This is a genomic window from Sphingomonas sp. Leaf357, assembly GCF_001423845.1.
GTDB lineage: Bacteria > Pseudomonadota > Alphaproteobacteria > Sphingomonadales > Sphingomonadaceae > Sphingomonas.
The window spans coordinates 1-111942 of record NZ_LMPM01000001.1 but is presented as its reverse complement, the minus strand read 5'-3'; the positions used below and the strand labels follow the sequence as shown (position 1 = coordinate 111942).

Here is a 111942-nt window from a genome sequence, read left to right as displayed (position 1 = left end):
TACCGCTCGATCACCGCCTTCTCGATCGAGAGCGCGGGCACGTTCGATCTCGATGCCGAACTCAGCATCTATCTGTCAGGCCATGACGCGATCGAGTTCAAGGTCGGCCGCAATACCGACATCCTCGGTTTGCAGAATTTCCTCGCGCAGAAGCTCGATCGATGATCGCGCGACTGTCCTACAAGGCCGGTTTCTGCGACATTGGCCTCGATCGGTCGTCGGGGCCTGAGCCAGCGTCACGCTGGGCCTCGTATCGTGTGACTTTGTGTGAACTTCGGCTCCGGAGAGACTGAATGGACTTTATCAGCATCCTGTCGATTTTCGTCATGGCCTGCTTCGTCGGCTATTATGTCGTCTGGTCGGTCACGCCGGCGCTGCACACGCCGCTGATGGCGGTGACCAACGCGATCTCGTCCGTCATCATCGTCGGCGCGCTGATCGCCAGCGCGGCGACCGGCATCGGCGGCACGGGCGCGACCTCGAAATGGCTCGGGCTGCTCGCGGTGGTGCTGGCCAGCGTGAACATCTTCGGCGGCTTCGCGGTGACGGCGCGAATGCTGGCAATGTACAAGAAGAAGCCGGCGGCGGCAGCGAAGTAACGATACGCCCGTCACCCCAGCGCAGGCTGGGGTTTCGCGCCGCAAGTGCGCGCGAGCGGGCGGGAGATGCCAGCCTTCGCTGGCATGACGAACGGGTTAAGGGGGCAGGATGGAACATGTTGCGGTAAATCCATGGGCGGCGCTGGCGTATCTCGTCGCTGGCGTGTGCTTCATCCTCGCCTTGCGCGGCCTGTCGTCTCCGGCGACGTCGCAGCGCGGCAACCGCTACGGCATGATCGGCATGACGATCGCGGTGGTGACGACCTTGGTCACGCATGTGCCGGTGATCGATCTGCTCGTCGTCGGCGCGACTCCGGCTTTCGATTATTCGGCGATCATTCCCCGGCTCGACGTCGTCACCATTCTCGAAATCCTGGGTGCGATCGCTTTGGGCGGCGTGATCGGCCTGATCACCGCGCGCCGGATCGCGATGACGGACATGCCGCAACTTGTCGCTGCGTTCCACTCGCTGGTCGGCTTGGCGGCGGTGCTGGTCGCTGCGGCTGCGTTTCTGAACCCGGTTGCGTTCGGCATCGCGAGTATCGTCAACGTCAGTTATGCCTTGGCTGACGGCAGCTTCTTGGCGGTCCCGGTGACGATGATCAACCCGGTCAGTCGCATCGAAATGGGCCTGGGCGTCGCGATCGGCGCGATCACCTTCTCCGGCTCGGTCATCGCGTTCCTGAAACTGAACGGCAATATGGGCGGCAAGCCGATCATGCTGCCGGGCCGTCACGTCATCAACCTGGCCGTGCTGGGCGCGATCATCGCGCTGGTGGCGTATTTCACGCAGGACCAGAGCCCCTGGGTGTTCTGGACGATCACCGCGCTCAGCTTCGCAATCGGCTTCCTGCTGATCATCCCGATCGGCGGGGCGGACATGCCGGTCGTGGTGTCGATGCTGAACTCCTATTCGGGCTGGGCGGCGGCGGCGATGGGCTTCACGCTGCACAACAGCGCGATGATCATCACCGGTGCCCTGGTCGGATCGTCGGGCGCGATCCTCAGCTACATCATGTGCAAGGCGATGAACCGCAGCTTCATCAGCGTGATCGCCGGCGGTTTCGGCGCGGATGCTTCCGCCGCCGGTGGCGAGGCGAAGGAGCAGCGGCCGTGGAAGCGCGGGTCGGCCGAGGACGCCGCCTTCCTGATGCAGCAGGCCGAACAGATCATCATCGTCCCCGGCTACGGCATGGCCGTCGCTCAGGCGCAGCATGCGCTGCGCGAGATGGGCGACAAGTTGAAGGCGCACGGCGTGCGCGTGAAATATGCGATCCACCCGGTCGCGGGCCGCATGCCCGGCCATATGAATGTCCTGCTCGCCGAGGCCAACGTGCCGTATGACGACGTGTTCGAACTGGAGGATATCAACGGCGAATTCGCGCAGACCGACGTCGCCTTCGTGATCGGCGCCAACGACGTGACCAACCCCGCGGCCAAAACCGACAAGACCTCGCCGATCTACGGCATGCCGGTGCTCGACGTGGAAAAGGCCAAGACGGTTTTGTTCATCAAGCGCAGCATGGGCGGGGTCGGCTATGCCGGCGTCGACAACGACGTCTTCTACATGGACAACACCATGATGCTGCTCGCCGACGCCAAGAAGATGGTCGAGGAAATCGTCAAGAACCTCGACTGACGGTCGGCAATCTGTCCAGAATGGCGGTATGGCGATGCCGGGAAGCGGCAAATCCCGTGGGCTGGCGGAGGGTTCTGGCCAAAACGGATGTAATCTGACACGCCTCGATCCGTAAAATGCGTACCTCGGCCCGGGGCGAGGAACGGCGGGGCGGATCGGCGATGAACGACACGAGTTACACGATGCAGCCCGGCGCCCTCGTGGTGGCGGGCGACCCGACGGCCGAGCGACTGGCGGTCGAGGCGCTGGACCTCGCCGGTGCGCGGGTGGTGGCACGGTTCGGCTGGCGCGACGTCGGCGGGGTGCACGATCACGCCGCGATCGACCTGCTCATGATCGACACGCGCGGTGCCTCGGACGGCGATCTCGATGCCGCGTTGCCGGTGCTGGATGCCTTTGCCCGGGATGTCGGGGCGCGAATCGTGGCGGCACTTGCGACGGAACAGATCGACCTCGTCGCGGCCTGCCTGTTCGGGCGGCATGTGCAATTGCTATGCGCGCCGGGCATGGCGGAGCGGGTGGCGGCACTCAGCATTGCCGGAGCGGCGCGGCTCGACGGACAGGTCAACGAGGCCCGCGATGCCGAGGCCGAGCGGCTCCGGCGGCTGAACGAGGAGGTCGCCCGCATCGCCGAGACGCTCGCTCGCCTGACGCGCGGCGAGACCGTGCCGCCGGAGCGCCCCGCCCCAGGCGTCGCCGATCGCACTTTGGGCTATGGCGCACCGCCGGGCGACGACATTCCGGTAACGGCGCACGATCTGCGCCAGGCGATCCGCTCGCGCCGGCTGCGCGCGCAATTCTTCGCCGACGGGCTGTTCGAGGATCCGGCCTGGGACATGCTGCTCGATCTCTACGCCGCCGAGATGGAGCGCGCGCAGGTCTCGGTCTCGTCCTTGTGCATTGCCGCCGCCGTCGCGCCGACGACGGCCCTGCGCTGGATCGCCAAGATGACCGAGGCCGGCCTGTTCGAACGCCACCCCGACCCGTTCGACCGTCGCCGCGCCTTCATGGCGCTCTCCGACAAGGCACGCGTCGGCATGCGCAACTATTGCGCCGCGGCCAGGCGGGCCGGGCTGGCGATCGCCTGACCTACCGCGCGATCCCGCCCGCCGCGAGCACCGCCAGCGTCACCAATTCGCTCGCCGTGCTCGTCATCGGCGCGATCTGCACCGGCTTCTCCATGCCCACCAGCATCGGTCCGATCACCGCATCGCCGCCGAGTTCGCGCAGCAGCTTGGCCGAGATGTTGGCGCTCTGCAGCCCCGGCATGATCAGCACGTTGGCCGGCCCCGACAGGCGCGCGAACGGATAGTTCGCCAGCTGCTTGGGATTGAGCGCGACGTCCGGCGCCATCTCGCCTTCATATTCGAAGCCGACCTGGCGTGCGTCCAGTACCGCGACCGCGGCCCGGATATTCTCCAGCCAGTGCCCCTCGGGATTGCCGAAGGTCGAATAGCTCAGGAACGCGACACGCGGTTCGTGGCCCATGCGACGTGCCACGGCGGCGGTCTGTTCGGCGATATCCGCGAGTTCTTCCGCGCTCGGCCGCTCGTTGATCGTGGTGTCGGCCATGAACACGGTGTGGCTCTGCCCGACCATCAGGTGGATGCCGAAGGGCGTGCGCCCGGCCTCGGGATCGATCACGCGGCGCACCTCGCGCATCGTATGCGCATAGGTGCGGGTGATGCCGGTGATCATCGCGTCGGCATGGCCGAGCTGCAGCAGCACCGCGCCGAAGATGTTGCGATCCTGGTTGATCATCCGCTCGCAATCGCGACGCAAATACCCGCGGCGCTGCAACCGGCCATAGAGGAAGTCGACCATCTGCGGCACCAGCGGCGACTTGCGGCTATTGTGCAGTTCGTAGCTTTCGGGGTCCGACACGCCGAGCGCCTTCAGCCGCTCCGGCACGTCGTCGCGCCCGACCAGCACCGGCGTGCCGTAGCCGCCGTCCTTGAAGGCGATCGCGGCGCGCAGCACGACCTCCTCCTCGCCTTCCGCGAACAATACGCGCTTGGGATGCGCCTTCGCGCCTTCGTAGGCGAGGCTCAGCACCGACGTGGTCGGGTTGAGACGCGCGCGCAGCTTGGTGCGATACGCGTCCATGTCGACGATCGGCTTGGTCGCCACGCCCGAATCCATCGCCGCCTGCGCGACCGCGACGGACACCACTTCCATCAGGCGCGGATCGAACGGCGCGGGGATGATGTATTCCGGGCCGAAGCTGTGGCGAACGCCATAGGCGATGGCCACTTCCTCGGGCACCTGCTGGCGGGCGAGGGTGGCGATGGCGTTGGCGGCCGCGATCTTCATCTCGTCGTTGATCTCGGTCGCGCGTACGTCGAGCGCGCCGCGGAAGATGAACGGGAAGCCCAGCACGTTGTTGACCTGGTTCGGATAATCCGACCGTCCGGTGGCGACGATCGCGTCGGGCCGTGCCGCCTTGGCCAGTTCGGGGCGGATCTCCGGCTCCGGATTGGCCATCGCGAAGATGATCGGGGCAGGCGCCATGTCCTTGACCATCTCGGGCTTCAAGGCGCCCGCGGCGGACAGGCCCAGGAACACGTCGGCACCGTGCAGCGCTTCCTGCAGCGTGCGCCGGTCGGTCTTCGCGGCATGCGCCGACTGCCACTGGTTCACATTGTCGCGACCCTGATAGATCACGCCGGTCCGGTCGCACATGATGACGTTGTCGTGGCGTACGCCCATCGCCTTCATCAGTTCGGTGCAGGCGATCGCCGCCGCGCCCGCGCCGTTCACCGCGACCTTGATGTCCTTCAGATCGCGCCCGGTCAGCAGGCAGGCGTTGATCAGCCCGGCGGCGGTGATGATCGCTGTGCCATGCTGGTCGTCATGGAACACCGGGATGTTCATCCGTTCGCGCAACGTCTGCTCGATGATGAAGCATTCCGGTGCCTTGATGTCCTCCAGGTTGATCCCGCCGAAGGTCGGCTCCATCAGCTCGACCGCGTCGATGAAGCGATTCACGTCCTCCGTCTTCAGCTCGATATCGATCGCATCGACATCGGCGAAGCGTTTGAACAGCACCGCCTTGCCCTCCATCACCGGCTTGGAGGCGAGCGCACCGAGATTGCCCATGCCGAGGATCGCGGTGCCGTTGGAGATCACCGCGACCAGATTGCCCTTGGCGGTGTAATCGTAGGCGGTTGCGGGATCGTCGGCGATCGCCTGCACCGGGACCGCGACGCCGGGCGAATAAGCGAGCGCCAGGTCGCGCTGCGTCGCCATCGGCTTCGAGGCGATGATCTCGATCTTGCCGGGGCGACCCTCCGAATGGAACAGCAGCGCCTCGCGCTCGGAAAACTGCAGGTTGGTTTCGTCGGACATTCGCTTCCTCTCGGGATCGCTCCCTCCTTAGGTTTACAGGCACGAAAATGGAACCGCTTTGCCGGGGCGAGGCGACCTTCTTCTTCCCTGCCGGCCAAATGCCAGTGGGGGTTTGATGCCTGGGCCGGCCTCGGCTAACCCGCGCCTATGTCCGCCCCCGCCACCGCCCCTACCCCGATGATGGCGCAATATCTGTCGCTGAAGGCCGAGGCGCAGGATTGCCTGTTGTTCTACCGCATGGGCGATTTCTTCGAGATGTTCTTCGAGGATGCGAAGATCGCCGCCGCGTGCCTCGATATCGCGCTCACCGCGCGGGGCGAGCATGCGGGCGTGCCGATCCCGATGTGCGGCGTGCCGGTGCATTCCGCCGAAGGATATCTGGCGCGACTGATCAAGGCGGGGCACCGCGTCGCCATCGCCGAGCAGACCGAGAGCCCGGCCGAGGCGAAGAAGCGCGCCGGCAAGACGCTGGTTTCGCGCGATATCATCCGCGTGGTGACGGCGGGTACGCTTACCGAGGAGGCCCTGCTCGATGCGCGCGCGGCCAATTGGTGCGTCGCGATCGGTGAAGCGGCGGGGGGCGTGGCGATCGCGGCGGCCGATGTTTCGACCGGGCGGTTCGAACTGATCGAGTGCAGCGCGGGTGGTCTGGGCGCGGAACTCGCACGCCTCGCGCCGGCCGAGACGATCGCGTCGGACGCCAGCGCCTTCGCCGAAGCCGCCACGACGCTCCGGCCGCGCGGCGATTTCGACAGCGGCGATGCCGAGCGGCGGATCAGGACGCTGTATGGAGTCGCCACATTGGACGGCTTTGGCCAGTTCAGCCGCGCAGGGCTCGCGGCGGCGGGCGGGTTGATCGCGTATCTCGAACATACCGCCAAGGGCTCGCTGCCGTTCCTGCGCCCGCCGCGCATCGCGCATGCCGCGCAGGCGATGGCGATCGACGCGGCGACTCGAGAGAGCCTGGAACTGACGCAGACGACGACCGGCACGCGCAAGGGCAGCCTGCTCGACGCGATCGACCGCACGGTAACAGGCGGCGGCGCACGCCTGCTCGCCGCCGATATCGGCGCGCCGTTGATGGCGCGGGACGGGATCGAGGCGCGGCTCGATCTGGTGCAATTGCTCGCCGAGGATGCGCATCTGCGCGACGCGCTGCGCACCACATTGCGCGGCCTCGCAGATATCGGTCGGGCGTTGGGACGGCTGGCGGCGGGGCGGGGGTCTCCGCGCGATCTCGGCCAGTTGCGCGACGGGCTGGACGGCGCGTGGCGGCTGGGCGAGCGGCTCGAGCGCGTAGCCACGCCGCCTGTCCTGCTCACCACGCTCGCCCCGCAGCTGCGCGGCCACGGTGCGTTGATCGATCTGCTGACCCGCGCGCTGGTGCCCGCGCCGCCGATCGACGCGGCGCAGGGTGGCTATATCGCGCAGGGCTATGACGCCGCGCTCGACGATCTGCGCGATGCGGGGGCCGGGGGCAGGCGGGCGATCGCCGCGCTGGAGGCGGAGTACCGCACCCGCACCGGCATCGCCGCGCTCAAGATCAAGCATAATGGCGTGCTCGGCTATCATATCGAGGTCGCGGCGAAGAATGCCGATGCGCTGATGAAACCCGACAGCGGCTTCACGCACCGCCAGACGATGGCCGGCGCGGTGCGCTTCAACGCGCCCGAATTGCACGACGTCGCGCTGAAGGTGACGCAGGCCGGGGCGCACGCGCTGGCAGCCGAGGCGTCGCACCTCGAAGACCTCACCGCCGCCGCGCTCGATGGGCGCGAGCAGATCGCCGCCACCGCCGATGCGCTGGCGAGGCTGGACGTGTCGGCGGCGCTGGCGGAACGCGCGATCGAGGGCGGCTGGGCGCGTCCCGCTCTGGTTGATCACGCCTGTTTCGAGATCGTCGGCGGGCGGCATCCGGTGGTCGAGGATGCCCTGGCTAAGCGCGGCGAACGCTTCGTCGCCAACGATTGCAACCTGTCGGAGGATTCGCGGCTGTGGCTGGTGACGGGGCCGAACATGGGCGGCAAATCGACCTTCCTGCGCCAGAACGCGCTGATCGCGGTGCTGGCGCAGGCCGGCAGCTACGTACCCGCCACCTCGGCAACCCTCGGTCTGGTCGATCGCCTGTTCAGTCGCGTCGGCGCGTCGGACAATCTCGCGCGCGGGCGATCGACCTTCATGGTCGAGATGGTCGAGACGGCGGCGATCCTCGCCCAGGCGACACCGCGCAGCTTCGTGATCCTCGACGAGGTCGGGCGCGGCACGTCCACCTATGACGGTCTCGCCATCGCCTGGGCGGTGGTCGAGGCGATCCACGAGGACAATCGCTGTCGCTGCCTGTTCGCGACGCACTATCACGAACTGACGCGCCTCGCCGAACGCTGCGACGCGCTGACTCTCCACCATGTTCGCGCGCGCGAATGGAAGGGTGAACTTGTGCTGCTTCACGAGGTGTCGGAAGGCCCGGCGGATCGCAGCTACGGCCTCGCCGTCGCGCGCCTCGCCGGCCTGCCCCCTGTGACGATCGCGCGCGCCAAGTCGGTCCTCGCGAAGCTGGAGGCCGGCCGCGCCAAGACCGGTGGTCTGGCGGCAGGCCTAGACGATTTGCCGCTCTTCGCCGCGATGGCGGAGGCGGTGGAGGAGGAATGCGATCGGATTCGCGCGGAGGTGGAGCGCATCGACGTCGATTCGCTGACCCCGCGCGAGGCGCTTGAGGTGCTGTACCGACTAAAGGCGATCAGCCGGGAGGCCTGAGGCTAGCCAGGTGAACGGATCGCCCTGCATGTAGCGTGATATACGTCCCAAGGGGGCGATGCCGACCCGGCACCGCCCCTCTTATCTCGTCTCGGGATCAGCGGCAGCGGATCTGGTTACTCGTGCTGCCCTGGTCGATCGCCTTGCCGGCGAGCGCGCCCGCCGCGCCGCCGAGGAGCGTGCCGACGATCCGCGAGCGGCCACCGTCGATGACGTTGCCGAGCAGTGCACCGCCCGCCGCGCCGACGATCAGGCCGGTCGTACCGTCGTTGCGCTTGCAATAATATTTGCCGTCGGTGCCACGATAGACGCGCTCGTCGGCGCTCAGCACGCGCTCCTGATAATTGCCGCTGCGATAATCGGTCCGGGGATCGTAATAATCATCGTCGGCGCGGCGATATCCACCATTGTCGTATCCCGAATTGTCGTAGCGCGGATCGTCGTAGCGGGGGTCGTTATAAGGCTGTTGATATCCGCCCGGGCGGCGCGACACCGCGGCGCGGTAGCGGTCGGATTCCTGGCGGAACAGCTGAAGTTCGTTGTTGAGGCGATCCTGCGCGGCGGTGAAGCGCGCGGTTTCTTGTGCGGTCTGCGCGCTGGCGGGCGCGGCGGTGGCGAACAGGCTTGCGGCCGTTGCGATGGCGGCGATGGTCAGTCGGTTCATGGATGGTCTCCAGATTCGTTGCGGCGTGAGAACTATCACCTCGCGCTGTTCGTTCCTGCGCCAGCCGCGATGAATGGAAGCTGCAGGTGACGGCACCTTTCCACGGCCCTATCAGGAAGATCATGTCCGGCCGCTTCGATACGCTCCCCAACCGCCGCGCGATCATCGATCGCCGCTCCGTCGCCGATGCGCTCGCGGCGCTGGAGGGGGAGGACAAGGTCGCGCTGCGCCGGGCGACCGTGCCGGTGCTCAAGGCCGCGCTGGAGACCGGTCGGGTGGAAATCGAGCGCCGCCTGATCGAGCATCCCTCGCGCGGACTCGAATCCGCCGGGGCGCAGGCCTTCCTGACCGATCAGCTGCTGCGCCTGATCTACGACTTCATCGTCCAGCGCCTCTATCCGGTCGGCAATGCCACGGCGGGTGAGCGCCTGACGCTGATCGCGGTCGGCGGTTATGGGCGTGGCGAGATGGCGCCCTATTCCGATCTCGACATCGGCTTCCTCACCCCCTGGAAACAGACCGGCTGGGCCGAGCAGGTGATCGAGACGATGCTCTACACGCTCTGGGATCTCGGGCTGAAGGTCGGGCATAGCAGCCGCTCGATCGACGAAATGGTGCGTCAGGCGAAATCGGACATCACGATCCGCACCGCCCTGCTCGAGGCGCGCTACGTCTGGGGCGACGATGCCCTGTACGAAGAGGCGTCGCGCCGCTTCAAGGCCGAGGTGCAGACCGATACGCGCGGTTTCGTCGCCGACAAGCTGGCCGAGCGCGACGTGCGCCACCGCAAGATGGGCGACACGCGCTACGTCGTCGAACCGAACGTGAAGGAGGGCAAAGGCGGACTACGCGATCTGCACACGCTCTTCTGGATCGGCAAATACGCCCACAACGTGCAGCGCGCCGCCGAACTGGTCGAAGCGGGATTGCTCAGCGCGGACGAATATCGCCAGTTCCACCGCGCCGACAATTTCCTCTGGGCGGTGCGTTGCCATCTGCACAGTCTTGCCGGCCGGGCCGAGGACCGACTGACCTTCGACCTGCAACAGGACATCGCCGAGCGGATGCGTTTCGCCGACCGGCCGGGGAAATCGAGCGTCGAGCGCTTCATGCAATATTACTTCCTGCAGGCGAAGACGGTCGGCAACCTGACCGGCGTGTTCCTCGCGCATCTCGACGAGAAGTTCGCCGCGCGGGGACGTCGCTTCGGGCTGCCGACGCTGACGCGCTACCCGCGCAAATTGAACGGCTTCAAGCTGGTGCGCGGACGGCTGGCGCTCCCGTCGGACGATTTCCTGCAGACGAAACCGGTGCGCCTGATCGAGATGTTCGCGCTCGCCGACAAGCATGGGCTGGAGATTCACCCGCTGGCGATGCGCGCCGCCGCGCGCGATGCTAAACTGGCCGACGAGCTGCGCCGGAATCCGGAGGCCAACGCGCTGTTTCTGGACGTGCTGACCTCCCCGCGCGATCCCGAGACGGTGCTGCGCTGGATGAACGAGGCGGGCGTGTTCGGCCGCTTCATTCCCGATTTCGGCCGCGTCGTCGCGCAGATGCAGTTCGACATGTATCATCATTACACGGTCGACGAACATACGATCCGTGCGATCGGCCTGCTCAGCAAGATCGAACACGGCACGTTGCCCGACGATCATCCGTTGGTCACGGCGATCTTCCCGCAGATCGTCTCGCGCCGCGCTCTGTATGTCGCGGTGCTGCTGCACGATATCGCCAAGGGGCGCGGCGGGGATCATTCGATCCTGGGCGCGGAAGTGGCCGAGCGGCTGTGCCCGCGCTTCGGCTGCACGCCGGCCGAAACCGAGACGGTGGCGTGGCTCGTGCGGCATCACCTGCTGATGTCGGCCACCGCGTTCAAGCGCGATTTGTCGGATTTCAAGACGATCCTCGATTTCTGCGACGTGGTGCAAAGCCCCGAGCGCCTGCGCCTGCTGCTCGCGCTGACGGTGGTCGACATCCGCGCGGTCGGCCCCGGCGTGTGGAACGGGTGGAAGCGGCAATTGCTCTCCGATCTGTACGAGGCGGCGGAGGAGGTGCTGCGCCTGGGCCACAAGCAGAAAGGCCGCAGCGAGCGTGTCGCGGCCAAGCAGGAGGCTCTGAAGACAGCATTGGGCTGGGACGACGTGGCCTTCGCACGCTTGGTCAAGCGCTTGCCCGAACCCTATTGGGTCGCCGAGCCGGAGGACGTGCTGGCGCGCAACGCCCGCCAGATCGCCGATGCCGGCGACGCGCAACTCTCGATCGCGGCGCAGGTCTATCCCGAACGCGGCGCGACCCTGGTCACGGTCTATGCCGCCGATCATCCGGGGCTGTTCTACCGCATCGCCGGCGCGATCCACGCGGCCGGCGGCAACATCATCGACGCCCGCATCCACACCACGCGCGACGGCATGGCGCTGGACAATTTCCTCGTCCAGGATCCGTTCGGGCGGCCGTTCGACGATTCCGGCCAGCTCGCGCGGTTGAAGACGGGGATCGAGGATGCGCTGGCCAATCGCGGGCGCCTGAGCGACCGGCTCAAGGCCAAGCCCCTGCCTCGTGCCCGCGCCGAGGCGTTCCGGATCGCGCCCAACGTGCTGATCGACAACAAGGCGTCGAACCGTTTCACCGTGGTCGAGGTCAATGCGCGCGACCGGCCGGCCTTGCTCCACCAATTGGCGCACACCCTGTTCCAGTCGAAGGTGACGATCCATTCGTCGCACGTCGCGACTTATGGCGAGCGCGCGGTCGACACCTTCTATCTGACCGATCTGACCGGCGACAAGATTTCGGGCAGCAGCCGGCTCAAGGCGCTGGAACGTCGCTTGCTGGACGCGGCGGCGGGCGTCGATATGATGGAGCCTGCCTAACAAGGGAGCGCGACGATGCCGGTACTCGGAATTGGTGGCCTGTTCTTTCGCGCAAAGGATCCGGACGCGCTCTCGGCCTGGTATCGCGAGCATCTCGGCGTCGGCGCCGGCTGCGTCTCGGCCGAGGGTGGCACGCCGGACGAATGGTCCTGGGCGGCGGAAGGCGGGCCGGTGGTGTTCGCGCCGTTCAAGGCGGACACGGATTATTTTCCGGCCGACAAGCAGTTCATGCTCAACCTGCGCGTCCGCGATCTCGATTCGCTGCTCGAACAGCTGAATGCGGCGGGGATCGAGGTCATCACCAAGCCGGAATGGAACGACCCGCAGACCGGGCAATTCGCGCGCATCCACGATCCGGAGGGCCATGCGATCGAATTGTGGGAGCCGCCGGTCGGTTGATCTCACCAACGCTCGTCATCCCAGCGAAGGCTGGGATCTTGTGCGAATTGCTCCGTGCCGGCCGCTTGAGATCCCAGCCTTCGCTGGGATGACGCTGGTGGTGGCAGGTGGAAACGACGACGGCCCGTCCCTCACGTCGAGGAACGGGTCGCCGCTTTACACAAAATCTCTGATCAGAAGCGCGAGCGCAGCGTGATGCCGTAGGTGCGCGGTTCGCCCAGGAACGCCATGAACAGCTGGTTGCCGGTGCCGCCGAACGCGCGGACGGTGTCGATCGAGCCCGACCCCTGGAACGGCGCGTTGAACGCGACCTGCTCGTACTTCGTGTTGAGCAGGTTCTGCGACCAAAGCTCGATGCTCCAGGCCTGGTTGTCCTTATGCAGGCCGACGCGTGCGTTCATCAGGAAGAAGCCGTCCTGCGCCTTCTCGACGTACAGGTCGGAGCCGGTATTGTAGTCGCTGGTCATGCGGCCATCGACATAGAACAGAGCGGACAGGCCCGACGATCCGATCGACGGCGTCCAGCTGGTCGACATCGTCACCACGTTGCGCGGTGCGTTCGACAGCTGCTGGCCGGGCAACAGGAACAAAGCGGAGTCGAGCGCCTCGCCGGACTGGCTGCCGACCAGGTTGTTCTTGTAGTGCGTGTCGGCCAGCGTGTAGCCCATGTTCACCGAGAAGTTGCGCGCCGGATAGATGCCCGCCTCGATCTCGACGCCCTGCGACAGCACGCCGTACTTGACCTTGCCGGTGCATGCGCCGGTGGTCGAGCTGGCGTCGCGATCCGCACCGTTCAGGCTGTCCGCGCACGATCCGATATTCTGCACGACATAGTTGGTGCCGTTGAACGTGTTCAGCTGGAAGTTGCTGAATTCCTGGCGGAACCCGGCGACGTTCAGCGAGAAGGCCCGCGTCTTGTACTTGAAGCCGATTTCATAGGCGTTGACCGTTTCGGGGTCGAAGCGCAGCCGCGATGCGCTCGCCGCGGTCGGCGTCGTGAACACGTTGGCGCTCAGATCCGAACGATCGAGATTGTAGCCGCCGGCCTTGTAGCCGCGCGAATAGCTCGCATAGGTCAGCAGGTCGTCGATCGGCTTCCACGACAGTACCGCCGTACCGGTGAACTGGCCTTCCTTCAGCTTGTCGCGCAACGGCACGCCGCTCAGCAACGATGTCGAGTTGCCGGTGCAGGTCAGCGTGATGAGCGAACCGGCGACCTGTTGCAGCGTGGCCGAGGGGCTCGCGAGCAGCGAGCCGAGCGCGGCCTGCTGCGCCGGGCAGATCGTGTTGTTGTTGGCGATGTCGGCGTGGAAGTCCTTCGTTTCCCGCGTGTAGCGCAAGCCACCGGTCAGGCTCAGCCGGTCGGTCAGCTTGAAGATATTGTGCGTGAAGAACGCGAAGTTCCGGCTGTTCTGATAATAAGCCGAGCGTGTGTCGCCGAGATTGTTGAGCGTGGACAGGCGATCGAGCCCGGCCAGGATCGTGTTCGTCGCAGTGCCGAAAGCAGGCGTCGTGCCCGGGAGCAGGCCGGCCAACGTGGCGCGTCCGCCGGCACTGAGGCAGCCTGCCGCCGCCGGGTTGCGCAACGCTGCCGTCGGGTTGATCGTCGCGACCACGCGGCAGGCGGCGAACGCGCCATACTGGCTGCCGAACTTGAGGTTGTCGACGACGACCAGGTCCTCACGCGAGTAATAGCCGCCGATCAGCCAGTCGAGCTTTCCGCCGAACGCCTCGCCGTTCAGGCGCACTTCCTGGCTGAACGTGTGGAACTGTCGGTAATTGTTGCCGTCCGCCGGGCGCGAACCGATGTCGAGGCTGCCATAATCGATGTCCGACGCGCCGGCGGACTTGTATTCGCGGTAGGCGGTGATCGAGGTGAGCGCGGCGCCGCCCAGGTTCCAGTCGATCTGCGCCGACCCGCCATAATCCTTCGTGACGTTGCCATACGCCTGGCCGCGCGTGTTGGCGATGCGGCGGTTGTACGGATCGCCCGCGCTCGGGAACACCGCGCCCAGGCTGGTCATCACGTCGACGATACGGTTGCTGTTGGCGATCGTGTAGCCGCCGCCGGCCGCGGCGGTCTTCTCGCGCGTATCGATATACACCGCGCCGCAGCACTTCTCGTCGCGATAGGTGTAATCGCCGATCAGTCGGACCTTGATGTCCGACGAAGGCTCGAACAGCAATTGGCCGCGCACGAAATAGCGCTTGCGGTCGTTGTAATCGGTGTTGTTGACCGTGTCGTAATAGAAGCCGTCCCGCTTGCCGAACACGCCGTCGATACGGAAGGCGAGCTTGTCGGCGATGATCGGGCCGGTCAGCGCCCCGGCGACGCGGATATTGTTGTAATTGCCGTAGGTCGCCTCGCCATAGCCGCCGAATTCGAATTCCGGCTGCTTGGTGATGACGCTGATCGTGCCGGCCGAGGCGTTGCGGCCCGACAGCGTGCCCTGCGGCCCGCGCAGCACTTCGATCCGATCGACTTCGCCGAGATCGTTGAGGCCGGCGCCGGTGCGGCTGCGATAGACGCCGTCGATGAAGGTCGCGACCGAACTTTCGAGGCCGGGATTGTCGCCGACCGTGCCGATGCCGCGGATACGGGCCGAGGCGTTGGCTTCGCTGCCGGTCGAGGAGACCTGCAGCGACGGGGCGAGCTGCGCCAGCTGGCGGATGTCGGTGGCGCCGGAATTCTGCAGCGCGGCCTGCGACACGGCGGACACGGCGATCGGCACGTTCGACAGGCGCTCGCTGCGGCGCGTGGCGGTCACGATGATCTCGCCGGCTTCGTTGGTTTCGGGTGCCGCCTCGGCGACGGGCGCGGCCGTTTCCGGAGCGGTCTGGGCTGCGGTGGCCGGGGCGGCGTCCTGCGCGAAGGCGGGGGCGGCGATCGCCATCGTGGCGGCGGACAAAAGCAACGCGGTCTTACGCATCGGTAAACCTCTCCTGGAATTTTTTATCGATAGGGTCGCGGCTCATAGGGCCATCGACGCGCAGGTCCACCCCCGGGAATGGCGGAAAACCGCCATTTCGGGCCGGATCGGTCTGGATATGGCAGACGCGATTGCGCTTTACGCAATCGTGAGACTGCGTGACGCTAGGGAATGCGGGAGAGTGCCGCCGCCGGCTGCAAATCGCGGATGTCGCATTTGCAGCCAGCCGGCGTGTAATATTTTGTGGCCGAGCTTATTTGGGTGCGAGCACCATCAGCATCTGCCGGCCTTCCATGCGCGGATAGGCTTCGATCTTGGCGACTTCGACCACATCGGCCTGCACGCGCTGGAGCAGCGCCATGCCGAGCTGGCCGTGCGAAAGCTCGCGGCCGCGGAAGCGCAGGGTGATCTTCACCTTGTCGCCCTCGCCGATGAACTCGTTCACCTTCTTCATCTTGGTGTCGTAATCGTGGTCGTCGATGTTCGGACGCATCTTGATCTCCTTGATCTCCTGCGTCTTCTGGCTCTTGCGGGCGAGGTTCGCCTTCTTCTGCGCCTCGTACTTGAACTTGCCGACATCGAGGAACTTGGCGACCGGCGGATCGGCGTTGGGCGACACTTCGACCAGGTCGAGACCGACCTCGCGCGCCTGCTCCATCGCTTCGCGGGTGTACATCACGCCGAGATTTTCGCCGTCCCCGTCGATTACGCGGACCTTGGGCGACTGGATGAATTCGTTGAAGCGAGGGCCGTTCATCGGCGGCGCCTGCCGGTTTATAGGGGGTCGGATAGGTGTAGCTCCTGTGGTTTCAACAGCTTTATATAGGGGTTTTTGGTGGTCGGCGAAAGATGCTCCCGCCGACCATCTTCGGGCTTACTTTTGATCCGGTGCCTTCGCACCCTCGACCAGCATGGCGATGGCCGCATCCAGCGTTAGGAACTGCTGCCGGTCGCTGCCCAATTGGCGCAGCGCGACGGTGCCTTCCTCGGCTTCGCGCTTGCCGACGACCAGCAGGTTAGGGACCTTGGCCAGCGAATGTTCGCGCACCTTGTAGTTGATCTTCTCGTTGCGCACGTCCGTCTCGACGCGAAGGCCCGCCGCGCGCAATTTCTCCGTCACCTCGTTCGCATAATCGTCGGCGTCGGAGACGATCGTCGCCACCACCGCCTGCACCGGCGACAGCCAGAGCGGGAAGCGCCCGGCATGGTGTTCGATCAGGATGCCGATGAAGCGTTCGAACGTGCCCAGGATCGCGCGATGCAGCATCACCGGGCGATGCCGCTCGCCGTCCGCGCCGACATAGCTCGCGTCGAGGCGGTCGGGCAGCACGCGGTCGGACTGGATCGTGCCGACCTGCCATGTCCGCCCGATCGCGTCGGTCAGGTGGAATTCCAGCTTCGGCGCATAGAAGGCACCTTCGCCGGGCAGTTCCTCGAACTTCGCTTTGATCGGCTCGCTCAGGTTGGAGAGCAGCACCGCCTGGCGCAGTTCGTCCTCGGCCTTGTCCCACATCGCGTCGTCGCCGAAGCGCTTGTCCGGGCGCAGCGCCAGCTTCACGGCATAATCCTCGAAGCCAAGATCCTTGTAGACCGAATCGAGCAATTCGCAGAACTTCTGCACCTCCTCGATCAACTGGTCCTCGCGCACGAAGATGTGCGCATCGTCCTGGGTGAACTGGCGCACGCGCATGATGCCGTGCAGCGCGCCGTGCGGCTCGTTGCGGTGGCAGCAGCCGAATTCGGCCATGCGCATCGGCAGGTCGCGGTACGATTTGATCCCCTGGCGGAAGATCAGCACGTGCGCCGGGCAGTTCATCGGCTTCAGCGCCATCAGATCGGCGGTGCCACTGAAGATCGCCGCCTCATCGTCCGTGTTCGGAATCTCGTCGGGCACGACGAACATGTTCTCGCGATATTTGCCCCAATGCCCGGATTGCTCCCATTGGCGCGCGTCCATCAGCTGCGGCGTCTTGACCTCGACATAGCCCGCCGCGTCCAGACGGCGGCGCATATACGCCTCCAGCTGGCGCCACAGCAGGAAACCCTTGGGGTGCCAGAATACCGACCCCTGCGCCTCGGACTGCAGGTGGAACAGGTCCATTTCCTGACCGATCTTGCGATGGTCGCGCTTGGCGGCCTCTTCCAGCCGGAAGAGATGCTGGTCGAGCTGTTTCTTGTTCAGCCACGCCGTGCCGTAGATGCGGCTGAGCATCGCGTTGTTCTGGTCGCCGCGCCAATAGGCGCCCGACACGCGAGTCAGCTTGAACGCCGTCGGGTCGAGCTTGCCGGTCGAAACCATATGCGGACCGCGGCACATGTCGAGCCACGCGCCCTGGCGATAGATCGTCAGTTCCTCGCCATCCGGCAGTTCGGCGGCCCATTCCGCCTTGAACGTCTCGCCCTGCTTCCGCCACGTCGCGATCAGCTGCTCGCGGCTCCACACTTCGCGCACGAACGGCTCGTTCTTGGCGATGATCTTGCGCATTTCCGCCTCGATCGCCGGCAGATCCTCGTCGGTGAACGGCCGCTCCTTCGGCGCGAAATCGTAATAGAAGCCGTCGTCCGTCGCCGGGCCGAAAGTGATCTGCGTTCCAGGAAACAGATGCTGCACCGCTTCGGCCATGACATGCGCGAAATCGTGACGTGCCAGCTCCAGCGCGTCCTTTTCGTCCTTCGCCGTCACCAAAGCGAGGTTCGCATTGCCCTCGAACGGGCGCATGATGTCGCGCAGTTCGCCGTCCACCCGCGCCGCGATCGCCGCCTTGGCGAGGCCCGGGCCGATCGCCGCCGCGATATCCGCCGGCGTCGTGCCGGGCGCGACTTCGCGCACGGAGCCGTCGGGAAGCGTGATCGAGTACATGTTCATCGGTAGAAATCCTGTCGAATGCGTGCGCCTATGCACCGGATGGCGGCCGGAGTGAAGCGGTCAGGAAACAGGAGGGAGCGGCCGTGTCTCTCACCCGTTTCGCGGGTGGAGTTTCGGCCGGACGTGTCAGTGAACGCGCGTACCGAACTCCCCCCGGAAGACCGGGGTGGTGGTAGTGGGGAAAGCGCGGCGTACGAACATGGGGCGGATATAGCGTATCGCGAGCCGCTCCGCCAGACGTCAGGCCGCGCGCCGCAGCGCGCCGCCCGGCGAGTCGAGCAGCAGCAAGACCCCGGCGATATGTCGCCGTACGCGGACATTGAACCACTCGACCCGCGCCTGGATCGCGTCCTGATCCATCGGTGTCTCGCGGGCGACGAGCGTTCTGACGCTGGTGCGCAGATCCTCGCTGAGCGCGATGCACTCCGCCTTCAGCGCGTAAACCTGCCGCCGCACGCGGTCGTCCGGGCTGGTCATCAGCGGTTCGAACACCTCGCGGTGCACGAACATCTGGTACGATCCGATCAACAGCGCCGCTTCGGTGCACTTGGCCTTCACCGTGCCGGTGAGCAGAGGGTCGCGTTGCGCGAGAACCGCCTCGCCCGCCGCTATCGAGCTTTCGATCCGATCGAGATAATCCTGGAGCTTGCGCAACGCGGTATTCCCTTCGCCGCACGGAATATCGCGAAAGCCTTACGAAAGGCTTCAGCTGTGGCCGAACGGCACGACCTTGTTGTCGCCGTCATGGCCGATATCGGCGCGGCCGAGATAGGGCACCTTCATATCCGCGCACCAGCGCACGATCATCGTCTCCTCCGCCTCGCCCCAGGGCGGATCGTTGGGCTGGACATCGCCGATCCGGCCCAGCCGCACGCCGGCGATTCCCTTGAGCTGCGTCGCCTGCGACAGCGTGAACAGCATGCGATCGACGCGGTACATCGGTTCGGAAATTTCCTCGATCATCAGCACGTGATCGGTCAGATCGGGCAGCCACTGCGTGCCGATCATCGCGGTCAGGATCGACAGGTTGAACGCGGCGACCGGATGTTTGTCGATGCCCGAACCCCTGATACTCGGTTCCAGCCCGCGCCGGTCCTTGTCGACCATCCAGCCGAGCGAGCGCGTAACGACGGCATCGCCGTTCGATCGCGTCACGTCGCCGACCATCGGCGCGTGCACCGGCCGGCCGATCCGCCGCGCATAGAGCGCGCCGAGCAGGAACCCCATGTCGGAATAGCCGAGCCAGCTCTTCGCTGCCGCCGCCGGGCCGAGCTTCGGGATCACCGCATCGAGAATCCGGTTCGAGCCGTAACCGCCGCGCGCGAACCACAAGGCGTCGAACGCCGGATCGTTGGCGAATTCCAGGAACGCGGCGGCGCGCACCGCGTCCGGCCCGGCGAAATGCCCCGCGTTCAGGAAGCATTGCGGGTGGAACACGAGATCGACCGTCGGATAGGCGATCGCGGTCACGGCGGTGGCGCGCGCCGCGATCGCCTGCGTGATGGAGCGGGCAGGGGCGACGATTCCGATCCGCATTGCAAAAATCCCCGTTCGTTTCGAGCGAAGTCGAGAAACCTGTGCCCGATCCCCGATTTCTCGACTTCGCTCGAAACGAACGGAAAGGGGGTGGTGCTTCGCTACCACCCGCGATAGCGCGCACCCATGGCGGACGGCAAATCCTACTTCTTCGTCGGCGTCGGCGGCAGCGGCATGATGCCGCTGGCGATGATCCTGGCCGGGCGCGGCGCTCGCGTCGCGGGTTCGGATCGCACGCTCGATGCCGCGCGCCTGCCGGCCAAGTTCGACGATCTGAAGGCCAAGGGCGTCGCGCTGTTCCCGCAGGACGGCAGCGGCATCACCTCATCCGACCAGATCGTCGTCGCCTCCGCCGCCGTCGAAGACACCGTCGCCGACATCGTCGCGGCGGAGCGGGTGGGGGCTCGGCGCATGTCGCGCGCGGAATTGCTCAGCAGCCTGTTCGATGCCAGCGCGCTGCCGATCGGCGTGGCGGGGACCAGCGGCAAATCGACCGTCACCGGCATGATCGGCTGGATCCTGCACGCGCTGGGCCGCGATCCGACCGTGATGAACGGCGCGGTGATGAAGAATTTCGCGCAGGCGGACGCGCCTTTCGCCAGCGCGCTGGTCGGGCAGGGCGATGCGTTCGTCAGCGAGGTGGACGAGAGCGACGGTTCGATCGCGCTCTATTCGCCGAAGATCGCCGTGCTCAACAATGTCAGCCTCGACCACAAGTCGCTGCAGGAGTTGCGCGCGCTGTTCGGCACCTTCGCGGCGAAGGCGGCGACGACGATCGTCAATGTCGGCGACCCCGAATCCGCCGCGCTCGCCATGACCTTGCCGCCCGCGCGCCGCGTTACCTTCGCGGTCGAGGCCCCGGCGGATCTGAGCGCGGAGAACCTCGCGCCCGAACCGTTCGCGATCGGCTTCGAGCTCGTCGCGGACGGGGTGCGCCAGGCCGTCCGCCTGTCGGTACCGGGCCGGCACAACGTCTCCAACGCGCTCGCGGCGCTCGGCGCGACCCGCGCCGCCGGCGTGCCGCTGCCCGACGCGATCCGCGCGATCGCGGGGTTCACCGGCCTGAAGCGTCGCTTCGAACTGGTCGGCACGGGTGCCGGCGTCGCGGTGATCGACGATTTCGGCCACAACCCGGACAAGATCGCCGCCACGCTCGAGACGCTGCACGCCTTTCCCGGACGCCTGCTGATCCTGTTCCAGCCGCACGGATACGGCCCGCTGAAGATGATGCGGCGCGAACTGATGGTGATGTTCGCCACCGAACTGGGCGTCGAGGACGTGCTGGTCATGCCGGATCCGGTCTATCAGGGCGGGACCGTGACGCGCGAAGTGACCAGCGCGGATATCGTCGCCGGCATCGCCGTCGCCGGTGCGCAGGCGCTGCACATTCCGGATCGCGCGGCGGCGGCGGCGCACCTCGCCGCGATCGCCCGGCCCGGCGACCGCATCGTCGTGATGGGCGCACGCGACGATACGCTGAGCCTGCTGGCGGCGGACATGCTGGCGCAGGTCGCCGCCAAAGGCTGACACCGGGCGGCGCGTGTGATATCGTCCTCCAGCCCCAGCCAGAGAGGTTTCGCCATGTTCCGCCGCCTGTTCCTCGATCACCCCGAATCGGTCGGCGAGAGCTTCGGCGAGCATTTCCAGGTCGCGTCCAGCTTCGGTCTGCGCATGATCTGGGGCGGCCTGCGCTGCGCGACGCATGCTTGGCTGCCCTTCGCTTGGAAGACCGCGGGAAGCGATACGGTGTTCGCGCTGCACAAGGAAATGCTGGCCAAGCGCGCCGCGAAACGCGCCGATGTCACGCAGATGATGACGGTCGAATACGTCATCTGACCGCGCCGATGTCGCCCATCGGGCGTTCCTCGGGGCGTTCATCGTGCGGCAAACTCACTTCGTCCTGAAAGGTTCCCTGTCGCTGCCCGGCGGGGTTTTAACCGTCCTAAAGACCTGCTTACAGACGCTCACGAGTTGAGCGGGACCTGAGGGGGTTTCAATGAATTTTCGGGCTTTGGCAGCGCGTTTTGCGCTGGTGTTATCGTGCGTCCTGATGACGGCCACGCCTGCCAGCGCGCAGTTCTGGCAGTGCGCACCCTATGCCCGCACGATCTCCGGCATCGATATCCACGGCAATGCCAACACCTGGTGGAGCCAGGCCGCCGGCCGCTACGAGCGCGGCAACACGCCGAAGGTCGGCGCGGTCCTCAGCTTCCAGTCGAGCGGCCGCATGCGCCTCGGCCATGTCGCGATGGTCTCGGGCGTGGTCAGCGACCGCGAAGTGCTGCTAACCCACGCCAATTGGTCGCGTCGCGGCGGCATCGAACACGACGTGCGCGCGGTCGATGTCTCCGCCAAGGGCGACTGGAGCATGGTCAAGGTCTGGTATGCCGGCACCGGCGATCTCGGCACCACCGCCTATGCCGCCAACGGCTTCATCTATTCGGGCACTGCGCCCAAGGCCGACACGCTGCCGCCGGTGACGATGGCGTCGAACGGCGACGGCAATGTCGGCATCCTGTCGCTGGTCGATCGGGTGGCGTTCTAACCCCAAGCTCCTCCCCTGAAGGGAGGGGGTTGATGTGGCGGCCTATGCCGTCCCCGGCCGGAACGTCATCGCCACGCCGTTCATGCAATAGCGCTTGCCGGTCGGCTTCGGCCCGTCGTCGAACACATGGCCGAGATGCCCGCCACAGCGGCGGCAATGCACCTCCGTCCGGCTCATCCCCAGCGATCCGTCCTCGCGCGAGCGCACGGCGTTGGGCAAGGGCTGCCAGAAGCTCGGCCAGCCGGTGCCGCTGTCGAACTTGGTCTTCGACGAAAAGGCCGGGAGCGCGCATCCGGCGCAGGAGAAGATGCCCGCGCGATGCTCGTCGTTCAGCGGGCTGCTGAACGGTCGCTCGGTGTCTTCATGCCGCAGCACCTGATAGGCGGCGGGGGACAGCTTCGCCTTCCACTGCGCGTCGCTCATCGTCACTTCGAACTTTTCCTGCGCGGCCGTGGCCCCGCGACAGCCGAACAGCGCGAAGGCGGCGGCACCGGAGCCGGCCAGGGTGAGGAAAGTGCGTCGATTATGGGGCATGTGACATCCGATCGTTGGCCGCTGCGACATAGGTACGCGGCGACGGGATTTCGAGATGCGGAAACCGGCGTCGCGCGTCGCGCGATTGACTCCGATCCGCCCGCGTCGCACCCTGCAAGTACAGGGCGGGGGCCTTGATGTCGTCTTCAAGTCGAAGTCGGTGGGAGGGGGCCGGTCATGCCGTTTCGTCACGCTCATCTTTATATACTCGCGCTGATCGCATTGACGGTCCTGGCCTTCTGGCCGACCTATTTCTCGATCCTGTCGACATCGCCCTGGGGCTTTCACTTCCACGGCATCACCGCGACGCTGTGGCTGTTCCTGCTCGCGCTGCAAAGCTGGACGATCCACGATCGACGCTTCGCGCTGCACCGGTCGCTTGGCATGGCGAGCCTCGCGGTCTTTCCGCTGTTCCTCGCCGGCGGTGCGGCGGTCGTTTCGAGCATGGCCTCGGCCACGCTGAACGGGGAGCTGTTCTATCAGACCTATGGCGCGCGGCTCGGCATCATGGACAGTTCGTCGGTCGTGCTGCTCGGCTATCTCTATCATCAGGCGTTGAAGCATCGCCGCAGCGTGCAACTGCATGCCCGCTATCTGCTCGCCACGCCGCTGCCGCTGATCATGCCGATCGTCGGCCGCGTGCTGAACCATCTGGTCCCGCCGCTCGCGATCCACGGCCCGCAGGATTTCCACCTCTTCGCCTGGGGCGTCCGCTGGGCGAGCGTGGTGGGTATCGCGATCACCGTGTGGCTCTATGCCACCGCACCGCGCCACGGCCGGCCGTTCCTGGTCGCCGGTGCCGTGATCGTGGCCCAACAGATCTTGTTCGACAGCGTCGGCTACACCTCCGCCTGGCAGAACGCATTCCTGGCGTTCGGCCGCGTACCGGTGATCGTCGTGGTGCTCGCCACGCTGGCGGTCGGCGCGGGGTTGAGCTGGGCCGGCTGGATCGCCGGCGCCCGTCCGAAGCGCGCCGCCGCCGCGCTCAATAGCGGCTGATCTCAACCGGCAATGTCTTGTAGCCATGGACGAAGCATTGCGCGACGCGCTCCGGCTCGGCCACCACGTTCACGCGCATCCGCCGCTTCGCCATCTCCTCCAGCAAAGTCGCGATCTGCAATTCCGCCAGCCGCGCGCCGACGCAGCGATGGATGCCGTGCCCGAACGCCAGATGCCGCCGCGCATTCGGACGATCGACCATGATCCGGTCGGCATCCTCGAACACGCTCTCGTCGCGATTGGCCGAGAGATACCACATGATCAACTTGTCGCCGGCCGCGATCTCGTGCCCCATCAGCTCGGCATCGCGCGTCGCCGTGCGGCGCATGTGCGCTAGCGGCGTCTGCCAGCGGATCAGCTCCTGCACGCTGTTGCCGATCAGCGACGGATCGCCCTCCAGTTGCGCGCGCGCATCGGGGAATTTGTCGAGTCCGTAGGCGAGGCCGCTCATCGTGTTGCGCGTCGTATCGTTGCCGCCGACGATCAGCAGGATGAGATTGCCGAGGAATTCGAGGTGATCCATTTCGCGCATCGCGTCCGAATGGAGCATCATGCTGATAAGGTCCGGCGTCGGCGGCTGGCCGACCTTCTGGTCCCACAGTTTCTGGAAATAGCCGCCGCATTCGTACATATAGCCGAGCCGTTCGGCGCGCTTCGTCTCGTCCTTGGCCAGTTCGATATCGCCCGCCCAATCCGACCAGAAGGTCAGCTTGCGCCGGTCCTCCCATGGAAAGTCGAACAGGATCGCCAGCATCTGCGTGGTCAGTTCGATCGCGACGGTATCGACCCAGTCGAACTCCTGCCCCCAAGGCAGCGAATCGAGGATCTCGGCGGTGCGCCGCCGGATGTCGTCGCTCATCCGCACCATTTCCGATGGCGTGAAGGCGGGGGCGACGGTGCGGCGCTGGCCGGTATGCTTGGGCCGGTCCATCGCGATGAACATCGGCATCTTCACCGCATCGTCGCGCTCGATGAAGTCGGCGATGGTGATGCCGCCGGCCTGCGAGGAATAGATGTCGGGCAGCGATTCGATTTCGACGATCGGCTTGTAGGACGAGATCGACCAATAGGGCCCGTAATCGCTATGCTCGACGCGGTGCACCGGCGCGGTTGCGCGCAGCGTGCGGAACGGCGCGTGCCAGGTGTCGTCGCGGTACAATTCCGCACGGCTGACATCCAGCGGATCGACCGCCGGCCCTTCGGCCGCGTCCTTGAGTAAAGTCGCCATCCTGCCTCTCCGATATTTTGAAGAGAGTGGAGCGCTAACTGACACTAAGGTCAATAGTGATTGTTCGCCCCTCTCCCGACGGGAGAGGGAATATCAGCGCCCGAACAGCGCCTTCAGGTTCAGCTTGCCCGATCCCGACTGCAGCACCCCGCGCCGGAATGCGCGCGCACCGATCGTGATGACGATGCCGACCCACAGCAACTGCCACGCCAGCGCCAGCACATGCGGCCACACCTCCGGCGCGTTCGCCGCGCGCGCCGCCATCGCGAAGGGGGAGGAGAGCGGGAACCATTCGGCGAACGTCGCCACCGCGCTGCCCGGCCGCGACGCCGCGACCGAGGCGAGCCCGAACATCGCCACCTGCACGATCGTGATCGGCAGCGACAGCATCTGGATCTCGCGCATCGTCGAGGCCTGCGCGCCGACGCTCAGGAACACCGCGCCGAGCAGCAGATACGCCATCGTGAAATAGGCGAAGAACAGGACGATATAGGCCGGCATGCCCACCGCCGGGCCGATATTGGCGAGGCCCGCGGCCATCGTCGGCGGCATCAGCGTGCTGATCTGGCTCACCAATGTTCCCCAGAAGGCGACGAACAGCACCGCCACGCCGAACATGCCGAGCAGCTTGCCGAGGAACACCGATTCGAGCGGCACCGCGGCGGCCAGCACCTCGATCACCTTGTTGCTGCGTTCCTCCGCCATCGTGCCGACCGCCTGGCCCGCCAGCAGCAGGGTCAGGAAGAAGATGCCGAACACGGTGAAGAACGCCGCCTGGTTCTTGCCGCCGATCGAGGCCTTGGCGCGGACGATCGAGTGCTTGGTCGCTTGGCTCAGCGGTGCGGCGTCACCGATGCGGCCGACCCGCAGCGTCTGCTCGGCCAGTTCGGCGAGGTAATCGGCGGTGCGCGATCCTTGCGCGCCGTACAGGATCGACGGTTTGTCGAGCGGCCCGTACAGGACCGAGGCGACGTCGTAATCCTTGGCCTGCAATTCGGCGCGCGCCTTGGCCGCCGGATCGGCGTCGGGCGTCTCGGTGGTCAGCGGCGGCGGGCTCTCGTCGCGCCCGCGGAACACGCGGCGCATGCGCTCGTCGACCGCCTTCATCACTGTCGCCTGTTCGGGTGGGACGATCGCGACGATCCGTTCCTTGCCCTCGGAACCCGAGGCGACGGTCGCCGCGCCCAGCCCGCCGATCGCGCCGAACGATCCCATGATCAGCGGCGCGAACAGGAAGATCAGGAAGGTCGGCGTGAACACCGTGGCGATGAAATCGCGCCGCGCGATGGTCAGCGTCTGGCGGATCAGGCGGCGGGTGTTGCTGGTGCTCATGCCGCGTCCTCCAGCGTGCGCGCCTCGTCGTCCAGCGCATCCGCGCCGACGATCCGCACGAACGCGTCGTGCAGCCCCGGTCGCTCGATCGACAGGCCGGAAATGCCGAACCCGGCGTCGATCAACGTCTTCAGGATCCCTTCCGCCCCGTCGTCCGGCACGGTGAAGGTCCAGCCGTTGCTGCCGCGCGCCGCATCGGCCGGCAGCAGCGCCGCGATACCTTCCCCGTCGCTGCGCGGCACGTAATGCGCGCGCAGCGGCAGCGTGCCGCGCGCGTCGGCCACCGTGCCCTCGAACCGGCGCTTGCCCCCGGCGATGATCGCGAGGCGATCGCACAGCCGTTCCGCATGCGCCATCACGTGCGTCGAGAACAGGATCGTCGCGCCCCGGTCGCGCTCGGCCAGGATCAGCGCCTCCAGCCGCTCCTGATTGACCGGGTCCAGCCCGGAAAACGGTTCGTCCAGCACCAGCAGGTCGGGCCGGTGCACCACCGATCCCAGCAACTGCACCAATTGCGCCATGCCCTTCGACAGCTTGCGGATCTTGGTGTCGACCGCATGGCCGAGCCCCGCCGCCTCGAGCAATTCCACCGCGCGCTTGCGCCCGGTCTTCAGGTCCAGCCCGCGCAGCGCGCCGAGGAATGCGATCGCATCCTTGGCCTTCATCGCCGGATACAGGCCGCGTTCCTCGGGCAGATAGCCGACCCGGTCGCTCGCCTCGCGCGGACGATCATGGCCGAGCAGCGTCCGGCTCCCCCCGTCCGGCTCGATGATCCCCAGCAGCATGCGCAACGTCGTCGTCTTGCCCGCGCCGTTCGGCCCGAGCACGCCGTAGATCGTCCCCTTCGGCACCGCGATATCGACCCCGTCGACCACGCGCCGCCCGCCGAAATTCTTGATCAGCCCGGTCGCGCTGATCGCCAGTTCGCTCGTCAACGAAAATTCCCCTGAAATCACGGTCCGTGGTAGCGGGGCGATGTGCCGCAAGACAAGCCACTCACTGACCGCCTGAAGGCGAAAGCCATGGAATTCGGCTTCGTCGCGTGCGGTGTGGCGCGCGCCGATGCCGCGCCGCAGACCGCCGCCCGCCTGCGCCAGTGGCTGTCCGAGGGGCGGCATGGCGACATGATCTGGATGGAGGAGCGCGCCCATCACCGCGAATCCCCCGCCGCTCTGTGGCCCGAGGTGCGCTCGGTCATCGCGCTCGGCATGAGCTACGCGCCCGCCACCGATCCACTCGCGCTGGCGGGCGAGGGGGAAATCGGGCGCATCTCGGTCTATGCGCAGGGCGGCGATTATCACGACGTTGTGAAGCGCAACCTGAAGGCGCTGGCCCGCTGGCTGGTCGCGGAGATTCCGTCCGACCTGAAGGTGTTCGTCGATACCGCGCCGGTGATGGAAAAGCCCTTGTCAGAGGCGGCGGGGCTGGGCTGGCAGGGCAAGCACACCAATCTCGTCAGTCGCGATCATGGCAGCTGGCTGTTTCTCGGCGCGATCTACACCACGCTCGATCTCGCGCCGGACGTGCCGGGCAGCGATACGTGCGGCAGTTGCGACGCGTGCCAGCGCGCCTGCCCGACCGATGCGTTCCCCGCGCCTTACCGCCTCGATGCGCGACGCTGCATTTCCTACCTGACGATCGAACATGCCGGGCCGATCCCGCACGAATTCCGCGCTGCGATCGGCAACCGCATCTATGGCTGCGACGATTGCCTCGCGGTGTGCCCGTGGAACAAGTTCGCCGCCTCGGCCAGCGCCAACCTCGCCTTCGCGCCGCGCGCCGAACTCGCCGCGCCGGATCTGGTGGACCTGCTGGCCTTGGACGATGCGGGCTTTCGCCAGGTCTTCGCCGGCTCCCCGATCAAGCGCATCGGTCGCGACCGCATGGTGCGCAACTGCCTGATCGCGGCCGGCAATAGCGGATCGGCGGCGTTGGTCGCGCCCGTGTCGCGATTGCTGGACGATCCGTCGCCGGTGATTCGCGAGGCGGCGCAGTGGGCCTTGGCGCGACTGTGCTAAGACTTAGCCACCCCCGTCATCCCGGACTCGATCCGGGATCCCGCTGCCTTGCCCCGCACCAAGTGGAAGAAGCGGGATCCTCGCCTCCGCGAGGATGACGGAGGTGATTTACCTCGTCCGCACCCTCACTTCCCGTTGCGCGCCCGCATCGCCAGCGCCGAAACACAACTCGCCCGGTCCACCGGGCTGCCATCGCCCTGCCGCGTGTCGAGATAGGTGACCACCGGTTCGGCCGATCCCTTGGGGTAGAGATACGCGTCCAGCACGCAGGTCGCGCTGCTGAACTGCAGCTTGCGCGCATTGCCCTCCATCAGGTCGGCGGTCGGCGTGCCGAAGCGCGCGACCAGCCCGCGGGCGTTCTGCCCGATCACGCCTTCCAGGCCGAACGTGCCGGTCGGGATCGGCACCGGCGCGGCGCGGGCCGGGCGCGGGGCGGATCCGCCGGACGCGCACCCGGCGAGCGCCAGCCCTGGCAGCAATACAAGCATCGCGCGCTTCACGTCCGTTCCCCCCGAAATCTCTGATGGAAGCCCATATGGAACCAGTGCGTGGCCATCGCCGCCACTATAACCGGTGCGGCGAGGTTGACGATGGGCAGCACGAACAGTCCGGTGCCGATCAGCCCGAGCACGAAACGGCTGATCGCGGTCGATCCGCGCCACGCCTTCAGGTCGGCCGCCGCGACGTGGCGCACCGCGACCATGTCGCCCAGATCGCGCCCCAGCAGCCAGCCGTTGACGACGAAGAACAGGATCGCCGGGCCGACCCCGGTGAACAGCAGCAGCAGATAGATCGGCGACAGCGCGATGTTGACGATCAGGAAGCGTCCCGCCGATCCCAGGCCCATCGCGATCGATCGCCCGATCGCCACGGGGCGCGCGGCGGCGAGCCTGTCAGGATAATGTTTCGCTTCCACGGCCAGCACGATCTCGTCGGCGAACAGCCCGATCACCAGCATCGCCACCGCGCGGAACAGCACGCCCGCCGCGATCAGCGCGAGGATCGCCGCCACCACGCCGGCGAAGTCGTACACCGTCTCCCCCGCGCCCGACCACGCGATCAGCCACAGCATCCCGAACCAGCCGCCCACCCCCAGCACCGCGAGCAGTATGACGGTCAGCAATAGCGATTTCAGGAACACCGCGACGAAGCGCCGGTCGCCGAGCTGCGCGATGGAAAGGTAGAGCGCCTGGATCATGGTGAGGGTTTAGAGGGTTTTGAGACGGGAAGCGATCACCTCCAACACCGTCCGCCCTGAGCCTGTCGAAGGGCTGTCCTGTCTTCGCCTGCGGGTAGAAGGCAGGCAGTGCTTCGACAGGCTCGGCACGGACGGGGCTGGGGGCGGGGTGCCGCATAGTTGCGTCGACGCGCGCCGCCCCCTAGTGCGCGGTCATCCCAATTCCGCTCAGGAGCGCGCACCTTGACCACCCCAACTTACGACGTCGTCGCCATCGGCAACGCCATCGTCGATGTCCTGTCGCAGTGCGACGATGCCTTCATCACCTCGGAAGGCATGGCCAAGGGCTCGATGCAGCTGATGTTCTCGCCCGAGGACGCGGATGCGCTCTACGCCAAGATGGGTCCGGGGATCGAGGCGTCGGGCGGTTCGGCGGCGAACACCGTCGCCGGCATCGCGGCCTTGGGCGGCAAATGCGGTTTCATCGGCCAGGTCGCGAAGGATCAGCTCGGCGATGTCTTCGCGCACGACATCCGCGCGATGGGCGTCGCCTTCGGCACCGCCGCGCGCGATGGCGAGCCGACCACCGCACGCTGCCTGATCTTCGTCACGCCCGACGGGCAGCGCACGATGAACACCTTCCTGGGCGCGTCGCAATACCTGCCCGAGGCGGCACTCGATCACGCGCTGATCGCCGATGCCGCGATCCTGTATCTCGAAGGCTATCTCTGGGATCCCGAGGAGCCGCGCGCCGCGATGCGTGCCGCGATCGAGGTGTCGCGCAAGGCCGGCCGCAAGGTCGCCTTCACGCTCAGCGACGTGTTCTGCATCTCGCGCCACGGCGGTGATTTCCGCAAGTTGATGGCCGATGGCCTGATCGACATCATGTTCGCCAACGAGGCCGAGATCCTCGCGCTGATGGAGATCGAGGATTTCGACGCCGCGGTCGCGGCGGCGGCGGCGGACGTGCCGATGCTGGTCGTCACGCGCAGCGAAAAGGGCGCGATCGCGGTCTCCGGCGGCAAGACGACCTCCGTCCCCGCCGCGCCGGTCGAGCGCGTCGTCGACACGACCGGGGCGGGCGACCTGTTCGCCGCCGGTTTTCTCTCCGGCCAAGCGAGCGGCAAGAGCATCGAACAATCGCTGAAGCTTGGTGCGTTGTGCGCCGCGGAGATCATCAGCCATGTCGGTGCCCGCCCGCAGGTGGACCTGAAGGCGCTGGCCGCAAAGATCGACTGAACCCTCGTCGCCCCGGCGAATGCCGGGGCCGCCGGATGCGGGGCAGGCGATTGCCGATTGCGCAGCGGCCCCGGCCTTCGCCGGGGTGACGACATAAAGAAGGGGCCGGGAATCACTTCCCGGCCCCTTCTTCATTCGCAACGCCCGCCTTGGATCAGTGCTTCACCGGCGCGACATATTCGCCCATCTCCGGGCCATCTTCCTCGTCCAGCCCCTTGGCCAGCCGGCTGTGGCGCATGCCGTAGGCGAAATACAACACGATCGCCCCCAGCGTGTACCAGCCGAAGAACACCAGCACGCGATACTCGACCGTGAAGATCAGCGCGATACAGGCGACGATGCCGAGGCCCGGCAGGACCGGGAACAGCGGCACCTTGAACCCGCGCGGGATCTCCGGATGCGTCTTGCGCAGCCAGATGACCGACAGGCAGACGATCGCGAACGCCGCCAGCGTGCCGACCGAGGTCATGTCGCCCAAAGTGTTGATGTCGAAGAACGCCGCCGCCACCGCGGTGATCAGGCCGACCAGGATCGTGTTGACCCACGGCGTCTTGAACTTCTGATGGACGGTGGCGAACACGCGCGGCAGCAGGCCGTCGCGCGCCATCGTGTAGAAGATGCGCGTCTGGCCGTACATCAGCACCAATACGACGGAGGTCAGGCCGACGATCGCGCCGGCCTTCACCAGCTTGGCGAACCACGCCCATTGCGGCCCCAGCGCATCGACCGCGACGGCGACGGGATCCGGCACGTTCAGCGTCTTGTAGTTGACGATCAGCGTCATCACGATCGACACGAGGATGTAGATCACCGTGCAGGCCGCTAGCGACCCGAGCAGACCGATCGGCATGTCCTTCTTCGGATCCTTGGCTTCCTGCCCGGCGGTCGAGACCGCCTCGAACCCGATATAGGCGAAGAACACGATCGACGCGGCGCGCAGGATGCCGCCCCAGCCGAACTTGCCGTCCTCACCGGTCGCCGCCGGGATGAACGGGTCCCAGTTGGACTTCAGCGTATCGAAATGCGCGATCACGAAACCGCCGCAGATCAGGATGAAGGCGATGATCACCGTCAGCTTCACAGCGACGATGAAGTTGTTGACCTTCGCGCTCTCCGACACGCCGACCACCAGCAGGGCGGTCATCGCCATGCAGATCAGGAAGGCGGGCAGGTTGAACAGGTATGTCACCGGCGCGCCGTTGACGAGTACGGGGACCAGATCGTTGCCCGCCGCCTGCATCACGCTGTGCCCGGTCGGACCGGTCAGCTCGACCGGGATGACGAGGCCGAAATCCCTGAGCAGGCTGACGACATAGCCTGCCCAGCCGACCGCGACGACCGATGCGGCCAGCCCGTATTCGAGCAGCAGCAGCGCGCCCATGATCCACGCGGCGAATTCGCCGATCGTGGTGTAGCTGTAGGTATAGGCCGATCCGGACACCGGCAGGGTCGAGGACAGTTCGGCGTAGCACAGGCCGGCCAAGCCGCAGACGATGCCGGCGATGACGAACGAGATCAGCACGGCCGGGCCGGCATGCAGCGACGCCGCGCTGCCGGTGCGGACGAAGATGCCCGCGCCGATGATGCAGCCGATGCCGAGGAACACCAGGTTCCACGCGCCCAAAGTACGCTTGAGTTCGCTCTTCTCCGTCTCGCGCTGCACCTGCTCCACCGTCTTGCGGAGCAACATGCGCGAGAGGATACCCGTCGTGGGCTGTGTCGCCATTATCGCTTGTCCCCTTCGCCGCCCCGACCCCGAGGCGGCATCCTAATTATGGCGCGGAGCCTAATGACAAATCGAAGACGTGCAATCCCTTATCGGCGGGCCGCTGTAGGCTGGGCCGGTGCGCCGGCACCTCCTTATCCACCCGTTCGTTTCGAGCGAAGTCGAGAAACCGCCATACGTGTCCGGTCGCGGTTTCTCGACTGCGCTCGAAACGAACGGAGTGAAAAACCCTGATCCGCTAGCGCTTGACCAGCATCGGGCCCAGCGGTTGCCCGGCCAGGATATGGACGTGGAGGTGCGCCACTTCCTGGCCCGATTGCCGCCCGGTGTTGGCGAGCAGGCGGTATCCCGGCACGACCAGCCCGGCATCGCGCGCCACCTTGCCGACCGCGCGGATGAAGCCGGCGATCTCCGCCTCGGATGCCCTGGCCGAGAAATCGTCCCACGAGACATAGGCGCCGCGCGGGATCACCAGGATGTGGATCGGCGCCTGCGCGTTGATGTCGTGGAACGCGACCGCCCATTCGTCCTCGTAAACGCGCTGCGACGGGATCTCTCCGCGCAGGATCTTCGCGAAGATGTTCTGGTCGTCATACGGCTTGGTGGCGTCGATCGGCATTAGTCCCCCTGCCGCTTGCGGGAGGGGTTAGGGGAGGGCCTGTCCCATTGTCCCGACGCGGCGATCATTTACATGCCCTCCCCCGACCCCTCCCGCAAGCGGGAGGGGAGATTAAGATTGCCGCCCCGCCTTTTCGTCGATCCCCGACACGCCTTCGCGCCGCGCGATCTCGGCGCGCACGTCGTCCAGGCCGAGATCCGCATCGGCGAGCAACACGAGCAGGTGAAAGACGAGGTCCGCCGCTTCCTTGGTCAGTTCGGCGCGATCGTCGCTGACGGCGGCGATCACGGTTTCCACCGCCTCCTCGCCCAATTTCTGCGCGATCTTGGCGCGCCCGCGCGCGAACAGCTTGGCGGTGTAGGACGTCGCCGGGTCGGCCCCGCGCCGGTCGCGGATCGTCGCTTCGAGCGTCGTCAGGATATCGTCGGCCATGCGCCTTCGCTGGCGCAAGGGGTCGGGAAGGTCAATGCCGGGGTCTGTCTGGGCGCGTTTTCGCGAAGCGCCGGCGCATCGCCCGCCGCACGATCCACACCCCGGCCGCCGCCATCACGAACAAGGCGATATCCGACAATTCCGGCATGCTGCGCGTGTGGATCACCCCGCTATGCGGCGTAGCGGCCAGCGCGGTGGGGAGGGTGAGCAGGGGGAGGAGCAGCGCGCGCATCGGAAGAGAATAGCGCGTTGCCGTTAATTTCCCGTCATCCTGAACTCGTTTCAGGATCCAGGCGCGGTCATCCGCCAAACCGACATGGTCGTTGGATCCGGTGACCGCGCCTGGATGCTGAACAAGTTCAGCATGACGATTATTGCGAAACCGGCCGGCGCACCGGCACCCCGGCCGCCGCCAGCGCGGCATGCGCATCGGCGATGCTCGCTTCGCCGAAATGGAAGATGCTCGCCGCCAGCACCGCGCTGGCGTGCCCGTCGATCACGCCGGCGACCAGATCGCCCAAGCCCCCGACCCCGCCCGACGCGACCACCGGCACCGCGACCCGGTCGGCGATCGTGCGGATCAGGTCGAGGTCGTATCCGCCGCGCGTCCCGTCCCGGTCCATCGACGTTACCAGCAATTCGCCCGCCCCCAGCCGTACGAGGTTCAGCGCGTGCTCGACCGCATCGATCCCCGTCGCGCGCCGCCCGCCATGCGTGAACACTTCCCAGCCGCCGGCGGTGCGTCGCGCATCGACCGAGGCGACGCAGCACTGGCTGCCGAAGCGATCGGCGATCTCAGCCACCAGTTCCGGCCGAGCGACCGCGGCGGAATTCACCGCCACCTTGTCCGCGCCGGCCAGCAGCAGCGCGCGCGCATCGTCCGCGCTGCGCACCCCGCCGCCGACCGTCACCGGCATGAAGCACACCTCCGCCGTCCGACGCACGACGTCCAGGATCGTGCCGCGCGCCTCGTGGCTGGCGGTGATGTCGAGGAAGCACAATTCGTCCGCCCCCGCCGCGTCATAGGCGCGCGCCTGCTCGACGGGATCGCCGGCGTCCTTCAGATCGACGAAGTTCACGCCCTTCACGACGCGCCCGTTCGCCACGTCGAGACAGGGGATGACGCGGGCCCGGACGGTCAAATCCCCCTCCCGCTTGCGGAAGGGGCTGGGGGAGGGGAATATGGCAGGCTGCTCATTGCGCGAGCCATGAGGGGGGTAGATCACGCCGCCGCCGCCACGCTCAATGCCGCCGCCAGATCCAGCCGACCGTCATACAATGCCCGCCCGGTGATCACGCCCTCGACGCCGTCATGGGCATGCAGCGCCAATACGTGGATCTCGCCGATCCCCTTCACGCCGCCGCTCGCGATCACCGGGATCCGCACGCTGCGCGCCAGATCCACCGTCGCCTCGACGTTGCACCCCTTGAGCATCCCGTCCCGGCCGACATCGGTGAACAACAGGCTGGCGACCCCCGCATCCTCGAAGCGCCGCGCCATGTCGATCACTTCGACGCTCGAGACATCGGCCCAGCCGCGCGTCGCGACCATGCCGTCCTTTGCGTCCACCGCGACGACGATCCCGCCGGGGAAATCCTTCGCCGCCGCGCGCACCAGCTCCGGATGCTCCAGCGCCGCCGTGCCGATCACCACGCGTGACACGCCGAGATCGAACCACCGCTCGATCCCCGCCCGGTCGCGGATCCCGCCGCCCAGCTGCACATGGCCCGGAAACTGCGCGACGATGCTCGCCACCGCCTCGCCGTTCACCGATTTGCCCGCGAACGCCCCGTCGAGATCGACGACGTGCAGATACTCCGCGCCTTGGCCCGCGAAGAGCATCGCCTGCGCCGCCGGATCGTCGCCATAGACGGTCGCGCGGTCCATATCGCCCTCGGCCAGCCGCACGACCTGCCCGCCCTTCAGGTCGATGGCGGGAAACACGATCAGGGACGCCATGCGAGAAACCTTTCCAGCAGCGCGAGGCCGTAGCGCTGGCTCTTTTCGGGGTGGAACTGCACGCCGATCATGGTGTCGCGCCCGATCGCGGCGGTGATTTCGCCGTCATGATCGGTCGTCGCTATGACATCCTCTCCGCGATACGCATAAGAGTGCAGGAAATACGCTTCTCCCTGCAGTATCAGAGGGTTATCGGATGTTGGAACAACGTCGTTCCACCCCATGTGCGGCACCTTCGCCAACTTCCGATCCAGCAGCGCCACCGTACCCTTCATCCAGCCGAGCCCGGCGTGAACGCCATGCTCCTCGCCCGTCTCGGCCATTAATTGCATGCCGACACAGATGCCGAGGAACGGCGCGCCGTCCCCCCGCACGCGCGACTCCAGCGCCTCGATCATCCCCGGCACCACGCGCAATGCGGCGGCGCAGGCACCGAACGCGCCCACGCCGGGCAGCACGATCCGGTCGGCCTTCGCCACCACATCCGCGTCGGCGGTGATGGCAATGCCGCTCGCCCCCGCCGCGCGCAGGGCGTTGTGGACCGAATGGAGATTGCCCGCGCCGTAATCGATCAGCGCGATATTCATGCCAGCAGCGCGGAAAATCCGTCCGCCGCCATGCTTGCGGTGAAGGCGATCACCTCAGCCGTCGCGGCCCCGCTCGCCACGAACGGATCGGTGGCGACGAGAGCCTCGGCCTCGGCCTTGGCACCGCGGCACAGGATCACCCCGCCGATGCGCGGGGTCCGCCGCCCGGAAGCGAGGAACAGCCCGGCATCATAGCCCTGTTCCAGCCACGCGACATGCGCCTTCATGCGGGCATCGATCTGATCGAGCGGCACGACATAGGTTAGCACGATCGCGCACAGGGGGGCGTCGGGCCGCTCCATTCTACAACACGCCTTTGGTGCTGGGGATCGCGTCGGCCTTGCGCGGATCGATCTCCACCGCCGTGCGCAGCGCCCGCGCGAGGCCCTTGAACGCGGCCTCGGCGATATGGTGGTTGTTCTGCCCGTACAGCGTCTCGATGTGCAGCGTCACGCCGGCGGTCTGTGCGAACGAATGGAAGAAATGCTCGAACATCTCGGTGTCCATCTCGCCCAGTTTCTTCTGCGAGAATTCGGTCTTCCACACCAGATACGGCCGCCCGGAAATGTCGATCGCGACGCGGGTCAGCGTCTCGTCCATCGGCGACAGCGCGTCGGCGTAGCGGCGGATGCCGCGCTTCTCGCCCAGCGCCCTGGCCACGCATTCGCCGATCGCCAGCCCGGTATCCTCGACCGTGTGGTGCTGGTCGATATGCAGGTCGCCCACCGTCTTCACGCTCAGGTCGATCAACCCGTGGCGGGAAAGCTGTTCGAGCATGTGATCGAAGAAGCCGATCCCGGTCGAAACCTCGTAGATCCCGGTCCCGTCCAGATTGACGGTCACGTCGATGCTGGTCTCGCTGGTGCGGCGGCTGATGGAGGCGATGCGCATGTCCGCGCCTCCATAGCGGCTCGTTCGGCCAGCGCAATTGAGATGGCAATCTTGACCCGCTCCCCAATCCCGCTACCCAAGGGGCCATGAGCGATGGAATGCCCGACAGCCTGATTCCCTATGACGAGATCGTCCAGGAAGCGTTGCGCGCCGTGGTCGGCCGCGTGCTCGGATCGGTCGCGGAAAACGGCGGCCTGCCCGGCGACCATCATTTCTACATCACCTTCAAGACCCAGGCACCCGGCGTCGACATCCCGCAGCGCCTGATCGAGCGGTTTCCGGACGAGATGACCATCGTGATGCAGAATCGCTATTGGGATCTGGTCGTCGACAACGAGCGCTTCTCGATCGGCCTCAGCTTCAACCAGGTGCCCTCGAAGCTGGTGATTCCCTATTCGTCCGTCACCGGCTTCCACGATCCGAGCGTGAATTTCGAACTCCGCTTCCAGGCGCAGGAAGGCCCGGACGGCCCCGATCCGCACGACGAAGCCGAGAATGACGGCCCGACCGCGGTACCGGTCGAGGACGGATCGAACGTCGTGGCGGTGGATTTCAAAAGAAAGAAGTAAAGGGGCTTTGCCCTCACCCCGTTCGTGCTGAGCTTGTCGAAGCACCGTTCTTCCTTACCTAGGTGAGACGGAACGGCCCGTCGACAGGCTCAGGGCGAACGGAGGTTTTGTGTCCCAGGAAACCCGCATCGAAACCGACTCGTTCGGCCCGATAGACGTCCCCGCCCAGGCCTATTGGGCCGCGCAGACCCAGCGCTCGATCGAGAACTTCCCATTCGGCGCGCACGAACGCATGCCGATCGCCATCGTCCACGCGCTCGCGCTCGTGAAACAGGCCGCCGCCCGCGTGAACCGCCGCCACGGCCTCGACGGAAATCTCGCCGATGCGATCGAGACCGCCGCCGCCGAAGTCGCGTCGGGCACGCTCGACGATCATTTCCCGCTGGTCATCTGGCAGACCGGCAGCGGTACGCAGAGCAACATGAACGTCAACGAGGTGATCGCCGGTCGCGCCAACGAGATCCTCACCGGCAAGCGCGGCGGAAAATCGCCCGTCCACCCCAACGATCACGTCAATATGAGCCAGTCGTCCAACGACAGCTTCCCGACCGCGCTCCATGTCGCCGCCGCGCTCGCCGCCTCCCGCCGCCTCGTCCCCGCGCTGGAAACGCTGGAGGCCAGCCTGCTCGCCAAGGTGCAGGCGTGGGGCGATATCGTGAAGATCGGCCGCACGCACCTGCAGGACGCGACGCCGCTGACGCTGGGGCAGGAATTTTCCGGCTATTACGCGCAGATCCGCCTCGCCCGCACGCGCCTGCTGCCACTGATCGAACATGGCCTGAGCAGGCTCGCACAGGGCGGCACGGCGGTAGGCACCGGCCTCAACGCGCCGGACGGGTTCGCCGAGGATTTCGCCGCCGCCGTCTCCGATCTCGCCGGTTTCCGGTTCTTGACCGCGCCCAACAAGTTCGAGGCGCTGGCCAGCCACGACACTCTCGTCGATTTCTCCGGCCGGCTGAACGGCCTCGCCGTCTCGCTCACGAAAATCGCCAACGACATCCGCCTGCTCGGCAGCGGCCCGCGCTCCGGCATCGGCGAACTGCATCTGCCGGAGAACGAGCCTGGCAGTTCGATCATGCCGGGCAAGGTCAACCCCACGCAGTGCGAGATGCTGACGATGGTCGCCGCGCAGGTGATCGGCAATCACACCGCCGTCACCGTCGGCGGGATGCAGGGGCATCTCGAACTCAACGTGTTCAAACCGCTGATCGGCGCGGCGGTGCTCCGCTCGATCGATCTGCTGTCCGTCGGCATGGAGAGTTTCGCGGAACGCTGCGTCGACGGCCTCGAACCGGATCGCGCGCGCATCGCCGATCTCGTCGCGCGCTCGCTGATGCTGGTGACTGCGCTCGCGCCCGAAATCGGCTACGACAACGCCGCCAAGATCGCCAAGCACGCGCATGCCGAAGGGCTGACGTTGAAGGAATCCGGGCTGGCACTCGGGCTGGTCGATGAAGCGACGTTCGATCGGTTGGTCCGCCCGGAAGACATGACCTGATCCTCCCCGGCACGGGGAGGTGGCAGTCGCAAGCCTCTTCAGGCTGGTGGTGGAGGGGGCTCTCCCCAAACGCTCCGTTGCCGGCCTACCCCTCCGTCACGCTGCGCGTGCCACCTCCCCGTGCCGGGGAGGAGCAAGCAACGGAACTCCACACCGCCTCGCGCGCTATGCTCCCGCAAGCGGAGGACGTCATATCATGGGTGCAACGACCATAGGCGCGCTGATTGGCGGCGCGATCGATTCGATGAGTGGCGACGACGGTGCGGCGGACGGCGCGATCAAGGGCGCGATCGTTGCCAATGTGCTGAAGGTGACGCTGCCTTTGGTCGTCACCTATGCGGTCGGCTGGGCCGTGCTGCGCGGCGCGACCGAACTCAAGGCCAAGGTGTTTGGCGGAATTCAGGGAGAGAAGGCATGATTCGTGGTATTCTTGGAGCACTTATCGGCGGCGAGATTGATCGTCGCGACGGCAATGGCGGGCTGAAGGGTGCCGCGATCGGTATGATCGCGAGCCGGCTGATCCCCCGTCTCGGGCCGTTCGGTCTGGCACTCGGCGGCGCTTATGTCGCGAAAAAGGCTTATGATCGTCACCGTGCGGCGAAGACGCCGATCTGACTCCAGGCAGTCCGCGACGTGGTTTTGTTGGCGGGCAGGGGCGTGCATGGGTTGACGCGCGCCCCATCACGCCGCCACTAGCGCCCATGCCGGATTCCGCAAAACCGATCGACCAGGAAGATCCCCACGGCTTCAAGCGCCGTGGCGTGCTCTTCGTGCTGTCTTCGCCCTCGGGCGCGGGCAAATCGACCATCGCACGCAAGCTGCTCGCGGCCGAACCCGAACTCAGCATGTCGGTGTCCTATACTACGCGCCCGCCGCGTCCGGGCGAGGTCGATGGCAAGGACTATCATTTCGTCGATCTCGAAACTTTTCGCGAGATGGTGGCGAACCACGAATTCCTCGAATGGGCGCACGTCTTCAACCATCGCTACGGCACGCCCAAGGCGCAGGTTTGGAACGTTCTGGAACAGGGCAAGGATATCCTGTTCGACATCGATTGGCAGGGCGCGCAGCAATTGCACCAGCTCGCTGGTGGCGACGTGGTCCGCGTGTTCATCCTGCCGCCCTCGATGCCGATCCTGCGCGACCGCCTGGAAAAGCGCGCGACCGATTCGATGGATGTGATCAACGCCCGGATGGATCGCGCCGCGAACGAGGTCAGCCATTGGGACGGCTATGATTACGTCATGGTCAACGACGACGTCGAGGAATGCTTCGGCAACGTGAAGACGATCCTCGCGGCGGAACGGATCAAGCGTTCGCGCCAGACCGGCATCATCGGTTTCATCCGCAAACTGCTGCGTTGAACCTGCAACCCCGTTCGGGCTGAACCGGTCGAAGCCCAAGCGCCGCGCATGCCCTTCGCCAAGCTCAGGGCGAACGGAGGCGGGGCATTATCCAGCGCCCTTCCGCCACTCCATGATCAGGAACCACGGCACGCGCCGATACCGCGCGACCTGCTTCTCGTCCCCGCCGATCGGCGCCGGTTCCGCGAAATGCGTCAATGTCAGGCCCCGCTCGAGCAGAAGCCCCATATAGGTCGATAACGGCCGGTGCCAGTTCTGGATGCGGATGCCGCGCCAGCTCGCCCAATCGACCCGTTCGTCGAGATAATGGTCGATCGAATAGCGCACCCGCCCGCTGAAATCGGTTTCCCATCCGCCCGGCATGCCTGCGGTGTTGAAGCTGTTGAGATTGGCGATCAGCAGCGTGCCTCCCGGCCGCAGCACGCGCGCCATTTCCGCGATCGCCGTTGCCACATCGGGAATGTCGATCAGCGACAGGTAGCTGACGACCAGATCGAACGACGCATCGGGGAAATCCAGCGCCTCCGCCCTGCCGACGCGATAGTCGCCGCCGGGATGCCGCCCGCGCGCATGCTCGATCAGCGCCGGGACCGGATCGATCCCCGTCGTCGCGATCCCTTCCTTTGCCAGCATCCGGCAGAACCGCCCCTCGCCGCAGCCGACGTCCAGCGCGGTGCCGAAACCCCGCCCGCGTACCCGTGCCAGCATCGGCGGATCGAGCACGAAGCGGCGCCCGAAATCCCCGGCATCGCCCATGTCGGCGATCCACGCCTGCGCCGATTCGGCCCAGCCGTTCGACCGGTACGGGCTGCGATGCGGACCGGCCACGATCTCAGGCCAGCAGGTCGAGGAAGCGCGCCCCGGCGAAGAAATCGCGCCGCCGCGATTCGAGCGCGGCGATCGACACTTCGTCGCGGCCCCATTGCTCGGTCTGCCAATCCTCGTCCGCCTCGACCGCGCGCCACACCTCGTCCGCGCTCGCCGCCCGCTCGACCAGGGCGAGCGCCGCGATCAGCGAGCCGCCGATCGTCACGATCGGGGACAGGCCCGCCAGTTCCCAGGCCGATCGCGCCGCCATCGCCTCACCCAGGCGCGCGGTCGTCGCCTGCGGCTGGCGCGTGTGCATGATGCCGTGGACGATCTCGAAATGCACGTCGTAGCGCATCCTGGCCCAGGCGAGCAGCGGATCCCATAATTGCGCCTGGCGCTCTACCAGAGCCTCCGGTTCTGGCGCGCGATAGCATAGCAGGTCGCTCTCCCCGAACGTCGCCAGGCTGGCGGCGAAGGCGGGGACGTCCGGCGCGATGCGGTCGATCGCGGCGTTGGACAGGCCGGTCATCGGCATCGCACGCGGATCGATCTCGCCCTCGACCGCGCGCCATTCGTCCGCCACCGCCTCGGCCAGGGCCGGGAAGGGCAGGGCCAGCGGCACGCGTCCGGGCGTGCGCACGGGTTTGCCGTCCAGCGCCACGACGCCCGCGGCATCGACCGACACGTCCGTCCAGAATCGCTTCATCGTCGCTTACCCTTGCGGCGGCGTGCGCCAGCGCCGCGCCAGCGCCGCCGGCACTACCGCCATCACGATCATCGCCGAGATGACGATCGCGGTGCCCAACACCTTCTGCTCCCACATCACCCCGCGCGAGAGCAGCACCAGCCCGAACACCGCCCCGGCGGCGGCCACGATGCGGCTGGCGACGATCGCATAATAACGGTTGCGGGCGAGGGCGTCGGGGTCGGTCATGGTGTTGCCTTACAATGGCGGTGGGCAAGAGCGAAGTGTGGAAACGCCTCGGATACACTCTCGTCGTCCTGAACACGTTTCAGGATCCATGCGCGGCCAGTTACCAAAAAGACAATGTCCGTAAGGCGGATGACCGCGCCTAGATCCTGAAACAAGTTCAGGATGACGGTATATTTGGTCCGCCTATCCCCGCATCAGCCCCGGCAGATCGGCGACACGCTCCGCCACGGCGTGCGCACCGCAGGCGATCAGTTCCGCGGCCGGATGATAGCCCCATGCCACGCCCAGCGCGCGCGTGCCGGCGTTGCGGCCCATCAGCATGTCGTAGCTCGTGTCGCCGATCATCACCGTGGTCTCGGGCGTGGCACCGGCCTCGGCCATCGCCAGTGCGATCATCGACGGATGCGGCTTGGACGGGTGGCGATCGGCGGTCTGCAGCGTGACGAAGCGCTGCCGGATGCCGTGCAGGTCGAGCACATGCGCGAGGCCGCGATCCGACTTGCCCGTCGCCACGCCCAGCACCCAGCCATCCGCTTCGATCGCATCCAGCGCGGCGATCATGCCCTCGAACAGCGGCTCGTCCGCCAGCGCCCCGGTCGCGCGCATGCGCTGGAAGGCCAGCTTGTAATCCTCGGCCATCGCGCGGTGCTGCGCGTCGCCGGCCGCCGGCAGCAACCCGCGCATCGCCTCGACCAGGCTGAGGCCGACGATGCGCCGGATCGCCGCGCGCTCCGGAATCGCCACGCCGTGCAGCGCGAACGCCTCCTCGACCGCGGCACAGATGTTCGCCTGGCTGTCGACCAACGTGCCGTCGCAATCGAACAGGGCCAGCTTGTTCACGGGAATGTCCGCATCAGATGCGCGATGGGGTGCATCGCTTACACCTCGGTGAAGGATGGAGAGGTCACGTCCTCGGCGCGTGCTTCTTGGGCCCGGGCTTCTTCGCGCCGAGCGGCTTCGGTCCGGGCTTTTTCGCCCCCGGTTTCTTGGCGCCAGCCCCCGGACGCGTCGTCGCCGCATCGCTGCCGCGGTTGCGGCGCTCGCCCTTGCGCTCCTTGCGCACGGTCTTGGCGTGCTGCTTGGCCTGCTGCTTCTTCACCGCCTTGCTCGGCGGCGGCGGGGTTTCGAGCGGCATCGTATTGCCTAGCATCTCGTCGAACCCGAGCTGTTTCAGACTCTCGGCGAAATGCGGCGGCAGTTCGGCCTGGACGTCGATCTCGCCGCCGTCGGGGTGATCGACGCGAATGCGGCGCGAATGCAGGTGCATCTTGCGGCTGATATTGCCGGTCAGGAACGCGGCCTGCCCGCCATATTTGCCGTCGCCGACGATCGGGTGGCCGATCGCGGCCAGGTGCACGCGCAACTGGTGCGTGCGCCCGGTATAGGGGATCAGTTCGAGCCAGGCGGTGGTCGTGCCAGCCATCTCGATCACGCGGTATCGCGTCCGCGCGGGCGATCCTTCCTTCTCGTCGACATGCATCTTCTCGCCGCCGCTGCCGGGCTGCTTGGCGATTGGCAGTTCGATCGTGCCGTCCTCGATCGACGGCACGCCGACGACGAGCGCCCAATAGGTCTTGCGCGCGGTGCGCGAGGAGAAGGTCTTGGCGAAGTACGCCGCCGCGCGCGTGGTGCGCGCGATCAGCAATGCGCCGCTCGTATCCTTATCCAGACGGTGGACCAGCTTCGGCCGGCTCTCGCCGTCGAATTCCAGCCCGTCGAGCAGCCCGTCGACATGCTCGGTCGTCTTGGTCCCGCCTTGCGTGGCGAGGCCGGGCGGCTTGTTGATCACGATCGCCTGCGCGTCGCGGTGGATCACCATCTCGCGGATGTACGCATTCTGCTCGTCGGAAAGTTCGACGCGCTCCTTCTTCTTCGGCGCATCCTCGCGCACCGCCTCGGCCGGGGGCACGCGGATCAACTGGCCGACGGTCACGCGGTCGCCCGGAGTGGCGCGCGCACCATCGACCCGCAGCTGCCCGGTGCGTGCCCACATCGCCACGCTGGTGAAGCTGGTGTCGGGCAGGTTGCGCTTGAACCAGCGATCGAGCCGGATGCCGTCGTCATCGGCCCCGACCTTGAAGGTGCGGACGTCCTGGTCGCTCATGCTGCAATTCTCGTAAGGGTAAGGCCGGCGAACAAGGCGGCGCACGATCCGATGACCGAGGCCAGTACATAGACGCCTGCGGTGCCGATGTCGCCGCGCTCGATCATCGATACCGTGTCGAGCGAGAAGGCGGAGAAGGTGGTGAAGCCGCCAAGCACCCCGACCGCGAGAAGCAGTCGCCATTGCTCGCCCGACCCGGCGGCGCGCGCCAGCGTGCCGACCAATGCGCCCATCAGGAACCCGCCGATCAGATTGACCGCCAGCGTGCCCCAGGGGTAATCGGGGCCAAGCAGCGCAAACATCGCGCGCCCGGTCAAATACCGCGCACCCGAACCGACCGCGCCGCCGGCCATGACAAGGAAGAGGGAATACATGCCGCCCGCGTTAGCGCGGATGGGGCCAGATTAGAACCGTTCGTTGATCCTGGTCTGCCTCAGCCCAAAACCCCGTTCGTCCTGAGCCTGTCGAAGGACTGCTTTCTTCTCAGCGGTCGAACAAAGTGCAGCGCTTCGACAAAGTCAGCACGGACGGGAATCGAGACCAACCTCCTGTTCTCAAATCCCCCGGTTCGCCACGATATCAACGTCCGTGCCGCCATCGCCCCGGCTGGTCAGGAACACCGCGAACGCGCCGTCGTCGCGCTTGCGCGTGCCGCCCAGCACATGTTCGCCGCCATCGGCCTGATGCTCGGCCGAATAGCCCGCGTTCGAGGCGCGGGTATAATAATAATCCAGCACCTTCTGCAGCGGTGCCGAACTGGCGAAGCTCACCGCGCGGATCGCGCAGCCGCCGGAATCGTTGCCCGCCGCTTCGGTGACACGCGCGTCGGGATACAGCGGCAGGTCGCGCGGCAGGCGCTGCGCCCAGTGCGTCGAATAGCGCAGGCTGGCCGCGCAGGGCCCGCCGCCTTTCTGGCGCGATGCCAGCGCGCCGAGCGTCAGCGATTCGCGCGCCGCGGCGCAGCTCGGGCAGTCGCCCTTGGCCGCCGGTGTGGATTTCAACGTCTCGCTGGTCGCCGCACCCGTCGTCGCGCTCGCGGTCTTGCCCGATGCGGCGATGCCGTCGGCCGGCAACGCGCCCGAATAGGGTCGGGCCGGCGGACGCACCGCATCGGTGTTCGCCTGCGCCGCCAGCGCGGGATCGACCATGATCTGGTCCTGCAGCGCCGCCATCATCGCCGGATCGCGCGTGTTGCCGCTGGCATTGCCGTCGGTCAGTTCCGCATCCAGCGTATCGAGGTTGCGCTCCGGCGTGGCACCGCCACACGCGGCCAGCGCCACGGGCAGGATCAGAGCGGCAAGGCTCCGGCGCGGCAGACGAACCATTACAAAACTCCCGTACATGACCGGAAGCCATGCCGCACACGGGTTAAGATAGCGTTGGCGGCGTAGTTCCCGTCCGCCCCAACTCGCCGTCATCCCGGACCTGTTCCGGGGTCCACCAGGCGGCTTTCGACACCAATAGTGAATTGAACGCTGAGTCCGAGGCACGGTCGACCCCGGAACAAGTCCAAGGTGACGGCATGTCGAGAGCAAAATGCACTCCAACTGCTGAATGTCGATCGGCCCTTGGAAGAAGCGCGATCCTCGCCTTGGCGAGGATGACGGGAATGCTATCGAAAGGCCCCCCGACCGCCGACACTTCGCCCCTTGCACACCGAAAGTGTAGCGCATATGTAATACACATGCTGAACATCCTCTCGATCCTCGTCGGTCTTGTCGCGCTGATTTTCGCGATCCCAGGCCTCATCCCGCTGCTCGGCTGGCTCAACTGGCTGGCCGTGTTCATCGGCGTCATCGGTCTCGCCATCGGTGCGCTGTCGAGCCACAATTCCGGCCGCAACCTCAACATCGCGGTGCTGATCGTCGCCGCGATCCGCCTGTCGCTCGGCGGCGGCTTCTTCTGATCCCAAATGAAAAGGCCCCGGCGATGTGCTCGCCGGGGCCTTCGTTTGCCTGTAGGGCTAGACCCTTAGCGGCAGGTCACGTTGCCACGATCGATCGACGTTCCCAACGCCGCGCCCGCGCCAGCACCGAGCAACGTGCCGAGCGTGCTCGAACGACCGTTCGACAGTAGGTTGCCGAGCAGTCCGCCGGCGACACCGCCTACGATCAGGCCGGTCGTACCGTCGCTGCGGCGGCAATAATATTGCCCGTTCCCGCCGCGATAGATGCGGTCGTTTCGGCCCAGACGACGCGGCTGGTAATATCGGCCGTCGCGATAATAGCGGTCGGCATAATAGGTGCGCTGCCCGCCTTCGAAGCGGTTGTAGTCGTAGTTGCGATACTGTCGCCAATCGCGATTGTCCTGGCGGGCATTGCGGATGTCGCCGCGACGGTCCTGCCGCGCATCGCGTACGTTGTCGCGATAATCCTCGCGTGCGTTGCGCACGTCGCGCGGCGAATCCGCCCGGCGCACGTCGCGGCGGTAATCGCGCTTCGCATCGCGGACTTCGTCGCGATACTCGCGATTGGCGCCCTGCACGGTCTGCGCGGCGGCGGGTGCGGCCAGCGGAATGGCGGGCAGGATCGTCGCCGCGATGGCCGCGGCAAACAGGGTGATGCGCATCGTCTCTCTCACTTCTTCCTGGGGATTGGGTGATGGCAGAACCATCGGGCGATGCCGGGGGTTGCGTGAACCGCAAACTACCGCCCGTTCACGCGCCCGACAGGTCAGCCGTTCAGCGTATGTGTCAGCGAGACTTCCGCGTTCAGCACCTTCGACACCGGGCAATTGGCCTTGGCATCGGCGGCGATGTCGGCGAATTGGTCGGCGTCGACCCCCGGCACGCTCGCCTTCAGGTCGAGTTCGGATTTGGTGATGACGAACCCGCCATCCTTCTGGTCGAGCGTGATCTTGGCGCTCGTCTCCAGCGTGCCGTCGCTATAGCCGGCCTTGGCCAGCGCGAAGCTCAGCGCCATCGTGAAGCAGCTGGCGTGCGCCGCCGCGATCAGTTCCTCCGGGTTGGTGCCCGGCTCGTTCTCGAAGCGGGTGCCGAAGCCGTAGGGGCTGTCGTTCAGCACACCCGACTGGGTCGAGACACGGCCCTTGCCGTCTTTGCCCAGGCCATCGTAGCGGGCGGAACCCGTGCGCGTCGTCATCATGTGTCTCCTTCGGTGTGGGCGGGTAACGCGAGGCCGGGGCGGTTGGTTCAAACCGCGCCGTCTCGGGGGCGAGGCCGGGCTTCAAGTTCTCCACGATATCCACGTTATCCACAGGCGCGCCGCACTGATTCACCGTTGGTGCGACTCGCATTCGGTGACACCATCCATGGGTAGCCGGCAGACGGGAATTGCAGGAAACTGCGAGGAACATCAGCAGGTTACGCCGAGATGAGGGCTGGTGGCCGCAAGGCAAACCGCCCGCGTGGAGGCAAGCGCTCCTCGTGTCCCCGCGGACAAGGATGAGCGTCGGTTTGCGGACGGGCCGGTCGGCGCGGTGGTTTCCTCGGAAAACGCCGAACCACGGGTACCGGAGCAGGCCAAGGCGATGGAAGGCGGTTTCGGTCGCATTCCCTTGCCGGCCGCCGGGGATCCGGGGTTGCCGACGCGTCGCAAGGCGCGTCGCCCCCGCCCCCGACGACCGAACCGCTCTGCCGGACGCCGCGTCGCGGTAAAGGGAGAGCGTGCCGCCCGGGCGACCGAACCGGCCATCCATCCCCCTGAAGGATGGACGGCGCGGACGGGAACCGGGGCGACAGAGGGGTCGGCAGCGATGCCGGCCCCTTTTTGCGTAGGCGGGCCGGACGATATCCCGCTAGACCCGGCGTCATGATCCCCGTCGCGCACGTCATCCCCGAATTCGCCCCCTGGCTCGACATGGCCGGCCTCGCCGTGTTCGCCGCATCGGGCGGGCTTGCCGCGGCCAAGCGCGGGCAGACGATGGTCACGCTCGCTTTCTTCGCGCTGATCACCGGGGTCGGTGGCGGCACGGTGCGCGATCTGTTGATCGGCGCGCCGGTGTTCTGGATCCACGACAGCCGCCCGGCGGCGGTCTGCCTGATCGTGGCGTTCGCGATCTGGGCAACGCCGGAACGCTGGTGGAAGGGTGCGGCGCTCGACTGGTTCGATGCGGTCGGCCTCGCCGCGTATGCCGTGTTCGGCGCGGCCAAGGCCTTGGGCTACGGCATCCCGCCCGTTCCGGCCTTCGTGATGGGCGTGGTCACGGCCTGCGTCGGCGGCATCATCCGCGACGTGCTCGCCGGCGAACCCTCGATCCTGATGCGCCCGGAACTGTACGTCACCGCCGGCGCGCTGGCCTCCGCGCTGTACGTCACGCTGTTCCTGCTCGGTGCACCGGGCGCGGTGGCGGCGGGGGTGGCGGCGACCGCCGGCTTCGCGCTCAGGGCGGCGGCGATCCACTACCGCCTCGCGCTTCCGGCCTATCGCGGGCGGCGGTCGGGCACCGATCGTTAACCGCGCCCCGTCAGCCCGCTTTAACCGCGCGCCGCTAGCGCTGTTCGGGTTCAGGGAGAATCGACCATGCGTCCGCTGCATTGCCTGCTGTTTTTCGCCGCCGTCCCATCGACCGCGGCGCTCGCCGCCGAGCCGCCATTCTATGGCCCGATGAACGCGTGGGACGGCGTCGGCTTCAAGGACAGCCTGCAGAAGGACGGCACGTATCGCATCGTCGCCGGCGTCCGCTCGGGCGAGGCGATCGACCTGGCGGTGTATCGCGCGGCCGAACTCGCGGACCAATTGGGCTTCGCTTATGTCGAACTGCTCGGCGGATCGGAAACGCGCAGCTCCGCCCTCAACTCCGCGACGCTCTACGCCCGGCCGAGCCGCAGCGCGACCGCGCCCGCCGCCTGCCTGTCGAAACGCCGCTATACCTGCTCGACCGCCGACGTGCGCCAACTGCTGCGCGCGGTCGGCGGAACGGGTGGCGGCCAGCCGGGGGTGGCCGTGGCGCATCATGTCGATCGCTATGGCCGGCAGGTCTTTTATTCCGGCCCAGGCATCGGCGCGGTGCTGCCGCCCCGGCCCGTGCCGCTGCCGGCACGTCCGGATCAGGCGAGCCTGGCCCAGTCGCGTGGCTCAACCGACGCTCCTTATGCCTCGATCGCGATCGTCGGGCGCACGGGGGTGGCGGAAGCATCCGACCCGCAAACCCGGTATAAGCAGGCGCTGGACGCCGCCCGGCCGGTCAAGGGCCGCGAACCGAGGCTCGGCTGGACCGTCAGCGACTGACCGCCGGCGGCTCAGTCGTCGGCCTGGCCCAGATTGATATTGTCGTACAGCACCAGCAGCGCGTTGACCTCGGCGATCACCGCCTCCTGCTCGGACCGCCAGCGGGCGGTCGCGTCGTGGGTCGGCACGCCGTGCTGGCCGTCATGCATGGTATACCCCTGGTCCATCAGCCAGATCGCGTCGGCGGCGCGCGAGCGCTGGCGGCGCAGATGGTACACCCACTGCTCGATTATGCCCGACGGTACCAATCGATCCAGATCACCCATGTGCCCGCCTAGCCGAGCCGGAGCGCCGGCGCCATCGCGTAAAGTGGTCGGGACGGTCGGCGGGTCGATCACTGCGCCGTCGGGGGGCGTCATGCCCGGATCACGCCGACGCCGCTGAACGGCTTGGGTTCGGTCGGCGGGTTGGTCGATCGGTTGAGTTCGCACTGCCAGAAGCCGACATCGATCCATCGTCCGTTCTTGTAGCCGATCTCGCGGTACACGCCCTGCCGCCGGAAACCGACCGCCTCGTGCAGCGAGATCGAGGATTCGTTGGGCAAGGAGATCACGCCGATCGCCTGGGTGAAGCCCTGCTGTCTCAGCGTATCGATCAGCGCCTCGTACAGCAGCCGCCCGGTGCCCTGTTGTTGCACCATGCCGCTGACATAGATCGATGTCTCCACGGCATATTTGTAGGCCGGGCGGTCGCGGAACCTGGTCGCATAGGCATAGGCCAGCACGCCGCCGTCCGCATCGCCGTTGGTCGCCACGATCCACGGATACAGCCCGTCCGATGCCGCCATGCGCGTGCGCATCTGGCGCGCGTCCGGCGCGTCGCTCTCGAACGAGACGGTGCCGGTCAGGACATAGGGCGCATAGATCGCGGCGATGGCGGCGGCATCCTCGGGCCGCGCCGCACGGATCACGATCATTTGGCGAACTTCGCGAGGAGCATGTCGAGCAGGGTGAGGTCGCCCTGCTCCGGCGCCGTCACCGGGCCCAGCCCGCCGCATTCCAGGCAGCGCGCCTGGATCGAGGATGCGCGGGTCAGCCGCCGCATGTCGCCCAGCGCGCGCGCAAGCACCGCCTTGTGATCCGCCGAGATGCGCGCGAAAACGTCGCCGCCGGCAGTGTCGTCGTCGTCGCCGCTGCCGGCGAATTGCGCCGCGAAACGGGCCAGCCAGCCGGGTTGCCGTTCGAGATACACCGCCTGGATCTTGGCCGGATCCAGCTTGGCGCGCCGGGCCGCCTCGGCGATCGCGTCGTTCAGGCCGCCGAAGCGATCGACCAGCCCGATCTGTCGCGCCGTCCCGCCGTCCCATACGCGGCCCTGCGCGATCTCGTCGACGCGCGCCGGCGTCATCTTGCGCGCCTTGGAAACGCGGTCGATGAACTGCGCATAGCCGTGGTCGATCGCCGATTGCAGCAGCCGGTCGGTCTCGGCATTGGTGCCCGCGATCACGTCGGGCTGGCCCGACAGCGGCGTGGATTTCACCCCGTCGCTGGTCACGCCGATCTTGGCCAAGGTATTCTCGAACGTCGGGATGATTCCGAAGATGCCGATCGATCCGGTGATCGTGGTCGGCTCGGCGAAGATCATGTCGCCCGCCGTCGACACCCAATAGCCGCCCGATGCGGCGACCGAGCCCATCGACACGACCACCGGCAGGCCCTGCTGCTTCGCCTCGAAGATCGCGCGGCGGATCTTCTCCGATGCCAGCGCCGAGCCGCCGGGCGAATCGACCCGCACCACCAGCGCCTTCAGCTTGTTCTTGGACAGGCCGTCGAGCATCGCCTTGGCGATCGTGTCGCCGCCCGCGGTGCCGGCCTTGGCCTTGCCGTCGACGATCTCGCCCGCCACCGTCAGCACGCCGATCGCGTCGCCACCCTTGGGCAGCGGATTGGCGGCGAGATAGGTGTCGTATTTGATCGTGTTGAAATTGCCCGCCGCCTTCTTCGCGTCGGTGCCCGCGATCTGCCCGACGCGCTTGTCGAACTCGATCCGCTCGGCCAGCTTGTCGACGATGCCGGATTGCAGATTGGCCCTGGCGATGTCGCCGCCCGCCGCCGTGATCACCGCGTCGGGCGTCGTCAGCATCGGCGCGATCTTGGCCTTCGGCCGCGCCTTGGCGATCTGGTCCTTCCACTGCTGGAAGATCACGCCTTGCAGCGCGGTCGCCGCTTCCTTCGCCTCGGGCGACTGGTCGGCGCGGGTATAGGGTTCGACGAACGACTTGTACTTGCCGACGCGGTAGATGTGCGCGTTGACGCCGAGCTTGTCGATCAGGCCCTTGTAATAGAGCTGCGATCCGCCGGGGCCGCTGAACAGCGTCCCGCCCATCGGATTCATCCAGATCTCGCTCGCAGCGGAGGCGAGGCGATAACCGGAATCGGTATAGGCGGTGGCATAGGCCAGGACCGGCTTGCCCCCCTTGCCTCCGACGCCGTCGCGCACCGCGCGGATCGCGTCCGCCACTTCGGTCAGCGCCGCGGGATAGCCGCCGGCAAAGGTATCGAGATCCAGCACCACCACTTTCACGCGGTCGTCGGTCCGGGCCTTGTCGAGCAGGCGCACGAGGTCGCGGAGGCGGAATTCGCGTACCGGCGCGTTGCCGCCCAGCGCCGCGAACGGATCGTTCTCGCTCGGCTGTTCGACGATCTGGCCGTTCAGGTCGAGCACCAGCGCGCCATCCCGGATCGACGCCGGGCGCGGCCCGGCGTTCAGGCCGGCGAACAGCAGGCCAAAGAACAGCAGCATCGCGGCCAGCACCAGCGCGTCCTTGATCCCGACCAGAATCTTCCACGCGCCCCGAACGAGTTTCACAGGTCAGTCTCCTCGCGTGCCGCATCGGCCGCCGTCCGGGGCAGCCTTAGCGCGGCGTGTGTCGTTTCAGCAATACGGATGCCATGCTCGGGGACGATGCTCCATCCCATAATGCGCCGTCATCCTGAACTCGTTTCAGGATCCGGCCCTTCAGAGGAACGACGGAATCCCCCTCTCCGTCATCCCCGCGCAGGCGGGGATCCATAAACTCCGACGCCGTTCACGACGTGATAGGCCAGCCAATATGGACTCCCGCCTGCGCGGGAATGACGGATATTGTGTGCCACCGCGATGAGCACCAAAAGCGTTCGGGGTCACGACGGATACGGGGCAAGGGCCGGAAACTTCACCCGCCGCGTGACGAACCGCCGCCATCCGGCTAAGCCCCGCCACCCATGGACGCGCCCATCGCCATTCCGGCCCTGACCGGGCCGCCCCCGACCACGGCCGGCGACGAGTTGCGCGCGCTGCTGCGGCTCGCCATTCCGCTGGCCGCCGCGAACCTGTTGCAGATGGCGGTCTATGCGATCGACGTGATCTTCGTCGCGCGGCTGGGGCCGGTCGAACTCGCCGCCGCGACGCTCGGCGTCTACCTCTATTCGGTCGCGATGTGGGCATTGTCGGGCCTGGTCGGGGCGTGCGCGCCGGTCATCGCCGCGGAACTCGGCGCGCGGCGCCACGCCGTGCGCCAGGTACGGCGGTCGTTCCGCATGGCGATGTGGCTGGCGGTGCTTGCGACCTTGCCGTTCGTCGCGCTCCTGTCGCAGGGCGAGCGGCTGATGCTGCTCGCCGGTCAGGATCCGGTTGTTGCCGCACGGGCCGGCACGTTCCTGCACATCCTGCTCTTCGCGATGATCCCGGCCGTGGCCAGCGCGGCGATGCGCGTCACGGCGTCGGCGCTCGGCCGACCCGGCTGGGCGACGGCAATCACCGCGATGGCGCTGGCCGTCAACCTGCTGGGCAATTGGCTGCTGGTGTTCGGCCATGGCGGCTTTCCCGCGCTCGGCCTCGAAGGCTCGGCGATCTCCAGCGTCGTCACCAGCGTGGCGATGATGCTCGCTTACGCCCTCATCCTGGTCCTCGATCCCAAGATCCGCCGCTACCGTCTGTTCGGCAATTGGTGGCGCAGCGAATGGAGCCGCCTGCGCGAGATCGTGAAGCTCGGCATCCCGATCGCCTTGATCTTCACGCTGGAGGGAGCCTTGTTCAGCACGGCGGGCTTCCTGATGGGGCTGATCGGCGTCGAACAGGTCGGCGCGCATGCGCTCGCGCTCCAGATCGCCGCGATCGCTTTCCAGGTGCCGTTCGGAGTCGCTCAGGCCGCCACGATCCGCGTCGGCATGGCGTACGGCGCGGCCGATCACCGCTGGATCGCACGGGCCGGGTGGGTGGCATTGGGCGTCGGCATCGGCTTCATGGGCGTCACGGCCAGCCTGCTCTGGGCGTTCCCGCGCCTCGCGCTTGGCCTGTATATCGATGTCAATGCGCCGGCCAACGCACCGCTCGTCGCGCTGGCGCTGCAATATCTCGTCATCGCCGCGCTGTTCCAGCTGTTCGACGGCGGGCAGACCGTCGCCGCGGGCGTGCTGCGCGGGCTTCAGGATACGCGCATGCCGATGGTCATCGCCGCGTTCGGCTATTGGGTGGTCGGCTTCGGCGCGTGCATCGGCCTGGGCTTCGGGCTGCACTGGCAGGGGGTCGGCATCTGGATCGGCCTCGCGATCGGGCTGGCGGTCGTCTCGGCGTTGCTGGTGTGGCGCTGGTCGATGCGGGCGCGGCTCGGCCTGCTTCCGGCACCCGCCGTCCGATCTCTAGGCGAACCTGTCATTTTTGATCGCTAGGGGCGTTGACGTACCGTCGCTGCCACCACATATGCGCCGTGCTGGCACTCGACTCGCTTGAGTGCTAACAACGATTTCACGACCACGATCAAGAAGGATTGGCACGCATGAGCTTTCGTCCGTTGCATGACCGCGTCCTCGTCCGCCGGGTAGAGGCGGAAGAGAAGACGGCAGGCGGGATCATCATCCCGGAAACCGCCAAGGAAAAGCCGCAGGAAGGCGAAGTCGTCTCCGTCGGCACCGGTGCCCGTAACGAAGCCGGTGAGATCCACCCGCTCGAAGTGAAGACCGGCGACAAGATCCTGTTCGGCAAATGGTCCGGCACCGAAGTGAAGATCGACGGCGAAGACCTTCTGATCATGAAGGAATCTGACATCCTTGGGATCGTCGGTTAAGCCATTTTAAATGCCGTTTCGCGGCAACTTCGCAAACATCCAGATTTGAAAGGGTAGCCTCAACATGGCAGCCAAGGACGTAAAATTTTCGCGTGACGCGCGTGAGCGCATTCTGCGCGGCGTGGATATCCTCGCCGACGCGGTGAAGGTGACTTTGGGCCCGAAGGGCCGCAACGTCGTGATCGACAAGAGCTATGGCGCCCCGCGCATCACTAAGGACGGCGTCACCGTCGCCAAGGAAATCGAGCTCAAGGACAAGTTCGAGAACATGGGCGCGCAGATGGTGCGCGAAGTCGCCTCGAAGACCAACGACGTGGCCGGCGACGGCACGACCACCGCGACCGTTCTGGCGCAGGCGATCGTCCGCGAAGGCATGAAGTCGGTTGCCGCCGGCATGAACCCGATGGACCTGAAGCGCGGCATCGACCTCGCCGTGATCAAGGTGATCGAGGACGTGAAGTCGCGCTCGAAGCCCGTCTCCGGCACCGCCGAAGTCGCGCAGGTCGGCATCATCTCGGCCAACGGCGACACCGTCGTCGGTGAGAAGATCGCCGAAGCGATGGAGCGTGTCGGCAAGGAAGGCGTGATCACCGTCGAGGAAGCCAAGGGTCTCGATTTCGAGCTGGACGTCGTCGAAGGCATGCAGTTCGACCGTGGTTATCTGTCGCCCTACTTCATCACCAACCCGGAAAAGATGACGGTCGAGCTGAACGATCCGTACATCCTGATCCACGAGAAGAAGCTGTCGAACCTGCAGGCGATGCTCCCGATCCTGGAAGCCGTCGTCCAGTCGGGTCGTCCGCTCCTGATCATCGCCGAGGACATCGAGGGCGAGGCTCTGGCCACGCTCGTCGTCAACAAGCTGCGCGGCGGCCTGAAGGTCGCGGCGGTCAAGGCTCCGGGCTTCGGCGATCGTCGCAAGGCGATGCTGGAAGACATCGCGATCCTGACCAAGGGCGAGATGATCTCGGAAGACCTGGGCATCAAGCTCGAGTCGGTGACCGTCGGCATGCTCGGCACCGCCAAGCGCGTCACGATCGACAAGGACAACACCACCATCATCGACGGTGCGGGTGAAGCCGATGCGATCAAGGGCCGTACTGATGCGATCCGCCAGCAGATCGAGAACACCACCAGCGATTACGACAAGGAGAAGCTCCAGGAGCGTCTCGCGAAGCTCGCTGGCGGCGTTGCCGTGATCAAGGTCGGCGGTGCTTCGGAAGTCGAAGTGAAGGAGCGGAAGGACCGCGTCGACGACGCGCTGCACGCAACCCGCGCAGCCGTCGAAGAGGGCATCGTCCCCGGTGGCGGCACGGCGCTTCTGTACGCGACCAAGGCGCTCGACGGCATGACCGGTGCCAACGAAGACCAGACGCGCGGCATCGACATCGTCCGCAAGTCGTTGACGTCGCTGGTGCGCCAGATCGCACAGAATGCCGGCCATGACGGCGCGGTCGTCTCGGGCAAGCTGCTCGACCAGGGCAACACGTCGTACGGCTTCAACGCCTCGACCGACGTGTACGAGGATCTGGTGGCGGCCGGCGTGATCGACCCGACCAAGGTCGTCCGCACCGCGCTCCAGAACGCGGCCTCGGTCGCCGGCCTGCTCATCACGACGGAAGCCGCCGTGTCCGAGCTGCCGGAAGACAAGCCGGCGATGCCGATGGGCGGCGGCGGCGGCATGGGCGGCATGGGCGGCATGGATTTCTGATCGAGAACGGCCTGAAACAGCGAAAGCTGTTTCAGGACTCGTTCCGATCCGGCCGGCGGACTGGCGGCAATGCCGTCGGTCCCGTCCGACGAAAGCCACGGCTTCACCGGGGCTCGGCCAAAGGATCCGAACCGACCCAGCCCCCAAGGCTGGACCAAAAGAAAAGGGCCGGGGAGCGATCCCCGGCCCTTCTCTTTGTCTCACCCGCCCGCTCCGTTCGCCCTGAGCCTGTCGAAGGGCCGTTCTTCGTCCTCCAAAAGCACCGTTCACGGCACGAAGAACGGTGCTTCGACAAGCTCAGCACGAACGGAAGGGGTATGCGTCCGGTATGCGCCTTCAGACTATCTCGAAAAGTCCAGCCGCGCCCATCCCGCCAGCCGTGCACATCGACACCACGACATAGCGCACACCGCGCTTGCGTCCCTCGATCAGCGCATGGCCCACCAGCCGCGACCCCGTCATCCCGAACGGATGCCCTATCGCGATCGCGCCGCCATTGACGTTGTACCTCTCCGGATCGATGCCGAGATGATCGCGGCAATACAGGCATTGCGACGCGAACGCTTCGTTCAGCTCCCACAGGCCGATATCCTCCACCGACAGCCCGGCGCGATCGAGCAGCTTGGGGATCGCGAACACCGGCCCGATGCCCATTTCCTCCGGGCCGCATCCGGCCGCCTGGAAGCCGCGATAGATGCCAAGGATCTGCTTGCCCTCGGCTTCCGCCGTCTTGCGATCCATCAGGATCTGCGCCGATGCGCCGTCCGACAGCTGGCTGGCATTGCCCGCGGTGATGTTGGTGCCGGGGCCGGTGAATTCGCCGCCCGGCCACACCGTCTTCAGCCCGGCCAGTCCCTCGGCGGTCGTGCCGTCGCGAATGCCCTCGTCCTGGCTGAGCGTGACCATCTCGGTGCCGGTTTGCGTGCCGGCCTTGTCGAAGATCGCCTTCTCCACCGTGATCGGCGCGATCTCCTCGGCGAACGCGCCGGCCTTCAGCCCGGCAACCGCGCGCTGCTGGCTCTGCGCGCCGTACGCGTCCTGCGCCTCGCGGGTGATGCCGTAGCGCAGCGCGACGATCTCGGCGGTCTCGATCATCGGGATATAGGCCGCCGGTTCGTTGGCGATCACCGACTGGTTGACGTAGCGGGGCATTTCCTTGGTGACGGTCAGGCTGATCGATTCCATGCCCCCGGCGAGCGCTACGTCCATCTCGTCGCAGATGATCGAGCGCGCGGCGAGCGCGACGGCCGTCAGTCCGGAACCGCATTTCCGGTCGAGCGTGAAGGCCGGCACGCTCTGCGGCAGGTTCGCGGCGAACACCGCCATGCGTCCGGCATTTCCGCCCTGCGTGCCGAACTGCCCGCCGACGCCCCAGAAGATCTCGTCGATGCGACTGGGATCGATCCCGGCGCGCTCGACCGCAGCGTTCATCACATGGCCGGCCAGCACCGGCGCCTCGGTGATGTTGAACGCGCCGCGATACGCCTTGCCGATCGGCGTGCGGGCGGTGGCGACGATGGCGGCTTCACGCATGCAAACTCTCCTGATGTTTCGCAGCGGCTTAGGGCCGGCCACGCATCAATGCAAAGCTCAGCGGTGCCAGCGGGCCCAGATCGCGGTCGGCATGATCAGCCCGCGCGCTTCCTCGCGCACCGCCAGTTCGCCCGCCTCCACCGTGCCGCCGAGATCGGCGAAGGTCTGGCGCAGCAGCTCGCCGATCGCCAGCGCGGACATGCGCACCGCATAGACGGTGAGGAACAGGAAGCGCGATTCGTCGTCGAGCAGCTTGCGGCAATCCTGGATCAGGCCCGGTAGGCCCTCCTCCAGCTTCCACACCTCTCCATCCGGGCCGCGGCCGTATTTCGGCGGATCGAGCAGGATGCCGTCGTAGCGCCGCCCGCGCCGCACTTCGCGCGCGACGAACTTGGTCGCATCGTCGGTCATCCAGCGGATCGGCTTGTCGGACAGGCCCGACAATGCGGCATTGGCCCGCGCGGCCTCGACCGACTTCTTGGAGGCGTCGACATGCACCATCTTCACGCCCCGCGCCGCCATCGCGCAGGTGCCGACGCCGGTATAGCCGAACAGGTTCATGCATTCGGGTTCGGCTTTGTCGGACACCTGTTCGCGCATCCAGCTCCACACCGGTGCCATGTCCGGGAAGAAGCCGAGATGGCGGAAGGGCGTGTTGTTGGCGGTGAAGGACACGTCGTCCCACTTCAGCGGCCAGCCTTCGCGGGGCACGGGTTCGTTGAATTCCCAGCGCCCTCCGCCATCCTCGTCCGATCCGGGCACGAACTCGCCATGTGCCTTCCAGTCGGACTTGGCGGGTGCCCACAAGGCCTGCGCTTCGGGCCGGATGAAGCGGAAGCGGCCATAGCGTTCCAGCTTCCGGCCATGGCCCGAATCGATCAGGCCGTAATCCGCCCACGGTTCGCCGATCAGGGTTTCGAGCTTCATGAGCCGCTCATGCCGACGGGGTGGCGCGCTCGCCGATATAGGCCGTTACCGCGTCGAACGTGCCGGGCAGGCTGTCATAGCGTTCCTCGCGATCGAACAGGTCGCCGATCCGCGCGGGCAGGGAGGGGCGCGCGCCGGTCGAGCGTTCCACGGCATCGCGGAACTTGGCCGGATGCGCGGTCGCCAACGTGACGATCGGTACGTTTCCTAAGTCGATCCGCCGCGCGGCGGCCAAAGCGATCGCGGTATGCGGGTCGATCACCTCGCCGGTGCCGTCGCAGGCCCAGCGCATCGCGAGCGCCATGTCGTCGAGATCGATCCGGTCGCTGACGAACAACGGCTCCGCTCCGGCCCGCTGCGCATTGGTCAGCCGCATCGCCTTCGACGCCTCGAACCCCTGCATCTGCGCCGCCAGCGCCGCGCCATCGCGACCACCGAGATCGAACAGCAGCCGCTCGAAATTGCTCGACACCTGGATGTCCATCGACGGGGAGGGGGTCGGCACGACCGTGCCTTGCGAGTAATCGCCCTCCGACAGCGCGCGGTGCAGGATGTCGTTGACGTTGGTCGCGACGATCAGTTTGGCGACCGGCAGACCCATCTTGGCCGCGACATAGCCGGCGAACACGTCGCCGAAATTGCCCGTCGGCACCGAGAACGCCACCGGCCGCTCCGGCGCGCCGAGGCGCACGGCGGCATAGAAATAATAGACGACCTGCGCCATCAGCCGCGCCCAGTTGATCGAGTTGACCGCCGACAGGGTGAACCTGCCGCTGAAGTCGGGCGAGTTGAACATCGCCTTCACCAGCGCCTGCGCGTCGTCGAAGCTGCCGTCGATCGCGATATTGTAGATGTTGGGCGCGAGCACGGTGGTCATCTGCCGACGCTGCACGTCCGACACGCGGCCCTTGGGGTGGAGCATGAACACGTCCACGCCGGCCCGCCCCGCCAGCGCATCGATCGCCGCCGATCCGGTGTCGCCCGACGTCGCGCCGACGACTGTGAGGTGCTTGTCGCTGCCGCTCAGGAAGCGTTCGAACAGCAGGCCGAGGAATTGCAGCGCCACGTCCTTGAACGCCAGCGTCGGGCCATGGAACAGTTCGAGCAGCCAATGCTGTCCGTCGAGCTGCACCAAAGGCGTGACCGCGGCGTGGCTGAACCGGCCGTAAGCCTGCGTGCAAAGCGCCTTCAGGTGTTCGCGAGTGAGCGTGCCCTCGACGAACGGCGCCATCACCTCGACGGCGGTATCGACATAGGACAGTCCCTGCAGCGCGGCGATCTGCTCGTGGCTGAGCGTCGGCCACGCCTCGGGCAGGTACAAGCCGCCATCGCTGGCGAGGCCGGCCAGCGTGACTTGCTGGAAATCGAGAACGGGCGCGGAGCCCCGAGTGCTTACGTAGCGCATAGGCTGTGGCGACTAGCGGGCGGTGGCCGACTCGGCAACTGCAAGCCCGTCATGGTGAGCGTGTTTCCTGAACGCCTTCAGGATGACGGCTTGGCTGGAGATGTACCCCGCCATCTGAGCGCGAGCACATAGATGATCCCCGCCAGCGCCGCGAAGATGAACCATTGCACCGCATAAGCGAGATGGTTGTTCGGCACGGCCGACAGGTCCGGCCCAGGATTGGCGTCCAGCCCGGCGGCCGGCGTGTCGCTGACCAGCATCAGCGTCTTGGGCCGCGATTTGCCGATCAGCGACAGGATCAGCGGCTGATCGTCCGGCGCGTGCGTGATGTAGCCATGGACCTCGCCGCCCTTCCAGGCCGGCTTGCCGCCGGCCGCGCGCGCCACGCCCACCTGCACCGTCATCCCCGGCCCTTCGACACCGGTGCGGCATCGCGCGATCTGGCGCCAGCCCGAGCCGCCCTTCGAATTGCGGCCCGAGCGCTCGCTCCACGCGACCGGCTCCAGGCACATGCCGCTCGCCTTGCGAAACAGCAGAGTGTCATCGACCGGTATGGCGGGGAAGGCGATCGGCGGGCGCGTGATATTGGCGGCATATTGGACGAGCAGCGCCTCCTTTTCGGTCTTGCGCTGCAATTGCCAGAGCCCAAGGCCGATCATCGCCGCGATGGCCAGAGCGACGACGATCGTCGCGATCACGGGCACGCGCTTCATGCGTTCAACCCTCATCCAGTGTATCGCTGATCCGGCCCTCGCGCGCGGCGTTGCGATATTCGGCGGCGATCAGTGCGCCTTTCGCGGCGCGCAGCGACACGATCACGCCAACTGCCGTCACCGGGATCCAGATCAGCATGTGCACCCAGAGCGGCGGATGCAGCGTGAGTTCGAGCGTGATCGCGAGTGCGGTGACGATCGCGCCGAGGATCAGCGTGAGAAATGCCGCAGGGCCGTCGCCGACGTTGAAGCTGCTGAGATCCAGCCCACACTTCGCACATTTCGGGGCGAAAGTGGCGAACCCGTCGAACAGGGTCTTCGCGCCGCAGCGCGGGCATACGCCCCCCAGGGCTACCTGCATCGGTGTGGGCGGGGGGGTAGGGGATGCGGGCCGCGGCGGCGTCTCCGCCTCGGCCCGCACGGGATCGGTCAACCGCCGTGGACCGGCGCCCCCCAGCCGCCCCAGACGTAGATCGTGACGAACAGGAACAGCCACACCACATCGACGAAGTGCCAGTACCAGGCCGCCGCCTCGAAGCCGAAATGCTGCTTCGGGGTGAAATCGCCCTTATAGGCGCGCACCAGGCAGACGATCAGGAAGATCGTGCCGATCAGCACGTGGAAGCCATGGAAGCCCGTCGCCATGAAGAAGGACGCGCCGTAGTTGATGCCCTTGAACGGGAACGGCGCCTCCGAATATTCGTAGGCCTGGATCGAGCTGAACAGGATGCCGAGCACGATCGTCAGCCACAGGCCCTTCAGCACGCCGTCCTTGTTGCCGACGCCGATCAGGCCCCACAGGCCAGTCTTCTCGCCACCGCGCTGGCCGTGGATCAGGGCATGGTGTGCCCAGGTGACGGTCGTACCGCTGGTCAACAGGATCAGCGTGTTGAGCAGCGGGAACTTGAAGGCGTCGATCACCTCCAGGCCCTTGGGTGGCCAGGTCGCCGCGCCCTTGGCGGCATCGGCGATCAGGCCGGGCACGCCGGCGGCCAGCTCGACCGGTGCCGGAAACAGCGAGAAATCGAAGAACGCCCAGAACCAGCCGACGAAGAACATGACTTCGGAGGCGATGAACAGGATCATGCCGTAGCGCAGGTGAAGCTGCACGACGGGTGTGTGATCGCCGGCATGCGCTTCCTTGATCACGTTGCCCCACCAGCAGAACATGGTGGTCAGCACGCCGAGCAGGCCGAGGAAGAAGACCACGCCGCCGCCATTGGGATGGCCGACATGCCCGCCATGCATCCACAGGATGCCGCCCGCCGCCATGGCGAGTGCCGAAAACGAGCCGATGATCGGCCACGGATCGGGCGCGAGAATATGGTAATCGTGGTTCTTGGCGCCGGCCATGGTCGGTCCCCTGTTAGCCTGTTTCAATCCGCTCTAGCTTGCTGCTTTGCCGGAATCCACCGGGTAAAACGTGTAACTGAGCGTGATCGTGCGGATATCTTTCGCATCCGGGTCCGCCATGATCTTCGGATCGACGAAGAAGATTACCGGCATGCGTGCCGTCTCGCCCGCTTTCAGCGTCTGCTGGGTGAAGCAGAAGCACTGGATCTTGGTGAAATACTTGCCTGCCTGCGCCGGCGTCACGTTGAACGTCGCGGTGCCGGTGATCGGTTTGCCGCTCGTATTGGTGGCGTTGAAGAACACCATGTCGCGCGCGCCGATATCGACGGTCTCGGACGGATTTTCCGGCTCGAACTTCCACGGCAGCTTTGGGCTGACATTGGTGTCGAAATCGATGCGGATCTTGCCGTCCACAGCGCCGGGGGCGGCGAGCCCGCGTTGCGTGGTGCCATTCAGGCCGGTCGCCTGACAGAACAGGCGATAAAGCGGCACGCTGGCCCAGGCGAGCCCGGTCATGAAGCAGATGCCCAGCACCGCGAACAAGGCGGTGCGGCCCGTTCCACTCATTCTGGCTTGGCCGGTCGACCGAGCGGTGCTCAATGCGGCATCCCCGCCTTGATCTTGGCGATGCTGATCGCGAACACCAGGATCACGAACGCGCCGAGGATCGCCGCCATCACGATCGCGCGGCTGCGCTGGCGGGCGCGGATCAGGTCGGCTTCGCTTTGGATGGGGTCGTGCGGCATGAGCGTCAGATCCAATGGTCGGCGACGAGCGCGCCGAACAGAATGAACAGATACAGGATCGAATAGGCGAACAGGCGCTTTTCCGGGCGCATCGTGTCGTCCGGGCGCGTGCGCCGGGTCGCGACCTGCGCCGCCATCGCGGCGAACAATGCGGTCGTCGCCACCGCCACCCAGCCATAGATCGCGCCGGTCAGCCCAAGCGCCCAGGGCGCGATCGCGGCGGCGGCCATCGGGATCGTGTAGAGGCCGATCTGGGTTCGCGTCGCGCGCTCGCCCGCCACGACGGGCAACATCGGCACGCCGGCGGCGGCATAATCGGTCTTCATGAAGAGCGCGAGCGCCCAGAAATGCGGCGGCGTCCACAGGAAGACGAGCACGAACAGCAAGACCGGCAAAGTCGCGATGTCGCCGGTCGCGGCGGCCCAGCCGATCAACGGCGGAAACGCGCCCGCCGCCCCGCCGATGACGATGTTCTGCGGCGTGCGGCGCTTCAGCCATACGGTGTAGACCAAGACGTAGAACAGGATCGAGACGGTGAGGATGGCAGCGGCCAGCACGTTGGTGGCCAGCCCGAGCAGGATCACCGAGAACGCTGCCAGCCCGACCCCGAAATGCAGCGCCGATCCGCGTTCCATCCGCCCGGCGGGCAGCGGGCGGCCCTGCGTGCGCTTCATCTTGGAATCGATATCCGCCTCGTACCACTGGTTCAGCGCGCCCGCCGCGCCCGCACCGAGCGCGATGCACAGGATCGCGGTGAAGCCCAGCACGGGATCGATCGTGACGGGGGCCGCGAGCATCCCGCACAGCCCGGTGAACACGACGAGCGTCATCACGCGCGGCTTGGTGAGCGCCAGAAAATCGCGCCAGTCGGCGGGCAAAGGGAGAGTCGTCGCGGTCATGGTTGCGGGCGCTATAGGCCTTTGAGCGGGTTGGGGAAAGGCTTGGCGATCCGTCTTCGTGGCCAGCGGATCGTCACGGAATGACGAACAGCACCGCGAGCGCCAGGGCCACGACCATCGCCTCTATGAAAGCGCGAAGGGCGTTGAGACATCCGCGCACCCAGCCCTGCTGCAGATGACGGGAGAACCACATCGTCTCCGCCGTGAGATAGGCACACACCGCACCGAGCGAGAGGACCGCGCCGAAGATGCGGGCGGCGGGAAGCGGCGTGTGCCCCAGCGATACTCCGATTCCCAGGAACAGTGCGAACGGTGCGCAGGCATAGCATTGCGCGTAGAACGGCCCCTTCAGCCGCTGACGGGTCAGCTTGACGCGCTTGGCCCTGAGCGCGCGAGCGGCCATCATCAGCGGAAAGAGCGAGAACAGGATCAACCTGAGCGCGAGCAGGCTGGTGTCGTCGCTGATGAAGCCGGCGAGCCCGGCCTTCTGCGCCACGATCGGGTTCGTGCCGCCGCCCACCGCCACGTCGATCGCCTGGGTTAGCAGCAGCGACAGGACGAGAAACAGCGGCGGGTTCAGCGTATCGGTGAATTGCTGGTCTTCGCTGTCGTGCAGTTCCCGGTCGGAATAGCCCATCGCGTCGAGCGGGTTGGTGACGGTGCGCCACAACGTGATCGGATAGAAGATCAGCCAGCTCATGACTTCGTAGAGCAGGTCGCCGAGCGAGTTGAGCCACTTCATGAAGTCCATCGCGGCATGATGGTGCAACTCGATCGGCGTCGCAATCTCCGGGGAGAGAACTGCGTTGGCGCAGATGGGCCGACAACGAAAAACGCCCCGGTGATGAGCCGGGGCGTTTTTCTGTTTGGCGGGATGCGGGGGCGGCCCCGCATCGTCAGTCCCGGCTTTGCCGGGCCGGCCGGGCATTCGCGCGGGGCTTTGCCCCGCCGGCGGATAGCTGCGCCACCCGCCTCGCCCGTTAGTCGATCCGCGGCAGCGTCTCGAACTGGTGGAACGGCGGCGGGGAGGACAGGGTCCATTCCAGCGTCGTCGCACCTTCGCCCCAGGGATTGTCGGGGGCCTTCTTGCCCGCGAACAGCGACCAGAACAGGTTGACGAAGAACACCACCATGCCTGCGGCCATGATCATGTAGCCGACCGTGGCGACGTAGTTCCAGTGCGCCAGCCCGTCGGTGTAATCGGGCATGCGGCGCGGCTGACCCTGCAGGCCCAGGAAGTGCATCGGGAAGAACATCACGTTCACGCCGATGAAGAACACCCAGAAGTGCAGCTGGCCGAGGAACTCGTTGTACATCTTGCCCGACATCTTCGGGAACCAGTAGTAGAACCCGGCGAACAGCGAGAAGACCGCACCCAGCGACAGCACGTAGTGGAAATGCGCCACCACGTAATAGGTGTCCTGCATATAGTCGTCGACGCCGCCGTTCGCGAGCACCACGCCGGTCACGCCGCCGACGGTGAACATGAAGATGAAGCCGATCGCCCAGACCATCGGGGTCTTGAAGCTCATCGATCCGCCCCACATCGTCGCGATCCACGAGAAGATCTTGATGCCGGTGGGGACCGCGATCACCATCGTCGCGGCGGTGAAGTACATCTTGGTGTTCACGCTCAGACCCGTCGTGAACATGTGGTGCGCCCACACGACGAACCCGACCACGCCGATCGCGACCATGGCATAGGCCATGCCGAGATAGCCGAACACCGGCTTCTTCGAGAAGGTCGAGATGATGTGGCTGACGATGCCGAAGCCCGGCAGGATCATGATGTACACTTCGGGATGGCCGAAGAACCAGAACAGATGCTGGTACAGGATCGGATCGCCACCGCCCGACGGATCGAAGAAGGTGGTGCCGAAGTTGCGATCGGTCAGCAGCATCGTGATCGCCGCGGCCAGCACCGGCAGCGCCAGCAGCAGCAGGAACGCGGTGACCAGCACCGACCACACAAACAGCGGCATCTTGTGCAGCGTCATGCCCGGTGCGCGCATGTTGAAGATCGTGGTGATGAAATTGATCGCACCCAGGATCGACGATGCGCCAGCCAGATGCAGCGACAGGATCGCCATGTCGGTCGACGGCCCCGGTTCGCCGTAGGTGGAGAGCGGTGCGTAGAGCGTCCAGCCGTTACCCGCGCCACCGAAGAACGGCGAGGCGAGCAGCAGCGAGAAGGCGGGGACCAGCAGCCAGAACGAGATGTTGTTCATGCGCGGGAAGGCCATGTCTGGCGCGCCGATCATGATCGGCACGAACCAGTTGCCGAAGCCGCCGATCATCGCCGGCATGACCATGAAGAACACCATGATCAGGCCGTGCGCGGTGACGAGGACGTTCCAGAGATGGAGCGATTCGTCGAGGCTGGCCGGACCGCCATGCAGCATCGAGGCCCAGCCCTGCAGATACTGGATGCCCGGATGTGCCAGTTCGGCGCGCATCAGGCCGGAGACCGAACCGCCGATGATCCCCGCGATGATCGCGAAGATCAGGTACAGCGTCCCGATGTCCTTGTGGTTGGTCGACATGAACCAGCGTGCGAAGAATGCCGGCTTGTGTTCGGTGTCGTGCGCATGATCGTCATGGCCATGGGCCGTGAACGCGGACGAATGGATGGCGGTATCGGTCATGTCTTACTGTCCCGTGCCGGCGCCGGCGGGGTTGCCCGTCGCGCCCTGGGTGGTGGCAGGAGCGACGGCGGTCGCATTCTCGACTGCGCCGTCGGTGATGTTGCTGGCCGGGGCCGCGGCGGCACCGGCGGCCTGCGGGGTCAGCGCGGCGGGCGCGGTCGAGGGCTTGGCACCCTTGACCGAGCCGCCCTTGGCCAGCACCCAGGCGTTGAACTGCGCGAGTGGAACGGCCTCGACCGCGATCGGCATGTAGCCGTGGCGCGCGCCGCAGAGTTCGCTGCACTGGCCGAAATAGACGCCCGGCTTCTCGATCGTGAAGCTCGTCTCGTTCAGGCGACCGGGCACCGCGTCCAGCTTGATCCAGAAGGCGGGAACCGCCCAGCTGTGGATCACGTCGTTGGCGGTGGTGATCAGACGGATCGGCACGCCGACCGGCAGCACGATCCGGTTGTCGGTCGCGAGCAGGCGCGGGCCGTCGGCATCGGTGCGGAAGCGCGCGCCGGCGGCAAGCGACGGATCGCCCTTTTCCTTCAGCAGGTTCGCGGTAATCTCGAAGCCACCGTTATCCGGGTATTGATACGACCAATACCATTGGTTGCCGATCGCCTTCAGCGTGATGGCGTTGGCCGGCGCGGGCTTGAACTGGGCCTGCAGCAGCCCGATCGACGGCACCGCGAGCAACACGAGGATCAGCACCGGGGCCAGCGTCCAGACGATCTCGATCGCGGTGTTGTGGCTGGTCTTGGACGGCACGGCGTTCTTCGCCGCGCGGTAGCGATACACCACCCAGAACAGCAGTCCGAGCACGAACAGCGAGACGACGGTGATCACCGGCACGAGGATCGCATCGTGGAAATGATGCGCGCGTTCGCCGTTCTTGGTCACCTGCGGCTGGATGCCGTAATGGCCGTTCACCGGCTGGCCGATGCCGGCGGTGGGCGCGATCGCATAGGCGCCGTCCTGCGCCAGGGCAGGGCTGGCCGATGCTGGCGCAGCGGCAGGCGCGGCCGTGACCGGAGCCACCGTGGCGGGTGCCGGCGCGGTGACGGCAGGCGCGGTGGGAGCGGTCGGTGCAGCGGGCGGCGCCGCGGCATAGCCCGCGCCAGCCACCAGCAGCCCGGCTGCCAGTGCGATCGATTTGAACCCCGTCATGCGCATATGTGTCGTCACCCCTGGCGATGGTGCTGCGACATTCCGCGGCGCAGCACTGGGCAGGATTCCACCCGTTTGACCCGCGCCTATACGCGCGCGGCCCCTATCCCTCAAGCGCCATGCATGGAGTTTTTTGTGCGTGCCGTTGCACTTGCGGGCCACGCGGCTCTATTTGGCGCGCGAAAGGCAGGGTGCGCGAATGACGGAAGACGAGGTTCTGGACGAATTCCGCGCCGCCGAGGCGCTGCTGGAGGGGCATTTCATCCTGTCGTCCGGCCTGCGTTCGCCGCGATACCTGCAATGCGCGCGCGTGTTGATGGATCCGGCGCGGGGCGCCCGGTTGGCCGAGGCGCTGGTCGCGCGCCTGCCGGCCGACGTCCGCGCGTCGATCCAGGCGGTCGTCTCGCCGGCGATGGGCGGGGTGATCGCCGGACACGAAATGGGCCGCGCGCTGGGCGTCGCGGCGATGTTCCTCGAACGGCCTGCCGGCATCTTCGAACTGCGACGTGGTTTCCGGCTGGAGCCGGGCACGCGCGTGTTCATGATGGAAGACGTGGTGACGACCGGCCTGTCGTCCCGCGAGGCGATCGCCGCGATCGTGCGCGCGGGCGGCGAAACGGTCGCGGCCGGCGCGCTGGTCGATCGTTCGTCGGGCAGGGCCGATCTCGGCGTCCCGTTCTTCCCGCTGATCCGGATCGACGTGCCGACCTATGCCGCCGATGCCCTGCCGCCCGAACTGGAGGCGATCCCGGCGATCAAGCCGGGGAGCCGGGCTGCGTGAGCCTTTTGCTCGCTCTGGCTGCGGCAGTGACGCCGACAGTCGCGCGGGTCGATATGGTCGCGGCGCAATCCAAGCTGGCGGGTGAGGTATTGGTCGCCAAGGGTGACACGGTGGTGTTGGACAAGGGCTATGGTTCTGTAGCGCCGGGCGGCAAGACCCTGCACAAGGCCGGGGGCAGATGGCGGCTGGCCTCCATCACCAAGCAGATCGTAGCCACCTATCTGGTTGCGTCTTACGCGACACCTGCCGCACGACCGGGAGCGATGGATATGCCGCTGGGTGAGACGCTCGACAGGCCATCGTTCGGCGGGGTGTCGGTTCGCCAGTTGCTGACGCATCACAGTGGCTTGGCCAATGCCGACGATACGCCGAAGTCGCCAGGCGGCGTTCCAGACTTTTACCTCAAGCCGGTGCCCGATCTAGCGTACTGCATTTCCAAGCCGGCAGTGCCGAACAGTCCGTTCAGCTACAATAACTGCGATTATATCGTTGCCGGGGCCGCCCTCGTCGGCGACTCGGACGACATGTCGGGCCTATGGCCGAAAGGCATGGCGATGGCGCGGCCAGGCGAGATGGCTATGCCCGGGTTCGTTTCGGGCAAGGCCGAGCCGCACTATGAATTGGCCGCCTTTGGTTTCGCAGGTGGGCTGATCGGTACGGCGCATTCCGTGTTCGACTTCGATCGTGCGCTGATGACGGGCAAAATTCTTTCGCCTGTCACCCGTGAGGAGCTGTGGAAGCCTGAAGGCAACGGCAGCTATCAGGCGCTCGGCCAATGGGTGTTCCCCGGCCAACTCAAAGGCTGTGCGAAACCGAAGCGGATCGTGCAGCGCGACGGCGAGATCGGCGGGGTGCAGACGCGCAACTTCATCTTTCCCGAGGACGACTTGGTCGTGATCGTCTTCGCCAACCGATCGTCCGACGATTTCCGGTTCGGCGAGGTGTGGGAGGGCAAGGGCTTTACCTACGACCTGCTCAGCGCGGCGGCCTGTTCATGAGCGCGTTCACCGGGCGAGCGATCGGACTTGGATTTGCGGTCCTGTGGCTGCTGGTCGGTGCGGCCGCGTTGCCCGCCCCCTGGTACTATTCGATCGCCGCTGCCGGACTGGCGGCGATCGCCGTGCTGGCGTGGCGCGCCTGGCGGATGCACGAACCGCGCACTGGTCTGTTCCGGATGAATCGCTATTGGGTCGCGGTAGTGGCCGAGTTCGCCGCGATCGCGTTCGCCCAGATCGTGCTGATCCGGCTCGGCCTGACGGGCTATCTTTTGCCGGTGGTCGGCATACTCGTCGGCGTGCATTTCGTCGGCCTGTGGTGGGCCGGCGGCGGTGAACGCTATCTGCGGTTGGCCGGCGTGATGACCGCGCTCGACGCCGCCGCCCTGCTGCTCCCGCCGGGCGGCCGGGCGATGCAGGCCGTGGCGGGACTTGGCTCGGCGGCGGCACTCGCCTGGTTCGCCGGCACAGGAGCACGGACATGACCGACATCCTTCGCCTCGGAGTCAACATCGATCACGTCGCCACGGTGCGCAATGCGCGGGGGGCGGGATATCCCGATCCGGTGCGGGCCGCGCTGCTGGCGGCGGAGGCCGGGGCGGACGGGATCACGGCGCATCTGCGCGAGGATCGGCGGCACATCACCGACGACGATATCGCGCGCCTGTCGGAACAGCTGACCATCCCGCTTAATCTGGAGATGGCGGCGACCGCCGAAATGCTCGCCATCGCGCTGCGCCATCGCCCGCATGCCGCGTGCATCGTGCCGGAAAAGCGCGAGGAACTGACCACCGAGGGCGGGCTGGATGCAGCCGGGCAGCATAACCGCCTCGCGCCCCTGGTGTCCGAACTGAAAGGCGCGAACATCCGCGTCTCGTTGTTCATCGAACCCGATGCGCGGCAAATCGAGGCGGCGCTCCGGCTCGGCGCGCCGGTCGTCGAATTGCACACCGGGCGTTATGCCGAACTGGACGGCGAAGCGCGCGCGGTGGAACTGCGCCGCCTCGCCGATGCCGCCGCGCTGGCGGCGAAGAACGGCATCGAGGTGCATGCCGGGCACGGCCTGACCTATGACAATGTCGCTCCGATCGCGGCGATCCCGCAGGTGCGGGAATTGAACATCGGACATTTCCTGATCGGCGAGGCGATGTTCGTGGGGTTGGGCGAGGCGGTTCGGCTCATGCGTGCCGCGATGGATGCGGCACGGTGATCATCGGCCTCGGCTCCGACCTGTGCAATATCGAGCGTATCCAGGCGTCGCTCGACCGGTTCGGCGAGCGGTTCGAGAATCGCGTGTTCACCGAAACCGAACGCGCCAAGGCTGCGCGCCGGCCGTTCACCAAGGCGGGCACGCTGGCCAAGCGCTTCGCCGCCAAGGAGGCGTTTTCGAAGGCGGTCGGCACCGGCTTTCGCGCCGGCGTGTTCATGAAGGACATCGGCGTGGTCAACGCGAAGTCCGGCGCGCCGACTTTGCTGCTGACCGGCGGGGCCAAGGCGAGGCTTGACGCGTTGACACCGGACGGCCACGCCGCGCGCGTACATCTGACGATGACCGACGATCATCCCTGGGCGCAGGCCTTCGTGATCATCGAGGCCATCCCGACCGATTGAGGATACCGAATGACGGCCGAGACTCCGGTGCTGGGCGAACCCGAAATGGCCCCCGAAACGGCCAATTCCGGTCCGGCGACCGCCCCGACTTCCAAGGCCACGAAATCGGTTTGGTGGGAAGAGGTGAAGGGCATCCTGTGGCTGATCCTCGCCGTGCTCGGCTTCCACAGCTTCATCGCCAAGCCGTTCTACATCCCGTCCGAGTCAATGATGCCGATCCTGCGCACCGGCGATCGGCTGGTGGTGACGAAATATCCCTATGGCTGGTCGTTCATCTCGCCGACGATTCCCAATCCGGCGGCGATCTTCCGCGGGCTGGTGCTGCACCAGCCGGAGGAAAGCTGGGGCGTGCAACTGCCCTTCGTCCATGGCCGCCTGTTCGGCCGCCTGCCGATCCGCGGCGACGTGGTGATCGTCACCCCGCCGGGCCGCAACACCGATTACATCAAGCGCCTGATCGGCCTGCCCGGCGATCGGCTGCAGGTGCGCGGCGGCGTGCTCTACATCAACGGCAAGGCGGTGCAGCGCGGGCCGATCCACGATGTGCTGGTGCCGGTCGATGCCAATCTGCCGTGCACCGACAACGAATATCCCGGCGCGCTGGAAACCGCGGCCGACGGCAGGCAATATTGCCGCCTGCCCATCGTTACCGAGACGCTGCCCAACGGCCGCCGCTACGACACGGTCGATCTCGGCTACAGCCCCGGCGACAATTACGGACCGATCACGATTCCGGCGGGCCACGTCTTCCTGATGGGCGACAATCGCGATCGTAGTTCGGACAGTCGCTTCCCGCTGGGTGAGCCGGATCTCGGCCTCGGCGGCGCGGTGCCGTGGGAATATGTCGGCGGGCGCGCCGAATTCATCACCTTCTCGCTCGACGGCACCGCGTCGTGGAACCCGCTGACCTGGTGGGGCGCTCTGCGCTCCGGGCGCGCGGGCAATTCGCTGCATCCGCAGGAGACCGCGAAGTGAATTCAGCCGACGACAAGGTGCAGGTGATCTCGGGCGCGAGCCCCAACGAGGTCCGCGATCCCGCCGTCCGTGCTGAAATCAAGAAGGCCAGCGTGTGGTTCGGCATCGCCTGCGCGATCGCTCTGATCGTGCTGCTGGTCCAGCCGCTGCTGATCATCTTCGCCGGCCTGGTCTTCGCCGCGATGCTCGACGGCGGCGTGCGCCTGCTCGGCAAGGTGCTGAAGATCGGGCGCGGCTGGCGGCTGACGATCGTCGTCCTGCTGACGGTCGCCTTCCTGCTTGGCACCTTCTACCTGACCGGGGTGCAGGTCGCGCAGCAATTCACCCAGCTTCGCGCGACGCTGGAGGGGCAGTTCGACAAGGTGTCGGGCTGGCTGGCCAGCATGGGCATCATGCCGGGCAAATCGGATCTCAGCAGCATCGCGCAACAGGCGCTGGGGTCGGTCGGCAAGATCGGCTCGTATCTCGGCATCGCTCTCGGCGCGCTGACCAGCCTGTTCATGATCCTCGTGCTCGGCCTGTTCATCGCGATGGAGCCGAGGCTCTACGATCGCGGGCTGCAATGGATGATCCCCGAGGCCAACCGCGCCGAATTCGCGCTGACGATGCAGCGCATGGGCGTGACGATGCGCCGCCTACTCGCCGGGCGTCTGCTCGGCATGGCGTTGGAGGGCGTGCTGACGTTCCTGATCCTGTGGTTCTTCGGCGTGCCGATGGCCATGGTGCTGGGCATCATCGCCGCGATCCTGGCATTCATCCCCAATGTCGGCGCGTTCATCACCGGCGTGCTGATGACGGCGGTGGGCTTCAGCGCCGGCGCCGACACAGGCATCGCCGCGCTGGCGACCTATTTCGTCGTGCAGACGTTCGACGGCTATGTCGTGATCCCGATGGTGGCCAAGAAGACCGTCGATCTGCCCCCGGCGCTGACGCTCGGCGCGCAGATTCTGGCGAGTACCCTGTTCGGCATTCTGGGGCTGGCGCTGGCCGATCCGATGACCGCGATGATCAAGGTGGCGCTGGAGCGCAGTTCCGAGCGCGCCGAGGACGACGAGGCCCCCGCCGCATGATCCGTCCGGCGTGATCCGCCTCTACGACTACTGGCGCTCGTCTGCCGCCTATCGCGTGCGGATCGTGCTCAACCTCAAGGGCGTAGAGCATGAAAGCGTCGCGGTGAACCTGCTCGCGGCGGAGCAGGCGGGACCAGAGAATCGCGCGCGCAACCCGCAGGGCCTGGTGCCGACGCTGGCCGTGGACGGCGTGATGCTGACGCAGAGCCTGGCGATCATCGACTATCTCGACGCGACCTGGCCCGATCCGCCGATGGTGCCGCGCGATCCGGTGGCGCGCGCGCAGGTGCTGGCCCGGGCGCTGGTGATCGTCGCCGATATCCATCCGATCGACAATCTGCGCGTGCTCAAGCGGCTGGAGCAGCAGTTCGGTGCCGACCAGCCGGCAAAGGACGAGTGGTATCGCCATTGGGTCGATGTTGGGCTCGATGCGCTGGAGGCGATGGCGACGGGCGACGGACCATTCCTCGGCGGGGCGACGCCGGATCTGTCCGACGTCTGTCTGGTGCCGCAGATGTACAATGCGCGACGCTTCGGGATGGACGTTTCGGCGTGGCCGAAACTCGCGGCGGCGGATGCGGCATGCGCGGACATGCCCGCTTTCGCGGCGGCGCATCCCGATCGTGTGAAGCCGCTATAAAGGTTGGCTCGCACGAAGACACGAAGCCGCGAAGGGTGACCGCAGAGCCGCGAAATCCGCCGAAGGCAAATCGCTAGGTCTCGCTTCGCCTTTTCGTGTCTTCGTGCGGGTCCCCACTTCTTCCGAGCCTCACGAGCCGATCGAACAGCGCAAGATACTCGTCCGCCGCGTCTTCCCCGGGCTGGGCCACCGCTGCCGGCCGCACGCGCCCCGGGGTCAGCCAGTGATCGAGCGCCGCCACCAGCGCGGTCGGATCGTCCGCCGCCACGATCGTCCCTAGTTCCGGCCCGGACACGATCTCGCGCACCGCCACGCTCGATTCGGTCGTCACCACCGGCGTGCCCGAAGCCAGCGCCTCGCGCAGCACGCCCGGCACACCTTCGAAATCCGACACCAGCACCACCGCCGCCGCGCGCGCGATCGCCGGCAGGGGATCCGGAGCGTGGCCGGGCAACGTGACGCGCTCTGCCAGACCGAGCGTGGCGATCTGCGCCGTCAGCGCGGCCCGCGCGCTGCCCTCGCCCAGGATCACCAGCCGCACGTCGGGGTCCGCCAGCGACGGCAACGCGGCGATCAACCGGTCCCAGCGTTTTTGCGCCACCAGCCGCCCGACGCCGAGCAGGAAGCGCCCCGCCGGAAGATCGGGCACGGCGGCGCCGGGAATCGGCATTGCGGGCGGGTTGGCGATCACCGCGACCGCCGCGCGCGGCACCGCCATCGCGCGGGCGACCTCGTCCGCCATGCCCGGCGTCATCGCGACCAGTTGTGAGAGGAAATGCCGGTGCCATCGCAGCCAGCGCCGGTAGATCAGGGACACCGGAACGACCTGGTCCGACCGCGCCAGCGCGTTCGATACCTTCGCGGCGATCGGCGGACAGGCCCGGCCCAGTTTCAGGCGCAGCCAGCCCGCCACGCCGGTATAATGATTGCCCGGACAGAAGATCAGATCGGGCCGCCGCGCCGCGACGATGTGCGGCAGCCTGAGCGCCAGTCGCGCCAGCCCACGCGATCCGAGCGCCACGATCTCCACGCCCGCGGGCACTTCGTCTGCCAGCGGCCCGCTGGCGTCGCCGATCACCAGCGTCACCCGCCGCCCTGCCGCGATCCACCCGCGCGCGAGTCGGAGTTGCACGCGCTCCACGCCACCGCCGCGCCACGATTCGGCATAGGTCAGGATGTGCTCGGCGGTCGGGGGGCGGGCGGGGCTGGTCATGCGGTCGGCCCGCCCCTAGGCCGCGATGGGCCGCGGAGGGAAGCACCTTCGCCCTGCCGTACAATATATCGCTTGGCCGCAGATTTGTTGCAGCATGGCAACACTGCGGTTATGGCGCGCGACTAGCCGCAACGGACTGCGCGGCAACAGCGGACAATTTTCGCCAGGTGGACACCCCGAAAACCGGAAGCTCGATGAACGCCACGATTATCGATGGTCCGATTCCGCTCGCGCCCGATATCGCCGGGCTGGAACCGCTCAAGCAGATGCGCAGCCGTTGGCCGATGATCATCGGCGGGCTGCTGACGATCGCGATGGTCGTCGGGCTGGGGCGCGAATTGCTTGGATCGGGCCTGGCTGGCCTGCACCGCGCGGTGCCGACCAGCCCGGCCTTCTACATCGCCTTCACCTTGCTGTATTTCTCGGCACCGACCGGCGACTGGATCATCTTCCGGCGGCTCTGGGGCATCCCGTTCGTCGGCGGGATGATCGCGCTGATCAAGAAGCGCATCGCGAACGAGGTGGTGTTCGGATATTCGGGCGAGGCCTATTTCTACGCCTGGGCACGCAGCAAGGCGCGGATGGTCGCCGCGCCGTTCGGCGCCGTGAAGGATGTCAGCATCCTCTCCGCCATCGCCGGCAACACGATCACGCTGGCGCTGTTCGCGATCGTCGTTCCGCTCGGCTATCAATTGCTCAGTGCGGCGGGATATCTGAAGGAAGTAATCGGATCGATCGTGATCGTGATGTGCACGTCGCTGCCGTTCCTGATCTTCTCCAAGCGCGTCTTCTCGCTCGCGCGGCGCACCTTGTGGTGGATCTTCTCGATCCACTGCCTGCGCCTGATCGCGGGCTCGACCTTCATCGCGTTCGCATGGCATTACGCACTGCCCACCGTGCCGGTCGGCATGTGGCTGTTCCTGGCCGCGGCGCGTCTGCTGGTGTCGCGCCTGCCGCTCGTGCCCAACAAAGACCTGCTTTTCGCCAACTTTGCGATCCTGATCATCGGGCAGGATCAGGAATTGTCGGAACTGGTCGCGCTCACCGCCGCCATGCAATTGCTGTTCCACGTGGTGCTGATCGCGATGTTCGGTCTGCACGGTCTGGTGACGAGGAAGAAGGGATGAAGTCTGTTGTGGTGGCCGCGATTCTTGCGGCCGGCTTCCCGACGATCGCCTGGGCACAGCCGCGCGTGCTGGGCGGCGATGCGGCCGCCTGTTCCACCGGCGGCCCGGCGATCCGCGTCAATGTGGTCGGGCTGAAGGATCGCACCGGCGACCTGAAGCTGGAACTCTATCCCGCGACCGAAGAGGATTTCCTAAAGGACGATCACGATCTGGTCCGTCAGGGCAAGGTTTTCCACCGCGTCACCGCCGACATTCCGGCGTCGGGCGATATCGCGATGTGTATCCGCGTGCCGCGCCCGGGGCGCTACGCATTGCTGTTCACGCACAATCGCGACGGCCGGAACAAGTTCAACTTCTGGTCCGACGGTGCGGGCTTCCCCAGCAACCAGCGGCTCGGGCGCGCGAAGCCGAAACTGGCCCAGGCGGTGATCGATGTGCCGGCCGGAACCGTCACCACCACGATCCGCGCGCAATATCTACGCGGCTTCGGCGGCTTTTCTCCCATCAAGGCGGATTGATCCGATGCGCATCGTCGACGTCAACGAATTCTATTCGCCGACCGGCGGCGGGGTGCGCACCTATATCGATCGCAAGATGGGCCTCATGTCCGATCTGGGGCACGAACTGATCGTCATCGCGGCGGGGCGCGAGGACAAGATCGAGGAACGCCCCGGCGGCGGGCGGATCATCTACGTCAAGGCGTCGCGCCTGCCGTTCGACAAGAATTACGGCCTGTTCTGGGATGCCACGCCGATCACGCGGTTGCTCGACGATCTCAAGCCCGATCTGGTCGAGACGTCGTCGCCGTGGCGCCCGGCCTGGATCGTCGGCAAATGGCAGCCTCAGCCCGGGTACGATCCGGTGCGCGTGTTCTTCATGCACAACGACAACGTCTCGGCCTATGCGCTGCGCTGGTTCGAAGGGCTGGCCCCGCAGGAGCGGATCGAACGCGCGTTCGCCTGGTACAGCCGCTACCTCAGCCGCTTCCTGGACAAATACGATGCCGTCGTCACCAACGGCCCCGCGCTGGAGAAACGCCTGGGCGCGCGCGGCGTGCATATCGACAAGGCCATGCCGCTGGGCATCGAACGCGGCCATTTCTCGCCCGATTACCGCAGCGAGACTCTGCGCACGGCGCTGCTCAAGCAATGCGACCTGCCGCCGCACGGGCATTTGCTGTTGGGTCTCGGGCGGCATCACCCCGAAAAGCGCTGGGATCTCGTCACCGACGCGGTCGTGCAGGCGGGGCAGCATGTGCCGGTGGGCATGATCCTGCTCGGCACCGGAGTCGCCAGCAAGAAGATCGACCGGCGCATCGCCGGCTCGCCGCACATCCGCATGTTCCAGCCGGTCTATGATCGCGAACGGCTCGCGCGGATCATGGCGAGTTGCGACGCGCTGATCCACGGATCGGAGGCCGAGCCGTTCGGGCTGGTCGCATCGGAGGCGATGGCGGCAGGCTTGCCTCTGATCGCGCCCGATACCGGCGGCGTGGCGGAAATCGCCGATCCGCTGACTTGCGAACTCTACGCCTCGCGCGATCCCGGCGCTTGTGCCGCCGCGATCCGTCGCCTGTTTGCGCGCGACCAGCCGATGCTGCGCCGCGCCGCCTATGTCGCCGCTGGCCGGGTGCGCAGCGATCGCGAACATACCGAGGATCTGATGGCCTATTATGCCGACCTGATCGAGCGGAAGCGCGCCGGACGGAGCCTCAACGCGGCCTGAGATAAAGGCGGAATGGACCGCCCGGCACCGGCACCTCCCGCCAGCCGTTACGTCTCGCCCAGTCGGCCAGCGCGCCGTCGAGTGCCGCGTCGCCGCTGGTCCATGCCCCCTCGCCGCCGGTCAGGATCGCGGCGGGCGGATCGCGGAAATGGATGCCGATCGTGCCCTGTGCGATCACCCCGTTTGCCTGTTCCTGATTGGCGTTCAGCAGGCGATGGCTGCGAAAATAGAATGGCCCGGTGGCGAAGCGCGTATCGGGCAAGCGCCCGGTGGCGGGCAGGAATTGCGGCGACAGCGTCGCGACCGGACCGATGACGCTCGCCGCATCCATCGCCGCACGAATCGCCGAGCCCTGCCGCATCGCCGCGACCATCGGCACGCCGGGCATCGCGCGGATCGCCGCTTCGATCGAGGGCGCGAGACCGGCACAGGCGAAGACCACCAGAGCCATCCGCGCCTGCCGCCCCGGCCACACCGCTTGCCAGCCGATCGCGAGACGCACGAACAAGGGCGGCAGCAGCGGCAGTAGATATTGCCGCCAGGTTGGCCAGGGCAGCAACGCGGCGACCAATCCCGCCCACATCATCCAGTCGATCGCCCGTCCACCCTTGGCGCGCCAGCGGAAGCGACTCGCCAGTGCCAGGCACAGCAGCGCCGGGCCGAGCGCGAGGAATTTCAGCAGGTCGAGCAGCTTGGCCCACCAGCTGAGCTTCCACGCTTTGCCGATGCTGCGATAATATTCGTCCGGCGCACGCGAAGGGAAATCGACCACGCCGAAGAAGAATCCGTCTGGCGCGCGCAGCATCATCGCGATCACGAACACGATGGCCGGCAGCGCGCCCGCCACCAGCCACAACGGGCGATGACGGCGATCGTACAAGGCGTAGAGTCCATAGGCGAGTGCTGGAAGCGCATAGGAGATCTTCGTCGCCGCCGCGCTGGCGAGCAGCAGTCCGGCGAGCACCGCCCCCAGGATCGTGCCATGCCCGTTCGCGGCGCGGATCACCAGCGGCAGCGCGCTGGCCAGCAAGGCGACGGGCAGGGCATCGTTGCGTGCGGTACCGATGCTGAACAGCAGGATGTCGCAACATGCGAACAGCGCGCAGGCGAGCAGCGCTACCGTTTGCCGCGCACCACCCTCACGCGCCGCGCGGTAGACGCCCGCCACCGCGACCACTCCGAGCAGCGCGTTGACGATTCGCAACCCGGGCCAGACCAGCCCGCCGAAGACCCACGCGAACGGCGCGAACAGGAACGGCTGCAGCGGCGTCTGCAGATAGGCGAAGTCGCGATAGGGCAGATGCCCGTGCGCCGTCAGCACCGCCGCCGCGACATATTGGCTCTCGTCATGGTCGAGCGGGCGGATCAGAGCGAGCGCGACGAACGCCAGCGTCAGCAGCGCGAGGCAGGCGAGGGGTGTCGGGCGGCGGCGATCCATGCGCCCCTTTCTCCACGGTGCCGGGCCAAGTCGAGCGCTTTCGTCGCGTCGCCTGTCATGCGGACGCCATATAAGCGGCGCAACGGGGCAGCTTAACCGATAGGCCAAGCGCATGCAGTTTACCTTCGATCGCCGTTCCCTGTTGATGACCGGCACGCTCGGCCTCGGTGCCTTTGCGGTGCCGGGCTTTACGCAGGCGCTGAGCGTCGCCGGTGCGCGCGGCTTCACGCATGCCGTGGCGAGCGGCGAACCGGCGAGCGATTCGATGCTGTTATGGACGCGCTACGTCCCCGCCGATGGCGGCGCGGTGGAGCTGAAGGTCGAGCTGTCGGAGCATGACGATTTCAGCGCGGTCGCGGCCGGCGGCGTGCAGATCACCGGGCCGTGGCGCGATCATACCGCCAAGATCACCGTCGCCGGCCTCAGGCCTGGTACGGACTATCGTTACCGCTTCATCGCGCCGGACGGCACGCGCTCGCCGGTCGGGCGGACGAAGACTCTGCCCGAGGGGCAGGTCGATCGGTTTCGCGCCGCGATCTTCTCCTGCTCGAATCTCGCCTTTGGCTATTTCAACGCCTACGCCCATGCTGCCGCGCGCGACGATCTCGACCTGACGATCCATCTCGGCGACTATCTGTACGAATACAAACCGGACGTTTATCCCACGCTCAAGGACAGTGTGGCCGGGCGCCTTCCCGAGCCGCGCAACGAATTGCTGCACCTTGCCGATTACCGCCTGCGCTATGGCAGCTACCGCGCCGATCCCGATCTTCAGGCGCTGCACCGGCGGTTCCCGATGGTCGTGCAATGGGACGATCACGAATCGGCGAACGACAGCTGGGAAGGCGGCGCGGAGAATCACAGCGCCGACGAAGGCGACTGGAATGCCCGCCGCGCGGCATCGATGCAGGCGTATCGCGAATGGATGCCGGTGTCGGACGAACCGTGGAAGGCCTATGACATCGGCGGCCTGGCGACCGTGTTCCGCACCGAAACGCGCCTGCTCGCGCGGACCAGGCAGCCGGACGTCGCGGCCCTGCTCAAGGACAAGGATCCCGCTGCCGCTCTGGCCACGTTCCGCGATGGCGCGTGGCTGGATCCGGGCGCGACGATGATGGGGTCGCAGCAGGAATATTGGCTCGACCATGCCCTGCGCGCCTCGGTCAAGGCGGGGCGGACATGGCAGGTGGTCGGCTTCGGCACGATCATGGGCAACACGATGACGCCGCCCGATGCGCTCGGCTGGATCGCGCCAGACGCGTCGGCGCGCACCAAAAGCTATGTGCTAGGCGGCCTGACCGCGGCCAAAGCGGGCCTGCCGAACAATTACGACAGCTGGGGCGGCTACCCCGCCGCCCGCGCGCGGTTCCTGAAAGGCGCGCAAGGCGCGGCGGCGAACCTCGTCGTCATCTCGGGCGACAGCCATAATGCCTGGGCCTATGATCTGGCGCAGGACGGCCGTGCGGCGGGTGTCGAATTCGCCGGTCACGCGGTGACCTCCTCGGGATATGAAGGCGCGCTGGCCGCCGATCCGAAGCGGGTCGCGGCCAGCCTGGTGCGCGCCAATCCGGAACTGAAATGGTGCGACGTGTCGCAGCGCGGCTATATGGCGCTGACGATCACGCCGGAGCGGGTGACGAACGACTGGCTGATGTCGGGGAGCGTGAAGACGAAGTCGGCGGGCGCGACGATCGGCCATACGGCGACGGTACCCCGCGGACGCAACGTGATGGCATGAGGTTGCTCCCCGCAGCGGGGACGAACTACGTGCGCACCGCGGTCAGGAAATAATCCAGCTTGGTATCGTCGCTCAGCACGAAGCCCTTCGCCAGCGAGAATCCCAGGCCACGCGTGTCGATCACCCGCAATCCGGCGGCCTCGACCAATGGGGTCAGTTCGTCCGGCGTCAGGAACTTGTCCCAGTCGTGCGTGCCGCGCGGAATGCCGCCCAGCGTCTCGCCGATGCCGATCATCGCGAGCCGCGACAGCGCGGTGCGGTTCGGGGTGGAGATCACCAGCAGGCCGTCTTCGGCCAGCGCGCTCGCCAGCCCGCGGACGAACGCACCCGGATCGCTGACATGCTCGATCACCTCGAGCGACGTGACGAGATCGAACCGCTCGGCACCCAGGCCCTCGACGCTTCCGACGCGATAATCGATCGTCAGCCCCGATCGGATGCAATGCGCCCGCGCCGCCGCGATGTTTTCCGGTGCCGCGTCCAGTCCGGTCACTGCCGCGCCCATCCGCGCCAGCGGCTCGCACAGCAGCCCCGCGCCGCACCCGACATCCAGCGCGCGCTTGCCCGTCAGCGGGGTGAAGCCGGTATCGTCGCCACGCCAATGCGCGTCGATCCGCTCGCGCAGATAGCCTAGCCGTACCGGGTTCAGCCTGTGCAGCATCGCCGACGATCCCTTCGGATCCCACCAGTCGGCGGCCATCTTGCCGAAATGCGCCGCCTCGGCGGCATCGATCGTCGTTTCGGGTATCGTTACGGGTGCGCTTGCCATCGTCATGCGGCGTTTCTATCAGCACGCCCTCCAAGCCAAAAGGACATAACCACAAACCATGTCCCGTATCGTGATGAAATTCGGCGGCACATCGATGGCCGGTATCGAGCGCATCCGCAGCGTGGCGCTGCGCGTGAAGCGCGAGGTCGAGGCCGGCAACCAGGTCGCGGTGGTCGTATCGGCGATGGCCGGCGAGACCGATCGGCTGGTCAATTTCTGCCGCGAGGCGTCCTCGCTCTACGATCCGCGCGAATATGACGTCGTCGTCTCGGCCGGCGAGCAGATCACCAGCGGCCTGCTGGCGATCGCGCTCCAGGCGGTCGGCGTGACGGCGCGCAGCTGGATGGGCTGGCAATTGCCGATCCGCACGTCGGATGGCCATGCCTCGGCGCGGATCGCGGATATCGATACGACCGGGCTGGTCGCTTCGCTGGAACGCGGCGAGGTAGCGGTGATCCCGGGCTTCCAGGGCGTGGCGGCGGGCGAGCGCGTGACGACGTTGGGGCGCGGCGGTTCCGATACGTCCGCGGTGGCGATGGCGGCGGCGATGAAGGCCGACCGCTGCGATATCTACACCGACGTGGACGGCGTCTACACCACCGATCCGCGCATCGTGCCGCGTGCCCGGAAACTGAAGCGCGTGACGTACGAGGAAATGCTGGAACTGGCGAGCGTGGGGGCCAAGGTGCTCCAGACGCGCTCGGTGGGCCTCGCGATGAAGGAACAGGTCCGCGTCCAGGTGCTGTCGTCGTTCACCGACGCCGACGCCCCGATGGCGGATACATTGCCCGGCACGATGATCGTGGGGGAAGAGGAGATTACAGACGTGGAACGGCAGCTGATCACCGGCATCGCGCACGACAAGAACGAAGCGAAGATCACGCTGACCAGCGTGCCGGACAAGCCCGGCGCGGTCGGCGCGATCTTCACGCCGCTGGCCGATGCCAGCATCAACGTCGACATGATCGTGCAGAACGTCGCGCATTCGACCGGATCGACCGACGTGACCTTCACGGTGCCCGCCGCCGATCTGGCGCGCAGTCTGGAAGTGCTGGGCAAGGCGCAGGACAAGATCGGCCATGCCGAGCTGTTCCACGATACGCGCGTCGCCAAGATTTCGGTGGTCGGCGTGGGCATGCGCAGCCATGCCGGCGTCGCCGCGACGATGTTCGAGACGCTCGGCGCGCGCGGCATCAACATCCAGGTCATCACCACCTCCGAGATCAAGGTCTCGGTGCTGATCCACGAGGACGAGACCGAACTGGCGGTCCGCGTGCTGCACACGGCCTACGGACTGGATGCCGAGGACGCGGCCTGAGCCTTTCCATCCGCCTCGGAATTGCAGTATAACAGGATGACTTTGCTTGCATCCTGACTTTCCTTACATCGTCATTCCCGCGAAGGCGGGAATCCATGCTGGCTGAACTGAGTGAATCTCATAAGAGCAGCTGCTATCGGTTCCCGCCTTCGCGGGAACGACCGAGGCTGCGGTTCAACCTCACGTCATCAAACTTCTAAGGCGCAGCGCATGAACGAAACATCCTCCATCGGCGCCGAGCGTCTGGCCCGGCGCATGGCGCGCGGCATCGAATTTCTCGGCAGCGAGGTCGCGATTCTGTGCGGCGCGATGTCTTGGGTCAGCGAGCGCCACCTCGTCTCGGCGATGTCCAATGCCGGCGGCTTCGGCCTGATCGCGTGCGGGGCGATGACGCCCGAACTGCTCGATGCCGAGATCGCCGCGACCAGGACGCTGACGAGCAAGCCGTTCGGCGTCAATCTCATCACCATGCATCCGCAATTGTTTGATCTGATCGCGGTGTGTGCGAAGCACCGGGTGACGCATGTCGTGCTCGCCGGCGGCCTGCCGCCCAAGGGCTCGCTCGAGGCGATCAAGGAAACCGGGGCCAAGGTGATCTGCTTCGCCCCCGCACTCAGCCTCGCCAAGAAACTGATCCGTTCCGGCGTCGACGCGCTGGTGGTCGAGGGCATGGAGGCGGGCGGGCATATCGGTCCGGTCTCGACCTCGGTGCTGGCGCAGGAGATCCTGCCCGAAGTCGCCGATCAGGTGCCGGTGTTCGTCGCCGGCGGGATCGGTCGGGGCGAGGCGATCGCCGGTTACCTCGATATGGGCGCGGCGGGCGTGCAACTCGGCACGCGTTTCGTCTGCGCGACCGAAAGCATCGCGCACGCCAATTTCAAGAAGGCGTTCATCCGCGCCTCGGCCCGCGATGCGATCGCCAGCGTGCAGATCGATCCGCGCCTACCGGTCATCCCCGTGCGCGCATTGAAGAACGCGTCGAGCGAACTCTTCACCGCCAAGCAGCGCGAGGTCGCACAGGCGCTGGACGAAGGTGCCGTGGCGATGGGCGAGGCGCAATTGCAGATCGAACATTATTGGGCCGGCGCGCTCCGCCGCGCGGTGATCGACGGCGACGTCGAGAGCGGATCGCTGATGGCCGGCCAGTCGGTCGGCATGGTCACCAAGGAAGAGCCGATCGCCGAGATCATCGCCACATTGATGGCCGAGGCCGCGCACGCGCTGGAGAAGCGTGCGGCGTGATGCTTGCATTTTGCTGGCAGCGTAGCATATCCGGCATATGGCGACGCTCACCATCCGGCAACTCGACGATCAAATCTACGAGCGCCTGCGTATGCGCGCCAAGGCGAACAATCGGTCGATCGAGGCCGAGGCGCGGCAGGTGCTCGGTGAAAGATTGCGCAGCCGATCCGAGATTGTCGGCGATCTCCGCACGTTTCATGACGAGATGGTGGCAAAGCACGGCTATCTTTCCGATAGTACACAATTGATTCGTGACATCCGCGACGAGTAATGATCGTCGTCGATGCGAGTCTGATCGTCAGGACGATCAGTTGGGAAGAGGGCAGTGCGGCGGCGCTGGATTTCGTCGATAGCTATCCCGACGACCTCGTCGCTCCCGATCTTGTGTTGAGCGAAGTCGGCAGTGCCATCGTGCGTCGTGCGAACATGGGGGAGATGCCCGCCGAGGCGGCGGAGCATGCGCTCTCTGCATGGGCAAAGGCCGTACGCGATGGATTGCTGTCGCTGCATCCGATGACGCCTGCGGATATGGAACGTGCAGGACGCTTGGCGATCGCGCTTGGCCATCCGATTGCGGACTGTTTTTATCTGGCGTTGGCCATGGATCTCGATTGCGACCTCGCGACCTGCGATGCGAAATTCGCGGCTAAGGCGCGCTCTATATATCCGGCGATCACGGTGCTTGCGACCAAGACTTGATCTGCGATGTCCACGGACGCCGCCGCGATTCGGCTTATGCGCCGTCAACCATACTCCACCCGGAAAACCGCCTCCACCGGCTTGCCCAGCGCCGCTGCCAGTTTCAGCGCGAGCAGGGCGGAGGGCACGAACACCTCGTTCTCCACCGTATTGATCGTCTTGCGGCTGACCCCGACCAGGGTGGCCAGATCCGCCTGGGTCAGGTTCAGCCGCGCGCGTTCGTCCTTCAGGCTGTTGGCCAGGCGCTCGCTCATGCCGAATATGCGCGCCGTTCGAGCAGGCCGAAGCGGAGCAAAGCCGCCGCTATGCCGAAGGTGAGGATCATCCGTGCCGCCTCCTGCGCCGGGAACGGCTCGTAGCGATCGGCGACGAATAGGACGGCCGCGGTACCCATCGCCACCCAGAATCCGACGGCGAGGCTGCTCTGGCGATTGGCGCGCGTCACCTCGTCGTTCATCAGCCGCCGCACGCCCATCGGCCGCGCCCAGGCGCCGCCACCGGCTAGGATCAGCAGCAACGTCGCGCTCCAGATGGCCCAGGCGAGCATCCGCACGATATCGACCGAGCGCCCGCCATCCTGGCTGAAGGCGAAGGTCGCGAGGAAGATTGCCGCCGACGCGATGACGACGCGAGCGCGGATGCGTCCGGAGCGCTCGGCTTGTTCGATCTCGGTCATGGTAAATCACCCATTTTGATGTAACTTATAGGTTACTAGTAACCCCAAGGTTACATGCTTGCAAGAGGTCTTCGCAGGTGGGGCGAACGGGGTTCCTTCTCCGGCATGGGTCCGCTAAGGCTTATGGGATGCCGTCATCGTCACAGGATCAGCCCGCCGAAGGCCGCTTCGTGGGATCGGAACACCGTTTTCCGGTGCGGGTCTATTTCGAGGACACCGATCTGTCGGGCGTGGTCTATCACGCCAATTATCTGCGCTACATGGAACGCGGCCGCTCCGATTTCCTGCGTCTGGCCGGGATCGACCAGCGTGCGTTCCACGATGCGGGCGAGGGGGCCTATGCGGTCTCCGCGCTCGCGATCCGGTACCGACGCCCGGCGAAACTCGACGATGCGCTGGTCGTTATCAGCCGCCTGACGAAGATTCGTGCCGCGTCGGTCGATATTCATCAGAGGGTCATGCTGGGTGACGAGATACTGAGCGAAGGCGAGGTGACGGCCGCTCTGGTCGCGCCGTCGGGCCGGCCGCGGCGGCAACCGCGCGAATGGATCGCGGCGTTCGAACGGCTGATGGCCCCCGGCGATATTACCGGACAGACAACGGAAGAATGATGGACGCAATCGTGAACACAGACCCTGCCAGCATGTCGATGATCGGCCTGTTCCTGCACGCCAACATCCTGGTGAAGATCGTGATGGTCGGGTTGCTGCTCGCCAGCATCTGGACCTGGGCGATCATCGTCAGCTTCGCGATGAAGATCGGCTCCACCCGGCGCAAGGCCGCGGTGTTCGAGCGCGATTTCTGGAAGGCGGACGATATCGACGCCTTCTACCGCAAGGAAAGCGACAGTGATCTGCCGGTCGCCAAGGTGTTCGCCGCCGGTGTGTCCGAATGGCGGCGCTCGACGGTCGGCGGCACGGTCGATCGCGACGGCACGCGCGAGCGGTTGGCCACCGCGATGGGCGCTTCGGTCGCGGGCGAGATCGACAAGATGTCGGATCGCTTGAACGTGCTGGCGACGGTCGGTTCGGTCGCGCCGTTCGTCGGGCTGTTCGGTACGGTGATCGGCATCATGGACAGCTTCACGCGCATCGCCTCCGCACAGAACACCTCGCTCGCGGTCGTGGCACCGGGCATCGCCGAGGCCCTGTTCGCCACCGCGATCGGTCTGTTCGCCGCCATCCCGGCGGTGATCGCGTACAATCGCTTCAGCCACGGCATCAACCGCATCGAGGCCGGGCTGAACCGCTTCGCCGATGGCTTCCACGCGACGCTTAGCCGGCAGCTCGAATCCGAGCACAGACGGTGAGCGCGGCATAATGTCGATAAACCTTCCCTCCCAGCGCGGCCGCGGGCGGCGTGCGCCGATGGCCGACATCAACGTGACGCCGATGGTCGACGTGATGCTGGTGCTGCTGATCATCTTCATGGTCACCGCGCCGCTGCTGACGGCGGGCGTGCCGGTTAACCTGCCCGACAGCCGCGCCAAGCCGCTCGACCAGGATCAGAAGCCGGTGCAGGTCTCGCTCGACGAGACCGGCAAGATCTTCGTCGATCAGGACGAGGTGACCGAAGCGATCCTGCCCGACCTGTTCGCGCAGATCGCCAGGAAGGCGCAGAACGGCCAGCCGCCGCAGATCTTCCTGCGTGCCGACAAGAAGCTCGACTACGGTCGGGTGATGCGCGTGATGGGCGATCTCAACGCCGCCGGGCTCAACCGCGTGGCGCTGGTGACGGTGGGAGACGGGCCCAAGTGATCGGGCGCGACACCTGATGGAACGGACGGAAAAGATCGGCCTGGCCGTCGCGGTCGTCGGGCATGTGGCGATCTTCGCGCTGCTGACGGTCGGTTTCCTGTCGGAACCGGCGCCGGTTCCGCCGCCCACCAAGGCGATCGACATTTCCCTGGTCGACAAGGTCGCGCTCGAAGCCACCGCGCCGGCGGCGGTCGAACCGCCGACCCAGTCGCGTGCGCCCGAACCCGCGCCGCCGGAGGACGCCGCGCCGCCGGAGGCCGCGCCCGAACCCGAGCCGGAGCCGAAGCCAGCGTTGGTCAAGCCGCCCGCGCCTGCACCCGCGCCGGCCCCCAAGCCCGCGCCCAAGGCCCCGCCGCCGCCCAAGAAACCGCCGGTCAGCAAGCCCGAGACGCCGCCCAAGCCCAAGACCGTGCCGGTCAAGGCCAGCACCGCGCCGACCAAGCAGGCGGCCACCGCCAAGGGCACCGGCACCAACGCCGCGGCGAAGAAGCCACGCGCGGGCGGTTTCGTGCTCGACCAGGATACGCTCAAGGGCCTGTCCGCGACACCGACCAAGGCGAAGGCCCCGTCGCCCGCCGCGCCGGGCGCGACGATGGATACCGCCGCCGCCGCCGATATCGCCTCCGCGATCAAGCGGCAGGTGCAGCCCTGCGCCGATCGCCAGGTCAATCCGGGGCCGGGCGCGTCGCGGATCATTGTCACGATCCGGCTGCAGCTCAACCGCGACGGATCGCTCAACGGCCGCCCGACCGTCGCCGACGCGCATGGTGGCGTGGATGCCGAGAATGGCCGCTATGTCGACGCGGTCGATCGCAACGCCATCGCCACCTTCATGGGCTGCGCGCCCCTGCGCGGACTGCCGCCGGAATTGTACGATGTGCCCCGGGGCTGGAAAACCTTCAGCCTGCGCTACAAGCTGCCCGATTGAGGATGACCATGATGCACCAATTCCGCTTCTCGGCGCTGGCCTTCGCGCTCTGCCTGGCAGGCACGGCCCAAGCCCAAGCCCAGACCCCGCCGGCTCCCGTACCCGCCCCGCAGGGGCAGACGCCGCCGGCCGGCGCGGACCAGTCCGGCGAACTGGTCGTCGACGTCGTCGGCGGCATCTCCGCGCCGCTCGGCATCGCCATCCCGCCGATGCCGGCGGCGGCGGTGACCGATACGGCGGCGGGTCGCACCGATGAACTCGGCCGGCAGCTCGCGCAGATCGTCACCACCGATCTCAGGAATTCCGGCCTGTTCAACCCCGCCGGCGCGCAGGCGATGAAGCCCGTCGAGTTCGGCGAAGTCACCGCGCCCGTCTTCGATTACTGGGCCGGCGCGCATGTCTCGGCGCTGGTACAGGGCTTCGTGCGCGGCAATAGCGACGGCACGCTGACCGTCGGCTGCTATCTCTACGACGTCTTCTCGCGCGCCGAACTCGCGCGGCAGGGCTTCGTCGTGCAGCCGTCCGATTGGCGTCGGGCGGGCCATAAATGCGCCGACATGGTCTATGCCAAGCTGACCGGCGAAGGCCCGTATTTCGACAGCCGCATGGTCTATGTCTCGGAGACCGGCCCCAAGGGCAAGCGCATCAAGCGGCTCGCGATCATGGACCAGGACGGTGCCAATCACCGTTTCCTGACCAACGGCCAGTCGATCGTGCTGACGCCGCGCTTCGCCCCGAACCAGCAGTCGATCGTCTATATGAGCTATCTCAACGAACGCCCGGCGATCTACGTCTACGATATCGGCTCGGGCGCGCAGCGTCTGCTGGTCAACAATCCCAGCCTGACCTTCGCGCCGCGCGTCTCGCCGGACGGCAAATGGGTGCTCTTCTCGATGGCGGTGGCCGGCAATACCGATCTGTACCGCGTCCCCATGTCGGGTGGATCGCCGCAGCGCCTGACCGAATCGCCCGGCATCGATACCGGCGGCAGCTATTCGCCCGACGGCCGCCGCATCGTGTTCGAAAGCGACCGCTCCGGCGGGCAGCAGCTGTATACGATGAACGCCGATGGCACCGATCAGCAGCGCATCTCGTTCGGCGGCGGGCGCTATGCCACCCCGGTGTGGAGCCCGCGCGGCGACCTGATCGCCTTTACCAAGCTGTCCGGGAATTTCCGCATCGGCATCATGAGCCCGAGCGGCGGCGGCGAGAAACTGCTCACCAACGACTGGCAGGATGAAGGCCCGAGCTGGTCGCCCAACGGCCGCGTCCTGAGCTTTTATCGCCAGGGGCAGGGCGGCGGCGGCAAGGCCGATCTGTGGTCGGTCGACCTGACCGGCGTCAACGAGCGCAAGATTCCGACGCCGCTCGATGGGTCCGATCCGGGCTGGGGACCGTTACGCCCCTGAATGTTTTACCCCGTCGCAATGTCGGTCGGACATTGCGGCACCACCCAAGCGCACAACGCGAAGGAGATGCCACCATGGCAAAACTGACCACCACGCTCTTGCTGGCGACAGCATTGCTCGCCACCGCGGCCTGCACCAAGAAGCGGCCCGCCGTGCTGCCCCCGGCACCGGGCGAGACCACCCAGGTGCCCGCCACCGGCGCGGATACCGTGCGCCCCGGCTCGCGCGCCGATTTCGAACGCTCGGTCACCAGCAACACGATCAATTTCGGGCTCGACCAGTACGATATCGATCCGCGCGCGCGTGAGATCCTCGACAGCCAGTCGCAATGGCTCGCGCGTTATCCCAACGTGGCCGTCACGCTGGAGGGCCATGCCGACGAGCGCGGCACGCGCGAATACAATCTCGCGCTCGGCGATCGCCGCGCCAACGCGACCAAGAACTATCTCGCGGCTCGCGGCGTGAACCCGGCGCGCATCTCGACGATCAGCTACGGCAAGGAGCGCCCGATCGCGCTGGGTTCCGACGAAGCCAGCTGGGCGCAGAACCGTCGCGCGGTGACGATCGTCGTCAACTGATCGATCGCTATTCGCGACATGAGAGGGCGGTGTGCACGATGTGCGCACCGCCCTTTTTGTTGTCCATCGACCCGCCACTCCCACTGCCGTCATGCTGAACCCGTTTCAGCATCCATCGCGCAACAGCCTCAGTCCTTCCTTGTAGAGAGATGGATCCTGACCTTCGTCAGGATGACGGAAGGTAGGTTGGAGCGAACAATCCAACCCCCTTGCGCCGCATCGAATCTCAATATAAAGATGATATCATATTATTGGGAGGGAATCGATGACCGACAGATTATCCGGGGACCGTGCGATCACCCGTTCGGCTGAGCGACCGGCACATACGTCGAGCGGCTATCTCATGCTGGCGGTGCTGGTCGCAGCCGTCTTGGGCGGCCTTGGCAGCGGCGCGCTGATCGATGCGAACCCGGCGCTCGGCGGCACCATCATCGTCGTCTGCGCACTCGTCTTCCTGTTCGTCTCCTGCGGTTTCTACATGCAGCAACCCAATCAGGCGACCGCGATCACGCTGTTCGGTGCCTATCAGGGTACCGATCGCAACACCGGCCTGCGCTGGCTGTTGCCCTGGCTCGGGCGCAAGAAGGTATCGCTGCGCGCCAACAACATGATCTCGGAACGCCTGAAGGTGAACGACCTGCGCGGCAATCCGATCGAGATCGCCGCGCAGGTCGTGTGGCGTGTGACCGACACCGCGCAGGCGCTGTTCGACATCGACGACTACAAGGCGTTCGTGATCGTGCAGATCGAGGCGGCGGTGCGCACGATCGGTGCGCGCTACCCCTATGACGATTACGAGCATCAGGAGGTCACGCTGCGCGGCAACCACGATCAGGTCGGGGTGGAACTGCGCCAGGAATTGATCGCGCGATTGGTGACTGCGGGGCTGACGGTCGACGAATGCGGCTTTACCCATCTCGCTTATGCGCAGGAGATCGCCGGCGCGATGCTGCGGCGGCAACAGGCGCAGGCGGTGGTCGCGGCGCGCCAGACCCTGGTCGAGGGCGCGGTCGGAATGGTCGAGATGGCGCTGACCCTGCTCAGCGAGAAGAACGTGGTCGAACTGGACGACGAACGCCGCGCGGCGATGGTCTCGAACCTGATGGTCGTGCTGTGCGGCGACCGCGATGCGCAGCCGGTGGTGAATGCGGGTACGCTGTATCAATAGGCCGCTGCCTTGAGCGCGCCCGCGAAAAAGGCCTTTCCGCTGCGCCTCGATCCCGCTCTGTACGCGGCGGTCGAGCGCGCGGCGGCGGCCGATCTGCGCAGCGTCAATGCGCAGCTCGAATGCCTGCTGCGCGAGGCGCTGGCGAAGCGGGGCGTGAAGGTGGCGCAAAGCGCGACCCCCAAGCGCGGACGGCCGCCCAAGGACAAGGAGACCGACGATGAGCAGTGAAGACGGCATCTGGTTCGAACAGAAACGCGTCGGTTACGGCGCTGGTTTGCCGGTTGCGTGGCAGGGCTGGGCTTTGCTCGGCGGGTATATCGCCGTCTTGGTGGGGCTGAACTTCGCGTTGATGCCACGGCATCCGGTGCCGTATTTTGCGGTGATCGCGGTCGCCACGATCGTGCTGGTGGTGGTTGCGGCGCGGCACACGCGCGGTGGGTGGAAGTGGCGCTGGTAGAGGTTCTCGCGAAGGCGCGAAAGTAAGGGAAGGGAAGGGAAAGTAAGGCCCGTAAATCGGGCTTCCCCATCCCCGTTCGTGCTGAGCTTGTCGAAGCACTGTCCTTTCTTCGTGCCATAATTTTTGCGGATCGAAGAAAGGCAGCCCTGCGACAAGCTCAGGGCGAACGGATGGGTGTTGCTAAGGCCCAACAAAAGCGCTCTTGCGATCTCCGATCGCTAGAAAACCTTGTTCTTTTCGCTCGCGCCTTAGCGCCTTCGCGCGAAAACCCTTTCTTCAGCGCAGCGCCTCGTCCAGCAGCTTCGCCAAACGCAGCCCGCCCCGCTCGACCTCAAGCTTGGCCACCGGAACGATCCGCGCGATCGTCGCCTGGTCCAGTTTCGCGCGCTTCGGCACCGGCCCGCACGCATCGCCGCCGAGCGCGCTCGCATAGGCCACGTCATGCGCTACCTGCCAGCTTTCGCGGCTCCAATCCTCGACGCTGCCGGCTTGCATCTCGGTCTTTTCCGCCGCCGAATATACCCGCACCGGCGACGGCGGGGTGGAAATGGCGCGCTCCGCCAGATAACCGTCCCAGATCGAGTGCAGGTTCAGTTTTTCCGGCGCGTAATCGCCATAGGCCGCGCTCACCTGGTTGCCGCCCAGATCGCCCCGATCTCCGGCATGCAGAGGCTGATGCAGATCGCCGACGAAATGGATCAGGAAGGCCAGCGCCTGCACGCGCTCGCGCACCGGCACCTTTCTGTCCTTCAGCAGCTTAACGTCGCGCTCGATCTGCGCCGACACGCAATTGCCGTCCTTGCACGGCCCCTTGAGGTCGAACGGCTTGCAGATGTTCACGTTCTGATAGTGCCAGCTATAGGCATAGCTGAAGCGTGGCCCGAGCGTCTTGATGCAATCCGCCCACACCGACGCCTGTTCGATCGTCCGCGCCGGGCAGCCCTGCGTCTCGAGCAGCTTCGACTGCCGCAGCAATGCATCGACCGCTCGCCGAGTCTCGGGCCTGATGTTGCGATAGGCGATCTCGCCGACCGTTTCGTGGCCATATTCCCAATAGGCCGAGGCCGGGGCGGCAAGGGTGACGGCTAGGAGGGCGAACAACGCGGAGAGGATACGAGTCATGAGTGCCCTTTGCCTGATCCACGGGCGGCGGGGTAGCATCTTCTTCTCCCCTCTCTGGCCGTAGTGTCTCGCTTCGACTTTCGAGTTTCTCTGCTTGTTTCTCTGTCCACTATCCAATTCGCCGTCATGCTGAACTTGTTTCAGCATCCATCGCGCCTCATCGGCTTCCGTCCAAGTGGCGCGATGGATCCTGACCGTCGTCAGGATGACGACGGTAGGTCAGGGTGACGGCAGTGAGTCGGGATGAAGGCGCGAGAGCCGGGGCGGATCACTCGTCGTTATAGATCGCCACGGTCCGCTCGCCGCCGGACGTCACGCGCCCGCGATTCATCCCGAGCGTCGTGAAACTCCACACCGCATCGCCTTCCGGCCCGGTCACGATCACCCCGCCGCTGCCGCCAAGCTCCGCCACGTCCGCCATCACCGCGTCCGCCGCCACCTGTAGCGGCTCGCCGGTCAGCCGCACCCGCGCGCAGATTTCGTGCGCCACGCCGGCGCGGATGAAGAATTCGCCCGATCCGGTGGCGGAGACCGCGCCCGAGCGATCGTCGGCATAGGTGCCGGCACCGATCAGCGGCGAATCGCCGATCCGGCCCCAGCGTTTGCCGGTCACGCCGCCGGTCGAGGTCGCCGCCGCGACATGGCCGTGCGCATCGCAGGCGACCGCGCCGACCGTGCCATACTTCATCTCGACATCGAACGTGCCGCCGCGCGCCTTCAATTCCTCCAGTTGCGCCGCGCGTTCGGGCAGCACGAACCAGTCGGCCGCCGCCTGCGCGAGGCCGCGATGCAGGGAAAAGTCGTCCGCCCCCGCGCCCGACAGCAGTACGTGCGCGCCATCCTCCATCACCGCGCGGGCAAGGTCGACCGGGTTGCGCGTCGCGCCCACGCCCGCCACCGCACCGGCGCGTCGGTCGCGTCCGTTCATGATCGCCGCATCCAGTTCCGCGGCCCCATCCCAGGTCAACGCCGCCCCGCGCCCGGAATTGAAGTGCGAATCGTCCTCCAGCACGCGCACCGCCGCCGCGACCGCGTCCAGCGCCGTTCCGCCGGCTGCCAGCACCGCCGATCCCGCATCCAGTGCGGCGTTCAACCCGGCGCGCGTGCCCTTGTCCTGTTCGGGCGTCAGCCGCTCGCGCGTCATCATTCCCGCGCCGCCATGCACCAGCAAGGTCCAGCGATTGTCCATCTCAACGTTCCTCCGTCGCCAGGGTCGCGGTGCGCGGTGGATGCACCGGGCCGCGTTTGCGCAAACCGATCAGCGGCCGCAGCCAGCCGACCTCGCGTCCGACCGCATAGAATGCCCAGCACCCGATCACCGTCGCCACCACCAATATCGCGAATTCGACGACGGCGGACAGGTGCCAGGGCAGCAACACCCACTCGCCGGCGACGATGATCGTCTGGTGGATGATGTAGAACGGGAACACCGCCTCGGTCAGCGTCGCGCGCCACGGCGTGTCGCGGTTCCAGTAACGGTCGGCGATCCCGATCAGCGCGACGATCGCGCTCCACCCCTGCACCCCGCGCGCGGCGGAGAAGATCAGCCCGAACGGATAGGGCGGGACGACGTCGACCGGCCACGCCACCTCGATCCCGACGACCGTCGCATAGGCGAGCACCGCCACGCCTGCCGCCCACGGCCAGATCCGCGCGACGCTGGCGAACCCTTTCTCCGATCCGGCAAAGGCGAATCCGAACAGGAAGGCGGGGAAGTAGCTCGCATGCGCCAGCCAGTCGTCGACCAAAGCGTGCGTTTCGCGTCCGCCGGGAAACAGCCAGGCCGATACCGCGATCAGCCACAGGCTCGGCCAGATCCACAGCCACACGCCGCCGAACAGCCGGTCGAACACGCCTTGCAGGCTGCGTCCGCGCAGCGCCGCGCCGACGATCGCGATCAGCATCGTGTACAGCCAGAGATACATGACGAACCACAGATGCTGCCAGTTCGGCAGGATGATCCCGTCGATCGACCAGAAACCGAAATAATCGTGGAGGTAGAAGCTCCAGAAACCGCCGGCGTACCGATGCTGCCCCGCCAGTTCGATCCATGGCTGTACCGGGACGATCACGACGATGCCGAACAGCAGCGGGATCAGCAGCCGCGCGCTCCGCGACCGGACGAACGCGCCGACGCCCCCGCCCTTGGCGAGCAGCGTCCGGCTGGCATAGCCCGAGACGACGAACAGCAGGATCAGCCGCCACGCATTGATCGCCATCATCGGGATCGCGATCCAGTCGGCGGGATCGGCCGTCTTCACATGATAGGGCCAGGGCACGAACACCAGGGCGACGTGATAGAGGATCAGCAACGCGAACGCGCCGACGCGGAGCCAGTCCAGACCGTAATGCCGTGCCATCGCGCGCCGCTTTAGAGCAAGCTGGCGCGATGACCAGTGCGGCGTTACCGGCGTTGCCGTGGCGCGGCGGCGGCACTATAGGGAAGAGCATGTCCTTACGTCCGTGGCGTGATATCACGCGTCGTCAAAGCCGTCAGATCATGGTCGGCAACGTTCCCGTCGGTGGTGATGCCCCGGTCACCGTGCAGACGATGACCAACACGCCGACCAGCGACGCGAAGGCGACGATCGCGCAGATCCGCCGGTGCGAGGATGCCGGCGTCGACATCATCCGCGTGTCCTGCCCCGATGTGGAGAGCACGGCGGCGCTTCGCCAGATCGTGCGCGCCAGCCGCGTGCCGATCGTCGCGGACATCCATTTCCACTACAAGCGCGCGCTGGAAGCCGCCGATGCGGGTGCTGCCTGCCTGCGCATCAACCCCGGCAATATCGGATCCTCGGCACGCGTGAAGGAGGTCGTCAACGCGGCCAAGGCCAATGGCTGCGCGATCCGCATCGGCGTAAATGCCGGCAGCCTCGAAAAGGATCTGCTCGAAAAATATGGCGAGCCGTGCCCGGATGCGCTGGTCGAAAGCGCGCTCGATCACATCAAGCTGTTGCAGGATCACGATTTCCACGAATTCAAGGTCGCGGTGAAGGCCAGCGACCTGTTCCTCGCCGTCGCCGCCTATCAGCAACTCGCCGAAGCGGTCGATTGCCCGCTGCACCTCGGCATCACCGAAGCGGGCGGGTTCGTCGGCGGCACGGTCAAGTCGGCGATCGGCATGGGCAGCCTGCTCTGGTACGGCATCGGCGACACGATCCGCGTCTCGCTCTCGGCCGAACCGGAAGAGGAAGTGCGCGTCGGGTTCGAGATCCTGAAGGCGTTGGGCATCCGCAACCGCGGCGTCCGCGTAGTCTCCTGTCCATCGTGCGCACGCCAGGGCTTCGACGTGATCCGCACCGTACAGGCGCTGGAAGAACGTCTGCAGCACATCCGCACGCCGATGTCGCTCTCCGTCCTCGGCTGCGTCGTCAACGGCCCCGGCGAGGCACGCGAGACCGATATCGGCCTGACCGGCGGCGGCAACGGCAAGCACATGGTCTATCTGTCGGGCGTCACCGACCACACCGTCTCCAGCGACGACATGCTCGAACACATCGTCCAGCTGGTCGAAGCGAAAGCCGCGGAGATCGAGGCGCACGACGAGGCACAGGCGGTGGCGGCTGAGTAGATCGCGAGTCATGCCGTCCCCGGACTTTTTCGGCGCTTATACCCCTCGAGCAAGTATAAAGCCGTCATCCCCGCGTAGGCGGGGATCCATAAGCTCTGACGCCGTTTACGAAGCGAGAGGTTAGCCAGTATTGATTCCCGCCTGCGCGGGAATGACGAATACGTGGTCGATAGGGTAATCACCGAACCAGTCAGGGGTGACGGAAGCGGTCAGGGAAGAAAAAATCAGGAGGCTACCGTGACCCGCACCACAATCGTGCATGACAATGGCAAAGTAACTATACCGCCGGATCTGATGGAAGATCTTGGATGGCGCGTGGGCGACGACTTGGTAATTGAGCATACCGAAGCTGGTTTGGTCGTGCGCCGGCCGCCAGATAGTCAACCAAACTCCTGATCCGTTGACCCGCCACGGCCCAACCTCCGCGACCGCCTTCGCCGTCGCCTGTGTCGGCATCGCCAGCTATTCGGTGATGGATGCGGTGATGAAGGGGATGTCGATCGCGCATGGCGCATACAGTGCGGTGCTGTGGCGGTCGGTGGCGGGTGTCGTCCTGATGCTGCCGATCTTCCTCGCGCGGCGGCGGCCCTGGCCGGGGCGGGCGGCGCTGATCCTGCATGTGTCGCGTGGGGCCGTGGCCGGCGCGTCGGTGCTGCTGTTCTTCTGGGGGCTGGTACGCGTGACGATGGCACAGGGCGTGGCGCTGACCTTCCTCGCGCCGCTGATCGCCCTCTTCCTCGCCGCCGCGACGTTGGGCGAGACGATCCGCCGCACCGCGATCGGCGGCTCGGTCATCGCCAGCCTCGGCGTGCTGGCGATCGCCGCCGGTCAGTGGCAGGCGCACGCCTCCACCGAAATCGTGCTGGGATCGCTGGCGATCTTCGCCGCCTCCATCCTCTATGCCGGCAGCCTGATCCTGCTGCGCCGGCAGGCACAGGTCGCCGATCCGCTCGAGGTCGCCCTGTTCACCAGCGTCGTGCTGGGCACGCTGCTGCTGATCGGGGCACCGTGGTTTTCGTCGATGCCCGCCATGGCGCTCTGGCCGGGCATCTTCGGCGCGGCCGCGCTCGGCTCGGTCTCCGCGATCCTGCTCGCCTGGGCCTATCGCCATGCCGAGGCGCAGGTGCTCGCACCGGTCGAATATACCGCCTTCGTCTGGTCGGCGATTCTCGGCTATGTCGTGTTCGGCGAGCATGTCACCGCATGGACGGTGGCGGGCGCGCTGTTGATCATCGCCGGGTGCCTGTTCGCGATCCGCGGAAAGGCGGCACCCGCGCCACAAACCGAGGCCGCCGCATGACCGTGAAGATCCGCCCCGCCACGCCGACCGACGTGCCGACCATCCTGGGCTTCGTGCGCGAACTCGCCGCGTTCGAGCGCGAGCCCGATGCCGTCACCGCGACCGAGACGATCATGCACGAGGCGCTGTTCGGCGCGCGACCGGCGGCCGAGGCGATCATCGCCGAAATGGGCGGCACGCCCGTCGGCATGGCGGTGTTCTATCACAATTTCTCGACCTGGACGGGTCTGCGCGGCATCTGGCTCGACGATCTGTATATCACGCCGGACGCGCGCGGATCGGGCGCGGGGCGGGCGTTGCTGTCACACCTCGCCGGCATTGCGGTGGATCGGGGCTGCGCGCGCTTCGAATGGTGGGTGCTCGACTGGAACGAACGCGCGATCGAATTCTACCGCAAGGTCGGCGCGGAGGCGATGGTCGAGTGGACCACGCAGCGCGTCACCGGCGATGCCTTGTTGAAACTGGCGGGACGCGGCTGATGGCGTGGTTGCTGCTGGTGATCGGCGGGCTGTTCGAGATCGGCTTCACCACCTGCCTGCGCTATGTCGACGGTTTCCGCAATATCGGCTGGACGGCGGGCTTCCTCGCCTCGGTCGCCTGTTCGATGGCCCTGCTGGAGGTCGCGTCGCGCTCGATTTCGATGGGCACGGCCTATGCGGTGTGGGGCGGCATCGGCGCGCTCGGCACGGTGATCGTCGGCATCGCGTGGTTCGGCGAACCGGCCAGCCTGCCGCGCCTGCTGCTGATCCTGGGCGTGGTGCTGTGCATCGCGGGCTTGAAGCTGACGGCGCACTGAACAAGAACATCCGTTCGTTTCGAACGCAGTCGAGAAACTGCGCGCAGCGTTCGGGGCCTGTTTCTCGACTGCGCTCGAAACGAACGGAGAGAGGATCGTTAATGGCGGTGGATCAGGGCCTGGTCGATTGGGTAGCCGAGGCGATGGCGCCGGTCGGCACCGTCACCAAACGCGCGATGATGGGCGGGGCGACGCTCTATTGCGACGGCGTGATCTTCGCGATCGTCGGGCTGGATGCACTCTGGTTCAAGGCCGATGCGGTCAGCGACGCCGAATGGGACGCGGCGGACTGCCCGCGTTTCACCTACGAGATGGGCGAGGGGCGGTCCGGATCGATGAACTATCGCCGCGCGCCGGATGACGTCTATGACGATCCGGATGCGCTGCGGCGCTGGGCGCTGCTCGGGCTGGCGGCGGGGCAACGCGCGCCGGTGAAGAAACCGAAAAAAGCGCGCAAGGTGAGTCAGGATCTTGAAGGCAGCCCCCGCCCCGTTCGCCCTGAGCCTGTCGAAGGGCCGTTCTTCTTCTCGACCTTGAGATAAGAAGAACGGTGCTTCGACAGGCTCGGCACGAACGGGGAGGGGTTGATGCTTTGGTCGCTTAAGCCGCCGCCGCCTTCGCAGCCTTGGCCGCTTCGATCGCTTCGATCACGATGCGCCGCGCCTCTTCGGCATCGCCCCATTCGCCGATCCGCACCCACTTTTCGGATTCCAGATCCTTATAGTGTTTGAAGAAATGCTCGATCTGCGCGAGCACGATCGACGGCAGGTCGCCGCGTTCGCCGATGTCCGAATAATAGGGGAAGGTGGTGTCGACCGGCACGCAGACCAATTTCTCGTCGCCGCCCGCTTCGTCTTCCAGCTTCAGAACCGCGATCGGGCGCGCGCGCACGACGCAGCCCGGCACGAACGGCGAGCGTGCGATCACCAGCGCGTCGAGCGGATCGCCATCGGGGGACAAAGTGTGCGGCACGAAACCGTAATTCGCCGGATAGCGCATCGGGGTGTGCAGGATGCGATCGACGAACAGGGCACCGCTCGCCTTGTCGAACTCGTACTTCACCGGCTCGCCGCCGACCGGCACTTCGATGATGACGTTCAGGCTGTTGGGGGGATCGTCGCCGATCGGAATCAAGTCGATGCGCATGTTCGTTCCATTTTCTGTTCCGTTCACCCTGAGCCTGTCGAAGGGTCGTTCTTCTTCTCGACAGCGGACAAGAAGGACGATGCTTCGGCAGGCTCAGCATGAACGGGAGTGGGTGTATTTCAGCGTGACGCCAAAAGCTTGTCCAGACCATTCTCTCCGGTGCCGATCTTTTCGAGGCGCGGATAGCGGAGGCCGCCGTGATAGTCGATGGCCGCTGGCGTGATCTTCTCGCCGGTCTTGATCAGCAGTTGGATCGGTTCCTTGGACGTTTTCGCCGCCGTTATCGCCGCCTTGATCGCGGTGTCGCTATAGGCGGTGCCGTTCACCGCGACGATCTTGGTGCCGACATCCAGCCCGGCCTTGAACCCGGCACTGTCCCAACCGACGCCGAAAATCTCGCCGTCCTTGTCCAGCGTCAGCCCGATCGAATAGGTCAGGTCGGTGCGCTTCGCGGTGGTCTCCTGCGATTTGAACGCCTTGGTCGGCTCGGCCGAATAAACCAGCCGGTAGCCGTTATCGACAAAGCCTTTCAGTGGTGCCGGCGCGCCGGTCTCGGTCAGGCGGGTCTTCAGGAAGCCGTTCCAGTCGTACGGCTGGATCGCGTTGAGCGTCGCGACGACATCGTCGAACGTGTAGGTCACCTGGCCCCAGTCGCCGTCGTTGATGCCGAAGAATGCGCGCGCGAAATCGTCGATCGATTTCGCGCCGCCCGATTGCTTGCGCAGGATCGAATCGACCTCCATCCAAACCAGCAGGCCTTCATTGTAATAATCCTCGCTGCGTTCGTAGCTCACCCAGCCCTTGGGCTTGCGCTGCGACATCACCGGATCGTTGGTCGTGTCGACCATCGGGCGCCACTCGCGCGCCGGGCGATTGTCGAGGCTGGCGAGGATGGTCGCATACATGTCGAGCGTATCCTGCTTCGACACGATCCCGCTGCGCGCCTGCAGCACATAGCCCCAGAACTGCGTCTGGCCTTCATACACCCACAGCAGCGACCCGCGCATCGGCATGCGATAATCCGGCGTCCACAGGTCCGCGCCGCGCCGGAACTTGCCGTCCCAGCTATGCGTGTATTCGTGCGGCAGCAGGTTGCGCCGGCCGGGGCCGTCGGCCCATTTTGTGAAATAGCCCGGCGTCACGCCATCCTCGGACGAGCGGTGATGCTCCAGGCCGATGCCGCCCAGTTGATCGCTGATCGAGAGCAGGAATTCGTAAGTGTCGTAATGCTGCGCGCCGAACGTCTTCACCGCCTGCGTCACCAGCGTCTTGTGGGCATCGATCTGTTCCGGCGTCGCGGCCAACTCCTCGGGCGTGTCGGCGAAGATGTTCAGGTTCACGCGCGGCGACAGCGGCACCCGGCGATAATAGCGCCCGGCGAGGATCGGCGAATCGACCAGCACCTCGTAATTCGTCTTGTCGTACGTGGAGGTCGATCCGGTCGTCTTGGCGGCGATGGCCGAGGCGGCGCTCCAGCCCTCCGGATATTTCACCGTCGCCTTCACCGGGATCTGGCGCGTGAAATAGCCCGCCGGATACAGGCTCATCGAATTGAACTGCAGGCTCAGCAGATTGGGCGTCATCACGATGCGCCCCTGATCGGCCTTGGTCGCCGACAGGAATTTCAGGTCGATGTCGAGCGTCCTCGCGCCCTTCGGCACGTCGATATGGAAGGCGAACACGTCGACCGGATCGCGCGTCCAGGGGACGGGCTTGCCGTTCGCGGTGATGACGAGGCCGGCGAGTTTCTCGATCTCGCCGCGCGGGCTGTGCGCGCCGGGCAGCCATTTCGGGTAGAGCAGGGCCATCGGTCCGGCGGCGGCGACCGGAATCGTCTGCTTCACGGTGAAGATGCCGCGCGCGACGTCGGTCGCGTCCACCGCGATCGTCATCGTGCCGGGATAGGGAATGTCGCGCGCCTGCGGGATCGTATCGACGATCGGCACGGGTTGCGGCTTGGAATTCTCGGCCAGGGCCGGGGTGGAAACGGCGGCGAACAGACTGGCGATCAGAGCGAGACGGGACATACTGGCCTTTCGGCAAAAGGGCGGATGCGCAGGGCTTAAGCGGTTGATGTCGCTTGCGTCCAGCCCCGAGCCCGGAAAGCTTCGGCTCAGCCCCCTCCACCCAGCACGTTGATCGTGAACGCCAGCACGCCGATGTTGAACACGAACGCCGCCAGGCAATGCCCGGTGACGACGCGGCGGATCTTCGGCGAGGTGATCTCGACGTCCGATGTCTGGAACGTCATGCCGAGCGTGAAGCTGAAATAGACGAAATCCCAATAATCCGGCTCGTCGCAGCCCGGCACGTCGATCCCGCCGCGATCCTGGCCCTGGCCGTCGCCGAGATAAAAGATGTGGGCGTAATGCAGCGCGTAGATCGTGTTCGAGAACAGCCAGGCGAGCACGAGCGTGGCGACGATCAGCGCGATCCCGAGCTTGGTGCTCTTGCCGCCCATCATCTCGCTCGCGACCGAGACGAGGATCATCCCCATCACGATCGCCGTCACCGCCAGCAGCAGCGCGCGGTTGGCGTCGTTGGACTTGGCGATCGCCCGCATATCGGCCGCGCGCTTGCTCAGCAGCGGCACCACCGCGGCCAGGAAGACCAACGCGGCGATGTCGAACGCCGCCATCGCGCCGCGCCCGCGCCCGAGCATCGGGATCAGCACGCCGAGGCCGGTGCCGAACAGGATGACGAAGACGACGAAGCGCGTCGGCGCGATTCGGTGACCGAGATTGAGTTTCATGCGCGAAGGCTAGTCCGGTGGCGCCGGCCCTGTCACGTGACATAAGCGTCACGTGCCGGACGGCGTCGGTCCGATGGCACGATGCCGCGACGCACCGGAGGCTCCGCCGAGCGCGGATCGCCGGCATTTCTTCGGTGCTTTCCCTTCGCGCGGCTCTCGCATAAGACGCACGCGATCATGGCCCGCATCGAAACCCCAAAACGCATCCGCGGCACGCAGGATATCTTCGGCGAAGACCAGCGCAGGTTCGCCCGCGTGCTGGCGGCGTTCGAGGCGGTGCGGCGGCTCTATTGCTTCCAGCGCGTCGACATTCCGGTGTTCGAGAGCACCGCCGTCTTCGCCCGCTCGCTGGGCGAGACGACCGACGTCGTGTCGAAGGAGATGTACACGTTCGAGGATCGCGGCGGAGATTCGATCACGCTGCGGCCCGAATTCACCGCCGGCATCGCGCGGGCCTATCTGACCGAAGGCTGGCAGCAATACGCCCCGCTGAAGCTCGCGACGCACGGGCCCGTGTTCCGCTACGAACGCCCCCAGAAGGGCCGCTTCCGCCAGTTCCACCAGATCGACGCCGAGGTGATCGGCGCGCCCGAACCGGCCGCCGACGTCGAACTGCTGGTGCTGGCGGACCAGTTGCTGCACGAACTCGGCATCGCCGACGGCGTGACGCTGCAATTGAACACGCTGGGCGACGCCGAGACCCGCGACGCGTGGCGCGCGGCCCTGGTCGCGCATTTCGAGGCGCACCGCGCGGACCTGTCCGACGACAGCGTCGCGCGGCTCGACAAGAACCCGCTGCGCATCCTCGATTCGAAGGACCCGCGCGACCGCCCGATCGCCGACAGCGCGCCGGACATCGACGCATACCTCACCCCCGACGCCCGCGCCTTCTTCGGCGCGGTGACGGCCGGACTGGATGCGGCCGGCGTGGCGTGGACCCGCAACGCCCGGCTGGTTCGCGGCCTGGATTATTACCGCCACACCGCGTTCGAATTCGTCACCGATCGGCTCGGCGCGCAAGGCACCGTGCTGGCCGGCGGACGCTATGACGGGCTGATCGAGAGTCTCGGCGGGCCCGCGACGGCGGGCGTCGGTTGGGCGGCGGGTGTTGAACGGCTGGCGATGCTTTTGGAAGAACCGGTACGTTCAAGGCCGGACGTCGTCGTAATTCCGGATCAGCCTGAGTTTGAAGCGCAAGCATTGAGGGTTTTGCGGCAAATTAGATCGGCCGGTTTATCTGCAGATATGGCGTTCCGGGGTAATGCTAAGCGACGGACTGAAATCGCGAAAAAAGTGGACGCTCGATCAATGGTTTTCGTTCGAGCAGATGGATCGGCCTCTATCAGAGTGTTGACGGAAAACCTTCTACGGCCAAACGAAGTCGACGAACATGAGCAAATCGCCGATCGTATCCGTGAAATTCTCGGGATGGATCCGCTAAACTAATGACCACCATCTCCCCCGAACGGATCGCGCAGATCGAGGCGCGGCGGGATGAGTTGCAGGCGCAGATGGCGACCGGCGATCTGCCCTCCGACCGCTTCGTCGCGGTGTCGAAGGAATATGCCGAGCTGGAACCCGTCGCGCGCGCGGCGGCCGAGGTGCGGCGGCTGCGCGCGGAGCTACATGTGCTCGCCGGCATGGACGCCGACGACGATCCCGAGATCCGCACGATGGCGCGCGAGGAGATTGCGGTGATCCAGGATACGCTGCCGCAGGCCGAACGCGCCCTCGCGCTCGCGCTGCTGCCGCGCGACGCCGCCGACGAGCGCGCCGCGATGCTGGAGATCCGCCCCGGCACCGGCGGCGACGAGGCGGCGTTGTTCGTCGGCGATCTGTTGCGCATGTATCAGCGCTTCGCCGAGAGCCAGGGCTGGCGCGTCGAACTGATCTCCGCCAGCAGTTCGGAAGCCGGCGGCTACAAGGAGGTCGTCGCCAGCATAACCGGGCAGGGCGTGTTCGCGCGGCTGAAGTTCGAGGCCGGCGTCCACCGCGTGCAGCGCGTGCCCGCCACCGAGACGCAGGGCCGCATCCACACCTCCGCCGCCACCGTCGCGGTGCTGCCCGAGGCGGAAGAAGTCGACGTCAGGATCGAGGACAAGGATCTGCGTATCGACGTGTATCGCTCGTCCGGCCCCGGCGGCCAGTCGGTCAACACCACCGACAGCGCGGTGCGCATCGTGCACATCCCGACCGGGCTGACGGTGATCCAGCAGGACGAGAAATCACAGCACAAGAACAAGGCCAAGGCGCTGAAGGTCCTGCGCACGCGCCTGTACGAGGCGGAACGCGAGCGGCTACATCAGGAACGTGCCGGCGCGCGCAAGTCGATGGTCGGCAGCGGCGATCGCTCCGAGCGCATCCGCACCTACAATTACCCGCAAGGCCGCGTGACCGATCACCGCATCAACCTGACGCTGCACCGCCTGCCGGAGATCCTGGAAGGCGAGATGGGCGACCTGATCGGTGCTCTGATCGCCGAGGACGAGGCGGAGCGGCTGGCGACGCTGAATGACTGAGCTACCCGAAAAGCCCCTCCCCTTCAGGGGAGGGGTTGGGGTGGGGCAGTCCAGCAATACCGGTCTCGGTGAGACATCCCCCACCCCCAACCCCTCCCCTGAAGGGGAGGGGCTAAGAATAAGAATAGCCCTCGCCAACGCCGCCACCCAACTCGCACCGGTGACCGAAACCCCCCGCCTCGACGCCGAACTGCTCATGGCCCACGCGCTCGGCATTGCTCGGGAAACGCTTCTCCTGGGTCAGCTCGACGCCCCGACCCCGGCCGATTTCGCCCCCCTCGTCGCGCGCCGCCTGACGCACGAGCCGGTCGCCTATATCACCGGCACCCGCGCGTTCTGGACGATCGACCTCCGCGTCGGCCCCGGCACGCTCATCCCGCGCCCGGACAGCGAGACGCTGATCGAGGCGGCCGTCGCCCATTTCGCGCGCGCCGCGCCAAGGACGATCCTCGATCTCGGCACCGGCCCCGGCACCCTGCTGCTCGCCGCGCTGGCCGAATGGCCCGAGGCGACCGGCCTCGGCGTGGACGCGTCGCGGACCGCGCTCGATTTTGCCCGCCGCAACGCCACCGATCTCGGCATGGCGGGCCGGGCACGCTTCGTCTCCGGCGATTGGGCGGAAGGTCTGACGGGCCGGTTCGACCTGATCCTCTGCAACCCACCCTATATCGGGACGGCGGAAGACCTGCCTGACGAGGTCCGCGCGCACGAACCCGGCACCGCCCTGTTCGCCGGGGCGGACGGCCTCGAAGACTATCGCCGCATCGCGCCGCAACTCCCGCCGTTGCTCGCCCCCGGCGGCGCGGCGGTGCTGGAGATCGGCCATAGCCAGACCAGCGCCGTCACCGATCTGCTGGAGGCGCAGGGCTTCGCCGTCGCGCTCGCCCACGACCTTGGCGGGCGGCCGCGCGCGCTGATCGCAACGTGACGGGAATTCGACGCAACATTCCGCTTGGAGATTGCCGCGCCACCCGCTATTGAACCTGCAGGGGCATACGTTTTCATCATAAGCGGTTGAAAACGGGCAGTTGCCCACCTCCAAGTCATGAAGTCGCTGTCGTCCGGCGATCGTGGCAGGCCCGTTCCGCCGATCTTTCGGCGAACACGGGCCTTGGAGCAGTGAATCCACATCGTTGCGGAGCACGGTTGGTTACTACGGACAGGGATAGATACAGTTGATCAACAACAATCGTCAGGCCGGCCGCCGTCGCGGTCGCGGCGGGCAGCAACAGCGCCCGCAAGGTAATTCGGGTGCGCGCGACAACGGCAACCGCATCGACAACCGTTCGCGCGGCAACGCCGCCCAATTGCTCGAGAAGTACAAGGCGCTCGCCCGCGACGCCCAGATGTCCGGCGACCGAGTCAACACCGAATATTATCTGCAGTTCGCAGACCATTATTTCCGCGTTCTGGCCGAAACGCGTTCGCGCTTCGAGGAGAACAATCGTCCGCCACAGCAGGGCGGCGCGAACACCTTCCAGGACGACGAGACCGAATATGACGACGACGGCGCGCCGATCGTCGCCGAACAATCGCGTCAGAATGGTCAGCAGAACGGCAACCAGAATTACCAGGGCGACCGGCAACAGAATGCCGACCGGCAACAGAATGCCGACCGTCAGCAGAATGGTGACCGTCAGCAGGATGGCGATCGTCAGCAGACCAACGGCAACCAGCAGCAGGACCGGCAGGATCGCCAGGCGAACGATCGCGGCGATCGTCCCAATCGCGGCCAGCAGAATGACGATCGTCCGCGTCGCACCGTGACCGCGAACGACGGCAACAGCTACGGCATCGAAGGCGAGCGCTATGTGCGCGAAGATCGCGGCAATCGCAGCGACAATCGTGGCAACGAAGCCCGCGGCAATGAAGCCCGCGGCAATGATGGCCGGATCACCGAAGCGCGCGGTAATGAATCGCGTGGCGAAGGCCGCAACGCTGAAAACCGCCCCAGCCGCAGCGAGCGCTATCAGACCGAGGACCGCGCACCTGCTCCGCAGGTCGCAGCTCCCGAGGTGACGGCACCCGTCGTCGACGAACAGCCGCAGGAGGCCCCGCGCCGCCGTGGCCGCCCACGCCGCGAACCCGTCGCCGAAGCGCCGGTGGCCTTCGATTCCGCCACCTTGCCGCCCTCGCTGACGATCTCGGCGGTGAGCCCGGCCAGCACCGACGGCACGCCCGCCAACGACGTCACGGGCGACGAGCCGGAAGAGAAGCCCCGCCGCCGTCGCGGTCGCCCGCCGGCGAGCGAAGCCTCGACCGCCAGCTGAGGCGGATCGGACGTGAGGATGAATAAGGGGGTTCCGGGCCGGTGGTTCGGAACCCTTTTTCGTTCGATGGCGATGCCTTCGAGGATCGACCGGTACGCTTTTCCCGGCGACGACCGGGGTCCAATTGCTGAGATCGATGGTACGTCGCGCATCGCCGGACGATACCCTGATCTTGGATGCTGAATCCGTGTCGCCCATCCCGTCCGTGCTGAGCCTGTCGAAGCACTGTCCTTTCGTCGCGCGCCACTCGCACCGGCACGAAGAAGGGCAGCCCTGCGACGGCCTCGGGGCAGATGGAATAGGTTCGGCGTTCTGCGCGACCGTCGTCCGGCAGCAGCTCCGGCGTTTCCCGGGGTGGCGCTATCGGCATGTTCCGCACGCTCCGGACTATGCGGCAAGTGTTGCTGACCTGGACCGGAGCTGGCGAGACTCGACGGACCCCCGATCTCCGATGTTCGAACTCATGAGAGGGGTGAGGGCGAAGAATAATGGTGCCCCGCCAATCGATCGAAGAATATCACCGCATCCTTGTGCATCGATCTGGCACTCCATCGGAAAAGTTGATTACGCAACCGATGATGTGTCCGATCCCGGGGCGGTCGGACATTTGAGTCCGATTGACAGCAACTTCGCTATCGATCCTAACGGACTCGGAATCGACTCGCTGGGGGGCGTCATGTTCAAATATTGCAGCCTGATATTGGCCATGGCCGTGGTCCCGATGACCGTGCAGGCGGCCGAGGTCATCAATCCCGTACCCGCGCCGATCGCGCCGGGCCTCAAGGTCGGGCTCAGCTTCTTCGGGCAGGCGCAGCCGAGCCTCAATCCGGTCGACGACGGCTATTATACCCGTATCCAATCGCTCCAGCCCGTGGCGGACAGTTCCGGCCGCCTGTTCGTCAACGATACGCGCGGCCTGATCAGCGTCGTCGGCGCGGCCGGCGGTACGCCGCAGACGTGGTTCGATATCCGGAATTCGGTCGCCGGCTTCAGCAACGCCAGCAACACCTCGCAAACCGGGCTGATGGGGTTCGCCTTGCATCCCAACTTCGCCGGCGATCCCCAGAAACCCGGCTACGGCGTATTCTATACCGTCGATACGAGTGCGCCGTCCGGCAATGCCACCCTGTCGGGCAAGGGTGCGGGCATCGACCACGATAACGTCATCCACGAATTCCGCGTCGCCGATCCCATGGCGGCGACCGCATCGATCGTGTCGCAGCGCGAGGTACTGCGCGTCGCGCAACCGCTCAGCGATCACGGCGCGGGCACGATCGCCTTCAATCCCGCCGCCGCGCCGGGATCGGCCGATTACGGCAAGCTCTATATCGGGTTCGGCGATGGCGGCGGGGTCGGCGATCCCTACGGCAATGCGCAGGATCCGGCCAGCCCGCTGGGCAAGATCCTGCGCATCGATCCGGCGATCGGGGCGGGGGGCGAGGCGTATACGATCCCGGCGGACAATCCCCAGGCCGCGCCGGGCGGGCTCGGCGAGGTCTGGGCCTCGGGCCTGCGCAATCCGCAGCATTTCAGCTGGGACAAGGTGACCGGCCGCATGCTGATCTCCGATATCGGCCAGTCGCAGCTGGAGGAGGTCAATGTCGGAGTCGCCGGGGGCAATTACGGCTGGCCGTTGCGCGAGGGCACGTTCGCGCGCGGGGCGAGCTGGGACGGGCGCGTGTACGATACGCCGGCCAATGACGGCAGCTTCGTCGATCCCGTCGCGCAGTTCGATCATGAGGAGATCTTCCGCAGTGGGGCGTACAATCTCGCCGCGATCAGTGGCGCTTTCTCCTATACCGGCAGTGCGATCCCCGAACTGAGCGGGATGGTCGTCCTGTCGGAGCTCGTCTCCGGGCGGCTCTTCTATTACGATCCGTCGCTGGTGGTCGGGACGACGCCGGCCACTCTGTACGAACTCGGATTGAGCTTCGAGGGCATGGATACGACGCTCGCTCTGCTGGAGGGCAATCCCTATGCCGGCGGCCGGGTCGATCTGCGGCTTGGCACCGATGGCAACGGCGAACTCTATCTCCTGAGCAAGACGGTCGGCGATATCTATCGGCTGAGCGCGCTGGCCGCCGTGCCCGAACCGGCGAGCTGGGCGATGATGATCCTGGGCTTCGGCGCGGTCGGCGCTGGCCTGCGTCGCCGCCGCGCGGTCGGGATGACCTCGCGTTTCGCGTGAACGCTTGCGCTTTCGCCCGCAAAGGTGGAATCCTTGGGTAACGGGGCGGCACAAGGAGATGGCTCGATGACGATCGCAACGATCCTCGGCGGCAAGGGCCGCGACCTCATATCGGTATCCCCCGACCAAAGCGTCCGCGACACCGTCACACTCCTGGCCACCAAAAGAATAGGCGCCGTTCCCGTGATGGACGGCGGGCAGGTGATCGGCATCTTCTCCGAACGCGACGTCATCCACGCGCTCGACGCGCATGGCCCGTCTGCGCTCGATGCCACGGTCGCCACGGTGATGACCTCGCCGGCGATCACGGTCGATATCGGCGATGCGGCGATCGGCGCATTGTCGCTGATGACGCGGCGGCGCATCCGTCATCTGCCGGTGGTGCAGGACGGCGTCGTCGTCGGGCTGGTCTCGATCGGCGATCTGGTCAAATACCGCATCGACCGGATCGAGGCGGATGCCGAAGCGATGCGCAGCTACATCCAGCAGGCGTAACGGGTCAGGCCTCGATCGGCCGCTTGCGCACTACCGCGATCAATTCGCGGATCAACGGGCGGGCGAACAGCAGCAGCCAGCCGCCATAGCTGGCGGCACCAATTGCGATGAGAATCGCCAGCCGTGCAAACGGATGTAGTGGCGGCAGCAGCAGATTGTCGACCAGCCGCACTATCGTCGCCATGACGAGCGCCGCCATCAGCGGCGGCGCGATCGCATCGCCCAACGCTCGCAAGTTCGTGCCGATTACGCCGAGCGAGCGCCACAGGCTGATGCCGAGATAGATCGGGTATGCCGCGATCCAGGCGAGCGCTAGCCCGGTCGGCCCGTAATTCACGCCGATCATGAACGCCGTCGCCATCACCGCCGCGCCGACCATCCCGTTCCGCACCCCGATACCCGGCCGGCCCCGCGCATCGCACGCCGGCGACAACAGCACCTGGATCGTCATGAACGGCATTGCGAGCGCAAGCAGATGGACGACCGGAATCGCCTCGCGCCATTTGTCGCCCAGCATCGTCAGCACAAGAGGCTCCGCGGTAGCAGCCAAACCGAAATAAAAGGGCAGGGCCGCGACCATGATGATGCGCACGCTGCGCGCGAACGCGCGGCCGACCGCATCCGCATCATGTTGCATACGCGCATAGGCACTGAACGCGACCTCGTTGAGCGGCGGCACGAACTTGCTCACGAAGATCTGCGTCAGGAATAGACTGGTCGTGTAGATGCCCAGCATGTGCGGCGTGAAATGGCGTCCGGCGATGAACACGTCGGCCTGGCTTTGCAGAAACCAGAACAATTGTCCTGCCGCCATCACCCCGCCGAAACGCGCGATATCGCCGGCGCCGCGAAAATCGAAGGTCGGCCACACCAGGGACTTCGCCGCGATCGTCATGCCAACCGCGCGAACGGTGAACAGCACCATCGGCGCGAGCACCAGCGTCCAGACGCCGAGGCCCATCATCGCGCCGGTCAGCGCGGTGCAGGCGCTGGCCATCGAGGCGAGGATGTTGACACGTGCCTGCAAGCGGAAATCCATCGCCCGGCTGAGCAACGCGTAAGGAAGTGCGATGAACGGCGTCGTCAGATAGAGCAGGGCCTGCACGCGCAGCAGGTGTGCGACGATGTCCTGCCGGTAATAGGCCGCGGCAAGCGGGGCGAGCAGGAATTGCAACGCCCCCAGGCTGAAGTTCAACAGGATCAGCATGCCGAACAACTGGCGGATCTCGTGGCGTCCGATTTCGGCGCGCTGGATCAGTCCACTGGCCAGGCCATAACCGTTCAGCATGTTGAGGAAGACCAGGATCACCCCGGTCATCGCGAACAGGCCGTAATCGTGCGGGTCGAGAATCCGAATCACGAGGAAAGTGGCGGCCCATTGCACGAGCTGAGCGACGATCTGGCTGCCGGAACGCCAGATCACGGCATTCCGAATCTGGTTCCCGAACGATTCGACGGGCTGATTCGCAGGATTTGCGGCTGTCTCGACCATGCGCGGGGGTCTAGCGACAGGATGTTGAGGAGGTGTAAACCCCAGCATTTCTGCGGATTTCGACGCAAATTGTAGGAAAAGTGCAAGAAAGCGTTTGACCGAATCAAACACCGCCCGTAGAGGGATGTCACCGCAGCGACGGACCACACGGTTCGCTTCTGCGGTCACCATCAGCCTGGCGCCAAACCGCCCCACTAAAAAAGGGGTGCAGTATGGCGTCGGTCTTTTGCGCTCTTTGACATTGTTGGTATTAGATGAAGGGACATGTGGGCGGCGGCTCCGGTTGTCGGCGTTTTCAAGGCGCTGGCGGATCGGTTAAAGCCAAGTCGTTCTCATATGTCCTTCACGTATCCATACGTAATGGACGGTCGTTGTGGCTTTGTGCTGCGATGGTCGTCTGAAAGATATTGTGCAGAGCGGCTCCTTGAGATGCTGGTATGATCGTGGAATTCCACCGCGATGATATCGGACATAAACTTGAGAGTTTGA

At 66.3% G+C, this 111942-nt stretch carries 118 protein-coding genes and 2 pseudogenes (1 of these 120 only partly in view); 62 read left to right on the top strand and 58 right to left on the bottom strand.

What is annotated here, in order from left to right; all coding sequences use genetic code 11:
• The 4 genes from ASG11_RS00590 to ASG11_RS00575 form a co-directional block, all read left to right on the top strand.
• Positions 1-165 carry the end of a PH domain-containing protein gene (locus tag ASG11_RS00590; RefSeq protein ID WP_055773978.1) on the top strand. The gene continues 195 nt to the left of window position 1, outside the view, so only the last 165 of its 360 coding nucleotides appear in the window; its start codon lies beyond the left edge, outside the window; its stop codon occupies positions 163-165.
• 128 nt (positions 166-293) lie between these two features.
• Entirely contained in the window at positions 294-599 is a 306-nt protein-coding gene (locus ASG11_RS00585; RefSeq protein WP_055773976.1) for a proton-translocating transhydrogenase family protein, read from the top strand.
• A gap of 109 nt (positions 600-708) precedes the next feature.
• Positions 709-2238, top strand: coding sequence for an NAD(P)(+) transhydrogenase (Re/Si-specific) subunit beta (locus ASG11_RS00580; RefSeq protein ID WP_055773974.1), 1530 nt, complete (start codon positions 709-711; stop codon positions 2236-2238).
• 116 nt (positions 2239-2354) lie between these two features.
• Positions 2355-3326: a MarR family winged helix-turn-helix transcriptional regulator gene (locus ASG11_RS00575; protein ID WP_156363597.1), complete on the top strand. Its 972-nt coding sequence runs from the start codon at positions 2355-2357 to the stop codon at positions 3324-3326.
• Between the two features lies 1 nt (position 3327).
• On the opposite strand, the gene ASG11_RS00570 is transcribed toward ASG11_RS00575, so the two are convergent.
• A complete protein-coding gene (locus ASG11_RS00570) occupies positions 3328-5586 on the bottom strand; it encodes an NADP-dependent malic enzyme (RefSeq protein ID WP_055773970.1) in 2259 nt (752 codons plus the stop codon).
• 177 nt (positions 5587-5763) lie between these two features.
• Here ASG11_RS00570 and mutS point away from each other — a divergent pair, with 177 nt between their 5' ends.
• Positions 5764-8340, top strand: a complete 2577-nt coding sequence (gene mutS / locus ASG11_RS00565; protein ID WP_055773968.1) for a DNA mismatch repair protein MutS — start codon at positions 5764-5766, stop codon at positions 8338-8340.
• Between the two features lie 97 nt (positions 8341-8437).
• Here the strand turns inward: mutS and ASG11_RS00560 are convergent, their stop codons facing one another.
• Positions 8438-9004, bottom strand: a complete 567-nt coding sequence (locus tag ASG11_RS00560) for a glycine zipper 2TM domain-containing protein (RefSeq protein WP_055773966.1) — start codon at positions 9002-9004, stop codon at positions 8438-8440.
• Positions 9005-9126: 122 nt separating this feature from the next.
• On the opposite strand from ASG11_RS00560, the gene ASG11_RS00555 reads away from it, so the two are divergent.
• Positions 9127-11871 (top strand): [protein-PII] uridylyltransferase, encoded by a 2745-nt coding sequence (locus tag ASG11_RS00555; RefSeq protein WP_055773964.1) that lies wholly within the window; start codon positions 9127-9129, stop codon positions 11869-11871.
• A 15-nt stretch (positions 11872-11886) separates the two neighbouring features.
• Complete coding sequence (locus ASG11_RS00550; RefSeq protein WP_055773962.1) at positions 11887-12270, top strand: VOC family protein; 384 nt, start codon at positions 11887-11889, stop codon at positions 12268-12270.
• A 173-nt stretch (positions 12271-12443) separates the two neighbouring features.
• Here ASG11_RS00550 and ASG11_RS00545 read toward each other — a convergent pair whose 3' ends face one another.
• The 5 genes from ASG11_RS00545 to ASG11_RS00525 all read right to left on the bottom strand — a co-directional run bounded on the left by ASG11_RS00545 (position 12444) and on the right by ASG11_RS00525 (position 19602).
• Positions 12444-15200, bottom strand: coding sequence for a TonB-dependent receptor (locus tag ASG11_RS00545; RefSeq protein ID WP_055773961.1), 2757 nt, complete (start codon positions 15198-15200; stop codon positions 12444-12446).
• Positions 15201-15453: 253 nt separating this feature from the next.
• On the bottom strand, positions 15454-15957 hold the full coding sequence (infC, locus tag ASG11_RS00540; RefSeq protein ID WP_055773958.1) for a translation initiation factor IF-3: 504 nt from the start codon (positions 15955-15957) through the stop codon (positions 15454-15456).
• A 117-nt stretch (positions 15958-16074) separates the two neighbouring features.
• Positions 16075-18060 carry a threonine--tRNA ligase gene (thrS, locus tag ASG11_RS00535; protein ID WP_055779937.1) on the bottom strand — a complete coding sequence of 662 codons (1986 nt, stop codon included), beginning with the start codon at positions 18058-18060 and terminating at the stop codon, positions 16075-16077.
• 246 nt (positions 18061-18306) lie between these two features.
• On the bottom strand, positions 18307-18720 hold the full coding sequence (locus ASG11_RS00530; RefSeq protein ID WP_055773957.1) for a hypothetical protein: 414 nt from the start codon (positions 18718-18720) through the stop codon (positions 18307-18309).
• Between the two features lie 51 nt (positions 18721-18771).
• Entirely contained in the window at positions 18772-19602 is an 831-nt protein-coding gene (locus tag ASG11_RS00525; protein WP_055773955.1) for an LD-carboxypeptidase, read from the bottom strand.
• Positions 19603-19728: 126 nt separating this feature from the next.
• On the opposite strand from ASG11_RS00525, the gene ASG11_RS00520 reads away from it, so the two are divergent.
• The 3 genes from ASG11_RS00520 to ASG11_RS00510 all read left to right on the top strand — a co-directional run bounded on the left by ASG11_RS00520 (position 19729) and on the right by ASG11_RS00510 (position 22147).
• The gene (locus ASG11_RS00520; RefSeq protein ID WP_055773953.1) at positions 19729-21129 is read left to right on the top strand and encodes a UDP-N-acetylmuramate--L-alanine ligase; all 1401 of its coding nucleotides are present in this window, start codon (positions 19729-19731) and stop codon (positions 21127-21129) included.
• Between the two features lie 54 nt (positions 21130-21183).
• Positions 21184-21438, top strand: coding sequence for a DUF6356 family protein (locus tag ASG11_RS00515; protein ID WP_055773951.1), 255 nt, complete (start codon positions 21184-21186; stop codon positions 21436-21438).
• 160 nt (positions 21439-21598) lie between these two features.
• On the top strand, positions 21599-22147 hold the full coding sequence (locus ASG11_RS00510; protein WP_055773949.1) for a CHAP domain-containing protein: 549 nt from the start codon (positions 21599-21601) through the stop codon (positions 22145-22147).
• A gap of 42 nt (positions 22148-22189) precedes the next feature.
• Here ASG11_RS00510 and msrB read toward each other — a convergent pair whose 3' ends face one another.
• Positions 22190-22681: a peptide-methionine (R)-S-oxide reductase MsrB gene (gene msrB, locus ASG11_RS00505; protein ID WP_082472511.1), complete on the bottom strand. Its 492-nt coding sequence runs from the start codon at positions 22679-22681 to the stop codon at positions 22190-22192.
• A 177-nt stretch (positions 22682-22858) separates the two neighbouring features.
• Between msrB and ASG11_RS00500 the strand changes: the two genes are divergently transcribed.
• A complete protein-coding gene (locus tag ASG11_RS00500) occupies positions 22859-23680 on the top strand; it encodes a hypothetical protein (RefSeq protein ID WP_055773944.1) in 822 nt (273 codons plus the stop codon).
• Here the strand turns inward: ASG11_RS00500 and ASG11_RS00495 are convergent.
• From ASG11_RS00495 to ASG11_RS00485, 3 genes are all read right to left on the bottom strand, one after another.
• Positions 23667-24908, bottom strand: coding sequence for a cytochrome P450 (locus tag ASG11_RS00495; RefSeq protein ID WP_055773942.1), 1242 nt, complete (start codon positions 24906-24908; stop codon positions 23667-23669). The genes ASG11_RS00500 and ASG11_RS00495 overlap by 14 nt on opposite strands.
• A 93-nt stretch (positions 24909-25001) precedes the next feature.
• Positions 25002-26240: an ABC transporter permease gene (locus ASG11_RS00490; protein ID WP_055773940.1), complete on the bottom strand. Its 1239-nt coding sequence runs from the start codon at positions 26238-26240 to the stop codon at positions 25002-25004.
• Positions 26237-27175 carry an ABC transporter ATP-binding protein gene (locus ASG11_RS00485; protein WP_156363596.1) on the bottom strand — a complete coding sequence of 313 codons (939 nt, stop codon included), beginning with the start codon at positions 27173-27175 and terminating at the stop codon, positions 26237-26239. Before ASG11_RS00485 ends, ASG11_RS00490 begins: the two co-directional genes overlap by 4 nt.
• Before the next feature lie 42 nt (positions 27176-27217).
• Here ASG11_RS00485 and queG point away from each other — a divergent pair, with 42 nt between their 5' ends.
• A complete protein-coding gene (gene queG / locus ASG11_RS00480; RefSeq protein ID WP_269083360.1) occupies positions 27218-28258 on the top strand; it encodes a tRNA epoxyqueuosine(34) reductase QueG in 1041 nt (346 codons plus the stop codon).
• A gap of 125 nt (positions 28259-28383) precedes the next feature.
• Here queG and ASG11_RS00475 read toward each other — a convergent pair whose 3' ends face one another.
• Both ASG11_RS00475 and ASG11_RS00470 read right to left on the bottom strand, forming a co-directional pair.
• Positions 28384-28758, bottom strand: a complete 375-nt coding sequence (locus ASG11_RS00475) for a hypothetical protein (protein WP_330218883.1) — start codon at positions 28756-28758, stop codon at positions 28384-28386.
• Complete coding sequence (locus tag ASG11_RS00470) at positions 28755-29456, bottom strand: EI24 domain-containing protein (protein ID WP_055773939.1); 702 nt, start codon at positions 29454-29456, stop codon at positions 28755-28757. Before ASG11_RS00470 ends, ASG11_RS00475 begins: the two co-directional genes overlap by 4 nt.
• Positions 29457-29678: 222 nt before the next feature.
• On the opposite strand from ASG11_RS00470, the gene ASG11_RS00465 reads away from it, so the two are divergent.
• On the top strand, positions 29679-30674 hold the full coding sequence (locus ASG11_RS00465) for an adenosine kinase (RefSeq protein ID WP_055773937.1): 996 nt from the start codon (positions 29679-29681) through the stop codon (positions 30672-30674).
• 154 nt (positions 30675-30828) lie between these two features.
• On the opposite strand, the gene ASG11_RS00460 is transcribed toward ASG11_RS00465, so the two are convergent.
• The 9 genes from ASG11_RS00460 to hisB form a co-directional block, all read right to left on the bottom strand.
• Positions 30829-32400, bottom strand: a complete 1572-nt coding sequence (locus ASG11_RS00460) for an amino acid permease (RefSeq protein ID WP_055773935.1) — start codon at positions 32398-32400, stop codon at positions 30829-30831.
• 238 nt (positions 32401-32638) lie between these two features.
• The gene (locus ASG11_RS00455) at positions 32639-33019 is read right to left on the bottom strand and encodes a histidine triad nucleotide-binding protein (RefSeq protein WP_055773932.1); all 381 of its coding nucleotides are present in this window, start codon (positions 33017-33019) and stop codon (positions 32639-32641) included.
• A 111-nt stretch (positions 33020-33130) separates the two neighbouring features.
• On the bottom strand, positions 33131-33451 hold the full coding sequence (locus tag ASG11_RS00450) for a phosphoribosyl-ATP diphosphatase (protein ID WP_055773931.1): 321 nt from the start codon (positions 33449-33451) through the stop codon (positions 33131-33133).
• Positions 33452-33482: 31 nt separating this feature from the next.
• Positions 33483-33683, bottom strand: coding sequence for a hypothetical protein (locus ASG11_RS00445; RefSeq protein ID WP_055773930.1), 201 nt, complete (start codon positions 33681-33683; stop codon positions 33483-33485).
• 139 nt (positions 33684-33822) lie between these two features.
• Positions 33823-34593: an imidazole glycerol phosphate synthase subunit HisF gene (hisF, locus tag ASG11_RS00440; protein ID WP_055773928.1), complete on the bottom strand. Its 771-nt coding sequence runs from the start codon at positions 34591-34593 to the stop codon at positions 33823-33825.
• Between the two features lie 80 nt (positions 34594-34673).
• Positions 34674-35411, bottom strand: coding sequence for a 1-(5-phosphoribosyl)-5-[(5-phosphoribosylamino)methylideneamino]imidazole-4-carboxamide isomerase (gene hisA, locus ASG11_RS00435; protein ID WP_055773926.1), 738 nt, complete (start codon positions 35409-35411; stop codon positions 34674-34676).
• On the bottom strand, positions 35399-35998 hold the full coding sequence (gene hisH / locus ASG11_RS00430; protein WP_055773924.1) for an imidazole glycerol phosphate synthase subunit HisH: 600 nt from the start codon (positions 35996-35998) through the stop codon (positions 35399-35401). The genes hisA and hisH overlap by 13 nt, the downstream gene beginning before the upstream one ends.
• Entirely contained in the window at positions 35995-36300 is a 306-nt protein-coding gene (locus ASG11_RS00425) for a YciI family protein (RefSeq protein WP_055773922.1), read from the bottom strand. The genes hisH and ASG11_RS00425 overlap by 4 nt, the downstream gene beginning before the upstream one ends.
• Before the next feature lies 1 nt (position 36301).
• Positions 36302-36889 carry an imidazoleglycerol-phosphate dehydratase HisB gene (hisB, locus tag ASG11_RS00420; protein ID WP_055773920.1) on the bottom strand — a complete coding sequence of 196 codons (588 nt, stop codon included), beginning with the start codon at positions 36887-36889 and terminating at the stop codon, positions 36302-36304.
• Positions 36890-36975: 86 nt separating this feature from the next.
• Between hisB and ASG11_RS00415 the strand changes: the two genes are divergently transcribed.
• The 5 genes from ASG11_RS00415 (at position 36976) to gmk (ending at position 40320) form a co-directional block, all read left to right on the top strand.
• Positions 36976-37458 carry an SspB family protein gene (locus ASG11_RS00415; RefSeq protein ID WP_055773918.1) on the top strand — a complete coding sequence of 161 codons (483 nt, stop codon included), beginning with the start codon at positions 36976-36978 and terminating at the stop codon, positions 37456-37458.
• A 109-nt stretch (positions 37459-37567) separates the two neighbouring features.
• Complete coding sequence (gene fumC / locus ASG11_RS00410) at positions 37568-38956, top strand: class II fumarate hydratase (protein ID WP_055773916.1); 1389 nt, start codon at positions 37568-37570, stop codon at positions 38954-38956.
• A 196-nt stretch (positions 38957-39152) separates the two neighbouring features.
• Positions 39153-39374: a hypothetical protein gene (locus tag ASG11_RS00405; RefSeq protein ID WP_055773914.1), complete on the top strand. Its 222-nt coding sequence runs from the start codon at positions 39153-39155 to the stop codon at positions 39372-39374.
• Positions 39371-39571, top strand: coding sequence for a hypothetical protein (locus ASG11_RS00400; RefSeq protein ID WP_055773912.1), 201 nt, complete (start codon positions 39371-39373; stop codon positions 39569-39571). The genes ASG11_RS00405 and ASG11_RS00400 overlap by 4 nt, the downstream gene beginning before the upstream one ends.
• An 86-nt stretch (positions 39572-39657) precedes the next feature.
• Positions 39658-40320 (top strand): guanylate kinase, encoded by a 663-nt coding sequence (gmk, locus tag ASG11_RS00395; protein WP_055773911.1) that lies wholly within the window; start codon positions 39658-39660, stop codon positions 40318-40320.
• Between the two features lie 87 nt (positions 40321-40407).
• Here the strand turns inward: gmk and ASG11_RS00390 are convergent, their stop codons facing one another.
• The 7 genes from ASG11_RS00390 to ASG11_RS00360 all read right to left on the bottom strand — a co-directional run bounded on the left by ASG11_RS00390 (position 40408) and on the right by ASG11_RS00360 (position 45493).
• Complete coding sequence (locus tag ASG11_RS00390; RefSeq protein WP_236697331.1) at positions 40408-41148, bottom strand: class I SAM-dependent methyltransferase; 741 nt, start codon at positions 41146-41148, stop codon at positions 40408-40410.
• A gap of 4 nt (positions 41149-41152) precedes the next feature.
• A complete protein-coding gene (locus ASG11_RS00385; protein WP_055773909.1) occupies positions 41153-41836 on the bottom strand; it encodes an ATP12 family chaperone protein in 684 nt (227 codons plus the stop codon).
• Between the two features lie 6 nt (positions 41837-41842).
• Entirely contained in the window at positions 41843-42064 is a 222-nt protein-coding gene (locus ASG11_RS00380; RefSeq protein WP_055773906.1) for a hypothetical protein, read from the bottom strand.
• Between the two features lie 183 nt (positions 42065-42247).
• Entirely contained in the window at positions 42248-42904 is a 657-nt protein-coding gene (locus ASG11_RS00375) for an HAD-IA family hydrolase (protein WP_055773904.1), read from the bottom strand.
• Between the two features lie 64 nt (positions 42905-42968).
• On the bottom strand, positions 42969-44168 hold the full coding sequence (locus tag ASG11_RS00370) for an RluA family pseudouridine synthase (RefSeq protein WP_055773902.1): 1200 nt from the start codon (positions 44166-44168) through the stop codon (positions 42969-42971).
• Complete coding sequence (gene crcB, locus ASG11_RS00365) at positions 44165-44542, bottom strand: fluoride efflux transporter CrcB (RefSeq protein WP_055773901.1); 378 nt, start codon at positions 44540-44542, stop codon at positions 44165-44167. Before crcB ends, ASG11_RS00370 begins: the two co-directional genes overlap by 4 nt.
• Before the next feature lie 180 nt (positions 44543-44722).
• Complete coding sequence (locus ASG11_RS00360) at positions 44723-45493, bottom strand: hypothetical protein (protein WP_055773898.1); 771 nt, start codon at positions 45491-45493, stop codon at positions 44723-44725.
• A 359-nt stretch (positions 45494-45852) separates the two neighbouring features.
• Between ASG11_RS00360 and ASG11_RS00355 the strand changes: the two genes are divergently transcribed.
• On the top strand, positions 45853-46074 hold the full coding sequence (locus tag ASG11_RS00355; RefSeq protein ID WP_055773897.1) for a hypothetical protein: 222 nt from the start codon (positions 45853-45855) through the stop codon (positions 46072-46074).
• A 65-nt stretch (positions 46075-46139) separates the two neighbouring features.
• Here ASG11_RS00355 and ASG11_RS00350 read toward each other — a convergent pair whose 3' ends face one another.
• Complete coding sequence (locus ASG11_RS00350) at positions 46140-46736, bottom strand: glycine zipper 2TM domain-containing protein (protein ID WP_055773895.1); 597 nt, start codon at positions 46734-46736, stop codon at positions 46140-46142.
• Between the two features lie 104 nt (positions 46737-46840).
• Positions 46841-47269 (bottom strand): OsmC family protein, encoded by a 429-nt coding sequence (locus ASG11_RS00345; RefSeq protein WP_055779920.1) that lies wholly within the window; start codon positions 47267-47269, stop codon positions 46841-46843.
• Positions 47270-47938: 669 nt separating this feature from the next.
• Here ASG11_RS00345 and ASG11_RS00340 point away from each other — a divergent pair.
• Together ASG11_RS00340 and ASG11_RS00335 are read left to right on the top strand one after the other, a co-directional pair.
• Positions 47939-48583, top strand: coding sequence for a trimeric intracellular cation channel family protein (locus ASG11_RS00340; RefSeq protein WP_055773893.1), 645 nt, complete (start codon positions 47939-47941; stop codon positions 48581-48583).
• 66 nt (positions 48584-48649) lie between these two features.
• Complete coding sequence (locus ASG11_RS00335; RefSeq protein ID WP_055773891.1) at positions 48650-49357, top strand: hypothetical protein; 708 nt, start codon at positions 48650-48652, stop codon at positions 49355-49357.
• Between the two features lie 11 nt (positions 49358-49368).
• Here the strand turns inward: ASG11_RS00335 and ASG11_RS00330 are convergent, their stop codons facing one another.
• The 3 genes from ASG11_RS00330 to sppA all read right to left on the bottom strand — a co-directional run bounded on the left by ASG11_RS00330 (position 49369) and on the right by sppA (position 52165).
• Positions 49369-49623 (bottom strand): hypothetical protein, encoded by a 255-nt coding sequence (locus ASG11_RS00330; protein WP_055773890.1) that lies wholly within the window; start codon positions 49621-49623, stop codon positions 49369-49371.
• A gap of 89 nt (positions 49624-49712) precedes the next feature.
• A complete protein-coding gene (locus tag ASG11_RS00325; protein WP_055773888.1) occupies positions 49713-50273 on the bottom strand; it encodes a GNAT family N-acetyltransferase in 561 nt (186 codons plus the stop codon).
• A complete protein-coding gene (sppA, locus tag ASG11_RS00320) occupies positions 50270-52165 on the bottom strand; it encodes a signal peptide peptidase SppA (RefSeq protein WP_055773885.1) in 1896 nt (631 codons plus the stop codon). Before sppA ends, ASG11_RS00325 begins: the two co-directional genes overlap by 4 nt.
• 395 nt (positions 52166-52560) lie before the next feature.
• On the opposite strand from sppA, the gene ASG11_RS00315 reads away from it, so the two are divergent.
• The 3 genes from ASG11_RS00315 (at position 52561) to groL (ending at position 56112) form a co-directional block, all read left to right on the top strand.
• Positions 52561-54006: an MATE family efflux transporter gene (locus tag ASG11_RS00315; RefSeq protein ID WP_055773883.1), complete on the top strand. Its 1446-nt coding sequence runs from the start codon at positions 52561-52563 to the stop codon at positions 54004-54006.
• Positions 54007-54113: 107 nt separating this feature from the next.
• A complete protein-coding gene (gene groES / locus ASG11_RS00310; RefSeq protein ID WP_055773882.1) occupies positions 54114-54401 on the top strand; it encodes a co-chaperone GroES in 288 nt (95 codons plus the stop codon).
• A gap of 64 nt (positions 54402-54465) precedes the next feature.
• The gene (gene groL, locus ASG11_RS00305; RefSeq protein ID WP_055773880.1) at positions 54466-56112 is read left to right on the top strand and encodes a chaperonin GroEL; all 1647 of its coding nucleotides are present in this window, start codon (positions 54466-54468) and stop codon (positions 56110-56112) included.
• A 336-nt stretch (positions 56113-56448) separates the two neighbouring features.
• On the opposite strand, the gene ASG11_RS00300 is transcribed toward groL, so the two are convergent.
• The 12 genes from ASG11_RS00300 to coxB form a co-directional block, all read right to left on the bottom strand.
• Positions 56449-57645 (bottom strand): acetyl-CoA C-acyltransferase, encoded by a 1197-nt coding sequence (locus ASG11_RS00300; RefSeq protein ID WP_055773878.1) that lies wholly within the window; start codon positions 57643-57645, stop codon positions 56449-56451.
• Positions 57646-57702: 57 nt separating this feature from the next.
• Positions 57703-58572 carry a class I SAM-dependent methyltransferase gene (locus ASG11_RS00295; protein ID WP_055773875.1) on the bottom strand — a complete coding sequence of 290 codons (870 nt, stop codon included), beginning with the start codon at positions 58570-58572 and terminating at the stop codon, positions 57703-57705.
• Positions 58573-58579: 7 nt separating this feature from the next.
• Complete coding sequence (gene thrC / locus ASG11_RS00290; RefSeq protein WP_055773873.1) at positions 58580-59977, bottom strand: threonine synthase; 1398 nt, start codon at positions 59975-59977, stop codon at positions 58580-58582.
• A gap of 77 nt (positions 59978-60054) precedes the next feature.
• Entirely contained in the window at positions 60055-60690 is a 636-nt protein-coding gene (locus ASG11_RS00285) for an SURF1 family cytochrome oxidase biogenesis protein (RefSeq protein WP_055773872.1), read from the bottom strand.
• Positions 60691-60694: 4 nt separating this feature from the next.
• Entirely contained in the window at positions 60695-61051 is a 357-nt protein-coding gene (locus ASG11_RS00280) for a DUF983 domain-containing protein (RefSeq protein WP_055773869.1), read from the bottom strand.
• Positions 61052-61119: 68 nt separating this feature from the next.
• Positions 61120-62043 carry a cytochrome c oxidase subunit 3 gene (locus tag ASG11_RS00275; RefSeq protein WP_055773867.1) on the bottom strand — a complete coding sequence of 308 codons (924 nt, stop codon included), beginning with the start codon at positions 62041-62043 and terminating at the stop codon, positions 61120-61122.
• A gap of 33 nt (positions 62044-62076) precedes the next feature.
• The gene (locus ASG11_RS00270) at positions 62077-62610 is read right to left on the bottom strand and encodes a cytochrome c oxidase assembly protein (protein ID WP_055773865.1); all 534 of its coding nucleotides are present in this window, start codon (positions 62608-62610) and stop codon (positions 62077-62079) included.
• A gap of 29 nt (positions 62611-62639) precedes the next feature.
• Complete coding sequence (locus ASG11_RS18915) at positions 62640-62789, bottom strand: hypothetical protein (protein ID WP_168371674.1); 150 nt, start codon at positions 62787-62789, stop codon at positions 62640-62642.
• 5 nt (positions 62790-62794) lie between these two features.
• The gene (locus ASG11_RS00265) at positions 62795-63688 is read right to left on the bottom strand and encodes a heme o synthase (protein WP_055773863.1); all 894 of its coding nucleotides are present in this window, start codon (positions 63686-63688) and stop codon (positions 62795-62797) included.
• Between the two features lie 73 nt (positions 63689-63761).
• Positions 63762-64430: a hypothetical protein gene (locus ASG11_RS00260; protein WP_236697330.1), complete on the bottom strand. Its 669-nt coding sequence runs from the start codon at positions 64428-64430 to the stop codon at positions 63762-63764.
• 238 nt (positions 64431-64668) lie between these two features.
• Positions 64669-66333, bottom strand: a complete 1665-nt coding sequence (gene ctaD, locus ASG11_RS00255) for a cytochrome c oxidase subunit I (protein WP_055773859.1) — start codon at positions 66331-66333, stop codon at positions 64669-64671.
• Positions 66334-66336: 3 nt separating this feature from the next.
• On the bottom strand, positions 66337-67485 hold the full coding sequence (gene coxB, locus ASG11_RS00250; RefSeq protein ID WP_082472751.1) for a cytochrome c oxidase subunit II: 1149 nt from the start codon (positions 67483-67485) through the stop codon (positions 66337-66339).
• Between the two features lie 199 nt (positions 67486-67684).
• Here coxB and pyrE point away from each other — a divergent pair, with 199 nt between their 5' ends.
• The 8 genes from pyrE to maiA are packed head-to-tail and all read left to right on the top strand — an operon-like array spanning position 67685 to position 73557.
• Positions 67685-68266 (top strand): orotate phosphoribosyltransferase, encoded by a 582-nt coding sequence (gene pyrE, locus ASG11_RS00245; protein ID WP_055773856.1) that lies wholly within the window; start codon positions 67685-67687, stop codon positions 68264-68266.
• Entirely contained in the window at positions 68263-69264 is a 1002-nt protein-coding gene (locus tag ASG11_RS00240; protein ID WP_156363595.1) for a serine hydrolase domain-containing protein, read from the top strand. The genes pyrE and ASG11_RS00240 overlap by 4 nt, the downstream gene beginning before the upstream one ends.
• Entirely contained in the window at positions 69261-69746 is a 486-nt protein-coding gene (locus ASG11_RS00235; RefSeq protein WP_055773852.1) for a hypothetical protein, read from the top strand. Before ASG11_RS00240 ends, ASG11_RS00235 begins: the two co-directional genes overlap by 4 nt.
• Positions 69743-70471 carry a pyridoxine 5'-phosphate synthase gene (locus tag ASG11_RS00230; RefSeq protein WP_055773850.1) on the top strand — a complete coding sequence of 243 codons (729 nt, stop codon included), beginning with the start codon at positions 69743-69745 and terminating at the stop codon, positions 70469-70471. The genes ASG11_RS00235 and ASG11_RS00230 overlap by 4 nt, the downstream gene beginning before the upstream one ends.
• Positions 70468-70872, top strand: a complete 405-nt coding sequence (acpS, locus tag ASG11_RS00225) for a holo-ACP synthase (RefSeq protein WP_055773849.1) — start codon at positions 70468-70470, stop codon at positions 70870-70872. Before ASG11_RS00230 ends, acpS begins: the two co-directional genes overlap by 4 nt.
• A 9-nt stretch (positions 70873-70881) precedes the next feature.
• A complete protein-coding gene (lepB, locus tag ASG11_RS00220; protein WP_082472509.1) occupies positions 70882-71847 on the top strand; it encodes a signal peptidase I in 966 nt (321 codons plus the stop codon).
• Positions 71844-72917: an AI-2E family transporter gene (locus tag ASG11_RS00215; protein WP_082472508.1), complete on the top strand. Its 1074-nt coding sequence runs from the start codon at positions 71844-71846 to the stop codon at positions 72915-72917. The genes lepB and ASG11_RS00215 overlap by 4 nt, the downstream gene beginning before the upstream one ends.
• 10 nt (positions 72918-72927) lie before the next feature.
• Entirely contained in the window at positions 72928-73557 is a 630-nt protein-coding gene (gene maiA, locus ASG11_RS00210; RefSeq protein WP_055773846.1) for a maleylacetoacetate isomerase, read from the top strand.
• A gap of 73 nt (positions 73558-73630) precedes the next feature.
• Here maiA and ASG11_RS00205 read toward each other — a convergent pair whose 3' ends face one another.
• Positions 73631-74770: a glycosyltransferase gene (locus tag ASG11_RS00205; protein WP_055773844.1), complete on the bottom strand. Its 1140-nt coding sequence runs from the start codon at positions 74768-74770 to the stop codon at positions 73631-73633.
• Positions 74771-74964: 194 nt separating this feature from the next.
• On the opposite strand from ASG11_RS00205, the gene ASG11_RS00200 reads away from it, so the two are divergent.
• The 3 genes from ASG11_RS00200 to ASG11_RS00190 are packed head-to-tail and all read left to right on the top strand — an operon-like array spanning position 74965 to position 77622.
• Entirely contained in the window at positions 74965-75897 is a 933-nt protein-coding gene (locus ASG11_RS00200; protein WP_055773842.1) for a hypothetical protein, read from the top strand.
• A complete protein-coding gene (locus ASG11_RS00195) occupies positions 75894-76415 on the top strand; it encodes a DUF2141 domain-containing protein (RefSeq protein ID WP_055773841.1) in 522 nt (173 codons plus the stop codon). Before ASG11_RS00200 ends, ASG11_RS00195 begins: the two co-directional genes overlap by 4 nt.
• Before the next feature lie 4 nt (positions 76416-76419).
• Positions 76420-77622, top strand: coding sequence for a glycosyltransferase (locus tag ASG11_RS00190; RefSeq protein ID WP_055773839.1), 1203 nt, complete (start codon positions 76420-76422; stop codon positions 77620-77622).
• On the opposite strand, the gene ASG11_RS00185 is transcribed toward ASG11_RS00190, so the two are convergent.
• Positions 77609-79060: a hypothetical protein gene (locus ASG11_RS00185; protein ID WP_055773837.1), complete on the bottom strand. Its 1452-nt coding sequence runs from the start codon at positions 79058-79060 to the stop codon at positions 77609-77611. The two genes, ASG11_RS00190 and ASG11_RS00185, sit on opposite strands and share 14 nt — an antisense overlap.
• Positions 79061-79172: 112 nt before the next feature.
• Here ASG11_RS00185 and ASG11_RS00180 point away from each other — a divergent pair, with 112 nt between their 5' ends.
• Complete coding sequence (locus ASG11_RS00180) at positions 79173-80798, top strand: alkaline phosphatase D family protein (RefSeq protein ID WP_055773835.1); 1626 nt, start codon at positions 79173-79175, stop codon at positions 80796-80798.
• Positions 80799-80823: 25 nt separating this feature from the next.
• Here the strand turns inward: ASG11_RS00180 and ubiG are convergent, their stop codons facing one another.
• The gene (gene ubiG, locus ASG11_RS00175; protein ID WP_055779911.1) at positions 80824-81567 is read right to left on the bottom strand and encodes a bifunctional 2-polyprenyl-6-hydroxyphenol methylase/3-demethylubiquinol 3-O-methyltransferase UbiG; all 744 of its coding nucleotides are present in this window, start codon (positions 81565-81567) and stop codon (positions 80824-80826) included.
• A gap of 58 nt (positions 81568-81625) precedes the next feature.
• Here ubiG and ASG11_RS00170 point away from each other — a divergent pair, with 58 nt between their 5' ends.
• From ASG11_RS00170 to ASG11_RS00155, 4 genes are all read left to right on the top strand, one after another.
• Positions 81626-82885, top strand: a complete 1260-nt coding sequence (locus ASG11_RS00170) for an aspartate kinase (protein WP_055773833.1) — start codon at positions 81626-81628, stop codon at positions 82883-82885.
• Positions 82886-83095: 210 nt separating this feature from the next.
• On the top strand, positions 83096-84127 hold the full coding sequence (locus ASG11_RS00165) for an NAD(P)H-dependent flavin oxidoreductase (protein ID WP_055773832.1): 1032 nt from the start codon (positions 83096-83098) through the stop codon (positions 84125-84127).
• A 37-nt stretch (positions 84128-84164) separates the two neighbouring features.
• Positions 84165-84398 carry a FitA-like ribbon-helix-helix domain-containing protein gene (locus ASG11_RS00160; RefSeq protein ID WP_055773830.1) on the top strand — a complete coding sequence of 78 codons (234 nt, stop codon included), beginning with the start codon at positions 84165-84167 and terminating at the stop codon, positions 84396-84398.
• Positions 84398-84826 carry a type II toxin-antitoxin system VapC family toxin gene (locus ASG11_RS00155; RefSeq protein WP_055773828.1) on the top strand — a complete coding sequence of 143 codons (429 nt, stop codon included), beginning with the start codon at positions 84398-84400 and terminating at the stop codon, positions 84824-84826. Before ASG11_RS00160 ends, ASG11_RS00155 begins: the two co-directional genes overlap by 1 nt.
• A gap of 44 nt (positions 84827-84870) precedes the next feature.
• Here the strand turns inward: ASG11_RS00155 and ASG11_RS00150 are convergent, their stop codons facing one another.
• Positions 84871-85080, bottom strand: a complete 210-nt coding sequence (locus tag ASG11_RS00150) for a helix-turn-helix transcriptional regulator (protein ID WP_055773826.1) — start codon at positions 85078-85080, stop codon at positions 84871-84873.
• A complete protein-coding gene (locus tag ASG11_RS00145) occupies positions 85077-85502 on the bottom strand; it encodes a hypothetical protein (RefSeq protein WP_055773824.1) in 426 nt (141 codons plus the stop codon). The genes ASG11_RS00150 and ASG11_RS00145 overlap by 4 nt, the downstream gene beginning before the upstream one ends.
• Positions 85503-85630: 128 nt before the next feature.
• Between ASG11_RS00145 and ASG11_RS00140 the strand changes: the two genes are divergently transcribed.
• The 9 genes from ASG11_RS00140 to ASG11_RS00100 all read left to right on the top strand — a co-directional run bounded on the left by ASG11_RS00140 (position 85631) and on the right by ASG11_RS00100 (position 91799).
• Positions 85631-86113 carry a YbgC/FadM family acyl-CoA thioesterase gene (locus ASG11_RS00140; RefSeq protein ID WP_055773822.1) on the top strand — a complete coding sequence of 161 codons (483 nt, stop codon included), beginning with the start codon at positions 85631-85633 and terminating at the stop codon, positions 86111-86113.
• Complete coding sequence (gene tolQ, locus ASG11_RS00135; RefSeq protein WP_443024421.1) at positions 86113-86811, top strand: protein TolQ; 699 nt, start codon at positions 86113-86115, stop codon at positions 86809-86811. The genes ASG11_RS00140 and tolQ overlap by 1 nt, the downstream gene beginning before the upstream one ends.
• A 10-nt stretch (positions 86812-86821) precedes the next feature.
• Positions 86822-87259, top strand: coding sequence for a protein TolR (gene tolR, locus ASG11_RS00130; RefSeq protein ID WP_055773818.1), 438 nt, complete (start codon positions 86822-86824; stop codon positions 87257-87259).
• A gap of 16 nt (positions 87260-87275) precedes the next feature.
• Positions 87276-88187 carry a hypothetical protein gene (locus ASG11_RS00125; RefSeq protein WP_055773816.1) on the top strand — a complete coding sequence of 304 codons (912 nt, stop codon included), beginning with the start codon at positions 87276-87278 and terminating at the stop codon, positions 88185-88187.
• Between the two features lie 8 nt (positions 88188-88195).
• The gene (gene tolB / locus ASG11_RS00120) at positions 88196-89596 is read left to right on the top strand and encodes a Tol-Pal system beta propeller repeat protein TolB (protein ID WP_236697329.1); all 1401 of its coding nucleotides are present in this window, start codon (positions 88196-88198) and stop codon (positions 89594-89596) included.
• Positions 89597-89670: 74 nt separating this feature from the next.
• Positions 89671-90174 (top strand): peptidoglycan-associated lipoprotein Pal, encoded by a 504-nt coding sequence (pal, locus tag ASG11_RS00115; RefSeq protein ID WP_055773812.1) that lies wholly within the window; start codon positions 89671-89673, stop codon positions 90172-90174.
• Between the two features lie 265 nt (positions 90175-90439).
• Entirely contained in the window at positions 90440-91342 is a 903-nt protein-coding gene (locus ASG11_RS00110; protein WP_055773810.1) for an SPFH domain-containing protein, read from the top strand.
• 9 nt (positions 91343-91351) lie between these two features.
• Positions 91352-91570, top strand: coding sequence for a hypothetical protein (locus ASG11_RS00105; RefSeq protein ID WP_055773808.1), 219 nt, complete (start codon positions 91352-91354; stop codon positions 91568-91570).
• Entirely contained in the window at positions 91560-91799 is a 240-nt protein-coding gene (locus ASG11_RS00100) for a hypothetical protein (protein WP_055773806.1), read from the top strand. Before ASG11_RS00105 ends, ASG11_RS00100 begins: the two co-directional genes overlap by 11 nt.
• Before the next feature lie 276 nt (positions 91800-92075).
• Here the strand turns inward: ASG11_RS00100 and ASG11_RS00095 are convergent, their stop codons facing one another.
• The 3 genes from ASG11_RS00095 to ASG11_RS00085 form a co-directional block, all read right to left on the bottom strand.
• The gene (locus tag ASG11_RS00095; protein ID WP_055773804.1) at positions 92076-92921 is read right to left on the bottom strand and encodes a S1/P1 nuclease; all 846 of its coding nucleotides are present in this window, start codon (positions 92919-92921) and stop codon (positions 92076-92078) included.
• A gap of 268 nt (positions 92922-93189) precedes the next feature.
• A complete protein-coding gene (locus ASG11_RS00090) occupies positions 93190-94110 on the bottom strand; it encodes an isoaspartyl peptidase/L-asparaginase family protein (RefSeq protein ID WP_055773802.1) in 921 nt (306 codons plus the stop codon).
• Position 94111: 1 nt separating this feature from the next.
• A complete protein-coding gene (locus ASG11_RS00085) occupies positions 94112-95281 on the bottom strand; it encodes an acyltransferase family protein (protein WP_055773800.1) in 1170 nt (389 codons plus the stop codon).
• Between the two features lie 89 nt (positions 95282-95370).
• Here ASG11_RS00085 and ispG point away from each other — a divergent pair, with 89 nt between their 5' ends.
• From ispG to ASG11_RS00055, 6 genes are all read left to right on the top strand, one after another.
• A complete protein-coding gene (gene ispG / locus ASG11_RS00080) occupies positions 95371-96495 on the top strand; it encodes a flavodoxin-dependent (E)-4-hydroxy-3-methylbut-2-enyl-diphosphate synthase (RefSeq protein ID WP_055773799.1) in 1125 nt (374 codons plus the stop codon).
• A gap of 237 nt (positions 96496-96732) precedes the next feature.
• Positions 96733-96891 carry an AbrB/MazE/SpoVT family DNA-binding domain-containing protein gene (locus tag ASG11_RS18520; RefSeq protein ID WP_156363593.1) on the top strand — a complete coding sequence of 53 codons (159 nt, stop codon included), beginning with the start codon at positions 96733-96735 and terminating at the stop codon, positions 96889-96891.
• Positions 96892-96895: 4 nt separating this feature from the next.
• Positions 96896-97795 (top strand): DMT family transporter, encoded by a 900-nt coding sequence (locus ASG11_RS00070; protein WP_055773795.1) that lies wholly within the window; start codon positions 96896-96898, stop codon positions 97793-97795.
• Positions 97792-98274 (top strand): GNAT family N-acetyltransferase, encoded by a 483-nt coding sequence (locus ASG11_RS00065; protein WP_055773793.1) that lies wholly within the window; start codon positions 97792-97794, stop codon positions 98272-98274. Before ASG11_RS00070 ends, ASG11_RS00065 begins: the two co-directional genes overlap by 4 nt.
• Positions 98274-98591, top strand: a complete 318-nt coding sequence (locus tag ASG11_RS00060) for a DMT family transporter (RefSeq protein ID WP_055773791.1) — start codon at positions 98274-98276, stop codon at positions 98589-98591. Before ASG11_RS00065 ends, ASG11_RS00060 begins: the two co-directional genes overlap by 1 nt.
• Before the next feature lie 101 nt (positions 98592-98692).
• The gene (locus ASG11_RS00055) at positions 98693-99133 is read left to right on the top strand and encodes a TfoX/Sxy family protein (RefSeq protein WP_082472507.1); all 441 of its coding nucleotides are present in this window, start codon (positions 98693-98695) and stop codon (positions 99131-99133) included.
• Between the two features lie 58 nt (positions 99134-99191).
• Here the strand turns inward: ASG11_RS00055 and ppa are convergent, their stop codons facing one another.
• The 3 genes from ppa to ASG11_RS00040 all read right to left on the bottom strand — a co-directional run bounded on the left by ppa (position 99192) and on the right by ASG11_RS00040 (position 102489).
• Positions 99192-99737: an inorganic diphosphatase gene (gene ppa / locus ASG11_RS00050; RefSeq protein WP_055773789.1), complete on the bottom strand. Its 546-nt coding sequence runs from the start codon at positions 99735-99737 to the stop codon at positions 99192-99194.
• A 119-nt stretch (positions 99738-99856) separates the two neighbouring features.
• The gene (locus ASG11_RS00045) at positions 99857-101764 is read right to left on the bottom strand and encodes a M61 family metallopeptidase (protein WP_055773787.1); all 1908 of its coding nucleotides are present in this window, start codon (positions 101762-101764) and stop codon (positions 99857-99859) included.
• 86 nt (positions 101765-101850) lie between these two features.
• Complete coding sequence (locus ASG11_RS00040; protein ID WP_055773784.1) at positions 101851-102489, bottom strand: DUF1345 domain-containing protein; 639 nt, start codon at positions 102487-102489, stop codon at positions 101851-101853.
• 177 nt (positions 102490-102666) lie between these two features.
• Between ASG11_RS00040 and hisS the strand changes: the two genes are divergently transcribed.
• From hisS to ASG11_RS00010, 7 genes and pseudogenes are all read left to right on the top strand, one after another.
• Positions 102667-103935, top strand: coding sequence for a histidine--tRNA ligase (hisS, locus tag ASG11_RS00035; RefSeq protein WP_082472506.1), 1269 nt, complete (start codon positions 102667-102669; stop codon positions 103933-103935).
• Positions 103935-105008, top strand: a complete 1074-nt coding sequence (gene prfA / locus ASG11_RS00030) for a peptide chain release factor 1 (protein WP_055773783.1) — start codon at positions 103935-103937, stop codon at positions 105006-105008. The genes hisS and prfA overlap by 1 nt, the downstream gene beginning before the upstream one ends.
• 160 nt (positions 105009-105168) lie before the next feature.
• Positions 105169-105936 carry a peptide chain release factor N(5)-glutamine methyltransferase gene (gene prmC, locus ASG11_RS00025; protein ID WP_236697328.1) on the top strand — a complete coding sequence of 256 codons (768 nt, stop codon included), beginning with the start codon at positions 105169-105171 and terminating at the stop codon, positions 105934-105936.
• A 247-nt stretch (positions 105937-106183) separates the two neighbouring features.
• Positions 106184-107278 (top strand): DUF4167 domain-containing protein, encoded by a 1095-nt coding sequence (locus tag ASG11_RS00020; RefSeq protein ID WP_055773781.1) that lies wholly within the window; start codon positions 106184-106186, stop codon positions 107276-107278.
• A 136-nt stretch (positions 107279-107414) separates the two neighbouring features.
• A pseudogene (locus ASG11_RS19115) lies at positions 107415-109136 on the top strand (PQQ-dependent sugar dehydrogenase); the annotation flags it as partial.
• A 216-nt stretch (positions 109137-109352) separates the two neighbouring features.
• A pseudogene (locus tag ASG11_RS19430) lies at positions 109353-109466 on the top strand (PEPxxWA-CTERM sorting domain-containing protein); the annotation flags it as partial.
• Positions 109467-109532: 66 nt separating this feature from the next.
• Positions 109533-109961, top strand: a complete 429-nt coding sequence (locus ASG11_RS00010) for a CBS domain-containing protein (RefSeq protein WP_055773776.1) — start codon at positions 109533-109535, stop codon at positions 109959-109961.
• Between the two features lie 4 nt (positions 109962-109965).
• Here ASG11_RS00010 and ASG11_RS00005 read toward each other — a convergent pair whose 3' ends face one another.
• On the bottom strand, positions 109966-111453 hold the full coding sequence (locus ASG11_RS00005) for a lipopolysaccharide biosynthesis protein (RefSeq protein WP_055773774.1): 1488 nt from the start codon (positions 111451-111453) through the stop codon (positions 109966-109968).
• Between the last annotated feature and the right edge of the window lie 489 nt (positions 111454-111942).

Coding starts and splice junctions, on each gene's coding strand:
- ASG11_RS00170 (WP_055773833.1), top strand. CDS start 81,626: ATGTCCCGTATCGTGATGAAATTCGGCGGCACATCGATGGCCGGTATC.
- ASG11_RS00500 (WP_055773944.1), top strand. CDS start 22,859: ATGCCGTTTCGTCACGCTCATCTTTATATACTCGCGCTGATCGCATTG.
- groES (WP_055773882.1), top strand. CDS start 54,114: ATGAGCTTTCGTCCGTTGCATGACCGCGTCCTCGTCCGCCGGGTAGAG.
- ASG11_RS00385 (WP_055773909.1), bottom strand. CDS start 41,836: ATGAAGCGATTCTGGACGGACGTGTCGGTCGATGCCGCGGGCGTCGTG.
- ASG11_RS00155 (WP_055773828.1), top strand. CDS start 84,398: ATGATCGTCGTCGATGCGAGTCTGATCGTCAGGACGATCAGTTGGGAA.
- ASG11_RS00325 (WP_055773888.1), bottom strand. CDS start 50,273: ATGATCGTGATCCGTGCGGCGCGGCCCGAGGATGCCGCCGCCATCGCC.
- lepB (WP_082472509.1), top strand. CDS start 70,882: ATGACGGCCGAGACTCCGGTGCTGGGCGAACCCGAAATGGCCCCCGAA.
- ctaD (WP_055773859.1), bottom strand. CDS start 66,333: ATGACCGATACCGCCATCCATTCGTCCGCGTTCACGGCCCATGGCCAT.
- ASG11_RS00450 (WP_055773931.1), bottom strand. CDS start 33,451: ATGGCCGACGATATCCTGACGACGCTCGAAGCGACGATCCGCGACCGG.
- ASG11_RS00275 (WP_055773867.1), bottom strand. CDS start 62,043: ATGGCCGGCGCCAAGAACCACGATTACCATATTCTCGCGCCCGATCCG.
- ASG11_RS00405 (WP_055773914.1), top strand. CDS start 39,153: ATGGGTGCAACGACCATAGGCGCGCTGATTGGCGGCGCGATCGATTCG.
- infC (WP_055773958.1), bottom strand. CDS start 15,957: ATGAACGGCCCTCGCTTCAACGAATTCATCCAGTCGCCCAAGGTCCGC.
- ASG11_RS00145 (WP_055773824.1), bottom strand. CDS start 85,502: ATGACCGAGATCGAACAAGCCGAGCGCTCCGGACGCATCCGCGCTCGC.
- ASG11_RS00550 (WP_055773962.1), top strand. CDS start 11,887: ATGCCGGTACTCGGAATTGGTGGCCTGTTCTTTCGCGCAAAGGATCCG.
- tolQ (WP_443024421.1), top strand. CDS start 86,113: ATGGACGCAATCGTGAACACAGACCCTGCCAGCATGTCGATGATCGGC.
- ASG11_RS00415 (WP_055773918.1), top strand. CDS start 36,976: ATGAGCGATGGAATGCCCGACAGCCTGATTCCCTATGACGAGATCGTC.
- ASG11_RS00515 (WP_055773951.1), top strand. CDS start 21,184: ATGTTCCGCCGCCTGTTCCTCGATCACCCCGAATCGGTCGGCGAGAGC.
- ASG11_RS00055 (WP_082472507.1), top strand. CDS start 98,693: ATGGCGGTGGATCAGGGCCTGGTCGATTGGGTAGCCGAGGCGATGGCG.
- ASG11_RS00140 (WP_055773822.1), top strand. CDS start 85,631: ATGCCGTCATCGTCACAGGATCAGCCCGCCGAAGGCCGCTTCGTGGGA.
- ASG11_RS00370 (WP_055773902.1), bottom strand. CDS start 44,168: ATGAGCGACCAGGACGTCCGCACCTTCAAGGTCGGGGCCGATGACGAC.
- tolB (WP_236697329.1), top strand. CDS start 88,196: ATGATGCACCAATTCCGCTTCTCGGCGCTGGCCTTCGCGCTCTGCCTG.
- ppa (WP_055773789.1), bottom strand. CDS start 99,737: ATGCGCATCGACTTGATTCCGATCGGCGACGATCCCCCCAACAGCCTG.
- ASG11_RS00265 (WP_055773863.1), bottom strand. CDS start 63,688: ATGACCGCGACGACTCTCCCTTTGCCCGCCGACTGGCGCGATTTTCTG.
- ASG11_RS00520 (WP_055773953.1), top strand. CDS start 19,729: ATGGCGGACGGCAAATCCTACTTCTTCGTCGGCGTCGGCGGCAGCGGC.
- ASG11_RS00455 (WP_055773932.1), bottom strand. CDS start 33,019: ATGCCGATCGACGCCACCAAGCCGTATGACGACCAGAACATCTTCGCG.
- ASG11_RS00400 (WP_055773912.1), top strand. CDS start 39,371: ATGATTCGTGGTATTCTTGGAGCACTTATCGGCGGCGAGATTGATCGT.
- ASG11_RS00445 (WP_055773930.1), bottom strand. CDS start 33,683: ATGCGCGCGCTGCTCCTCCCCCTGCTCACCCTCCCCACCGCGCTGGCC.
- ASG11_RS00330 (WP_055773890.1), bottom strand. CDS start 49,623: ATGGGTGATCTGGATCGATTGGTACCGTCGGGCATAATCGAGCAGTGG.
- ASG11_RS00335 (WP_055773891.1), top strand. CDS start 48,650: ATGCGTCCGCTGCATTGCCTGCTGTTTTTCGCCGCCGTCCCATCGACC.
- gmk (WP_055773911.1), top strand. CDS start 39,658: ATGCCGGATTCCGCAAAACCGATCGACCAGGAAGATCCCCACGGCTTC.
- ASG11_RS00350 (WP_055773895.1), bottom strand. CDS start 46,736: ATGCGCATCACCCTGTTTGCCGCGGCCATCGCGGCGACGATCCTGCCC.
- ASG11_RS00235 (WP_055773852.1), top strand. CDS start 69,261: ATGAGCGCGTTCACCGGGCGAGCGATCGGACTTGGATTTGCGGTCCTG.
- ASG11_RS00185 (WP_055773837.1), bottom strand. CDS start 79,060: ATGGATCGCCGCCGCCCGACACCCCTCGCCTGCCTCGCGCTGCTGACG.
- ASG11_RS00545 (WP_055773961.1), bottom strand. CDS start 15,200: ATGCGTAAGACCGCGTTGCTTTTGTCCGCCGCCACGATGGCGATCGCC.
- ASG11_RS00555 (WP_055773964.1), top strand. CDS start 9,127: ATGTCCGGCCGCTTCGATACGCTCCCCAACCGCCGCGCGATCATCGAT.
- ASG11_RS00495 (WP_055773942.1), bottom strand. CDS start 24,908: ATGGCGACTTTACTCAAGGACGCGGCCGAAGGGCCGGCGGTCGATCCG.
- ASG11_RS00295 (WP_055773875.1), bottom strand. CDS start 58,572: ATGAAGCTCGAAACCCTGATCGGCGAACCGTGGGCGGATTACGGCCTG.
- ASG11_RS00260 (WP_236697330.1), bottom strand. CDS start 64,430: ATGAAGTGGCTCAACTCGCTCGGCGACCTGCTCTACGAAGTCATGAGC.
- ASG11_RS00525 (WP_055773955.1), bottom strand. CDS start 19,602: ATGCGGATCGGAATCGTCGCCCCTGCCCGCTCCATCACGCAGGCGATC.
- ASG11_RS00085 (WP_055773800.1), bottom strand. CDS start 95,281: ATGGCACGGCATTACGGTCTGGACTGGCTCCGCGTCGGCGCGTTCGCG.
- ASG11_RS00300 (WP_055773878.1), bottom strand. CDS start 57,645: ATGCGTGAAGCCGCCATCGTCGCCACCGCCCGCACGCCGATCGGCAAG.
- ASG11_RS00160 (WP_055773830.1), top strand. CDS start 84,165: ATGGCGACGCTCACCATCCGGCAACTCGACGATCAAATCTACGAGCGC.
- ASG11_RS00585 (WP_055773976.1), top strand. CDS start 294: ATGGACTTTATCAGCATCCTGTCGATTTTCGTCATGGCCTGCTTCGTC.
- ASG11_RS00045 (WP_055773787.1), bottom strand. CDS start 101,764: ATGTCCCGTCTCGCTCTGATCGCCAGTCTGTTCGCCGCCGTTTCCACC.
- crcB (WP_055773901.1), bottom strand. CDS start 44,542: ATGTATTCCCTCTTCCTTGTCATGGCCGGCGGCGCGGTCGGTTCGGGT.
- ASG11_RS00040 (WP_055773784.1), bottom strand. CDS start 102,489: ATGAAACTCAATCTCGGTCACCGAATCGCGCCGACGCGCTTCGTCGTC.
- ASG11_RS00490 (WP_055773940.1), bottom strand. CDS start 26,240: ATGAGCACCAGCAACACCCGCCGCCTGATCCGCCAGACGCTGACCATC.
- prfA (WP_055773783.1), top strand. CDS start 103,935: ATGACCACCATCTCCCCCGAACGGATCGCGCAGATCGAGGCGCGGCGG.
- ASG11_RS00560 (WP_055773966.1), bottom strand. CDS start 9,004: ATGAACCGACTGACCATCGCCGCCATCGCAACGGCCGCAAGCCTGTTC.
- ASG11_RS00570 (WP_055773970.1), bottom strand. CDS start 5,586: ATGTCCGACGAAACCAACCTGCAGTTTTCCGAGCGCGAGGCGCTGCTG.
- ASG11_RS00270 (WP_055773865.1), bottom strand. CDS start 62,610: ATGAGTGGAACGGGCCGCACCGCCTTGTTCGCGGTGCTGGGCATCTGC.
- ASG11_RS00340 (WP_055773893.1), top strand. CDS start 47,939: ATGATCCCCGTCGCGCACGTCATCCCCGAATTCGCCCCCTGGCTCGAC.
- ASG11_RS00190 (WP_055773839.1), top strand. CDS start 76,420: ATGCGCATCGTCGACGTCAACGAATTCTATTCGCCGACCGGCGGCGGG.
- ASG11_RS00425 (WP_055773922.1), bottom strand. CDS start 36,300: ATGGAGCGGCCCGACGCCCCCCTGTGCGCGATCGTGCTAACCTATGTC.
- hisH (WP_055773924.1), bottom strand. CDS start 35,998: ATGAATATCGCGCTGATCGATTACGGCGCGGGCAATCTCCATTCGGTC.
- ASG11_RS00580 (WP_055773974.1), top strand. CDS start 709: ATGGAACATGTTGCGGTAAATCCATGGGCGGCGCTGGCGTATCTCGTC.
- ASG11_RS00280 (WP_055773869.1), bottom strand. CDS start 61,051: ATGCAGGTAGCCCTGGGGGGCGTATGCCCGCGCTGCGGCGCGAAGACC.
- ASG11_RS00110 (WP_055773810.1), top strand. CDS start 90,440: ATGACCGACAGATTATCCGGGGACCGTGCGATCACCCGTTCGGCTGAG.
- ASG11_RS00200 (WP_055773842.1), top strand. CDS start 74,965: ATGAACGCCACGATTATCGATGGTCCGATTCCGCTCGCGCCCGATATC.
- ASG11_RS00095 (WP_055773804.1), bottom strand. CDS start 92,921: ATGACTCGTATCCTCTCCGCGTTGTTCGCCCTCCTAGCCGTCACCCTT.
- ASG11_RS00180 (WP_055773835.1), top strand. CDS start 79,173: ATGCAGTTTACCTTCGATCGCCGTTCCCTGTTGATGACCGGCACGCTC.
- ASG11_RS00195 (WP_055773841.1), top strand. CDS start 75,894: ATGAAGTCTGTTGTGGTGGCCGCGATTCTTGCGGCCGGCTTCCCGACG.
- ASG11_RS00315 (WP_055773883.1), top strand. CDS start 52,561: ATGGACGCGCCCATCGCCATTCCGGCCCTGACCGGGCCGCCCCCGACC.
- ASG11_RS00510 (WP_055773949.1), top strand. CDS start 21,599: ATGAATTTTCGGGCTTTGGCAGCGCGTTTTGCGCTGGTGTTATCGTGC.
- ASG11_RS00090 (WP_055773802.1), bottom strand. CDS start 94,110: ATGGACAATCGCTGGACCTTGCTGGTGCATGGCGGCGCGGGAATGATG.
- groL (WP_055773880.1), top strand. CDS start 54,466: ATGGCAGCCAAGGACGTAAAATTTTCGCGTGACGCGCGTGAGCGCATT.
- ASG11_RS00065 (WP_055773793.1), top strand. CDS start 97,792: ATGACCGTGAAGATCCGCCCCGCCACGCCGACCGACGTGCCGACCATC.
- ASG11_RS00575 (WP_156363597.1), top strand. CDS start 2,355: ATGCGTACCTCGGCCCGGGGCGAGGAACGGCGGGGCGGATCGGCGATG.
- ASG11_RS00005 (WP_055773774.1), bottom strand. CDS start 111,453: ATGGTCGAGACAGCCGCAAATCCTGCGAATCAGCCCGTCGAATCGTTC.
- coxB (WP_082472751.1), bottom strand. CDS start 67,485: ATGACGGGGTTCAAATCGATCGCACTGGCAGCCGGGCTGCTGGTGGCT.
- ASG11_RS00100 (WP_055773806.1), top strand. CDS start 91,560: ATGAGCAGTGAAGACGGCATCTGGTTCGAACAGAAACGCGTCGGTTAC.
- mutS (WP_055773968.1), top strand. CDS start 5,764: ATGATGGCGCAATATCTGTCGCTGAAGGCCGAGGCGCAGGATTGCCTG.
- ASG11_RS00010 (WP_055773776.1), top strand. CDS start 109,533: ATGACGATCGCAACGATCCTCGGCGGCAAGGGCCGCGACCTCATATCG.
- ASG11_RS00205 (WP_055773844.1), bottom strand. CDS start 74,770: ATGACCAGCCCCGCCCGCCCCCCGACCGCCGAGCACATCCTGACCTAT.
- tolR (WP_055773818.1), top strand. CDS start 86,822: ATGTCGATAAACCTTCCCTCCCAGCGCGGCCGCGGGCGGCGTGCGCCG.
- ASG11_RS00460 (WP_055773935.1), bottom strand. CDS start 32,400: ATGGCGACACAGCCCACGACGGGTATCCTCTCGCGCATGTTGCTCCGC.
- hisA (WP_055773926.1), bottom strand. CDS start 35,411: ATGGCGTCCCTGATCGTGTTTCCCGCCATCGACCTGAAGGGCGGGCAG.
- thrS (WP_055779937.1), bottom strand. CDS start 18,060: ATGTACTCGATCACGCTTCCCGACGGCTCCGTGCGCGAAGTCGCGCCC.
- ASG11_RS00380 (WP_055773906.1), bottom strand. CDS start 42,064: ATGACCGACCCCGACGCCCTCGCCCGCAACCGTTATTATGCGATCGTC.
- hisB (WP_055773920.1), bottom strand. CDS start 36,889: ATGCGCATCGCCTCCATCAGCCGCCGCACCAGCGAGACCAGCATCGAC.
- ASG11_RS00125 (WP_055773816.1), top strand. CDS start 87,276: ATGGAACGGACGGAAAAGATCGGCCTGGCCGTCGCGGTCGTCGGGCAT.
- ASG11_RS00150 (WP_055773826.1), bottom strand. CDS start 85,080: ATGAGCGAGCGCCTGGCCAACAGCCTGAAGGACGAACGCGCGCGGCTG.
- ASG11_RS00060 (WP_055773791.1), top strand. CDS start 98,274: ATGGCGTGGTTGCTGCTGGTGATCGGCGGGCTGTTCGAGATCGGCTTC.
- thrC (WP_055773873.1), bottom strand. CDS start 59,977: ATGCGCTACGTAAGCACTCGGGGCTCCGCGCCCGTTCTCGATTTCCAG.
- ASG11_RS00285 (WP_055773872.1), bottom strand. CDS start 60,690: ATGAAGCGCGTGCCCGTGATCGCGACGATCGTCGTCGCTCTGGCCATC.
- ASG11_RS00355 (WP_055773897.1), top strand. CDS start 45,853: ATGCTGAACATCCTCTCGATCCTCGTCGGTCTTGTCGCGCTGATTTTC.
- pal (WP_055773812.1), top strand. CDS start 89,671: ATGGCAAAACTGACCACCACGCTCTTGCTGGCGACAGCATTGCTCGCC.
- ubiG (WP_055779911.1), bottom strand. CDS start 81,567: ATGGCAAGCGCACCCGTAACGATACCCGAAACGACGATCGATGCCGCC.
- ASG11_RS00165 (WP_055773832.1), top strand. CDS start 83,096: ATGAACGAAACATCCTCCATCGGCGCCGAGCGTCTGGCCCGGCGCATG.
- ASG11_RS18915 (WP_168371674.1), bottom strand. CDS start 62,789: ATGCCGCACGACCCCATCCAAAGCGAAGCCGACCTGATCCGCGCCCGC.
- ASG11_RS00230 (WP_055773850.1), top strand. CDS start 69,743: ATGACCGACATCCTTCGCCTCGGAGTCAACATCGATCACGTCGCCACG.
- pyrE (WP_055773856.1), top strand. CDS start 67,685: ATGACGGAAGACGAGGTTCTGGACGAATTCCGCGCCGCCGAGGCGCTG.
- msrB (WP_082472511.1), bottom strand. CDS start 22,681: ATGCCCCATAATCGACGCACTTTCCTCACCCTGGCCGGCTCCGGTGCC.
- ASG11_RS00360 (WP_055773898.1), bottom strand. CDS start 45,493: ATGGTTCGTCTGCCGCGCCGGAGCCTTGCCGCTCTGATCCTGCCCGTG.
- ispG (WP_055773799.1), top strand. CDS start 95,371: ATGTCCTTACGTCCGTGGCGTGATATCACGCGTCGTCAAAGCCGTCAG.
- hisS (WP_082472506.1), top strand. CDS start 102,667: ATGGCCCGCATCGAAACCCCAAAACGCATCCGCGGCACGCAGGATATC.
- ASG11_RS00470 (WP_055773939.1), bottom strand. CDS start 29,456: ATGATCCAGGCGCTCTACCTTTCCATCGCGCAGCTCGGCGACCGGCGC.
- ASG11_RS00345 (WP_055779920.1), bottom strand. CDS start 47,269: ATGACGACGCGCACGGGTTCCGCCCGCTACGATGGCCTGGGCAAAGAC.